Genomic DNA, 115,343 nt, shown 5'->3' with positions numbered 1-115,343 from the left:
CCGCCTGCTTGATCTTTCCGCCCAGTTCTTCTGCGGCGCCTTCGGCGCGCTTGCTTGCATGGCTCATGTGGAGTCCTCCTGTTCTTGCACGTTGGGAATGTCGCGCAAGATCGGAGCAGCGCAAGGGGCATGCCACGCGGCGGAGCCGACGGGTCGAAGCGGAACGAGAGAGGTTGTGGACTGCGACGTCTCGAGAGCCTGCGCGGGGGATCGCCGGTCGTCGCGGGTCTCGCGGAGTCGAGGAATTCGCGGGCGGATGGCGCGGAAAGCGGCGGTGGAGAAACCCGACTCGCGACTCCCTCCCGATCGGAATGGAGTACAGTGTCGATCAGATCGAACGAAGAGAGGCGGGAGATGCGGGCCGAGGACCTGGATCACAAGGAGCTCCTGGAGCTCGATCCGGAGGGCGGGGTCATCCGCTTCGCCGGTCAACGGGCGCTGCTGCTCGACGCGGTGGCGATGGGGTTGCTGCGCCAGTACCTGGTCGAAAACTTCGGTCTGATCGCGGCGCGCACCGTCCTCACCCAGTTCGGTTTCGCCCACGGCTGGCGCATGGCCGAGGCGATGCAGGCCGAGTTCAAGTGGGAGAGCGACGAGCAGTGGCGTCGCGCCGGCTCGCGGCTCCACATGCTCAGCGGTCTGTTCCGCTGCGAGCCGGGTGGCGACAGCCCGCTCTCGCGGGAAGGGATGACACTCGGCTCCTCCTATGCGGCCGAGCAGCATCTCCTGCATTTCGGCCGCGCCGAGGTGCCCGTCTGCTGGACGATCTGCGGCCTGATCAGCGGCTATCTCAGTCGCTGTGAGGGCCAGGAGATCTTCGTGCTCGAGGACCGCTGCGTCGGGAAGGGCGACGCGGCATGCCACCTCTTCGGGCGGACCCGCGAGGAGTGGGGCGAGGAGCGCGGCGAAGAGCTGCGCTTCTTCGAGCCGAAACGGCTCGCCGAGTGCCTCGAGGTCTCGATGCAGCGCGTCACGGCGACGCTCAAGGCCACCGAGCGCAAGCTGCACGAGCACCGGCGGGCGTTGGTCCGCGTGGCGCGCGACGTCGAGGAGCCGCTGGGGATCGTCGCCAAGAGCCAGGCGATGCGGCAGCTCGTCGATCTGGCGCGGCGTGTCGCGAGGGTCGACTCGACCGTCCTGCTCACCGGCGAGAGTGGCGTCGGCAAGGAGCGCGTCGCCCGGCTGGTGCACGAGGAGTCGACGCGCTCGGCCGGGCCGTTCATCGCGGTCAACTGCGGAGCCATCACCGAGACGCTGCTCGAGAGCGAGCTCTTTGGCCACGCGCGCGGTGCGTTCACCGGCGCGTCCCACGATCGGCCGGGCCTCTTCGAGGCCGCCAACCGCGGAACCTTGCTGCTCGACGAGGTCGGCGAGGTGTCGCCGGCGATGCAGGTCAAGCTGCTGCGCGTGCTGCAGGAGCGGGAGGTGCGCCGGGTCGGCGAGAATCGCAGCCGGAAGGTGGACGTGCGGGTGCTGGCGGCGACGAATCGCGAGCTGGCCCACGGCGTCGCCGGTGGCGCGTTCCGGCAGGATCTCTACTACCGGCTGCGGGTCGTCGAGCTCCGGGTGCCGCCGCTGCGCGAGCGTCGCGACGACGTGCTGCCGCTCGCCCGGGTGCTGCTCGCCAACTCGGCGCACTGGATGAAGCGGAAGATCGCCGGCCTCGCACCGGCTGCTGCCGACCAGCTCCTGCGCTACGAGTGGCCGGGCAACGTGCGCGAGCTCGAGAACGCCATGGAGCGTGCCGTCGCGCTCTCGCCCGGCAGCCGGGTGGAGCTCGAGGATCTCCCCGAGGAGATCCGCCAGGCGTTTCCCCGTCCGCTCGCGTCCCTGGGCGCGGTACGCCCCCTCGACGAGGTGGAGAAGGAGTACATCCTCGCGGCGCTCGAGCTCAACGGCGGCAACCAGACCCGCACCGCCGAGCAACTGCGCATCGGCTCGGCGACGCTCTACCGCAAGCTCAAGAGCTATGGCCTGATCGGCGACCGCAGCGGCGGTGGACGTGGGCGTGCTCCCGGCCGGGGAGCCGACTCGTCCTGATCGTCGGCACGTCGGGCGGCCGCCGCGGCGGGCTTCGCGGCGCGGCGCCACCGGCGGTGCGTGGCACGGCAGTTGCTCTCGAGGTTTCTCGATGAGCACGCTGCGATCCTCCCGGGAAGGCCTGCCGGTCGGCGAGCCGCTGCGCGGCGAGCTGCTCAACGACGAGCGCCTGGAGGAGCGTGCCCGAGCGCTGGCCGGGAGCCTTGCGCTCTCTCGACCTTCGCGGTTCGGGCGCGCCGCTCTCCTGCGCCGCCTGAACGAGAACCTCTCCGCCCTCCGGGGCGTCTACCGCACGATCGCCGAGGACGTGCACCGCGGCGAGAGTGCGGAGCCCGGCGCCGAGTGGCTGCTCGACAACTTCCATCTCGTCGAGGCGGAAGGCGAAGGCGTGCGTCACGATCTGCCGGCGCCCTTCTACCGCAAGCTGCCACGCGCTCCGGGAGCCGAACACCGAGGAAATCTCCGCCTCTACGTGATGGCCGAGGAGCTCGTCGCGGCGAGCAACGCACGCCTCGACGCGGCGCGTCTCTCCTGCTTCCTGCTCGCCTTCCAGTCGGTTACGCCGCTTTCGCTCGGCGAGCTCTGGGCCTGGCCGAGCGTTCTGCGGCTGGCGCTGATCGAGAACCTGCGCCGGCTCGCCGAGCGGATTCGCGAGGCGAGCGAGCAGCGTGCCCAGGCCACGAGCGTGCTCGCCGCTCGCGAGTCGGGGAGCGACCGGTCCATGCCGCCGTTGCTGCCGGCGACTCTCCACTCGGCGTTCGTCGCCGAGCTGCTGAAGCGGTTGCGCGAACACGAGCCGACGCTCGCGCCGTTCGGTCCGGCACTCGATGCGCGTCTGGAAGCGATCGGTACGACGCCGGAGGAGCTCGCCCGCGCCGAGCACCACCGCCAGGCGGCCGAGCAGGTCTCGACGGCCAACAGCATCAACAGCCTGCGGCTCTGCTCGACGATCGACTGGACGCGCTGGGTCGAGAGCGTGAGCCTGGTGGACCAGGCCCTGCGGCGGGATCCGGCGGAGGTCTACGGACGGATGGACTTCTCGAGCCGCGACCGCTACCGCCGTGCGGTCGAAGAGCTTGCGGCGCCGACCGGCGAAGCACAGGTCGAGGTCGCCCTCGCGGCCGTGGAGCAGTCGCGCGAAGCGGCGGCACGAATGGATCCAGGGCACCGTGCGGCGCACGTCGGCTACGGGCTCATCGGGGGCGGTCGGCGGCAGCTCGAGGCGCGCGTCGGCTATCGCGCGTCGCCGCTCCAGAGGCTCCGCCGCGGCGTGTTCGCGCACGCGACCTTCCTCTACCTCGGGACGATCGGCGCCATCACGACGGCGCTGGTGACCCTTGCTCTGATGTATGCGCTGCGTGCCGGGTTGGCGCCGTCGGCGTGGATGGCGTGGGTCGGCGTCGCGCTGGTGGCCCTGCTGCCGGCGAGCGAGGTGGCGGTGGTCCTCGTGCAGCGGCTGATCCACCTCCTCGCGGAGCCGCGAGCGCTGCCGCGCTTCGACCTGTCGCACGGCGTGCCTGCCGAGTCGCGGACGTTGGTGGCGATCCCGACGATCTTCTCGAGTGTCTCGGGTGTCGCGGAGCTCCTCGACCACCTCGAAGTTCACGCGCTCGGCAATCTCGATCCCAACCTGCACTTCGCCATCCTCGGCGATCTCGTGGACGCAGCAGAGGCGATTCGCCCGGGCGACGCGGCGATCGTCACGGCGGCGCGCGAGGGGATCGACGCGTTGAATGCCAAGCACGGGGAGGGTCGCGAGGACCGCTTTCTCCTGCTCTTCCGGGAGCGCCGCTGGAACGGCAAAGAGGGCGTCTTCATGGGGTGGGAGCGCAAGCGCGGCAAGCTCGAGGAGCTCAACCGCCTGCTCCGCGGGGCGACCGATACGACCTACACGGTGTTCGCCGGCGATCTGGCGGTGCTGCCCTCGATTCGCTACGTGCTGACGCTTGACACCGACACCCGCCTGCCGCGCGATGCGGCGCGGACGCTCGTCGGAATCCTCGCTCATCCGCTGAACCGCCCTGTCGTCGATCCGGTCGACCGCCGCGTCACCGAAGGGTACGGGATCCTCCAGCCGCGCGTCGCGGTGACCAGCGCCAGCGCCGCCGGATCGCTCTTTGCCCGCGTCTACTCCGGCCACACCGGGGTCGATCCGTACACCACGGCGGTCTCCGACGCGTACCAGGATCTGTTCGGCGAGGGCATCTCGACCGGCAAGGGGCTCTACGACGTCGACGCCTTCTCGGCCTCGCTCACCGGGCGGGTGCCGGAGAACGCACTGCTCTCGCACGATCTCTTCGAAGGGCTTTTCGCACGGACGGCGCTGGTCTCCGACGTCGAGGTGGTCGACGACTATCCGGCCAACGTGCTGGCGCACGCCCGGCGCCAGCATCGCTGGGTGCGTGGCGACTGGCAGATCCTGCGCTGGCTCTTCCCGCGAGTGCCGACGCGGACCGGCTTTGCCCGCAACGACCTCCCGCTCATCAGCCGCTGGAAGATCCTCGACAACCTGCGACGCAGCCTCGCCGCTCCGTCCCTGCTCCTGCTGGTGCTCGCCGGCTGCACCCTGTTGCCCGGCAGCGCTTGGGTGTGGGCCAGCGCCGCCGCGGCGATCGCCGCCATTCCGCTCCTCTCCGCGGTGGTGCGCCCGCCGGGTAGCTGGCGCCTGCGCCGGCCGATGCGCGTGCACGTGCAGGGGGCCATCGAAGACATCAAGATGGCGGCGGCGCAGTCGGCGCTGGCCATCGTGCTGCTCCCCTTCCACGCCCAGGAGACGCTGCACGCGATCGGCGTCACGCTGGTCCGGCTGACGATCACGCGGCGCCGGCTGCTCGAATGGGAGACCGCGGCGTCGCAATCGCTGCGGGCGGCGCGTCTGCTCGAAGGCGGCGTGTGGACGTTCGTCGGCGAGATCGCGGCCGGTCCGGTCGCCGCGCTCGGCCTGATGGCCCTGACCGCGCTGGCGCGACCCGCGGCGCTCGTCGTCGCCGCGCCGTTCGCGCTGCTCTGGGTCCTCGCACCGGCCGTCGCCTTCCGCCTCAGCCGGCCGACGCCGTTTCTCCGTCGCACCCTCGACGCGTCCGAGCGGGAGCGCCTGCTGGCGATCGCCGAGCGCACCTGGCGCTACTTCGACTCCTTCGTCACGGCGCGCGAGAACGCCCTGCCGCCGGACAACTTCCAGGAGCTGCCCGGGCCGGTGGTGGCCCATCGCACCTCGCCGACCAACATCGGCATGTCGTTGCTCTCGACGCTGGCGGCGCACGATTTCGGCTTTCTCGGGCTCGACGCGCTCGCCGAGCGCATCGGCGCGACGCTCGACACGGTGGAGCGCCTCGAGCGCTGGGAAGGCCATTTGCTGAACTGGTACGACACCCGGACGCTCGCGCCGCTGCCCCCGCGCTATGTCTCGACGGTCGACAGCGGCAATCTCTGCGCCTCGTTGATGGCGCTCGCCGTCGGCCTCGAGAGGCTCGGCCTCGCGGCGCTGGCGCTGCGTGCGCGCGCCGTCGCCGACGGGATGCGGTTCGCGCCGCTCTTCGACCGCGAGCGACAGCTCTTCGCCATCGGCTTCCGTCTGGCCGGATCGGAGGAGATCGACGGCCGCGGCAAGCTCGACACCTCTCCCTACGACCTCCTCGCCTCGGAGTCGCGACTCGCCAGCTTCCTGGCGATCGCCCGCGGCGAAGTGCCCCAGGCTCACTGGTTCCGCCTCGGACGGCCGGTCGTGAGCGTCGACGGCGTGCCGACGCTCCTCTCGTGGAGCGCCACGATGTTCGAGTACCTCATGCCGCTGCTGCTGATGCGCGACCGGCCGGGAACCCTGCTCTCGGAGACCTGCCGGCACGTGGTGTCGCGGCAGATCGCCTACGGTCGAGCGCAGGGCGTGCCGTGGGGGATCTCGGAGTCCGCGTACGCGGTGACCGATCGGGCGGAGGTCTATCAGTATCGGGCGTTCGGTGTGCCCGGGCTGGGTCTCAAGCGAGGGCTGGGCGACGACCTGGTCATCGCGCCGTACGCCACTGCGCTCGCCGCCCTGGTCGACCCGGGGGCGGCGGTGCGCAATTTCGTGCGGCTCGCGGCGGTGGGGCTCGAAGGGGCCTACGGTTTCTACGAGTCGATCGACTACACGCCACGGCGGCGAGACGAGGCCGGTCGTCCGGAGTCCGGACGAGGGAACGGGCGCGGCCCGGGAGAGATGGTGAAGGCGTACTTCGCCCACCACCAGGGGATGACGCTGGTTTCACTCGCCAACGTCCTGCTCGGCGACATCATGGTGGAGCGCTTCCATGCCGACGCGCGGGTCAAGGCGACCGAGCTGCTGCTCGAAGAGCGGGTGCCGCGCGGTGCGCCGATCCTCGAGCCGCGCCCGGCCGAAGCGACACGGGTGAGCCCGCCACTGGGGGCGGAGGCGACCCGTCGACTGCGGTCGCCTCATACGCCCTTTCCCAAGTCGCAGATCCTCTCCAACGGCTCCTACGTGTCGATCGTCTCCCACGCCGGCGGAGGAGCGAGCTTCTGGAAGGGCCGGAGCGTCACCCGTTGGCGCGAAGACCGCACGCGCGACGCGGGCAGTCAGTTCCTCTACCTGCGCGACGTGCGGAGCGGGTCGGTCTGGTCGGCGGCCTACCAGCCGGTCTGCCGCGAGCCCGAGTCCTACGCCGTGACCTTCCACCTCGAGAAGGCGGTCTTCCGCCGGCGCGACGACGAGATCGAAACCCAGCTCGAGATCGCCGTGTCGCCCGAAGACGACGTAGCGGTCTGGCGGCTCCTCCTCTCCAACCTCGGCGACCGGGTGCGCGAGATCGAGGTGACGAGCTACGTCGAGCTGGTGCTCGGGAGCACCCTCGAGGACTTCGCCCACCCGGCCTTCGGCAAGCTCTTCGTCGAAACCGAGTGGCTGCCCGAGGGGGGAGCGTTGCTGGCGCGGCGGCGTCCGCGCGGCGACCACGACGAGCCGTTCCACGCCTTTCATGCCCTGTCGCTCGAGCGTCTGCCGCAGGCGGCGATCGAGCGCGAGACCGACCGGGCGCGTTTCCTCGGCCGCGGCCGCTCGCCGGAGGATCCGCAGGCGCTCGACGGGCGGGCGCTCAGCGGCACGACCGGCGCCGTCCTCGATCCGATTTTCAGTCTGCGGACCCGGGTGCGCCTGCCACCCGGCGGCTCGGCTCGGCTCTCCTTCGCCACCGGTGCGGCGGCGGATGCCGACACCGCGCGCCGGCTCGCTCAGAAGTACCACGACCCGGGCGCTGCGGGGAGCGCCTTCGCTCTCGCCTTCACCCACGTGCAGGTCTCGCTTCGCCACCTCGGCCTGACGGCGGAGGAGGCGCAACTCTTCGAGCGCCTCGCCTCGCGGGTCTTCGCCTGCGACGCCTCGCTGCGCGCCCGTCCAGAGGTGCTGGCGCGCAACCGCGTCGGTCAGTCGGGACTCTGGAGTCATGGCATCTCGGGCGACCTGCCGATCGTCGTGGTGCGGGTGCTCGAGAGCGACGATCTCGCGCTGGTCGCGCAGGTGCTGCGCGCGCAAGCCTACTGGCGCCTCGAAGGGCTCAAGGCGGATATCGTCATCCTCAACGAGCATCCGGCGAGCTACCTCGATGCGATGCAGGAACAGCTCACCCGGCTGGTCGAGACCGGCCCCTGGGGGACGCGCCTTGGCCAGACCGGAGGAGTCGTTCTGTTGCGCGCCGAGGCGACGCCCGAAGCCGAGCGCATCCTTCTCCAGTCGGTCGCCCGCGCCGTCCTCACCGGTGACCTCGCCCAGCAGCTCGCGAGCCTCGAGGGCGAGGTGCCGATGACCGGGCTCGGCTCCGCCACCGCCGAAGCGTCGTGGCCCGTCGGCAACGGGCCGATCGCCGGCTCCGGCGACACGGAGGAAGACGAGCCGATCGAGGTCCCGCCGCTCACCCTGGGCAACGGCCTCGGCGGATTCTCGCCGGACGGTCGTGAATACGTCGTCGTGCTCGACGGTGAGCGCGAGACGCCGTTGCCGTGGTCGAACGTGATCGCCAATCCGGATTTCGGCACCCTGGTGTCCACCTCCGGGAGCGCCACGACCTGGTCTCTCAACAGTCGGGAGAATCGACTCACGCCGTTTGCCAACGATCCGGTGACCGATCCGACGTCGGAAGCTCTCGTTTTCCGGGACGAGGCGAGCGGCGAGCTCTGGGGAGCGACGCCCGGAGCACGGCGGCGAAGCTCTCGTTCGCGGCGCTGGGTGGTACGTCACGGTGCGGGCGTCACCCGATTCGCGCACGCGGCCCATGGGATCGCGCACGAGCTGGCGGTCTTCGTGGCGCGTGACCGTCCGGTGAAGCTCTCGCTCCTGACGCTCTCGAACCGCTCCGAGCGGGGCCGGCGGCTGACGCTCTACTCCTACAACGAGTGGGCGATGGGGCCGCCGCGCCCCGGCGAGCACCTCTTCGTGGCGACGGAACGCGACGAGGCGAGCGGCACGGTGCTGGCGCGGAACCCCTACAACCGGGAGTTCCCCGGGCGCATCGGCTTCGCCGCGGCGAGCCTCTCCCCCGCGTCGTCGACCGGCGATCGGGCCGAGTTCCTGGGGCGCAACGGGGCGCTGCATCGCGCCGCGGCGTTCCGCCGACCGGGTCTGTCGGGTCGGTTCGGGGCCGGCCTCGATCCCTGCGCCGGCCTGCAGGTGGTCGTCGATCTCGCCCCGGGCGAGACGAAACGGATCGTTTTCCTGCTCGGCGAGGGTGCGAACCGCGCGGAGGCGCTGGAGCTCGTCGGTCGCTTCGCCGATCCGGAGGCGGCGGCGGCGGAGCTGCAGGCCGTCACCGCGGCGTGGGACGGGATGCTCGATGCGGTGACCGTGCGGACGCCGGACGACTCCTTCGACCTCTTGCTCAACCGCTGGCTGCTCTATCAGAACCTCGCCGGCCGCCTCTGGGGGCGCACCGGCTACTACCAGACCAGCGGCGCCTATGGCTTCCGCGACCAGCTCCAGGACGTCCTGGCGCTGACCTTCTCCCGTCCCGACCTGGTCCGCGAGCACGTCCTGCGCGCCGCGAGCCGCCAGTTCGTCGAGGGCGACGTCCAGCACTGGTGGCACCCGCCGAGCGGGCGAGGGACGCGGACGCGTTGCTCCGACGACCTGCTCTTCCTGCCCTATGCGATCGCCGGCTACCTGCGCGCCACGGGCGACGAGAGCGTGCTCGGCGAGGTCGTCCCCTTTCTCGAAGCGCCCGTCGTCCCGGTCGGCGAAGTCGAGGTCTACGGTCTCCCCGCGCTCTCGGCGAGCTCGGCATCGCTCTACGAGCACGGCGCGCGGGCGATCGATCGCGGTCTCACCGCGGGGGCCCACGGACTGCCGCTCATCGGCAGCTGCGACTGGAACGACGGCATGAACCGCGTCGGCCCGCTCGGCCGCGGAGAAAGCGTCTGGCTCGGCTTCTTCCTCCACGTCGTCCTGACGCAGTACGCGTCGATCGCCGAGGCCCGTGGCGACGACGCCCGCTCCATGCGCTGGCGCGCCGCGGCCGAGCGCCTGGCACGCGATCTCGACGAGGCATGGGATGGCGGTTGGTATCGCCGCGCGACGTTCGACGACGGGTCGCCGCTCGGCTCGTCGCTGAACGTCGACGGGCGCATCGACTCGCTTCCGCAGAGCTGGTCGGTGATCTCGGGCGTCGCCTCGCCGGAGCGAGCCGAGCGCGCCATGGACGCGGTACGCGCCAACCTCGTGCGGCGCAAGCAGGGCGTCGTACTCCTGCTCACGCCGCCCTTCGACCGCGGGCCGGAGAACCCGGGCTACATCAAAGGCTACCTGCCGGGGGTGCGCGAGAACGGCGGCCAGTACACCCATGCGGCGCAGTGGGTGGTGATGGCGATCGCCCGCCTCGGCCACGGCGACGAGGCCGTCGAGCTCTTCCACATGCTGAACCCGATCAACCACACGCGGACGCCGCGCGACGTCGAGCGCTACCGCACCGAGCCGTACGTCCTCGCCGGCGATGTCTACGACCACCCGCAGCACGAGGGCCGGGGCGGCTGGACGTGGTACACGGGGGCCGCCGCCTGGATGTACCGGGTCGGCCTCGAGGAGATCCTCGGCGTCACTCGCCGCGGCGCGACGCTCTCGGTGAACCCCTGTGTGGCGAGCGCCTGGCCGCGCTTCGCGGTCGACCTGCGCTTCGCCGGCGACACGCGGTACACGATCGAAGTGGAGAACCCCGACGGGTGTGCCAGCGGCGTCGCCTCGGCCGAGCTCGACGGCTGTCCGGTGATGCCTGCGGCGATCCCGCTGCTCGAGGACGGCGGCACGCACCGCGTCCGCGTCGTCATGGGAGCGCCTCCTGTCGCCGACGCGGCAACGACTCCCGGGCGCGACGCGGGGGCAGCTCGCTAGCGCGGCGGACGGGCGAACAGGAACTCGAGCAGCTCGGCGGCGGTCTGCCGCCAGTGCCCCCAGGAGTGGCCCTCGGGGACCTCGATCGACCTCACCTGCGTGCCTCTGGCCGCGAGCTCGCGCGTCAGGAGGCGCGAGTCCTCGAGCATGCCGCCCTCGTAGAGGCCGCAGTCGACCACGGCCCGCAGCGGCGGCTGCGGCGCGGTGCGGACACGGTCGAGCGCGCCGGGGAGGTGGCGCAGGGCCGGGCTCTGGATTCCCGCCAGGCCGAACGTGTCACCGTGTGCCGTCACCAGGAAGGTGGCATGGAGGCCGCCGAGCGAGGTGCCGAGGATGGCCCGATGCTCGCGCGTGGCCAGGGTCGGGTAGGAGCGGTCGATCGCCGGCACCAGCTCCTCGACAAGGAAGTCGCAGAAGGGACAGGTCCCGTCGGGCGCGGGCACCAGCTCGCGCTCGCGCCGGTTGACGCCGGTGGCGCGGTCCCACGGATCGACGAACACGGCGAGCAGCGGTGGCAGCCTCTGCGCGGCGATCAGGTTGTCGAGGGTCACCGGCAGTGCGCCCATCTCCTCGCGCCAGTAGTCCGATCCGTCGGTCACGTAGAGCACCGGCAGGCGGGCGCCGGAGGCCGGGTCGAAGCCGGCCGGAGTGTAGACGCGCACGTCGACCCGATAACCGAGGCGGGCGCTGGCAATCGGCAGGTCGACGAGTCGCCCGGCCGTCACGCCCTCCCGGCGCTCGGCGTGCGCAGCGGGGTGCCACCCCGGCATCCGGATCTCGGAGTTCGGCCCGTAACCGCCGACCTGCTGATGGGGATTTCGCGGGTCGAGCAGCCAGGTGCTGCCGTCGAGCACGATCTTGTAGTCGGCCCGCGAGGCGGGCAGCAGCTCGTGGCGCCAGGTCCAGAGGTCGGTCGACCCGATGCGGCGCCCGCGCGTCTCCTCGCTCTCCTCCCATCCGACCAGATCGCCCCGCCACTCGACGCGCGCGGCGGCCCCTCGCCAGAAGAAGACGGCGGTGCGGTCGAAGACGAGCGGCGAATCGCCCGAGGCGCAGACGCGGCGCCAGAAGAGGTCGGCATCCGTGGTGCCGGCGGTGACGCGGACGATCTCGGCGTCGATGTCGGCGAGGGAGACGAAGGGATGAGCGACGGCGGCCGGTGGCGTCGTTGCGTCCACCGCCAGGCCGAGTGCGGCCGGGAGCGCGAGGGTGATGCCGGCGACAAGCGTTGCGATCATGACGGGAAGCTACTGCAGGAGCGAGCGCCTGCGCCCTCCTCGCCGCCGAGCCGCGGCGGCAGGAGACGACGGCCGCGGTGCGCTTCACCTGGCGGCCTGTCGGCGGGAGCGATCGTCCGGCGCTAGTGAGCGCTCCAGCGGGTGAGGCCGCCGGTCTCGAAGCTGTCCTCGAAGAGCGAGGTCCAGTCGAGGTCGACGGTGCAGGCGAGGGCGAGGCCGCCGCTCGTGGCGGTGACGCGCACGCGGTCGCGGCCGGGGCTGCCGTGGCCGGTGAAGCCGAGCGTCGCGCTGCCGCCGATCGAGGTCGTGCCGTTGCCGGTGAGGCCGCTGTTGGGTCCGGCGACGACCGACCAGGCGAGCGGCAGGCTGGCGAGCGGCGTGCCGCTCGTCTCGCAGGCGACGTTCCACGCGATGGGTCCGCCGGCCACTGCCGAGACGAGCCGGGGCGAGCAGGAGCAGGCGGTGGCGCTCGACGGCTGCAGCGTCTGGTCGGCGGCGACGTTGCTCCAGGCCACCTCGGTGCCGTCGGGCCAGACGACGCGCAGCAGGTCGACGGTGGTGGCGGCGCCGAGGCCGAAGTGGGCTTCGACCGGGTCGTGCGCCGCGAAGTTGCTGCCGAGGCGCAGCTCGCGCATCTGGGTGAGCGCACCGGCCTGGGCGACGACCCGGGCACCGACCGCCTGGGAGTTGGCGCCGCGCCCGATGGGCCGCACTTTGAGCCAGTGGCGTCCCGCCGGCGGTGTGTTGCGGAAGAGGCGCACCGGCGCGGCGTAGCCGTTGCGCAGGTTGCCGTTCTGCATCACCAGCAGGTCGAGGTCGCCGTCGCCGTCGAAGTCGAAGCAGACGACGGCACGCCCCTGGCCGCTGTCGGCAAGCCCGGCGGCGGCGGCGCCTTCGGTGAAGACGCCGAGTCCGTCGTTGAGGAAGAGGCGCGTCGGATCGCTCCAGAACTCCGAGGCCGGAGCGGCGGGGAAGCCGTTCGTATGAACGAGGTCGAGGTCGCCGTCGAGGTCGAAGTCGGAGAAGCAGGCGCCCCAGCCCCAGTAGCCCTGCCGCACGCCGGCGGCGGTCGTCGCATCGGTCAGGTTGCCGCTGCCGTCGTTGCGATAGAGGCGGTTGCCGCTCACCCCCCAGCCACCGACGCCGTCCGGGTCCCAGATGCTGGAGACGAACCAGTCGAGATCGCCGTCGTTGTCGACGTCGCCGACCGACGCCCCCATGCCGTTCTCGTCGGTGAGCACGGTGGCGTTGCGTCGCGCGAACGTGCCGTCGCCGCGGTTGGCGAACTGGCGGCTCTGGCCGAAGTCGCTGGCGACCGCGAGATCGGGCCAGCCGTCCGAATCGAGGTCGGCGAAGGCGGGCGTGAAGGTATTCGGCAGCAGAGTCCGCGTGTCCGCGCCGAGGTGGGTCGCGTCGATCGCCGTGTAGGTGCCGCCGCCCTCGTTCTCCCAGAGCATCGGACCGCCCTGCATCCAGTGCGAGAGGAAGAGGTCGAGGTCGCCGTCCCGGTCGATGTCGCCGAGGGCGGCCGAATAGACCGGGGCGTAGCTCTCGATCCCGGTGGAGGCCGAGCCGTCGACGAAGACCCCGCTGCCGTTGTTGAGAAAGAGGCGCGGCAGAGCCGCCGGATCGGCGACCGGCGGGTCGGTCGGGACGATCGGCGCACCCTGCACGCTGAAGACGAAGAGGTCGAGGTCGCCGTCGCCGTCGACGTCGGTCAGGACCGGTGCCGAGCCGACGACGCCGGTGATCTGCACGCCGGCGGTCGCGGCGACGTCGGTGAAGGTGCCGTCGCCGTTGTTGCGGTAGAGCCGGTTGGCGAACTGGTCGCCGCCGACGAGGTAGAGGTCGAGGTCGCCGTCGCCGTCGATGTCGCCGCAGGCGACGCCGGCCGAGATCCAGCGCGGCTCGATCGGCGAGGCGGCGTCGGAGTTGCCGTGGCGGAAGGCGCCGAGCCCGGCCGTCGCTGTGACGTCGGTGAACACCGGAGGCTGCGCGCTCGCCGGGTACGGTGTGGCGAGGCAGGAGAGCAGAAGCCCCAGCGTGGGGCCGGACGGTCGGTGCGAGCTCATGGCGGCGATCCCCCTGCGTCGTCGAGCGTGGATGCGAGCGCGGCCGGCGCGTCGTCGGCGGCCAGCCGGGCGAGCGTCGCGTCGAGCCGGTAGCCGGCAGCAGCGGCGGCCGGGGCCAGGTGGGGCGCGGCGCGCCGGGGACTTCCTTCTGCCCCGAGCGTGGCGGCGAGCGTGAGCCAGCCGTCGGTTTCTTCCACGCCCTCGCGCCGCAACCAGAGCACGCCGCCGAAGCGGTTGACGCCGAGCAGCGTGCGCCCCGCCTCGCTTGCCGCCACGGCGGCGAGGAGCTCGCTCGGCCGCGGGTCGGCGCCGTCGAGCACGGCGGCGAGGTGCGGCTCGAGCAGGAGGCGCAGCGCCTCGCTCTCGCGACGTGCCTCGATGCCGGCGGCGCCGAGCGCGCGCAGCGCCGCCTCGACGACGCGCCCCAGGCGCCACTCGGCAAACCAGGTGGCGCCGCGTTCCGTCGCGCCCGTTCCCGGAACGATCCTGCCGAGCCGCCGCAGCAGCAGCCAGGCGATCACCACGGCGCCGCGCGAGGGGTGCTCGGCGAGCCAGGAGGCAAGCGGGGACTCGGCCTTCGGGTCTGCGAGGCGGCCCTCGCCGAGCCGGCGTCGCCAGCCGACGAGGTCGTCGACCGCCTCGGCGCGCATCGCCTCGAGGCGCGCGGCGAGGTCGGGATCGCCGATTCCGGCCATCTCCGCCGCGACGGCGAGGAACGAGCGCCAGCGGGCGGCCAGCGGCGCGGCCCGTTCGCGCTCGCGTCGCTCCTCGGCCGCGCGCTCGCGTGCCGCGAGGGCGCCGGGCTCCTCGGTCGTCCTCTCGAAGAGGGCCCAGGAACGGCTCATGGCGTCGGCGTTCGCCGGCACCATGTCCGGCGTCGGATCGGTCAGCATCTCGAGCGCGACGACTCGAGGAGACGAAGAGAAAGCCGCCTGCGGAAGGACTGCCGGGCCGCGCTCGAAGAGATGCCACTCGGCGCCGGGACTGCCTTCCGTCTCCACGCCAAGGGGATCCGCCGGAGACGAAGGCAGGGTCTCTTCCACCGCTTCTGTCGATTGCTCCCGTGGACGAGACGAAGACGTCTGGGTGGAGAGTGGCTGGCGACGCTCGCCGGCGAGATCGACCGCTACCGCCTCGTCGGCCGTCGCCGCGGCGCAGCCGTCGTCGACTGGCAGCTCCGGCTGGTTCTGCGCGACGCTCGTCGTCGACTCGTCGACGGTGAGCTCGGCAACCGAGTCCGTCGCCGCGTTCTCTCCTGCCTGAGCCTTTGTCTTGGTCTTTGGCTGCTCTGGAGTGGGATGTGCACCCAGCGCCGCAGCCGAGGCGGCCGCCGGCGGTCCGAGGCGGGGGAAGGGTGGAGCGTGGAAGGCGCGGAGGAGCTCGGGGTCGAGCAGATGGGAGAAGGGGCCGTGGAGCGGTTGCAGGGCGAGCTCGTGCAGCGCTTCCTCGATGCTCGGTACGCCGCGGCCAGCGAGCTGCATGGCGAGCTCGCGCAGGCGGCCGTCGCGGTCGGCGAGCTCGCGGAAGTCGAGCAGCACGCGCGTCTGGTAGGGGCCGAGCTCGACGACGAACCCGCGTTCGACGAGCTCGCGGCTCGCCACGAGGTGCTCGAGACCGCTCGCCAGCTCGCGGAAGACGAGGAAGTCGTCCGGAGCGCCGCGGAGCGCCAGGCTCTCGGCCAGCGTGCGCGAAAGCGTCCGCTTGCCGCCGTCGCCCCGTCGTACCGTCGCCGGGCTCGACTGCAGCAGCCGGCCGCGGACCGTCGCGGGGCGGTTGTGGAAGAGCACCAGCGCGCGCTCCTCGCCATGGCGGTTGGCGATCGCGTAGACGTCCTCGAGCACGCCGTGGTCGCCGACGATGTCGAAGAGGGCGAAGGCCTCGACCCCGGCGAAGAGCCGGCGGCGATGGAGCAGCGGGAAGATCTCGCGCTCGTGCCGTTCGAGCAGCCACGGGTCGGGGGTCTCGTCGTAATAGGCGCACCGGTACTCCATGCCGTAGCGCTCGGCGAACCCCTCGACCTGGCCGTGGCCGAACATCGGCAGGCCGGGCAGCGTCGCCATCAGCGTGCAGACGCCGAAGTACTTGTCCCCCTTGCCGAACTGGTCGACGGCGGTGCGCTCGTCCGGGTTGTTCAGGAAGTTGACGAAACGGTAGAGGATCTCGACGTCGAAGGCCGCGGTCTCCTTGAGGATGCGGCGGTACTTGGCGTTCTCCTCGTCGCGCAGACAGACCATGAAGGCGCTGTTGTAGACGCGGTGCATGCCGAGGGTGCGGACGAAGTAGGACTCCATCAGCCAGAACGCCTCGGCGAGCAGAAGGGTGTCCGGCGCCTCGACGCCGCAGCGGTCGACCACCTCGCGCCAGAACTCCTCCGGCATCGCGCGGTCGAACTCGGCGGCGGTCAGGCCGCGCTCGGCGCGCGAGGGGATGTCGCCGCCGGTCCCCGGGGCCGGGTACCAGAGGCGATGGAAGTGGCGCTTGGCGAGCGTCATCGCCGCGTCGAAGCGGATGATCGGGAAGCGGCGGGCGACGCGCAGGATCGTCTGCATCACCGCTTCGCGCACTTCGGGTCGCAGGTAGTCGAGCTGCGCCGTGTCGTTCCACGGCATGTTGGTGCCGTCGTTGCCGTGGTAGAGGTAGCGCGTGTCGCCGCTCGCCCGGTCGACGCGCTTGAAGACGACGGCGGCGTCGGCGCGCGTCCAGTAGCGGTCCTCGATCTGGATCGAGACGCGTGGATCGTGCGACAGGTCGGGTCCGGTGAAGGAGTAGACGGGAAACGGCGGCTCGCGCAGCTGGACGAACCAGTCGGGGTGCTCGACCACCCAGCGGCCGTCGACGCCGACGTGGTTGGGAACCATGTCGCTCGCCAGCCGGATGCCGCGCCGCGCGCAGCGCGCCGCGAGATCGTCGAGGGCGGCGTCGCCGCCGAGCTCCGTGGCGATGGCGTAGTCGTCGAGCGAGTAGGCCGAGGCCACGGCCTCGGGGTTGCCCATGATCTGCTTGATGCGGCGCGAGGCGGCGCTGCGCTGCCAGAGGCCGATCAGCCAGAGGCCGGTGATGCCGCGGCGGGCGAGCTCGTCGAGCTCGCGATCGGGGATCGCGTCGAGCGTGGCGATCGTCCTGCCGTGCTGGCGCGAGAGCTGGTCGAGCCAGACGAAGGCGTTGCGCGCCAGCAGAACGAGCCGCGGCATCCAGTCGCGGTCGGGGGTGAAGGCCTCGGGCTCCTCGGCGAGCGGGGCGAAGCTCGGCAGCGGCACGTCGGCCGCGGTCAGCTCGTGGCCCGGCGGGTGATGCCACACGGCTCCGGCCCCCGCGTCTCCGTGGGCACCTGGCGCTCCGAGGGCGCCGAGCGCTCCGGCGAGCGCCTGGAAGGCGCGCCCCTCTTCCTTGATGACGTCGATCGCCGTCAGGGCGCGGAGCTCGAACGTCCCGGCGAGCGCCGGCGCGAAGCGGGCGAGGACGAGTCGCAACTGCTCCTCGAGCGAGCCGGGCGCGGCGAGGGCCGGAGCGCGGAGCAGGCGGAGGATGTGGCGCTCGCCCGGCCCGGGCAGCAGGTCCTCCGGGACCTCGACCTGCGCCAGGGTGGTCTCGAGGTCGACCAGCAGTTGCGGATAGACGGTCTCGCGGCCGAGCGGCGTGTCGTCGAAGAGCTCGCGGAAGGGCGAGAAGGCCGGATTGGCGTTCGCCAGCGACAGCATCGTCAGCTCTTCGAGGGCGATCTCGCGATGATTCTCGCCGGCGGTCTCACCGGCGAGCCACTCGGCGACCGACGCCTCGCCGCGGTGGACCGCCAGCGGCGGGAACTCGAGGCAGAAGCGGGCGAGGGTGCGGTCGACGGCGGCCGGGCCGAGGCGCTCGGCGAGGTGGTCGAGGGCCTCCCGCAACAGGTCCGGACGGGTTGCCTGGCGGAAGCGGCGGAAGAGCAGATGGTTGATCTCGTCGATCAGCCCGAGCGCCGCGATCTCGCCGGGTCGCACGGCGCTCTCCGGGTGGTGGACGAGGTCGCGCGTGGCGTTGATCGCCTCGGCGAACCGCCGTGCGGCGGCGAAGTCGGCGAGGACGACGTTGCCCGAGAGGGAGAAGATCCCTTCGTCGAAACGGTAGCGGTCGCGGGCGGCGCGGGAGACGTGGAACTCCCGCTGCGGGCGGACCGGGGGCGGCGGCGAGGCGAACGGGCGCGACACGGGACGGGGCTCCGCGGCAACCTTACCAGCCTTCGCGCGGCGCCGCGGGCTCGTGGACCGGGCTGGTTCGGAGGCGCCGGCTCCGGATCGAGCGAGGCCGCCGGAACGGGGAGCGGCGTGTAGAATCGGACGTCCCCGTTTCCCGATCTCGATGCCCCGCGAAGCGAATCGCGACACGATGCGAAGGAGGAAAGTCTGGTGAGCGACAAGCGGCACGAACCGTACGTCCCGGCCAACTCGACCATGCTCGAGTTTTCCGGCCGGGCGCTGGTCCTCGGACTCGTGATGAGCGTGGTCCTCGGCGCGGCCAACGCCTACCTCGGCCTGCGGGCCGGCATGACCATCGCCGCGACCTATCCGGCGGCGGTCATCGGCATGGCGATCCTGCGCCTCTGGAAGGGCACCATCCTCGAGGAGAACTTCGCCCGAACCGTCGGCTCGATCGGCGAGTCGGTGGCGGCCGGTGCGATCTTCACCATCCCGGCGTTCGTCATCCTGGGAATGTGGAAGTTCGACCCCGAGCACATGGTGCAGGAGTACCTGACCGCCACGGCGTTGATGATCCTCGGCGCGCTGCTCGGCATCATGTTCGTCACCATCTTGCGCCGCGTCATGGTCGAAGATGCGACCCTGCCGTTCCCCGAGTCGGTCGCGGCCTCCGAGATCCACAAGGCGGGACAGAAGGGCACCGGGGCGGCGATGCAGCTGTTCAGCGCCATGGGCGTCGGCGCGGCGATCAAGCTCGCCGGTGACCTCGGCATCTTCCGCGCCAAGAACACCTTCCAGATCGCGGTGGGCAAGGTCCACGAGAGCTTCGTCCGTCTCGGCCTGACCCAGGACGCCAAGAAGGTGGCGACCGGTGGCGTCTCGACTTTCGCGGCTCCGGAGATCACCCCGGCCTACCTCGGTGTCGGCTTCATCATCGGCCCGGAGCTCGGGGCGCTGAACTTCGCCGGCGGCCTGCTCGCCTGGGGTCTCTTCGTGCCGCTGCTCGTCTTCTTCATCGGCCCGTCGATGATCGACCAGTACACGACGCCGGACGGGGTGCAGAACTGGGCGCAGCTGACCGGCCACCTCTACCGCTTCATCGTCCGTCCGATCGCCGTCGGCGGCATGCTGGTGGGCGCCTGCTACACGCTCTACCGGATGCGCAAGAACCTGATCGGCGGCATCAAGCGCGGCATCGCCGACGTGCAGAAGTCGGCGCACGCCGCCGCCTCCACCGACCGCACCGAGCGCGACCTGTCGTTCAAGACGGTGCTCTTGGGCATCGCGGTCATCCTGATCCTCATGGTGGCGCTCTACTTCTACTTCACCAAGGCGCTGCCGGCGGCGATGTTCGCCGCCCTGGTAATTCTCGTCACCGGCTTCTTCTTCGCCGCGGTGTCGGGCAACCTCGTCGGCATGATCGGCTCGTCGAACAATCCGATCTCCGGGTTGACCCTCGCCACGACGATCATCGCCGCGCTCACCATGGTGATCGTCGGCGCCAAGGGGCCGCAGGGGATCGCCGCGGTGCTCGGTGTCGCCGCGGTCGGCTGCGTCTCGGCGGCGGTGGCCGGCGAGATGCTGCAGGACCTCAAGGTCGGACACATCCTCGGCGGCACGCCGTGGAAGATGCAGGTCGGCGACATCATCGGCGTCTGCGTCGCCGGTCTGGTGATGTTCTTCCCGCTCTACTTGATGCACACGGCAGACGTCGCCCGCTTCCCGGGCGTCGGCGGCTTCGGCGGTCCGAACTATCCGGCGCCGCAGGCCGGCCTGATGGCGGCGCTCTCGCAGGGCATCGTCGGCGGCGAGATGGCCTGGCCGCTGGTGCTCGTCGGCATCGCCATGGGCATCTCGCTCATCCTCATCAAGGTGAAGAGCCCGATGCTGTTCTCGGTCGGCATGTACCTGCCGCTCGAGACCACCTTCGCCATCTTCGTCGGCGGGCTGATCCGTGGCCTCGTCGACAAGCTCCGCGACAAGCGCGGCTTCAACGACGCGCAGAAGGCGCGAGTGGAGAACGCCGGCGTGCTGGTGGCCTCCGGATTGATCGCCGGCGAGGGCTTGACCGGCCTGCTGATCGCCGGCGTGGTGGTGGCGCGCGAGGACAAGACCTTCCCGAGCTTCGACGCCTTCGCTTCGGTGGCGCCGTACCTCGCGGTGGCGGTCCTCGTCGGCCTCGCCTGGTACATGGTCCGCACGCCGCTCTCGAAGGCGGGTGACGCCGACGAGCCGGCGCCGCCGACGGCGGTGATGTAGGGAATCGGCGCCGCGGGATTCCTCGCGGCCCGGCGCTGGACCCTGAGGGCGGGTCGATCGGCCCGCCCTTTTCGCTACCCTTCGGGCCACGCACCCGTCCGCCTCTGTGGGCGACGGGCGTGCGCGGTCGTGTCCCGTCGGCCCGGGAGCGCCGTTGCGCTCGGAGCTCCGGCCGATCGCGATCGGCCGGAGCTCGAGGCGGGCGACGCCCTCCTTCACCCGAGCGACGGGGAGCACGGGATTCCCGCCCGTGGTCTCCGGTCGAGGCGCGCCGGGCTCCTCAGCCAGGAGCCGCAGCGATCTCGGTGAGGCGAGCGTGGAGCGTCGCGTCGATCTCCTCCCAGATCGCCGCGCCGAGCTCGGGTCGGAAGAGGCCGAAGTGGCCGATCCGGCGAAGCCCGAAATCGCCGGGCGAGATCGTCCGCACCTCGACCCGGGCGCGCGAGTACATCGCCGCCAGCGCCTCGACGCCGCGCCGTGGCGCGTAGCCGTCGTCGGCGATGGCATAGGCCCGCAAGGTCCCCGTCCACCGGCGGAACCCTCGGCCACCTCGCGGTCCGGCGTAGCTCCAGACGTACTCGTCACGGCGGCCCCAGGCGGCCCACTCGCGTGCCACGCCCGCGGGCAGGTCCTCGCCCTGGCGGATGGCACGCATCGGCAGGTAGCCGAAGGCCCTTGCCAGGCCGGGAACCGCCAGATGCCAGACGAAGAACATGCCGAGCCGCGGCAGGCCGCGCCAGAGGCGCCAGCTCCCGCTCTGGGAAGCGAGGAACACGGCGCCGACGGCGGGCGTCTCCTCGATCAGTCCGAAGATCTGCCCGCCGACGCTGTGGGTGACGAGTTGCAGCGGCAGATCGCGGTGACGCGCGGCCAGCCAGTCGATCGCGCCCGCGAGGTCGAGCTCTCCCCAGTCGTGGAGCTCGGCCGCGAAGCCGCGGAGCGGGCCGCGGCGGGAGCCGCCGATGCCGCGGTAGTCGAAGGTCAGCGTGGTCAGGCCGCCGGCGGCCAGCCGTTCGGCGAAGCGGGCGTAGAGGCGTCGCCGGACGCCCATGGCCGAGGCGACGACCACGGTGCCGCGCGGCCGCTCCGCCGGGAAGAGCGTGCCGGCGAGCGCGTCGCCGTCGCGGGCGGGGAATCGAACGTCTTCGGGCATCGGGGCTCGGGCTCGCGCTCTCTGCCGATCCTAGTCGGCTCGCGGGGCCGCCGGCTCCGCTCCTTCCGGCCGGCCCGGCTCGGGAGACAGCCGGACGATCCGCCGCGGCGGCTCGGGGTGCGCGAGCCGACGGGCGATCGCCGCGAGAGAGGGGCTCTGCCGGCGGCGGCAGGCGCCGTTCGCCCCGATCGCTCAGGCGCGTACCATAGCGCGGTGGGATGTCCACCTGAGTTGTCCGACGAAAAAGGATGGCCATGTTCGAGCTACCGTCCGTACCGAGTTGGGATGCCCTCCACCCGTTCGTTTCCCACTTTCCGATCGCCCTTCTTCTGCTCTCTCCGGCGCTTCTCCTCGCGGCGCTGGTCGTGCCTGCCCGGCGACTCACCCTGCTCGCCCTGGCCGTCTGGCTGATGGCTGCCGGGACGCTGGCGGTCTATCTCTCGGCCGCCACCGGCGATGCGGCCCGCGATGTCGCGCCGAAAGCGCCGGAGATCGTCCAAGCCGTGGCGGACCACGAGGAGCTCGGCTCCGCGGTCCGGGCGGTCTTCACCGGGCTCACGGTCCTGCTCGTCGCCTTGCGCTTCGGTCCCGGCTGGCTCAAACGGCCGCTGGGGGCGGGTGCGCTGGCGAGCGCCACGGCGGCGCTGCTGCTGGTCGATCTCGTCGCGGTCCTGCTGGTCCTGAAGACGGGACACTCCGGCGCCCTGTTGGTGCACCGGCTCGGTGTCCACGCCAGGCTGACCTGAGGCGCGGACGGACGTCGGCGGCGCCTCGTCGCGCGAGCGACCCCGCGGCCCGATCGTCCCGTCGCCCCTCTCGCAACCTGCCGCCTCCCATCGGACACGGTCGCGCTGTCGACCGCTCGACGCCGGCTCCCGCCGGCACCCCGGTCCCCCGAGGTGACACGGGCTCGGCCGGTCGCCGTGCGTCCGGGCGGGCTGCGGACCGCTTGACTCCGAAAAACAGGAGGAGCATGCTCCGGAAGTGGGGAAACTTGCCCCATATTCGACACTTTAACGACAGGTAGGCCGCCCGAACCGCGGCACTGACTGGGAGGGTGCATGCTGCATCTGGATACGGGAAACACAGCGTTCATGCTGCTCTGCTCGAGCCTCGTCATGCTGATGACGCCAGGCCTGGCGTTCTTCTACGGTGGGCTGGTGGGGAGGAAGAACGTCCTGGCGATCATGATCCAGAGCTTCGTCTCGATGGGCTGGACTACGGTGCTCTGGTGGGCCTTCGGCTTCTCGATGTGCTTCTCGGGGGATCTGAAGAGCGGGACCGACTTCGCGGGGATCATCGGCAACTTCGACTGGGCGCTGATGCGCGGCGTCACCCTCGACATGCCGTCGCCGCTCAACGACACCATCCCGATGATCGTTTTTTGCGCCTACCAGATGATGTTCGCCATCATCACCCCGGCGCTGATCACCGGCGCGTTCACCAACCGGGTCACCTTCAAGGCCTACATGCTCTTCCTGAGCGGCTGGCTCGTCTTCGTCTACTTCCCGTTCGTTCACATGGTGTGGGGTGGCGGAATCCTCGCCCAGTGGGGCGTTCTCGACTTCGCCGGTGGCATCGTCGTCCACAACATCGCCGGGATCGCGGCGCTCGCCTCGGTGCTCTACGTCGGCAAGCGCAAGGTCCTCGACAAGGGCCCGCACAGCATTCCGCTCGTCGCCCTGGGCACCGGTCTGCTCTGGTTCGGCTGGTACGGCTTCAACGCGGGCAGCGAGTTCCGCGTCGACTCGGTCACCGCGGTGGCCTTCCTCAACACCGACATCGCGGCCTCGTTCGCCGCCGTGGCCTGGCTGCTGATGGACTGGATGACGTCGCGCAAGCCGAAGTTCCTCGGTCTGCTGACCGGCGCCGTGGCGGGTCTCGCCACGATCACCCCGGCGGCCGGTTACGTCTCGCCGACGACCGCCTGCCTCATCGGACTGATCGCCGGCGTCGTCTGCTTCTATGCCGTGGCGCTGAAGAACCGTCTGGGCTGGGACGACGCCCTCGACGTCTGGGGCGTGCACGGCGTGGGCGGGTTCATCGGCATCGTCCTGTGCGGAATCTTCGCCACGAAGGCGTTCAACCCCGCCGGGGTCGACGGCCTGCTGCGCGGCAACAGCCACTTCTTCCTCGTCGAGTGCGGCGCGGTGCTGATCTCGTCGGTCTGGGCCTTCGCGTTCACCCTCGGCATGCTCTGGGTGATCAACAAGATCACGCCGGTGCGGGTCGAAGAGGCGCAGGAGGAGGTGGGTCTGGACGAGGGGATCCACGGCGAGAAGGCCTATCTCGAAGAGGCGATCTGAACCATGCGCGCCTGGACTCTCGGCCTCGCCCTGGCGGCGAGCCTGGGTTGGCTCGGTCCGCGTGCGGTCGCGGCGCAGGAGCCGGTTGCCGGAAAACCCTGGTACGAATCGGTGACCGTGAACGGATTCGTCGAGGCCAGCTACACCTGGAACCTCGACCACCCCGACTCGGATCTCGACGTGCTTCGCGTCTTCGACTACGACGACTCGGAGATCAAGCTGGACGTGGCGGAGCTCGTCGTGCAACGCCCCGCCGTGAAGCGCGGGGACCTCGGCTTCCGGATCGACGCCACGGCGGGTCAGTCGGTGCCCGCCGTCACGGCCGCCTCCGGCCTCTTCCGCGATCCCGACAGTGGCGAGGCGCAGGACTACGATCTCCACCAGGTCTTCGTAAGCTGGATCGCGCCGCTCGGGGAGGGACTGCGGATCGACGCCGGCAAATTCATCACGCCGTTCGGCATGGAGGTCATCGAGGGCCACGACGGCTACAACGACAATCAGACGCGTTCGCTGCTCTTCGGCTACTCGATCCCGTTCACCCACACGGGACTGCGGTTCACCTATCCACTCGGCGCGAAGGTCACCGCCACGGCGATGGTGGTGCAGGGATGGGACAACTGGCAGGACAACAACGGGTCGAAGTCGGTGATCGTCCAGGTCGCCGCCACGCCGACGCCACGATGGACCCTCTACCTCAACGCCATGGGCGGGCCCGAGCAGCGCGACAACAGCCGCGAGCAGCGCTATCTCTACAACGCGGTCGGCATCTTCAAGCCGAGCGACCGGCTCACCTTCGGGCTGGATCTCGTCCTCGGCGACGAGGAGCACCTCGGAGCGGGCGGCGGGCGGGCGCGCTGGAGCGGCGTGGCGGGCTACGCGAAGTGGGCCTTCGACAGCAGCTGGTCGCTGGCGCTGCGCGGCGAGGTCTTCGACGACCCGGACGGTGCGCGCACGGGAACCTCGCAGAAGCTCCACGAGGTGACCCTGACGCCGGAGTGGAAGGTGACCCCGCATCTCGTGCTGCGGGCCGACCTGCGACGCGATCGGTCGGACGAGGAGGTCTTCCAGCACCGCGCCGAGCCGGCGTCGGCGCAGACCACGGTGACGTTCGCGGCGCTCCTGCTGTACTGATCGAAGTCCGGCCGAGACGCGAGCCCGGGGCGGTCGCTCCGGGCTCGTTCTATTCGCCGCCGCCTCCGCGCAGCTTCTCCCGCAGCGTCTTGCGGTCGATGCCGAGGATCTCGGCGGCGCGGCTCTTGTTGCCGGCCACCTGATCGAGTACGCGCCGGATGTGCTCCGACTCCACCTCGCCGAGGGTGCGAGCGGCGGAGGCCTGCGGCAAGTGGAAGCGCGCCGGCAGGTCGACGGGAGTGAGCGTTCGATCGGTCAGGCGCGCCATCAGATGCGCGGCGACCTCTTCGAGCTCGGCCACGTTGCCCGGCCAGGGGTAGTCCGCGAGCTGCTCGAGCAGCGGCGGCGAGAGGAGCGGCCAGACCGGCAGGGGCCGCGGTGCGAAGGTCCGGCGGAAGAGCGAATGCAGGAGGCGCGGGATGTCCTCGACGTGCTCGCGCAGCGGCGGGACGAAGAGTGTCTGTGGCGCCAGCGCCGCGAAGAGCGGGCGCGGGAAGCGCCCCGCCTCGACGCGGGCGAGGAGGGCGGGCGAGCAGCCGACGAGGATCCGCGCCGGCGGGCTGGTGGCGATCAGCTCGGCCAGGCGCGCCAACGCGGCCTCGGGAGCGAAGTCGAGCCCGGGCAGATAGAGCGTTCCGCCCGCGGCGCGCTTCAGCGTCGCCCCTCGGGCGCTCTCGGCGAGCGACGCGCAAGGTTCGACGACGAACGTCCCCCCGGCGGCAAGCCCGCGCGCCGCCGCCGTTCGGCCGGAGCCGGTCTCGCCGACCAGGAGCACCGGAGCCGGTGCGGACGCGGCGGCGCGCTCGAGCGCGGCGCAGAGCGCGGTCATCGGCGGCGAGCTGCCCACCAGACCGAAACGCCGACGGGCATCGCGCAGCGGCGGATGGCCGGCCTCGCGGACGGCGCGGACCTTGTCGAAGATGCGTTCGACGGCGACGAGCAGCTCGCCCTGGGTGAACGGCTTGGCCAGGTATTCGGCGACGCCGCTCTGCATCGCGTCGACGGCCCCCGGCACGGTGGCATAGCCGGTGATCATCATCGTCGGCAGGTCCGGATGCTGCTCGCGCGCGACGGCGACGAGCTGCATGCCGCCCATGCCCGGCATCTTGAGATCGGTGACGAGAAGGTCGAACGACTCGGAAGCGAGGAGCTCGAGAGCCATCGGCCCGCTGGTGGCGCAGACCACGCCGAAGCCGGCCGCAGAAAGATGGCGTTCGAGCACCTCGAGCGTCACCTCCGAATCGTCGACGACCAGGATCCGTTCGGCTGCCATTCAGCTGCCCGTCCCGGCGGTGGTTTCGGACGGCAGGAAGACCTCGAAGCGGGTGCCCTGCCCCGGGGTGCTCTCGACGTGCAGGCTCCCGCCGTGTCCGGTGACGATGCCGTGGACGACCGAGAGGCCCAAGCCCGTGCCCTGTCCCACCCCCTTGGTGGTGAAGAACGGCGTGAAGAGCTGGTGCAGTACCACTTCGTTCATGCCGCGGCCGGTGTCGGAGACCGCCAGCGTCAGTCCCCCGTCTCGCCTGCCCGTGCGGATCTCGAGGGCGCCGCCGTCCGGCATCGCCTGGAGCGCGTTGACGCAGAGGTTGAGGACGACCTGCTGGAGTTGGCTGGCGTCGGCGAGCAGCCGGGGAAGCTCCGGCGCCGCCTTGAAGACCGTCTTCACGTCGCCCTGGCGCAGCCGCGTCTCCAGCATCAGCAGGGCATCTCGCACCACCTGGTTGAGGTCCACGGAGCTCTTCTCGACCGGCGCCTGCCGCGCGAAGAGCAACAGCTTGCGGACGACTTCGCGGGCGTGGAGGGAGGCCTTGACGATCCCGGCGAGGTCGCGCGCCGTGCGGTCGGGCAGGCCGAAGCTCTGCTGGATGAGCTCGGCATAGCCGAGGATCGCCACCAGTGGCTCGTTGAGCTCGTGGGCGACGCCGGCGGCCAACTGCCCGACGAGCGCCAGGCGATCGGCGCGGCGCAGCTTCTCGGCCATCTGGGCGCCGGCGCGCTCGGCTTCGTGGGCTTCCACGACGAGTCCGACCTGGCGCGCCACCTCGCGGATGAGGCTGCGTTCCTCGGCGAGAAAGGGTCCTTCGTCCGCGACCGGCGGATCTCCGCGGTAGAAGACCTCGACCCAGCCCCGCGGCCGTCCGGCGGACGTCACGTCGGCGGCCTGCCGGTGAGCGCCCTCGAGGAACGCAGGTGAGGCGAAGGTCTCGCCGTCGAGGGTCAGACGCGCCGAGCACAGCTCGGAGAACTGCCACGCTGCCGGCAGCAGGTTGGTGATCGCCTGCAGCTTCTGACCGAGCTCGAGGGTGCGCCGCTCGGCGACCTGGGCGATGCCGTAGAGGCAGGTCAGCTCCTTGACCCGTTCCTTCAAGGCCCGTTCGACCGCCCGGTCTCCGCCCGCCTCGATCGCCTCCATCGGCTCGGCCACGGAAGGATGCTAGCCCGGAATGCCGGGGTGCGAAGCGACCGCCCAGGTCGCCGATCCCGCGTCCGCAGAAAGATGTCCGGCTTTCGCCTCCAGCGGCAGCTCTAGAGAAAGAGGGGCCGAAGACGGGCCGGCCCGTGTCGGTGGCGTCTTCGGGTATCTGGAGCGGTCCGGGCGAGGGGGCCCGGAGCCAGGAAAGAGGAGGTACAAGGATGCGCGCCAAGCAGCGGGACCCGCGTCGACCGCCGTCGTTGCCGCGTTCCGTCGGCCCGGAGGAGCGCCTCGTCGCGCGACGGCGCCGGACGGCCGCGCCGGCCGAGAACGCGCCGTCGACCCGTCGAGAGGCTCTGGAGCGAGCGAACGTCGATGGCGAGAGCCGAGGGCGTCAGGTCGAGGCGCGAACGGACCTCGGCCCAGAAGTCCGAGTCGTTCACCTGAGCTGCCGAGCTCTCCGCGGTCCAGGGGAATCGACGCGGGCATCCGAAATCCTCGCGTCGCTGTGTCGACAACTCGACCGCGCTCCGAACGAAGGGCGCCTGGCGACCGACCCGCCCGTCCGCCTCGGGGTCGAGCCGACTTTCGGCTGCGGCGAGCCGGAGCGCGATGCTGCGGCCGGGTGGCGCGCGGCGCTCGCCCGCCTCACCGTCGACGGTCCGATCCGCCTCTTTCTCGACGACCTCGACCAGCTCGCCTGCTGCGAGCAGGCGTCGGTCGTCGACACGATTCACCGTCTGAGCCGGGGACTGCCGCTCTACCTGCGGGTCTCCGTCTTCGGCGTGGGGACCTGACGCGGCGCAGAAGAGCGGTCGGCTCGTCGCCGCGCCGCGCGGTCGCGGGGATCAGGAGCAGAGCCTCCTACCCCGATGGCCGGGGCTCTCCGACGAGCCGGGGACTACACTGCCGGCGAGGTCGCCATGAGGCCGCGCTGGATCCACCTTGTCCTGCTGATCGCGCTCGGCTCCGCGCTCGCGGTGGTGTGGGGGCGCGGGCGCGTGCTCCGGGAAGACCGTTCTCTGGTCCTCCAGGCGCTGCGCGAGGCCCATGGGCCACGGCTTCCGGCGGCTTCCCGTGCCGGGGCGCTCTCCTCGACCGAGCCGACGCTCTACGACAAGGACAGCCTCTACGAGCTGATCGACGGTGCCGCCGAGGCGTATCTCGCCCACGGCTTCGAGAAGGCCGCTGCGGCGACCTACGCCTTCGACGCCCCGGGTGGAGCGGTGGAAGTCGCTGCCGAGGCGCACCGCTTCGGCGATGCCGCGGGAGCCCAGGCGCAGCTCGCCTTCGAGCGCCCGCGCCAGGCGCGACCGCTCGCCGCCTTCCCCGGTGCGATCTCCGACGGTTCGGTGCTGCTGGTCGTCGCCGGCCGCGACCTGCTCAAGCTCACCCGCCTCGACACGCGGCCGGAGGGCGGCGAGGCGCTTGCCGCGCTCTGTGCCGCCTGGCTTCAGGAGAAGACGCCATGACGAAGACCCCCCGTTCCCGGACCGCGGACGAGCCGTACGACGAGCGCCCGACGCGGCGCGAGGCGCTCGTCCGCATCTCGCAGGCGACGCTCGCCGCGGCGGCGGTCGGCGGCGCCACCTGGGGGCTCGTCGATCGAACGTCGGGCGATGCCGTGGCGCCGGTGATTCGCGACTGGCGCCGACCGCTCGCGAGCGGCGGCGCGCGTGCGGTCGCGGCGCGGGGCGGTGACGCCGCGGCGAATGTCCGCCGGGCGATCGCCGCGCTCGGCGGCATGGAGCGCTTCGTCAGCCGTGGCGAGCGGGTGCTGGTCAAGCCGAACGTCGGTTGGGACCGCCTTCCCGAGCAGGCCGCCAACACCGATCCGCAGGTGGTCGCCGAGCTGGTGCGTCTCTGTCTCGCCGCTGGCGCCGCCAAGGTCGTGGTGGCCGACATCTCGTGCAACGACCCGGTGCGCTGCTTCGCGCGCTCCGGGGTGCGCGGCGCCGCCGAAGCCGCCGGGGCCGAAGTCCTGGACGGGAAGCGGCTCGAGCTGATGGCCGCCGACCTCGGCGGAGCCGCGGCGGGGCTCGAGGTGATCGCGCCGCTGCTCGTCGCCGATCGTGTGATCAACGTGCCGGTGGCCAAACACCATGGACTTTCCCGCGTCACGCTGGGGATGAAGAACTGGTTCGGCGTGCTGGGACGCGGTCGCAATCGCCTGCATCAGGAGATCGACCGTTCGATCGCCGAGCTCGGAGCGACCTTCCGGCCGACGCTGACGGTCATCGACGCGACGCGTGTGCTGCTCGCCAGCGGACCCCAGGGCGGCAGTCTCGACGACGTCAAGGCGGTGGGCGCGGTGCTCGTCGGGGTCGACCCGGTGCTCTGCGACGCCTGGGGAGCGCGGCAGCTCGGCGTCGATCCCCGCGCGCTCGGCTTCATCGTCGAGGCCGAACGGCGTGGGCTCGGGCGGGGCGATCTCGCGCTGGTCAAGGAGCTGGGGGCGGCGTGATCCCGCCTCCCGGGGGCGGACCGAAGCGGGCCGTGCCCGCTCGCTGGATCCGCTGGAGGCCGCGCCGGTGGCCGAGCGCGACCCTCGTCGTGCGGGTCGTCTACCAGGGCTCGTTCCTCGCGCTCTTCTTCTTCTTGCTGGCGAGCCTGGCCGACGGCGACACGCGCGACTTTCCGCACACGCTCTTCCACCATCTCGACCCGCTGTCGACGCTCGGCGTGGCGCTGGCGTCCTGGTCGCTGCCCGCGGCGTTGGCGTGGGGGAGCGCGCTGCTCGTCCTCACCCTGGGGGTCGGCCGCGTCTTCTGCGGCTGGATCTGCCCGTTGGGGACGATGCAGCAGTTGGCGAGCTTTCTCTTCTCGCCGCGCTCGCGCCGTGAGAGCCTCGAGGTGAACCGCTACCGGCGCTGGTTCGCGCTGAAGACCTACCTGCTGGCCGGCGTGCTCGCCTGGGCGCTCCTCGGCTCGCTGCAGACGGGACTCCTCGACCCGTTGTCGCTTTCCGCCCGCGGCCTCGCCTCCGGGCTCTGGCCGGTCCTCCCCGGCGGTCGCGCCGTGCCGGGCGGATGGTTGGCCGCCGCCCTGCTGGTCGCCATTCTCGTGGCGAGTCGCTTCGTGCCGCGACTCTTCTGCCGTGCGCTCTGTCCGCTCGGCGCGCTCCTCGGGCTCTTCGCGCGCTGGTCGCTCTTTCGCATCCAGCGCGGTGCGTCGAGCTGCACCCAGTGCACGCTCTGCCGGTTCGCCTGCCAGGGCGCCGACGAGCCGCTCGGCGCGCATCGGGCGAGCGAGTGCCACGTCTGCCTCAATTGCGTCGACCACTGTCCCGAGGGCTCGATCCGCTTCCGCTTCCTCGGGCGTGCGCCGGTGGCTCCGGAGATCCCGGACCTCTCCCGTCGACTCCTTGCCGGCAGTCTGCTCGGCGGTCTCGTCGCCGGACCGCTCCTGCGTGCCTCCGGCGGCGGGCGCGGCGAAGCGCGTGCCGAGCGGATCCGTCCTCCGGGGTCGCTGCCGGAGATGCAGTTCCTCGACCGCTGCGTGAAGTGCTCGCTCTGTCAGCAGGCCTGTCCGACGGGAGCGATCCAGCCGGCGATCACGCAGGCCGGGTTCGAGGGGTTCTGGAGCCCGGTGGTGGTGCCGCGGCGGGGGGGCTGTGAGCTCGCCTGCACGCGCTGCGGCGAAGTCTGCCCGACCGGAGCGATCGAACGCCTGACCGCGGCGCGAAAGACCGGATACGACGGCGGGGAGCCGGTGCGGATCGGCACGGCGTTCGTCGACCGCGGGCGATGCCTTCCCTGGGCGATGGCGACCCCCTGCATCGTCTGCGAGGAGATGTGCCCGACGGATCCCAAGGCGATCTGGTTCGAGCGGATCGACGCGACGCGGCGCGACGGCTCGACGGTGGCGCTCCAGCGACCCCTCGTCGATCCGCAACGCTGCGTCGGTTGCGGCCTCTGCGAGAACCGCTGCCCGGTCGGTGAGGCGGCGGCGATCCGCGTCTCGTCCGTCGGCGAGTCGCGCGATCCGCTGAATCGGATGCTGCTCGGGGCCTGAGCCGCGCTCCTCGCCCGCCGCCGATCCGTCGGCGCAATCGCCATCCCGCTCTGCCCCTTCCTTGCGCCGCGACGCGGCGGGATTCGTCGGAGTGCGGCGTCCCTCTGCCTTTCAGGGTGAGCGGCGTGTCCCGCCCGAACGGGCAGCTTGTTTCCCGATCCGAGAAGTCCTAGTGTCGCCGCACTTTCCCTTCAGGAGGTGCGGCGTGGGGAATCTCTTCCGAGAAGGCGGGCACCTGGTTCGATTCGCCCTGCTCTTCGTCGCCGGCATCGTGGTCTTCCTCGTCGTGCGTGCGTTCTTCGTACCGGCCGGGTTCGGCGTCTACGGGCACTACCGGGCCGGGGCGATCGAGGACAACCGCAAGCGCGAGCCCGCCTTCGCCGGGCGGACGGCCTGCGTCGACTGCCACGACGAGATCGCCAAGGTCAAGGCGGCGGGCAAGCACGCCAAGCTCGGCTGCGAGAGCTGCCACGGGGCGCTGGGCAAGCACGTGGCCGATCCGGACACGGTCAAGCCGGAGAAGCCGAACGTCGACACCGTCTGCCTCGCCTGTCACCTCGAGCTGCAGGCGCGACCGAAGAAGTTCCCGCAGGTCGAGCCGAAGTCGCACGCCGAAGGGAACGGCTGCGGCGACTGCCACAACCCGCACTCTCCGGCGCTGTCGTGAGGAGCCAGCCATGAGCATGAATCGCCGCCGCTTCCTCGCCGACTCGGGCAAGCTCCTGCTGCTCACCGGCGCCGCCGCCGAGGCCTGGGAGGCTTTCGCCGCAGGCACTCCCGAGACGGCGTCGAACTACAAGACCGCCAACCACTGGTGGGCGATGTTCGTCGACATCGAGTCCTGCATCGGCTGCGGCAAGTGCGTGCGCGCCTGCAAGACCGAGAACGACGTGCTCAACGAGCCGTTCTACTTCCGCACCTGGGTGGAGCGCTACTACATCCCGGAGAAGGACCCGATCCATCCCGAGGCGGAAGACCATCCGCACGTCGATTCGCCGAACGGCGGCTACGACGGCTTCCCCGAGATCCACAAGAAGGACGATCCGGCCAAGAGCTTCTTCGTGCCGAAGCTCTGCAACCACTGCGCGCATTCTCCCTGCGTGCAGGTCTGTCCCGTCGGCGCGACCTTCGAGAGCCCGGACGGGGTGGTCCTCGTCGACAAGACCTACTGCCTCGGCTGCCGTTACTGCGTGCAGGCCTGCCCGTACGGCTGCCGCTACATCGATCCGCGCACGCAGACGGTCGACAAGTGCAGCCTCTGCTACCACCGCATCACCCAGGGCCTGACCACCGCCTGTTGCGAGGTCTGTCCGACGGCGGCCCGCCAGCTCGGCGACCTGAAGAACCCGGGCGATCCCATCCACGAGCTCCTGCGCACCCACAAGGTGCAGGTGCTCAAGCCGAACATTGCCACCGGCGCCAAGGTCTACTACAACGGCCTCGACGCGGCGGTGCGCTGAGGAGGCGGCCATGGAAGCGATCCTGCACGCCGTCGAAGGGTTCATGTACCCCAACGAGATGGAGCTCCAGTGGAGCATCCTGATCGTGCTCTACCCGTTCATCACCGGGATCGTGGCGGGCGCCTTCATCCTCGCGTCGCTGCAGCGCGTCTTCAAGGTGCAGGCGGTCCAGCCGGTCTACCGCCTGGCGCTGCTCGCTGCGCTCTCGTTCATGCTGGTGGCGCCGCTGCCGCTGCAGCTGCACCTCGGTCATCCCGAGCGCTCGCTCGAGATGTACCTGACGCCGCACACCACGTCGGCGATGGCGATGTTCGGCTTCGTCTACCTCTGGTACCTGCTGGTCGTGCTGGTGATCGAGATCTGGCTCGAGAACCGCCCCTTCATCGTGCAGAAGGCGCAGGAGAAGGGGCCGCTGTCACTGGTCTACCGCGCGATGACGCTCGGCTCCTACGACGTCTCGCCGGCGGCCCTCCGGATCGACGACAAGGTGGGCTACATCGTCACCATCATCGGCATCCCCTCGGCGTTCTTCCTCCACGGCTACGTCGGCTTCATCTTCGGCTCGATCAAGGCCAACCCGTGGTGGTCGACGCCGCTCATGCCGATCGTCTTCCTCTTCTCGGCCATCGTCTCGGGCATCGCCGCGGTGCTCGTGCTCTACGTGGCGATCAGCGCCTTCCAGGGGCGCAAGATCGACATGCCCTGCATCGATGCGATGGCCAAGTACCTCTTCTACGCCTTCCTCATCGACTTCTCGCTCGAGATGCTCGACCTGATCCACCGCATCTACGAGGCCGACGAGTCGTTCGTGTCGCTCGACTTCATGGTGCACACGCGCCTGTACATGTCGCAGGTGGTGGTGCAGATCGTCGTCGGCACGCTGACGCCGCTCATCATGCTCGGCCTGACGCAGGTCGTGCAGCTCACCGAGAAGGCGCGCCGCAGCCTCTACACGGTGGCGGCCGTCCTCACCCTGATCGGCATCTTCGCCATGCGCTGGAACGTGGTGATCGGCGGGCAGCTCTTCTCCAAGAGCTTCCTCGGCTACACGACCTACAAGATGGGCTTCGCCACCCGCGAGGGACTGCTGCCGGCCTTGCTGCTGATGCTGCTGCCGTTCGCGATCCTCTGGGTGCTGGTGCGGCTCTTCCCGCCGATGGAGGAGCACGGCGGGGAGTCGGAAGGGCAGCACTGATTCGAGCGTGACCGGCCGCGCCCGGCCTCCGCCGGGGGCGGCCTCGCGGCCGCCGCGTGGGAGCGTGGCTCGAGTCGGGCCACGCTCCGCACGGGACGGCACGGTAACGCGGCTGGCGCGGTCCAGCCGGGGGAGGCGTTTCGATGAGCGACCCGTTGCCCCTCGATGAACGTGTGCGCGAGCTCGAACAGACGGTGGCCCGTCTGTCGGCCCGGCTCGACGCCCTCGAAGGCTCTCCCGCTCCGGCGGCGACGCGACACGAGACCGCCCCCGCCGCAGCGCCGGCCGGGGTCGCCGCTGCCGACTCCCTGCTGCCGGCGGAGGATCGCCTGGCTGGACTGCCGGCGCTCGTCGGGCGCACCTGCCTCGTGCTCGGCGGCGCGTTCCTGGTGCGAGCGCTCACCGAGGGCGGCACGCTCTCCAATGCCCTCGGCGTCGGGCTCGGCGTGCTCTATGCGCTCGCCTGGCTCTTCCTCGCCGATCGCGCGGCGGCCGGCGGGGATCACCTGAGCGGCGCCTTCCATGCCTTGGCCTCGGCGCTCATCGTCTATCCGCTGCTCTTCGAGGCGGCGGCACGGTTCTCGCTGCTGGCGCCGTGGCCGGCGGCCGCGCTGCTCGCCGGAGCGACCGCGCTCGGTCTATTCGTCGCCTGGCGCCGTGCCTTCCGCACGGTGGCCTGGATCACCGTCCTCGCCGCGCTCGGCGACGGCGTGCTGCTCCTCTTCCGCACCCGGGCCGTGGCGGCGTTCGTCTGCTTCCTGCTGACGCTCGCCGTCGGCTCGCTGGTGCTCGCCTACGGCCGTGGCTGGCGCGGTCAGCGCTGGGTGGTGGCGATCACACTCGACGCGGTGGTGGCACTGCTCGGAGCGCTGATGCTGCTCGAACGTCGACCGGATTGGATCTCTGCCGGCCCGGTGCTGCTCGCCCAGCTCGGCCTGGTGGCCATCTACCTCGGTGCTTTCGTGCTGCGTCTGCTGGTGCAGGAGCGCGAGGTGACGCCGTTCGCCATCACGCAGACCCTGGTCGCCCTGCTCGTCGGCTTCGAGGGTGCGCTCTACATCGGCCAGGGAGCCCTGCGCACCGGCATCGCCGTCGGCGCGCTCGCGCTCGGCGCGGTCCTGCACGCCGTGCTCGCCCGCCGCACGGAGCGCGAGGTCGGCCAGGAGCAGGCGTTCGCCTATTTCTCGACGCTCGCCACCTTCCTCGCCGCCGAGAGCACGCGCGTGCTGCTGCCCGGTGCGATCTATCCCGCCCTGTGGGTCGCGGCGGCGGTGATGCTGGCGGTGCTGGCGCTCGGTGCGGCGCGACCGGTGCTGCAGATGCACGCGGCGCTCCTCGCCGCGGCGGGTGCCCTGGGCTCGGGACTCGCCCTCGCCTCGGTCGCCGCTCTCGCCTTCAAGGCGGCCTCGCCTTGGCCGTCGCTGTCGCCGACCGCTCTTGCCGTGCTGCTGCTGGCCCTCGCCACCGCCGCGCTGCTCGTCCGCGCCGGAAGGCGCGAGGAGCCCTCGCCGCTAGCGACCTTCTCGCGCATCACCGCGCTCGTCGTGGCGAGCCTCGGTCTGCTCGGAGCGATGGCGCGCGGCGCCGGCGCGCTCCTCGCTGCGGCGCCCGGAGACGCCGCCTCGGCCGGGCGCCTCGCCGTCGTGCGGAGCGCGATCCTGGCGCTTGCGGCCCTGGCGCTTGCCGGCTGGCGCTCCGGCGGTGGCAAGCCGGAGCTCGCCCGGCTCGCGTGGCTGGTGCTCGCGTTGGGCGGCCTCAAGCTGCTCGCCGAGGACCTCCGCGTCGGCAGCGCCGTGCATCTGGTGATGAGCCTCGCCTGCTACGGCGTCGCGCTCATCGTCGTGCCGTCGCTGTTGCGACGTGCCCGGTCGGCGGCGCGGCCGCCGAGCGAAGCGTCGCCGGTCCGCTGACCCGGGAGCCGTGGCGCTTCAGGGCTCGACGCCGTACGGCGCGAGCGCCTGGCTTGCCGAGCGCAGGCCGATGGCCGCGCGCGTCGACGCCCCACGGGCGAGATCGTGGCGCCCGACCTTGCAGTGTCCGAGCATCTGCTGCAACTGGTAGTACGCGTCGCGCAGCGCGCGCGACGCCTTGCGTTCGGGGCAGTCGAACAGCGAAGCGTCGTTGCGCAGGGTGGCGACCTCGCCTTCGAGTCGCGCGCAGGTGGCTGCGGCGGCCGGAATCTGGCCTTTCTGATAGGCGACGAGAATCGGGACAATCGCCTGGCGCGTGTTGCTGATGCGCGCGCTGTAGCGAGAATGCCACTCGCTCATGCTCGGCGGGGTGCGGGGCGCAGCGGCGGATCCTCGAGCGCCGTGCTCGGCAGGCCCGACAGGAGCCGCCAGTTGCGTCGAGCTGCGGCGGACCGGTCCGTCGAGCTCCAGATCGAAACGAAAGACCGGCAGCTCGCGCACGGCCGGAGCGCGATGGGCTCCCCAATCCCAGAAGGCGCGGTCGAAGGCCGCGAGGTCGAGTCCCGTGACCTCGCGCAGCGCCTGTTCGTCCGTCTTGCCGGCGGCGAACGCCGCCATCAGGTGCCGCAGCCCGGCATTGCCCCAGCGCGCTTCGAGAAAGGAAACCGCCCAGGCCGATTCGGCGTAGGCGAGCTCGATGAACTGCTCCTCGGCGAATCCGGCGAGGATGGCGTTGACCACCGGGAAGGCGATCGCACGGCCGCTCGCCTGCAGGTCGGGCAGCGGATTGGTCCGGCTGGTCCCCATCTCGACGTGCTGCGCCAGTCCCTCGTGGAACCAGGCGGGCGCACGGTCGTGCGTCGCCTGGGCGATCAGGGCGTGACAGAGCTCGTGCGAGAGGATGCGCACGAGCTCGGGATGCAGGCTCTGCAAGTCGGCGAACGGAACGCGAACGCGTCCGTCGTACAGTCCGACCACTCCCATCTGTCCGTAGGCGTTGAAGAACGGCTGCAGGTCGAAGAGGTTGACCTCGAGATGCGGTCCCTCGCCGAGAGGTACCCACTGCGCCTCTCGCTGGCGCTCCCGTTCGAGCACCGTGGCGATCTGGCGTGCGTACTTCTCGCCGGTGGTGATCGGATAGCGAATGTCGAAATGCTGCGAGCGGAAGCTGCGGAACGACTTGGCGAGGAGCTGGTCGAGGGCGAGTTGGCGCAGCCGCAGCTCGCTGCGTGACCGGTGCCGGCGGGCGTCGGCCTTGCGGACGAGCTGCATGGCGCGGTCGAAGTCGCCAGCCTTGGCGAGCAGCTCGGCAAGATCGTAGAGGGTGCCGGAGGCTGGCGCTCGCCGGGCGAGCTCGGCGGTCGCCACTCGCACCAGCAGCTCCCGGGCTTCCGCGGCGCGCTCGAGGCGCGACAATGCCAGAGCGCGCAGGCGGGCGAGCAGCACCGCCGGTGGATTGGCGGCGGCGAACGGAGCGGTAAGCTCTTCGAGGTCCCGCCAGCGGTTCTGTCGCGCCAGCGCCGAGCCGGCCAGCTCCGCCTCGCGGACGACCCTCTTGCTCGGGTTACTGGGTAGCAGCGACGCGGCTCCCTTGAGCTCGGCGAGGCGCGAAAGCGCGCGCAGCTCGTCCTCGTCGGCCCAAGTCGGCGCGTCGACGACGACGGCTCCATCCGGCGCCAGCGAGGCGCCGCCGGGCAGCTCGAGCCGGGCGCCGCGGATGTGCGCTCGCAGCGCGGCACCGCAAGTCGTGACCGCGCAACCGGCCGGGAACGAGAGCGGCCGGCGCGGGGTGTCGTGGCTCGCCCGCGGCTCGAACGGCGAGGCGAGTTGCAGCAACGGAAAGAGCGCCGGCTTCGCAGCCGCGGTGGCCAGCAGCGGGTCGGCGAAGAGCTCGCGCCGCGGCAACGGCCGTAGTGTCCAGGCGACGCGCAAGAGCTCCTCCGCCTCGCTTTCGCGGTCCTCGAGCACCGCTGCGCGCGCTGCGCCGTACCATGCTTCGGCGGCGCGCGATCCCGTCACGGCGAGCATATGCAGCTCGAAGGCGGCGCCGGCGTCGTCGTCGGTGACGGCACGCGCCTCGGCGGCCTCGATGTGGAGCCCGTCGTGATCGAGGCGGAGGCTCGCCGCCTCGTCGTAGGCCTTTGCGGTGTCGGCAGGGCTCAGCTGGGCGAGTGCGAGTCGGGCGCGGAGGAGCTCGGCGAAGGGAAAGCGGGAGGGGTGCGGCGACTGCCGAAGGAGGGCCGCGGCCTTCGGCAGATCGCCCTGTCGCAGCCTCTCGTCCGCCTCCCACAGCCGTTGAACCTCGGAGAGCTCCGGCGAGAGCGTGGCACCAGCAAGGTCGCGCAAGGCCGTGGCGAAATCCGCGCCACCCGTCATCGCCAGGCGCAGCGGCGAAAGCGGTGCGAGGCGCAGCAGGGCGGCCTCGCCGGAGGGCGCGAGGCGGGTGCGGTCACCGCCGCAGGAGAGCTCCGATCCGGCAGCGAGGAGCGCGAGCGCGGCGGCGGCGAAGCTCCGTGGGCGGCGGATCGCGCTCCAGGAAAGGACCGCACCGACGAGCAGCAAGGTGAGCGGTCCGGGACGGGAGAGAGGCCGGGAGGAAGAGGCCACCGTCGTCGGCGCGGCGATCGGGTCGACCGTGGTTTCGAGCCCGACAAGTTGCCATTCGGACGACTGGCGACGCAGCAACAGCCGCGCCGTCTCGTCAGCCCCCGACGGGAAGGTGATGGTGAACACCGCGAGGTCAGCGACCGCTCCGTCGACCCACGTGCGCAACTCCCACTTCGCTCCGTCGACGGGGCCGAGCCGGACTGTGATCTCGCGGATCGCCTCCTCTCGTCCCAGTCGGCGCAGCGGTGCGTCGTCGGCGAGTCGGTCCCACCAGAGGGCGGCTCCGCCTTCGAGATAGCGAAGCGCGAGCTCGATGCCAGCGCGCTCGGCCTCGGAGATCGGGCGGGGAGCGAGTCGTGGCGGTGTCGGCTCGGGTGTGGGGGCGGCAGGAATGGCGGTCGGGACGAGAAGCAGGAGCGCCCAGCAGGCGAGTGCGCTCGCCCTGCGCTGCGACCCGCCGTTGGTGCACCGCTCTTCCGGCGTCGATCGGGCTCGATTCCCGGCGCTCATGCTCCCTCCCTCGATGACGGGGCGATCTCGGGGTGCGATCGACCGTGCCCGGTCTCGGGGCTCGATCGACGCCCGGTACCGCATCTGCCGTGACGGATCAGATCACAAACGCCACGACGTCGAGCCGCCCAAAGGGGCGGCTCGACGGAGCAGTCGAAGGGGGAAAGGGAAGGTCCCCCGGGTGACGGTCCGGGGGAACCTCGGCGAACCTGGTGGCCGTTCAGCGACCGCGCCGCGGCGGGCGCGTCGTCGCGAAGGCGCGGGAGGCGGGGCGACCGAACGGCGCGGCGGCCGGCCGGTGGGAACCCGGGGTGCGCGCCACGCCGTGCGACGGGCTCGCCGGTGCGGCGGCCGGGCGCGGGGCGCTCGCCGGTCGGGCGACGGCCGCCTGGGCCTTGCGAGCGGCCTTGGCGGCAGCGCGGGCACGATCCTCGGCCTTGCGGGCGCGGATCTCGGCGATGCGCTCGGCGATCGGAATCTCGAAGCGCTCGCTGCCGCGACTCTGGTAGTCGAAGCCGGTCACCGTCTTGCGCGGCAGGTGCTTGCCGACCGCCCGCTCGATCGCCGCGAGGTCGCTCGACTCCTCGGGGCTGGCGAAGGTGTAGGCCTCGCCGGTGGCGCCGGCGCGAGCCGTGCGGCCGACGCGATGGATGTAGTCCTCGGGGACGTTCGGCACGTCGAAGTTGACGACGTGGGAGAGCGCCTCGATGTCGATGCCGCGCGCCGCCACGTCGGTGGCGACGAGCACGCGGTACTGGCCGCTCTTGAAACCGGCGAGCGCCTGGGTGCGCTGCGCCTGGCTGCGGTTGCCGTGCACCCGCTCGCAGGGCACGCCGTGCTTGTCGAGGAACTCGGCGAGCCGGTTGGCGCGGTGCTTGGTGCGGGTGAAGACCAGCGCGCTCTGGATCGCGTCGCCTCGCCGCAGCATCTCGAGCAGCAGCGACGGCTTGAGGTCCTGGCGCACCGGGAAGACCGCCTGCTCCACGCCGGTGGCCGGCGCCGCCTTGCGCTCGACGTTGAGCGTCGCCGGGTTGCTCAGCATCTCGCGCGACAGCTCGCGGATCGGCGCCGGCAGCGTGGCGGAGAAGAAGAGCGTCTGCTGCGGCTTCGGCAGATGCGCGAGGACGCGGCGGATGTCGGGCAGGAAGCCCATGTCGAGCATCCGGTCGGCCTCGTCGAGCACCAGCACTTCGAGCCCGGCGAGCTTGGCGTAGGGGTACTGGAAATGGTCGAGCAGCCGTCCCGGACAGGCGACGATGACGTCGACGCCGCGCCGCAGGGCGCGCTCCTGCGGCTCCATGCCGACGCCGCCGTAGACCGCCGCGGCGGTGAGCTGCGTGTGCTTGCCGAGGCTCTGGAAGACCTCGACGATCTGCGCCGCCAGCTCCCGGGTCGGCGCCAGCACCAGGGCTCGCGTGACCCCGCGCTTCGGGGTCGTGAGCAGGCGCTGGAGAATCGGCAGCACGAACGCCGCCGTCTTGCCGCTGCCGGTCATCGCCGCACCGAGCACGTCGCGTCCGGCGAGGCCGGGCGGGATCGCATCGCGCTGGATGGGGGTCGGGGTGGTGAACCCGAGGTCGGCGACGGCACGCAGCAGGGCGGGGTGGAGATTGAAATCGGTAAAGCTCATCTAGGGTGCACTTGTGCTTTCTGAGCGCGCACCTTCGCACCGTTGCGAACGGGGCGAACGAGCGGGCGCTCGTCTTTCCGGCGAATTCTGAGACGGGGTGAACGGGGGACTAGCCGGGGAGGCCGCCGTTGGGCCGAGTGGCCCGATGGGTGTCGAAACGGCGTCTCAAGGTGTAGCGGAAGGGCCGACGACCGGCGGACCCTCTCACATCGCGTGAGGAAAGGCAAGCGGCGGCGGCGCGGGAGCGTGGAACAGCTCGCCTCCTCCCGCGGGCGAAGGCGATATCCTTCCGTCGAGTGCAACCCGGAATCCCGACCCACGGAGGAAGAAGAATGATTCGCAAGGCCCGATTCGTGGCCCTCGCCGTCGCGGCGCTCGTCGCCGCTCCGGCTCTCGCCGACAAGGTCGTCGTCATGCTCCAGCACACCGACGCGATGTCGATCATGGGGCAGACCACCCCGGCTCAGGACACCACCCAGGAGTCGTGGTTCGGCGACGGCGCGGTGCGCTTCGACGGCGGCGACACGACGATCATCACGCGCTTCGACCGCAAGAAGCTCTACTTCGTCAACAACGGCGAGAAGACCTACTCCTCGATCGACCTGCCGATCGACTTCAAGGCGCTGGTCGGCCCCGAGATGGCGCCGATGATGGAGCAGATGGCGAAGATGATGGCGGCGAGCGTCGTCGTCACGCCGAGCGACAAGACCGGCAAGTTCGCCGGCATCGCCTGCCAGTACAAGAACATCGAGATCAGCATGGGGATGATGAAGATGTCGATCCTCGGCTGCTACTCCGACAGCGTCGGGATCGACTACGGGCGCTATCGCGAGTTCGCTGCCGCCCAGGCCGACCTGATGCCGAATTCCGGCTGGATGAAGGAGCTGGCCGACAAGGTCAGGGGTTATCCAGTGCAGACCGAGACGACCACGGCGATGATGGGCAAGGAGTTCAAGAGCTGGCAGGAGCTCAAGGCGGTGGAGGACCGCACGCCGCCGCCGGGCCACTACGATCCGCCGGCCGGCTACCGCGAGGTCAAGTACGACCCGATGGCGCAGGCCGCTCGCAAGGGCAAGCACTGATCGCCACAGTCATGCCGCTCCGGTCCGACCCCACGATCCGGCCGGAGCGGCGTGACAACCGCGTGTCGATCGGCCGCCGCGTCGTCCACTCGTCGACACGCTGAGCTAGAGTTCTCCTGCCCGGTCGCTTCGCCCACCGGTCACCCGCATGCCCGGCCGCTTCGCCCGCTCCGCCTGGCCCGTCCGACTCGGATGGACCCTCGTCCTCCTCGCCTTCGCCGGCTTTCTCTGGGGGTTGGAGCGGCGTACCCGCCTCGAGGCCACCGGCGAAAGCGTGATCCGCATGCTCTTCGTCCCCTCGGTCGAGCAGGGGACGCTGGTGCAGCGCGGCGACGAGCTCGCCCGCTTCGTGCGCGAGGACAGCGGCCTGATCCTGCGCTCCGAGGTGCCGACCAGCTATGCCGCGGTGGTGCAGGCGCTCGGTGCCGGCCAGGCCGACGTTGCCTGGATGCCGGCCTTCGCCTACGAGCTGGCCCACGGCCGCTACGGCGCCGAGGTGCGACTCCAGGTGGTGCGCTCGGTCGACCGCTTCGCCATCGTCGTGACCCGTTCCGGCCCCGGGCAGCCCGATTCGCTCGCCGGCCTCGCGGCGCGCCGGATCGCCGTGCCGGGCAACCTCTCGGCCGAGTTGCGGGAGCGGGTCGTCGCCCGCCTGGCCGCGAGCGCCCCGGGTTGGGTCGAGGTCCCGGTGGCGAGCGACCTCGAGGCGGTGCGGCGCCTCGTCGAGACGCCGCTCGAGGTGGACGGAGCGGTCTCGTCCCACGTCTTCTCCGGCCCCCACGACCTGGTGGGCGACGGTCGCAAGGAGCTGGAGTACCAGCGGCCCGGGACGCTCGCCGAAACGCGCGTGGTCGACACGACCGACACGCCGGTCGCCGAGCCGGCGACGCACTACTACGGCTGCATCTTCACCCGCAGCGACTCGCCGGTGCGGCGCATCGAGGACTTGAACGGCCGGCGCTTCGCCTTCTCCGACGAGACCTCGACCTCCGGTCACATCTTCCCGCGCCTGCTGCTCAACCGTTCGGGCGTGACGCTCGGCCGCATCTACTTCGCCGGCGGGCACCCGAACGCGGTGCAGGCGGTCTGGGACGGCAAGGCGGACGCCGGCTCGGCGTTCTATTCGCCGCCCTCCGAGCAGCACGCCCGCGACGGGACGCTGGTGGGCGATGCACGCCACCTGGTGACCCGCCGGATGGCCGACATCGAGGCGCGCCGCCGCTTCCTCGAGGAGGTGCGCGTGCTGGTGCTGACCGACCCGATTCCGAACGACGTCTGCGTCGTCCGGCGCGGCTTCCCCCAGCGCACCTGGGAGCGGCTCGAGCGGTCGATCCAGCGCTTCGTCGCCACGGCGGAAGGCAAGCTCGCCCTGCACGACCTGGTCGCTGGCGTGGCGGTCAATCCGGCCAGCGACGCGACCTTCGACGGCTTCCGCCGTGCCCTGGCCACCGCGGGCATGTCGGCCGAGCAGCTCATGCAGGCCGAGGAGCAGAAGCTCGAGAAGAAGCGGGCGGCGGGCGGAGGTGGTTCGTGATCGACGAACGCCGTCCCGGCGACGGCGAAGCGCTGCGCATCGAAGGCCTGACGAAGGTCTGGCCCGACGGCGTGCGCGCCCTCTCCGACGTGAGCCTGACGGTGCGCGAGGGCGAGTTCCTCGCCGTGCTCGGGCTCTCCGGGTCGGGCAAGTCGACGCTGCTGCGCTGCATCAACCGCCTGATCGACCCGACCGAAGGGCGCATCTGGGTCTCGGGTCGCGAGATCACCGCGGCGAGCGGGCGGGCGTTGCGCGAAATCCGCTCGCAGATCGGCATGATCTTCCAGCAGTTCAACCTGGTGCGGCGCCACACCGTGCTCGACAACGTGCTCTCCGGTTCGCTCGGCCGCGCCTCGCTGCTGCCGAGCCTCCTGCTGCACTTTTCCGAGGAGGAGCGCGGGCGCGCGCGGGCCTATCTCGAACGCGTCGGACTCTCGGGTCGCGACGGCAGCCGTGCCGATGCCCTCTCCGGCGGCCAGCAGCAGCGCGTGGCGATCGCCCGCTGCCTGATGCAACAGGCACGGCTGATCCTCGCCGACGAGCCGGTGGCCTCGCTCGACCCGGCGCTGCGGCATTCGGTGATGCGCCACATCGAGGCGCTGAACCGCGAGGAGGGGATGACCGTCCTCTGCTCGCTGCACGATCTCGACCTGGTGCAGCGCTACGCCACGCGGCTGGTGGCGTTGAAGGAGGGGCGGTTGGTCTTCGCCGGGGTGCCGTCCGAGTTCAACCACGACACCTTCCGTCAGATCTACGGCCACGAGGCCGAACCGGCGGGAACGCTGCCGGCGGTGGGCGCATGACCAGCGCCGCGGCCAACGTGCACGTCCTGCCCGAGAGCCCGTGGGCCAAGGGGCTCCGGCGCCTCAAGGCGCTGGCGATCGACGGGATGCTGCTCGCCCTCTTCCTCCTCATGGTCGAGTTCCTGGCCCTCGCCTTCTCCGGCGAGCGCGGGCCGACGGGCCTGCTGCTGACCTCGGAAGAGATCCTCGCCCGGCTGCACTACGGTCCGCTCGGCGTCGCCGCGCTTCTCGGCGGCCTGTTGTGGAACCTCTTCTATCGCGAGCTCGGCGCGTCGGTCGGCCGGGTGATGACCCGCGGCGTGCCGCCCGACGAGGCCGAGCTGCCGTGGACGCGGACCCTGCGCGGCTGGTTCGGCGCGCTGCTCGTCGAGCTGACCTTCTTCACCGGCTGGATCCTCACCGAGGTCGAGCTGGTGACCTTCCTGACCAAGTTCAACAAGGCCTCGGACATGATCCGCGGCCTCGCCAGCCCGTCGTCGGCGGTGCTCGCCGAAGGGCTGGTGCTGCTGGTCCAGACGATCTTCCTGGCCTTCATGGCGACGGCGTTCGCGATTCCCGTGGCCTTCGTCCTGTCGTTCCTCGCGGCGCGCAACCTGACGCGCGGCTCGTTCGGCCTGCGCCTGAGCTACACGGTGGTGCGCGCCCTGATGAACTTCACCCGCGCCGTCGAGCCGCTCGTCTGGGCACTGATCTTCATCTCCTGGGTGGGGATCGGACCGTTCGCCGGCGTACTGGCGCTCTGGGTGCACTCGGTGGCGTCGCTCGCCAAGCTCTACTCGGAGTCGATCGAGTCGATCGACCGCGGCCCGGTCGATGCCATCACCGCGACCGGCGCCTCGTATCTCCAGGTGCTGCGCTACGGCGTGGTGCCGCAGGTCGTGCCGCCGTTCCTCTCCTTCACCATCTACCGTTGGGACATCAACGTCCGCATGTCGACGATCATCGGCTTCGTCGGCGGCGGCGGCATCGGCTACATCCTCAAGCCGCGCGTCGACCTCGGCCAGTGGGGCGAAGTCGGCACCCTCGTCCTCCTCATCGCGGCCACCGTCTGGGTGATGGACCTGCTCTCGGCGAAGATCCGCGAGCGGATCGTCTGAGGAAGCGCGGCGCTCGAGCCATCAAGTGGCTCGGTGGTCAGCCGGGGCCTTCGGAAAGCTGATCTGCGGACGGCAGGATGGGTTCGAGAAGAGCTCGCAAGGCGGGAACTTTCGTGGTCGCCACGTCCCAAACGAGGTCGTAGTCGACATCGAGGTAGTCGCGGACGATCTGGCTGCGCATCCCGGTGATCTCCGCCCATTGAATCTCCGGGTAGCGCTCCTGCGAGGAAGAGGAGGCCTTTCGGGCAGCCTCGCTCAGCGTCTGGATGAGATGAGTCGGGGTGAGTCGCAGATCCTCGTCCGCTTCGGATGTTTCACGGTCCAGTTCCGAGCCGCGGACAGCAATCCGATCGCAAAGATCGAGCATATGTCCGATGTAGACCGTATCGTCATGCCGCCTATTGAACCTCAGCCTCGGCAAGAATCCGGCTGCGAAGTCGGCGATTCAAGACCTTCCGTCGTACGAGGTCGATCCGGTGCCCACCGAGCAAAGCGGAAAGCTCTCGCTCGAGCTCGAAGACGCTGAATCCCAGAGTGGCATCCGGCTCGTACTCGACCAAGACGTCGATATCGCTGTCCGGACCGAAGTCGTCGCGCAGCACCGAACCGAACAGAGCCAAATCCCGGATCTGCCTGCGGCGGCAGAGCGCGGAAAATTGCTCCCGGTCGACGAGAGGGGGAACGCGAGGGTTCAAGCTCATGGCGAGGCGAAGTCCCGGAGCTGTTTGTTGCGCCCATGCGCGCCAATGCCAGGCGTGCAGCTCTTCGGCCTACCGTTGGGAAGCCGCGTGCGAGCCGTGGCGGACGCTGCGCCACGGCCAGGCTTCCCCGCCACGGATCTCGATCAGTCGAGTCTTCAGGGACACGTTTCGAAAGTGCCGGTGTCAGCAATCGGCTGAAACTGAGATCCCATCGAGTTGGAGTACGACTTCGACTGACCGGTTCGGGTGTCGCGCACGGTGAATGTCACTTGGACGTCTGTAAGGCCGCCAGCGAAGACCCAGTAGCGCTGATTGAGACCGCAACCGTCGAGGACCTTGATCACGAGTTCGATGTTCCCCGCGTCGAAGAACCAGAAGTAGCCCGAGTCTCCCGTGAGCGCGGCGGGAGTTCCCTCTCCTGTGGCGCCGGCAGCGGTGCGCCAGGTCGCGGTGACTGCGAAGCGATCGCCGTTTAGCAGAAGCGTCTTGCCCGACACTCCCGCGCCAGAGCCTCCTTCGTGGCTGGGCTCTCGTGGCGTTCCGTCCTGGTCGGCAAGGTTGCCGATGACATCGGTCTCCGGTTGTTCAGTCACCAGGCTAAGGACACCCGTTCCTGGGTCGACAACTGCTGGGCTCGCGCCGCACGTTGGGAAGGCGCTCGTATCCTGGATTGGCTGAAACGCCGTCCCGCGTGGATTCTCGTACGTCCTGCTTTCGCCGGTCCAAGTGTCGGTGACTCTCAGCCGCACGCCGACGTCGGTCAGACCGGCAGCGAATACCCAGAAGCGCTGATTGACACCGCAGCCGTCGAGTACCTTGACGACGAGCTCTAAGTTCTCATGATTGAAGAACCAGAAGAACCCGCTGTCGTTTGCCGCCACCGTTCGCGGCACGGCTTCACCACGGTTCTGCTGATGGTCCTCCCAGTCGGCCTCGACGCGGAAGCGGGTGTTGGTCACGCAGAGTGTCGACGGGAGCGAGCAGCTAGGTATGAGGCGTATTGCGCGGAGGTCGGAAAGTCGAACCTGTGTGCCCCCGTTGCCGACGACCTGGACGCGCAGCTCTCTGCTGCCTGTCAGCTCGCCGATGCCCACGGGACCGATTGGCACGGCCATGCCGTTGGTCAGCACGGTCGCCTGCCCAGACCAGATCAGCGTCGAATCCAATAGGACCGCGATGAAGTCAGAGGCGGTCGAGTTGAGCGCCTCTAGCTTGAACTTGAAGGCTCTGGTTCCGAGAGGGACCAGAATCGAGCTCGTGGCCCTGTCATTCACCGTCGTGAGGTCGAGCGCGATCGAGCCCGGTCCTTGCTCGCTCTCGTCGCCCGACGATTGGTGACTCTCGACCGCAGCTTCGAGAATCGCGGGGACGTCGGATTCTGGACTTGCCGGGAACGGGACCGGGTGCTGACTGAAGAGAGACCAAGCCCAGCCGTTTGCGCACGGGTTCAGCGAACCGTGAAGCTCAGATTGGGCCCCGGGCCGCGACCACGTGACGGGACTTGTCTGAGTGCAGGTACCGGCCTGCAAACTTCCGGGGTCCATCGACCAGCGGTACCACTGAGTGACGCCAGAGTGATCGTTATCACCTTCGTGAGAGAAGAAGAGGTCGCCGAGGTCTCCTGGGTCTATGAGGCCAGCGTCATAGTCGGCTGGACATCCCGGACAGGAGGTCGGCCCTTCAGGTTGTGGGCGCCGGTGGTTGTAGATAGTGGCGCCAGCGAGACCTTGCGTCGGAGCGCCTACGCCCCAGCCCGTGGGCGACCAGTAGTTGTCGAGCTTGAATCCCAACCCGGAGCGCATTGCTCCTGCGAGTGTGAATGGAAAAAACCCAGGCCCGAAATCGAACCCGATGACCCTGTCCGGTCGATCGAGGGCGGTGAACTGGACCTGCGAAAGCCGCGGCAGGGCTGTGACGATCTGCGCGGCGGCTTCTGCGCTGACTACCGTGCCGAGCGAATGTCCGATGAAGTGGATCGGGAGTGTGTACTCGGTGCCCATCACCTCCTTTAGCCTTCTACTCAGCTCGTTCGCGGCTGCCGGAGCGGCGGCTGCAGCGGGGAAGAGCCCCCCTCCGGCTCCCGACCAGGCGAACTGAACTACGTTCAGGTCGAGTCCTGCAGTGAGGTCGCTGATGGGATGGTCGACGGCGCTCCGGTCACAATCCCGCACGCAGGACCACATCTGGCTCTGGTGGACCCCTCCAAGCTGCCATCCGTGGACGAGGACCAGGGTACCGCGTGTGGTCAGGAACCGCCCGTCCTCAAGACGGAAGCCGAAGGTCTGAGGCTCAGGAGCCGCGATGGTGATGGGATGGGTAGCCGACGCTCCTGGACACCCGGGGTTCGAGGCCGTGAGAAGGTAGGACCCGGACTCGGTCCAGCCGAGCTCAACGGGAGAGGTTCGTTGCCCACCACCGACAAAGTAGGCTCCAGCGGGCCGGCTCTCCCAGGTCCATCTGTTGGGAACCGGGGTGCAGCCGGAGGCAGCCGCGGAGAACTCCAACGGTGAGAGCGCCGGCCCGCTCGATGGGCCGCTCACCGAGATCGTCGCGGTGCCTTCGAGGGTGGCGACGGCGTCGACGAGCCCGGCGCCGAACTCGACGTCGGGTCCGGGCAGCCCGAGGTCTCTCGCCTTCCTCAGCAGTGCGTCGGCGACTTGACGTCGGGTCATGAACGGGCGCAAGGAACGGACGAGCGCCGCAGCGCCAGCGACGTGGGGTGTCGCCATCGAGGTCCCGGATGCAAGGCAGCTTCCACCGTCGCGAAAGGTGCTCACGATATCCACGCCGGGCGCTACCAGGTCGAGCCCTGGCCCCCAGTTGCTGAAAGGTGCACGCGCGAGGTCCTGACCGACCGCGCCGACGCCCAGAACCCAGGGTGAAGATGCCGGGTAGATGACGCCTTCGGAGGAGTCGTTCCCGGCCGCCGCGACGATCATCACGTCGTGCTGGCCCGTGGCATATGCGAGAGCGTCTTCGATCGCTTGCGAGTAGCAGTCGCATCCGGCGGAGATGTTGATGACTTTGGCGCCCTGGTCGGCGGCCCAGCGGATCCCGGCGGCGACGTCCTCGTAGTTTCCGCTTCCACTGTCACTCAGCACTTTCACGGCGAAGAGGCAGATCCCGGGCGCAACGCCGGCCGTGGATGCCAAATTGTCGGCGGCAGCGGCGAGGATGCCGGCGACATGAGTGCCGTGCCCGTTCCTGTCGGTCGGATCGGCATCGTCGTCGGCAAAGTCGTAGCCCTTGGCCGTCTGAATCCGGCTGGCGAAGTCGAGCAGGTCAGCGCGAACACCGGTGTCGACGACCGCCGCAAGCGTGCTGCAGGTCCCTCGCGAGAGTCTCCAGGCCTCCGGTGCTCGAACCGCGTCTAGGCCCCAGAGCTGAGCGGAGTAGGGGTCGCTGGTCGACGCCTGCGTGCGCAGCTCGCCGCTCTCTTCGACCCATTCGACTTCCGGTAGCGACGAAAGCCGCGTCCGGAGCGCCACCGCCTCGCGAGCTCCAAGGACCTCGATCGCCACGGTCCTGGACAGTCCGGTGGTCCGGAGGGCGGACGTGTCGGGATGAACGGCGCGGATCTCCTGGATCTCCCGGCCTCTCAGGATGTCGTCGAGAGAATCGATCCCCGTTCGCTTGGCTCTCGCTTCCAGCATCGGCAACGTCTTGAGCTTGGCGAGAAGGGTGACCCTTCGAGCCTCGTCCGGCACTAGACCTCCGCGCCGAAGCGTCTCGAGGAGCGGGGTGCCGACCTGTTCGCGGAGGTGGAAGTTGTTCCAGGCCGCAGCCAGTGCGGAGGAGGTTTCTGCCGACAGCCGAGGCACGAGTTCGCTCAGCAGGGACGAGAGCCGTTGGAAGTCGCGCTCCTCGAAGAGGAAGTCGTCTTGGACCCCGTCGACGGTGGCCATCGCCGTCCCCGCGAGAGGAAGCAGGGCAGAGACCTGGTCGAAGATGGAGCGGCGGAAATCACCGTCGAGAACAAGAGCGGGCACCAGCTCCTTGGAGGCCTTCCAGTAGAGGTCGGAGAGCTCCCGCCCCTTGGGTGATAGCTGGAGCAGGTCTCGATCGACGCGCCGAAGCGTATCGAGGACCGCCGAAGCGGTTGGCTCGCCCTGAGCTGCTGTCGTCAGTGAGCAGCTGCTGGGCAGGTCGCATTCACCAGCCGGCACGAGGGCCAGGGTCCCGGTGACGGTGGTGGTGCCGTAGGCCCCGCCATAGCCGCGGACGCGCGCGAGGTACGGGCCAACGAAGCCAATCGGAACGCGAATAAGAGCGTTCTGTCCCGTGCCACTGTCGTCATCGGTCGCGATTGCCTCGCCGGCCGTTGCGTCGGCCAGATTCGCGTACACATCCAAGACCGTGTCGAGCGTTCCGGATGTCTGAAGATCGAAGTGCGTCGCCTCGAGCGTGACGGGAGGTGTGATCCGGAGCCAGACCTCGCGCTCTGAGCTGGTCAGAGTCACTTGTGATGAGCCGCCAGCGACGCTGAAGGGAAGCGGATCGGCAGGCGAAGTCCCTGCCGCGAAGGCGATTGCTGGCGGGACGCTTGGGATTGCCGCGAGCCACGCGGCGATAGCGAGAGTTCGCGGCCTGCATCCGCGAGCAAGGCGCCGACAAGGGACGTCCAAGTCATTGAAGCGAGGAACACGGCTCATCGTTTGGTCTCCCTCGGTTCCTGTTGCCGACCTCTTCGGTCGCGTGACGCCAGTTAGAATCTGTGCTCCCCCCAATAGGGACACGAGGAGCGATGTGGGTCGAAATCCGTCGGTGAACTGGTCACGCGGCACGCTGACAGTCGACCTACTTCCGTTGGGCGGTGAGTCGAGGAGCGGTGTTGGCAGCTTGGTCCGCCTGGAAGTAGGCAGGGAGGGCAGTCCCGCCCGTAGCCGGGCCAGCCAGTAGTCGCCCGCCGATCTGTCCGGCGAGATTGCGGTAGCGCATGACGGCGTCGTTGTAGAAGCTGCGCGTGCGCTGAAGGAGGGCCTCCGTTTCGGCGAGCTGCCGGGCGAGCTCCGAATAGGCCGAGCTTGATGCGAGCACGGGGTACTGCAGGCGCCGCCTGATGAAGGACGACCAATGCGCGGCCAAGCTCGACTTCCGCCCGGGCGGCGACCTCGGATCCGGTGGGAGCCATCAATGCAGCGTGTTGAGCGCGAACGATGGCTTCGAGGCTTCCTCGGTCGTGTGCCGCGTGCTCTCTTACGACCTCGACGAGGTTCGGCACAAGGTCGTGCCGACGTTGAAGGTGGCTCTCGATCTGGGCGTGCCAATTGTCGACCTCGTTTCGTGCTCTCACAAGTCGACTCCAAGTGGCCAAGAATGCAAACCCTCCAACCAAGGCCAGTGCTCCAGCAGTGATCGTCAGCCACATCGACAGGCTACCCCCCGTTCAAGCGGATCGTCGGCAGCTCGGCTACCGGCGGCCAGGACCGGAAACCAGAATGAGGCGCCTCGCGACCCAGCCCTCGGGGCTGCGCGAACCGAGAACGCGCACGTGGCACCAAGCTGCGTCGCCACCTTTGGGCGCTCCACACTCAAAGACCTCGACTCGTGTCCCTCGACCAAGCTGCGTGATTACCCTTGCTTCTAGTGAGGGCCCCACTCGGAGGCGAGTCCCGTGTTCGGTGATCGCTCCCCAGACCGATGGAGCAGCCTTTGCCTCCTGAACCATGCGGGAGCTCGACGAGAAGGCTCCCTTGAGTAGTTCGCCGCTCCTGGGGATGGCCAACAGGGAGCCTCCGGCCAAGATCGCGGAGGTGATCAGAGGCACCGCCCACTCGACCCACCGGAAGGGCGGGCTCGGCCTTCGAACCTCTGGGCACTCCATCTCGATCCAGGAAGCGCTTCCTGCCATCTCCTCGAGTCTTGCGATCCGAGACTCCACCCGTGGGTGGGTCTTAAGCAGGAGGTTCATCCATCCACTTGGGCGATTCCAAGTGCGGACGATCTGCGGCGCCGAGAAGAGTAGCGGCTGGGCGAGTGCAGTGCGGAAAGGAAGGGAGCCTCCGCCATGCAGTGCGACCTTTCGAAGAGCCATCGCTAGAGCCTGCGGGTGCTTCGTCCACTCGATGGCTCGGGCGTCTGCGAGGTACTCTCGAGATTGTGAGACGGAGCTGGCTGCGCAACGAATGCCGGCCCCGACCACGGGAAGAAGTGCCCCGAAGATGACTAGCAGCGCCAGTAGGAATGCGATCCCGAGGAAGAAGAGGTAGACCCCGAGCGCTAACCCCACCAGTGCGAACCATATGCCTGCTTCGCTGTCGGCGGCCGCGCCGCAGACTGCGCCGATCGCCGCGATCGTGAGGGCAATGACGGCGATCGTGATCGCACCGATTCCTGCGGCTAGGTAGCCAAGGAAAATGACCATCGAAACGAAGGCGACGGCTTGAACGACGACAGCGCTATCGCGATGGACGAGATGGGCGAGCTCGTGGCCTAGAACAGCTTCGAGCTCGTCTTCGTCTAGCCGGTCGAGGAGCCCGCGCGTCACTACGATGCTCCCTCGGGCGTGGTTTCTCCCTACTGCAAGTGCATTCGGCTCGGCGGAGTCCCACGTCCAGAGCTTCGGCCAGGTCGGTGCCGGTCCCGCCTTGGCGCGAAGCCGGGTCAGGAGGTTCTCGAGCCTTCTTGCATCTGGACCGCTTACGAGATGGGCTCCGAGAAGGCGCGGAACCGCGTCCGCCGAGCGGAAGTAGAGAAGGAGCGCAACGAGTCCCCATAGCAGCAGTCCAGTCACAGCTCCCCATCCACACCAGGTTGTGGCCCTGTGGTCCAACAGGGCCGCAGGAGTTGGCTGACCAATGAGCGAGAGGACGCTGCCGAAGAAGAAAAGCTGCGCGAAGACCGTCCAATACCCCAGACAGCTCATCCAGAGGATGCCTAGACCGAGGAAGAGCGCTGTCCTCTGCCGATTTCTGCGCACCTCCTCGAAGATCGAGCGAGTCAGCAGCTGAGGCATGACTCCGCCACGGCGGGTGTGTGTGAGGGCGAGCTTCTAGCCGCGTTCAATGAGAGCCTGGCTGATGGCGTTGACGATGGCATCGATCGCCGCGCCGTCCTTGGAGCTCAAGGCTGTACCTTCCCCCGAAGCGGAAGACAGGACCACGTGGTAGGTTGGCTTCAGCGAACGGAACCAGAAGTACCCGCCAGCGGCAACGGCGCCAGCGACGATTAGCTGTCCGAGGCCAGCGCCGAATGACTTGCTAGTCATCATTCCCAGCCCGAGCAGCATTCCAAGTGCCCCGACGACGAGGAGCGTGATCGCGCACCCACTCGAGGCGGGCGTAAACCGCTTGGTAACGGAAGTGATGTTCGCGGTCGAGTAAGTCTTGCCCGCGATAACGACACGGGATGTCGACACGAGTGCTTCGCTTGTCTGAAGAAGCACTTTCTCCTGATTCATCCTTGGCTCCTTTTCCGGAAACGGCGAGTTCGCGATGTCGCACATCGCTGACGAGTCGCCACGATGTGGTCGCCCTCAATCCACCCCAAACGCATACACCCTCTCCCCCATGCGGAATGACTCGGCGGTGGCCTGGGGCACGAAGCCGTATTCGCCGGGGGCGAGGCGGGTGCGGGCGGTGACCTTGAAGTAGCCCTGGGGGGTCTTCTCGAAGGTCATCGGGACGAGGTCTTCGTCCGAGATGCTGTAGTCCTGATGGAACTGCGTGCCGCGGCCGAGTGAGGTTTGGCGTTCGCGGTCTTCTTCGTCGTCCTCCATGTCGACCGTGAACTTCACCAGCGGCATGTCGTTGGGATTGATACAGGACCAGAAAACGACGTCGCCCGGCAGGCGCAGAGAGGCGCGAGGAGGCTTTACGGCCAGCAGCTTCACAGAGACGAAGGCGAAGCCGACGGACTTGATCGTCCCGCGTTCGTAGTTGATTTCAGTGCGCTTGCCGTCCTCACCCTGCGAGTACCACATCGCAGGCGAAGTCCCCACCAGCCAGGGCGCGACGGCTGAACCGGGCGGGAGCTCGCAACCCACCGGGGTCGCGGCGACGGCTCCGACCACTCCCGTGCCGCCGGTGGCCACGACGACCGGTGCGGCCAGCTCGGCTTTCGGGTTGATCATCAGGCGGATGACCGAGTCGGTGACTCCTGCCTCTTTGAGCGCGGTGAGCGCCGCCAGTGAGGTGTCGAACTTCGTCGGGCTTGTGCGGATCTTCTCGATCACGATGCCCTCTGAGAATCCGGCCTTGAAGAGGCCGATCACCGTCTCGTTGGTCATCGTCTCCGACGCCGCGTGGACGACAGTTGGAAGGCACAAGACAAGAAGCAGTGCCATCGCGAGAGGACGCGGATCACGGAGAAGAACCAAGGTCGAGAAGCGCATAAGACTCCCTCGCAAGAGTGGGGACCCACGGACGGGTCGGTTGGCGGCGATCTCCTTGGAGATTCCGGATAGCAAGCGGTGTTCCAGGCAAAGACGGAGAGAGGAGAGCGCTGATAGCGCTCGCACGGCGGGAAGGGAACCTCAGGTTGCCTAGGCGCGGAAACTGGGGTTGTCGCTGTGGTCCCGAGTTGTCGGGCGTAGTCCTACGCCAGTCCTAACCGCTTGAGCTTCTTGAGCAGGCCCTGTCGCGTGATGCCGAGAAGGTTCGCGGCGCCAGTGCGTTGCCCGTTGGCAGCGGTGAGGGCCGCGCGTACGGCTCGGCGTTCGGCGTCGTCGCGCCAATCAGCGATCGTCGACGCATCAGGGACCGATGCCGCAGGAGGGGCCTCGGGCGTGCGGTTGGCTGGCGCACCGTTGGAGGTTGAGGCACTACTGGAAGTCGTGCCGCCGCGAAGGTCCAGGTGCTCGGCGCGGAGGGCCCCGCCGACGGCGGCGAGGAGGACTGCGCGATCGACGACGTGTCCGAGCTCGCGGATGTTGCCGGGCCACGGATGCTCCATCAGTCGAGCGAGCGCCCTGTGGCTCACACCGGCGATGGGCTTGGAGTAGCGCCGGGCGGCTCGGCGAACCAGCGCGAGCACGAGGTCTGGAACATCCTCCGGACGCTCACGCAATGGGGGGACGCGCACGGCGAGGCCGCTCAGCCGATAGAAGAGGTCGGCGCGGAACTGCCCGGAGGCGACGAGCGGCTCGAGGTCCTGGTTGGAAGCCGCGATGATGCGAGCATCGACGCGATGCAGACGGCGCGCTCCCAGTTGGGCGACCTCGCGCTCCTGCAGCACTCGAAGCAGCTTCGCCTGCTGGACCAAGGGCATCGATCCGACCTCGTCGAGCAGCAAGGTCCCGCCATGGGCCTGCTGCAGCAGGCCTTCGCGCGCTCGCACCCCCGTAGCCACTCCAGCTTCGATGCCGAAGAACTCTGATTCGAATAGCTCGGCCGGGATGGCGGCGCAATTCACCGCGACGAACGGCCCGGTTGGAATGGGGCCCGAGAGATGGATGAGCCTCGCCACGAGCTCCTTTCCGGTGCCGGTCTCGCCGTAGAGCAGGACGTTCGACCGGCTTGGCGACGTGGAGCGCAGCTGGTCGAGGAGCGCCTGGAATGCTGGCGAGCCTCCGACGACCATTTCTCCGGGGAAGCGCAGCGGGTCGCCTGGCTCGACTCTAGGCTCGATAGTTTCCTCTCGCGCCGGAAGATCGTCGCGCAGGTGCTCGGCGAGATAGGCAAGGAACATCTCTTCCCACGGCTCGACCTCGGTGTCGGGCGGAAAGGCGGCTACTACGAACGAGCGAGTTCCCGGACGAGGTGGCGAGAGAACGGCCGGGCCGAGGGGAGTGGTCAGACGGGAGGTGCGGCCATCGAGGGCCTCGGCGAGAGCGGCGAGGAGCTCCGGGGTGGGGGGAGCGCCTGCAAGATCGGTAATAGCGATGTCATCGCCACTGACCCGTCGGCAGCGCCAGAGCATCGCCGCACCGAGCGCTTGGCGGGCGGTGCGCCAGAACGCGGGACGGCGTGCAGTCGCCGGTTCGGTGTCCCTCCCGAGCTCTCTAACTAGTGCCAGTGCCAGGGCCTGAGTGCCGCGGGCGAGCGACCCAGTCTCCTGCGCCCGCTCGCGCCCAGGAGCCCGAGGTGGTTTCTCTCCCTCGCCGCTTACGGTGAAGGCGAGTGCGACGTCGGAGCTCTCGACTGGCTCGACGGAGAGAACTGCATGCCCGAGGCGAACCGATTGCCCCTCGCGGAGTGCGACCTCGAGGTGCCGACATCCGTCCGATACCAGTCCATTTCGGGAGCCGAGGTCGCGCATGAGGAGTATCCCGTCGACTGGCCGTGCTGCGGCGTGCTTGCGGGATACGCCAGGGAAAGGCAGAACCCAGTCGCAGGCTTCGCTCGAGCCAAGGCGTACCTCGGCGGATGGCCAAGGAAACCGAAGCGTCTCTCGTTCGTGCGTGACCACCACCTCGAGCATCGGGTCCCCTCCTACGGACGCGTCCGTGCGAGATCCGTGCCGTGATCGACAGGCGAGGGAACTCCGACCGCCGCAGCTCGTTCACGCGCCTGCGGGAGCACCGCTCGGTCGAGCGTGCGGCGGTGCGCTCCGGAGACGAGCAGTGAGATGGCCTCTTCGAGGGCGACGCGGGCCTCGGAAGGTCTCCCGGAGCTGGTGAGAATCGCACCCTTCAGCGACAGCAGCGCTCCGCGACAGTAGCTCGTTTGAGCGAGCTCCTGCTCGATCCTGAGGAGAGTCTTCTCGGCGTCCGTACCGGCCCCCCAACTGCGTTCAAGGTCGAGGTAGTGCTGAGCGTCTGTGGCAAACACTCTTCGGGCCTGGGGCGCCGGGAACGGCTTCCGACCGCTGCGGGTGAAGACCCACTCCCGCAGCAGCTCGGCCCAGCTGTCGAGCTGAGGAAATGCGACGACGAAGCGATCGACGGCGCCTTCGGCTTCCCTCCAGCGCTGCTGCTCGACGAAGGCGAAGACGATCCCCTCGAGGTAGAAGTACCGGTTCATCGCTCCGCGATCGGCGTCGCCGAGCTCAAGGCCACGCTCGTACCAGGAGACGGCACGATCGAGCTTGCCCGAGAGATGGAGGGCCAGTGCCGCATCGAAGGCGATCTCGGACGAGAACTGGCTCCGCTCGGCCAGGCGGGCAAGGGCCGCTTCGCCGTCGTCGAGCCTTCCTCCTCCGATCAACGCCTTGGCGCGGAGGCGTCCGGCGGCCTCGGTCAACAGGTCGTCGCCGGCTGCTTTCGCTGCATCGACTCCCCGCTCTGCTGCCAGCACGGCGTTCGCCCAGGACCCCATCTCGGCGAGCCGCATCGCTTCGGCAATCTCGGCCCAGGCCGAGCGCTCTGCTCGTCCTCGCTTGTCTTCCGGTCGTGCCAGCCAGTCGTCGAAGGCAAGTTGGAAGGGGGCACGATTTTGGTAGTGGAGGCGCACGGTCCTCGCCTTCTCATCCACCTGGATCCCCAGCTCAGAGAGGGGGAGATCGCCCGGTGGCAAGAGGCGGTATCCGGCAAGCTGCTCGCCGGGAGGACGTCCCGTGCAGCCAGGTGTGACGGCTCTCGATCCAACCGCGAAGGTCTCGCGCTTCTCTCCGATCCAGGGCTCGAGACGTACTGCCGCGACAGCGTGGTAGCTGCCGAGAGTGCTGTTGATTCCGTTGAAGAGCAGCTCGGGTCGGCCATCGCGATCGAGATCGGCGGCTCGCGTGAAGGCGTGATGCCCGGTTGCCAGAAGGACGACCCGCGTGCGGCGAACCGAGGGCTCCCAGAGCAACGTGTAGGACGGCCAACTCGGTCCATGGTGGAACGAGACGAGAATTTCGTCGAGACCGTCGCCGTCCAGATCGACAGCGGCCACGCGCCTGGCCAAGAAGCGATCGGCAAAGCCACGGAATGGCCGATCCTCGCCCGGATTCAGGTCGATGGTCTCGAGGACCTCTCCCGTCTCGGTGGCGAGGACCGAAAGTCGGTAGCGCTTCCATTGATCAAAGTCTTGGCTCCGGCGGAGACCAGCTACGAGTCGCGCCGGCTCTCCCGGGCGGATCCTCGCCAATGCACTCAGTCGGCTCGTCGTGCTCTGAATGCCAGGAATCGACCACATCGCTCGCCCCGACCTGTCGATGGCTCGAACTCCATCGTCGTTCCCGGCCCCGAGCGGCTCGAGGTGGTCGAATTCGCGAGCGTACTGGCGGGCCTGCCAAGCGAGCGTTGCCCACACGAGCGCACTGAGTCCGAGCAACGCCAGCGCGAGGCCGCGAGCTCGGCTCGATGGGCTGATCGCCGCGCGCCTGGCCTCGAGATCGGCGAGCGCTTCTGCCGCCGAGGCGTAGCGCCGATCCGGGTCGCGCTCGAGAAGGCGGCGAAGGAAGCGAGCGAGCCAGCGTGGCAGCCCCGGGACGAGCCGTCGCGAAACTGGCGCCGGCTGTTGGACGCGCTGGAGAAGCGAAGCGAGGCTGCCGTGGGTTGGAAACGCCGGCTCGCCCGTGAGCGCCTCGAGCAGCACGAGCCCGGCGCTGTAGAGGTCTGACCGCGTTTCGGCATCTCGCCCCAGCACTTGTTCGGGGGCGAGGTAGTCGAGCGTGCCCACCGGGGCATTGCCGATCGTGAGCTGCGTCTCGTCGGACACGATCGAACGCGCGAGTCCCAAGTCGCCGAGCTTGTACCGGCCCTCGGAAGCGACGAGCAGATTGCCCGGCTTGACGTCGCGGTGGACGACGCCTCGGGCGTGAAGCGCCGCGAGGCCGCGCAGCAGGTCGATCCCGAGAGCCCGAACCTCTTCGGAGGAGAGCGGTCCGTGAGTCAGTCGATCGCGCAGCGATCCCCCCGCGATGAGCTCCATGACCAGGAACGGGTACCCTCCTTCGTCCATGCCGAAGTCGAAGATGCGTAGCAGGTTCGGGCTCTCGGCGTCGCGTGCCACCGCGGCCTCTCGACGGAAGCGCTCGAGTGAGGCGGGGCTCTCGCGGTCCGCGCGCAGGATCTTGAGCGCTACCTCGCGGCGAAGTGTGGAGTCGAAGGCTCGGTAGACAAGGCCGAAGCCGCCGCTGCCCAGGAGCTCTCGGATCTCATAGCGCGCCGCGACCAGGGCTCCGGAAGGGAGCTGACGCGGGACGGTCTCCGTACGGAGATCGTTCGTGACGGACTCCGTCTGCTCGGGCGAAACCATGAGTATCTACGTCAAGACTATACCAAGAGGAGGCCGCGGAGTGCCGCCGCTCTTCTCTGTCACACTGTTCGTCAGGACGTTAATGTCACCGCGGCCGCGGTCTGGGTGAAGGACCGGCTCCCGGCGATGACCAGGAAGCGGATCGTCTGAGTTCGAATCGTCGGTGGAGCCTGATCTCTTGTCCGGGCAACGGAGCGCTCCACCTCCCGTCGCGCGGGGACTGCTGACCCGCCCAGCCTTGACGCCGGCGATTCGCGGCATCATGATGCTCCCATGAGGACCACCTTGACGCTCGAGGAGGATGTGGCGGCCCGAATCCGGCAGGAGATGCGGCGCACCGGTGGGGGACCGAAGCGGGTGGTGAACGACGCTCTGAGGCGTGGTCTCGGCCTGGTCGCCGCCCCGTCGAAGGGCTCGCGCTTCGTCGTGACACCGCACTCGTTCGGTCTCGCGGCGGGAGTCGATCGCGACCGACTCAATCAGCTCGCCGATCAGCTCGAGGCCGAAGCGGCGGTCGAGCGTTTGCGCCGGTGATCGTTCCCGACCTGAACCTCCTGATCTACGCCTACGACGCGGATGCCTCGCGGCACGCGTCGGCGCGAGCGGTGTGGGAAGAGTGCCTCAACGGCGAGGAGCTGGTGGGCATTGCGTGGGTGACGATTCTCGGATTCCTGAGGTTCACGACTCATCCGGCGCTCCAGACCCGGCCGCTGCCGGTTTCCGCGGCGACGGCCATCGTCCGGTCGTGGCTCGCCCGGCCGAACGTGGAAGCGCTCGAGGCGGGCGCGAAACACGCCGAGCGGCTCCTGGGGTTGCTCGAACGGATCGGCACCGGCGGCAACCTGACGTCGGATGCCCATCTGGCCGCGATCGCCATCGAGCACGGCGCGACGCTCTATTCCACCGACGCCGATTTCGCCCGATTCCCCGGCCTGTCGTGGACCGACCCGCTCCGCCCCGTCGGCGACCAAGGTGGGCCGGCCCGCTCGAAGCGACCGCGCCGGCTGCGGTAGCGCCGGGCGACTCCGCGAGGGGAGAGACTCACTGGGCCCTTCCGGGCGGCAATGTTCCGCGGACTCCCGACGGGTTCGTCTGTTGAGGTGGGCTGCCGCGCTGATTGCGGAGCAGGTGGCCCGGGCAGTCAGCGGCTGCTTTCCGGCGGGAGCTCCTCGGGTGGCAGGACACTCTCCAGCAGACCGTGCAGCAAGGGAATCTCGGTGCTCGCCACGTCCCAGACGAGGTCGAGGTCCACGTCGAGATAGTCGTGCACGATCTTGTGACGCATGCCGACGATCTCGGCCCAGGGGATCTCGGGATGGGTGTCCTGCGTGTGCCGAGACACCTTTCGTGCAGCCTCGCCCAGCGTCTGAATGAGATGGGTCAGGGCGAGTCGCAGGTTTTCGTCGGCATCGTAGCTCTCCCGGTCGAGACCGGCGCAGCGCCCCGCGATGCGGTCGCAGAGGTCGAGCATGTGCCCGAGGTAGACGAGGTCGTCATGCTGCATACTGCACCTTGGCTTCGGCGAGGACGCGGTCGCGCAGCCGGCGGTTGAGGTACTTCCGTGGAACGACGTCGACCCGGCGACCGCCGAAGAGCGCCGAAAGCTCACGCTCGAGGTCGAAGACGCGGAAGCCGAGAGTGGTGCCGGGCTCGTATTCGATCAAGACGTCGACGTCGCTTTCCGGTCCGAAGTCGTCGCGCAGCACCGATCCGAAGAGCGCCAACTCACGGATCTTCCAGCGGCGACAAAGCTCCGCAAGCCGCTCCCGATCGATCAGGAGAGGGCTGACTGGGTCCGTAGTCATCGTGCTTCCGCTCCTTGGAGCGAATTGTAGCGTTTCCAAGAGCTGGCGCCGACCCGCTGCCAGGCCCTCCGAGACGGGAGGCGCGGGCCTCACCAGCCGCCGAAGCGCTCCCAACGTTCGACCACCTCGCGGCCGCCGTCCACCACGTGATAGTAGCTGTGTTGCGCCGCGGTGGCGCAGGCGTGGTTGGGTAGAACGCGCAGGCGCGTGCCGAGGGGGAAGCGGGAGAGATCGAACGGCTGGCGATCTCGCCGCGCGACGATTCCGTGTTCCTGACTGGTGGCGACGACGAGCAGGTCGAGGTCGGGGAACGGCCGGCCGTCGAGATCGCAGACCACCCCCAGACCCTGATCGACCGCGTGCGAGGCCGTGCCGCGATCACGCGAGAGGGCGGTGAATCCGCCGTCGGTGACCAGCCAGCCGCGCTCCGGTTGATGTCCGATGACGGCGACCAGCACCGAGAGGGCGATGTCGTCGAGCGTGCAGACGCCGAGGCCGGCCATCACCAGGTCCTGGAACATGTAGACCCCGGCGCGCACTTCGGTGACGCCGGCGAACGACTCGCCGAAGGTGGCGGTCGGCGTCGAGCCGACGCTGACGACGGGGCAGGGGAGCCCCGCGTCGGCGAGCCGGTCGCGGGCGGCGACGACGGCGCCTCGCTCGCGCGTGGCCATCTCGCGGATCGCCGCCACACTGCGACAGCCGTACGAGCCGCCGCCGTGCGTGAGCACGCCGCGCAGCGCGGCACCGGGCGAGTCGTGCAGCGCGCGGCCGATGGCGAGTAGCTCCGGGTCGTCGGGGACGATCCCCGCACGTTGGCCGTCGCAGTCGATTTCGACGAGGGCCGGCACCGGCGTCGATTCGTTCGCTCCGCGGTCGGCCACCGCGCGAGCGGCGTCCATCGAATCGAGCAGCACCGCGAGGTCGGCTCCGCGCCGGCGCAGCGCGGCGACCTCCGCGAGCTTGCCCGGGGCGATGCCCACCGCGTAGACGAGATCGGTGTAGCCAGCCGCGAGGAACTGCTCTGCCTCGGCGAGTGTCGACACGGTGAGCCCGATCTCGCCCGGACGACCCACTTTCGCGATCACCTCGCGGCACTTGGCGGTCTTGACGTGCGGGCGCAGCCCCACGCCGAGCCGGGCGAGGCGCTCTCGCATGCGAGCGAGATTGCGCTCGAGCGTCGGTTCGTCGAGCAGGATGCTGGGGGTTGGAAGGTCGGTGACGATCACGTTCGGCTCCGTTCGGGAGGGCTCGCTTGGCGAATCGTAGCCGCGTTTCGGCGAAAGTCTTCGTCCTTGCAGCCTCACGGATTCCCGCGCGAGCCGCGCGGCGAGCGGGTGCGCGGGCGAGGGGCGGGGTGGCAACGCCGTCGGCGGGCGGCGAGTGGGCGTCGCCCGCATTTGCTGCGACAATGTCCCCGATGCGCCGCGCGATCGGGCTGCTGGCCGTCGCTCTCCTGCTGGCCGGAGTCGGCTCGGCATCGCTGCTGGCCGAACGGTTGCCGGTCACCGTCTTCACGACGGCGGAGGGTCTGGCGGGCGACACGGTGACGGCGCTCCTGCAGGATCGAACCGGCCTGCTCTGGGTCGGCACGAGCTCGGGCCTCTCGCGTTTCGACGGGCAGGCGTTCACCAACTACGGCACCGCGGACGGTCTCGGCGCGGGCTGGATCGGCAAGGTGGTGGAGGACCGCCACGGCACGCTCTGGGTGCTCTCGGGCGATGCGGTCGTCCGGATGCTCGAACGGCGCGAGCCGGACGGGCAGCTCTTCCGCCGTTGCGAGCTGGTCGGCGACGAGGTTCGTCCCGCGGTCTTCGACCTGCTGGAGGACGCGCGCGGCGAGCTGTGGCTGACCGCGGGCAAGTCGCTCTATCGCTATCTCCCCGCGCTCGATCGCTTCGAGCAGGTTCCGCTCGCGATCGTCTGGCCGCAGGAAGGACCGATGGCGCTCGCGGCCCTCGCGGACGGTGCGGACGGTTCGCTCTGGATCCGTGCGAGCCACGGTCTCGTGCGGCGCCTGCCGGACGGACGCGTCGGTTTCTACGACGTGCCGCGTGGCGCGATGGATCCCAACGCGGGAGTGCTCGAACGCGATCGGACCGGGAGGCTCTGGCTCACCGGGGAGCGGATCATCGCCTTTCTGCCGGAGGAGATCGCATCGGCGAGTGCGATCGGATACCCGCTGAAGCGGATCCTCCGTCCGGCACAGGACTGGAGTGCGGCGAGCCGTCCGGCGAGGCCGGGCGAGGCGGTCGCCTTCGAGTCGCTCGGACGTCTCGGACCGGAGCGGATCTACGCCATCCTCGCGGCGCGCGACGGCTCGCTCTTGATCGCCGGCGACAAGCTGCACGTCGCCGAGTCGACGACGCTGCGCGAGCTCGACCACCGTCACGGGATTCCCGGTCATACCGTGTCGGTCCTGCTGGAGGACCGGGACGAGAGCCTGTGGATCGGCACGGAGAGCGCCGGGCTGGTGAGACTCGACCGCGCCGGCATGGTGCGCTGGGGACCCGACGAGGGGCTCGCCAGCGTCAAGGTCGGGTCGGTGGTGACCGATCATCACGGCGGGATCGTCGCGGTCAGTTTCCCGGCCTGCGAAGCGGTTCACCGGCTCTCGGGCGATCGCTTCGAGTCCTCACGGCTGTCGATGCCGAAGGCGGTCGAGAGCTGCGGCTGGGGGGAGAACCAGGTCACGCTGGTCGATCGCTTCGGCGAGTGGTGGGTGCCGACCTTCAACGGCGTGCTGCGCTACCCGCGGGTACGTCGCCTCGAGGATCTGCCCCGGACCCCGCCGCGGGCCCGTTACACGATGGCCGACGGGCTGGGGTACGACGCTGCCTTTCGGCTCTTCGAGGATGCGCGCTCCGACATCTGGGTGAGCATGTTCTCGCCGAGGCGGAGCCGCCTCGCGCGCTTCGATCGGCAACGGGAACGCTGGACGAGCTTCGAGGCCCAGGAAGGCCTGCCCTACGACACGGCGACCGCCTTCGCCGACGGCCGCGACGGTTCGGTGTGGATGGGCTTCTTCAGCGTCCGCGACGGCTCGCAGGGCGGAGTGGCGCGCTACCGCGACGGACGCTTCCGCTACTTCGCTCCGTCGGCCGACGGCCTGCCCGCCGGCTTCGTCAGCTCCCTCCTGGTCGACCGCCGAGGCGGGCTCTGGGCGGGCGTCCTCGGGCGGGGGCTGGCGCGGCTCGAGGCGCCGGACCGCGATCCTCCGGTCTGGAAACGCTACGGGACCGCGGAGGGTCTGGCGAGCGACGAGATCGTCGCTCTTGCCTCGGACCGCTTCGGACAGGTCTACATCGGCTCGCGGCGCGGAGTGGACCGCCTCGACCCCGAGAGCGGCCGCGTGCGCCACTTCGATCGCGCCTCCGGTCTCGCCAACGAAGGGGTCGTCTCGATGACCGTCGACGGCGCGGGCGATCTCTGGATCGCCACGGCCGGAGGCGTTTCGCGGTTGCGCCCCCGACCCGAAATGCCGACGAGCGCGCCGCCGATGCGACTCTTCGAGCTCTGGGTTGCCGGACGGCGCCGGCCGCTGCCGGAGCGCGGTCTCGCGCAGCTGTCCGATCTCGAGCTCTCGGCGAGCGACCGGCATGTCGAAGTGTCCTTCGCCGCCGTCGACTTGCGGCCCGGCCACCGTCTCACCTACCAGTACCGGTTGAACGAGGGCTCTTGGATCTCGCTCGCCGCGGGAGAACGGCGCGTGCATCTCGCCGGGTTGGCGCCCGGCGCCTACGCGATCGAGGCGCGCGCGATGCTCGCTGACGGCCGCAGCGGCGAGCCCGCAACGCTCGGGTTCACCGTCGAGCCGCCGTTCTGGCGGCGGCTCTGGTTCCAGGTCGCGTTGCTCCTCGTCGTCGGCGGTCTCGTCTTGGGAGCCGTGCGCCAGCGGCTCGCCAGGCTGCGCGAGGTGCAGGCGGTGCGCGCACGCATCGCGGCCGATCTGCACGACGACCTCGGGCTGTCGCTTTCGCGGGTCGCGATGCTCGCCGAGATGACGCGCCCCGAGCTCTCGCCGGGGAGCGCGGCCGACACCGCCCTCGAGGAGATCGCCGCGAGCGCGCGCGAGCTCGTCGACGCGACGAGCGACGTTGCTTGGGCGCTGGACCCGGCCAAGGACGACCTGCCGTCCCTGCTCGGCCGTCTCCGCCGGCTGGGCGGCGAGATCTGCGAAGGGGCCGGCGTCGACTTCCGCTTCTGTGCCCCCGAGGCCGGCGCGGGCATCGTGCTCAAGGACGAACGTCGCCGCCACCTCTACCTGATTCTCAAGGAGGCCGTGCACAACGCCGTGCGTCACGGCCGCCCGACGCACCTTGCGCTCAGCGTGCGGCTCGAGGGGCGGCAGCTCTTCGCCGAGGTGATCGACGACGGCTGCGGCTTCGACCCGGAGCTCGTCGCGCAGGAGGGCGGCGGGCACGGCCTCGCCAGCCTCGAGCGGCGAGCCGAGCAGCTCGGCGGCACGATCCGCGTCGAGTCGCGCCCCGGCGCCGGCACGACGGTCCGGCTCGCAGTCCCTCTCGCTACGCCTTGAGCGTCAGATCAGGCCGGCGCGCAGCGCCTTGGAGACCGCCGCCGACATCGAGTGCACCTCGAGCTTCTCGTAGATGGCGCGGATGTGGTTGCGCACCGTGTTCGAGGTGATGCCGAGGCTCTCGCCGGCCTGGGCGTAGGTGCAGCCCTTGGCGAGCAGGGCGAGCAGCTTCTGCTCGGTCGGGGTGAGCGACATCTCGGTGCCGGGCAGCGGCGCGAAGCGGGTGAACATCTTCACCACGCGCGCGGCGATCTCCGGCGACATCGGCGCGCCGCCGGCGTGCGCCTCGCGCACCAGCTCGAGCAGGCGGGGCGGCGGTGTCTTCTTCAGCAGGTAGCCGCACGCGCCGTGGCAGAGGGCGCGGAAGATCCGCTCTTCGTCCATGAAGACGGTGAACATGAGCACCGCCGGATCGCCGAAGCGACGGCGCAGCGGTGCGATCCCCTCGATGCCCGACATCCCCGGCAGGCCGATGTCGAGCAACAGCACCTGCGGCCGAGTTTCGACCGGGCGGCGCAGTGCCTCCTCGACCGACCCGAACGCCCCGGCAAGCGCGAACCCCGGCGTGGACTCGAGGATCCGCCGCAGCCCCTCGCGCAGCGGCGTGTCGTCCTCGACCAGCGCGACGGCGATCGTCGATGCGGCAGCGGCCTCGCCCGCGACGACGACGGCGCCGGCCCGGAGGGGGGATTCGTTCGCCATGGGCGGATGATGGCATGCCCGCTGCCGAGGGAGGGGAGCACGATCATGCTCTGTCGTGGATGTGGGTGGGTCTCTAGTCTCGCGTCATCGCCCGTGATCCCGGGCGCCCTCGACAGAGAAAGGACCCCTCCATGCCCGCTCGTTCGTTGCGCTCGATCTTGCGGCCTCTTGCGCTCCTTCTGCTCCTGGCCTGGGGCCCCACGCCCGCGGAGGCCGAAGTCCCCGAAACCTCTTCCCCCGGCGGGCTCGCTCGCGCGGCGGAGGTCGCCTCGCTCTGTCCGACCTTCAGCTGGGGCGTCGCGAGCGGCGCCGCCCGTCTCGAGCTCGTGGTGCTCGATCTGGCGGTGCCGGACTCGCCGACCGTCGTGCTGCGGCGTGAGCTCTCCGGCAAGAGCTCGTCGTGGACGCCGGATCGCGTCGACTGCCTGCGCCCCGGTGGGAGCTACGGCTGGACGCTGCGCTCGCTCGACGCCACCGGTCGCGCCGTCGACGGCGAGAACGGCTGGGCGGCCGTCCGTCGCTTCACGGTGCCGGCGCTGCCGAGCGCCTCGGAGGTCGACGCGGCGATGGAGGTGCTGCGGCGCTGGCAGGAGGGCGGTGAGAGCGCAATGCCCTCGGCGAGCTCGGCGAGCGCGACCGCTACAGCCTCGTCGAGCCGACTCGCGGACCGTGCGAGCACGGCAGGCCAGTCGGCGATCGTCGGCGAGAACCCGGCGGTGTCGGGTTTCCAGCACGGCATCTGGGGACAGACCGCTTCGGCGTCCGGTGCAGGACTCGTCGGGGCGAACCTCGCGGGCGGTCCCGATCTCGTCCTCGAGGGCGCGGCGCAGGGGCAAGTCGACACGATCGTCACGCAGAGCGGCATCGACCGCCCGTCGGCGAGCTCGCAGACGTTCAACATCGAGAACTCCGGTGCGGGTGCGATGGCGTTGCAAGTCGACGGAGCGGCTGTCAGCCTCGCCGGGCATCTCCACGCCGGCGAGGAGATCGCCTCCGGCACGGTGGCCGATGCGCGTGTCGCCTCGACGCTCACCCGCGACGACGAAGTGATGACGATCGTCCTCTACGACGACGGGCCGGGCTCCACGCTCAACGCCGACCTGCTCGATGGCCTGCACGGGCAGAACTTCCAGCGCCGCGTGACCGGCGTTTGCGCCGCCGGCGAAACGCTCCAGGGGATCAACGTCGACGGCAGCGTCGTCTGCGCGGTGCTCGGCGGACCGCCGACCGCGACCACGGTCACCAGCTCGATCGCCGAGACGTTCGCCTACCACACGTCGATCGCCGTCGGCGCCGATGGCCTGCCCGTCGTCAGCTTCTACAACATGTCCCGCGGGGCCCTCGCCGTCCTCAAGTGCAACGATGCCGCTTGCGACGGGCTCGGCGAGACCATCTCGTGGGTCGACGACCCGGCCACCGGAGTCGGGAAGTTCTCGGCGATTGCCATCGGCGCCGACGGCTTTCCGGTCATCAGCTACTTCGACGAGGCCTCCAGCTCGTTGAAGGTGGCGAAGTGCAACGACGCCGCATGCAGCGGTGGCGACGAAACGACGACCACGGTCGACAATCCGGCCAACGTGGTCGGCAAGGGCACGGACATCGCGATCGGCACCGACGGCTTCCCGGTGATCTGCTACTTCGACGAGACCGCCGCCGCTCTCAAGGTCGCCAAGTGCAACGACGTGGCGTGCGCCGGCAACAACGAGACGATCACCACGGTCGACGATCCGGTCGATGCGGTCGGGCAGTTCTGCTCGATCGCGATCGCCTGGACGGGGAATCCGTACATCAGCTACTTCGACGAGACCGAAGGAGGGCTCAAGCTGATGAGCTGCAACGACGCGGCGTGCTCCGGCGGCGGCGAGCCCTCGACCCTCGTCGACGCCCCGGATGGCGGGAGCGTCGGGCACTACACCTCGCTGGGCATCAGTCCGATCGACGGCAAGCCGGTGATCTCCTACTACGACGCGACCAATAGCGCCCTCAAGGTCGCCAAGTGCACCGACTTCGGTTGCATCGGAACGAACAAGGTGATCACGATGGTGGACAACAGCGCGGACGTCGGCGAGTACAGCGCGCTTGCCTTCGGCGACGACGGGTTGCCGGTCATCAGCTACTACGACGCCACCATCACCTCCCTCAAGGTGGTTCGCTGCAACGACATCGCCTGCACCGGCGACGACGAGTCGATCGTCACGGCCTTGAATCCGACCGGGACGGACGTCGGCAAGTACAACGCCATCGCCATCGGTGCCGACGGCTACCCGGTGATCTCGCTGATCGACGACACCTACGACGAGGTCCGCGTGCTCAAGTGCCACTCGCGAAGCTGTCTGGCACCGTGAGGATGGATGCGAGAGGAGGGACGAGCCATGCGCCCATTCGCTTTCTCGCCGGTTGCCGCAGGACGGTGGGTCGGACTCCTGTTGGCAACCACCCTCGGTCTTCCCGGTGCGGCTGGCGCCGCCGTCTGCAGCGTGCCGACGGTCTACCCGACGATCTCCGCGGCCCTCGCCGACGGGACCTGCGACCCGATCCAGGTGGCGGCCGGCACCTACACGACGAATCTGACGATCGCCCGCGACGTGACGATCAGCGGCGCGGGCTCGGCGAGCACGACGATCGCCGGCGCGGTGAGCGTCAGCGGATCGGCCACCGACGCGGTGCTCAACGCCCTGCGCGTCGACGCCGGCACGGCGAGCTCGGCGACCTGCTATGCGAGCGGCTTCGACGTGCGCGGCGGGGCGAAGGCGAGCGGCGTCGACCTCGTGGTCGTCGGCCGTCCGACGCCGACGGCCGCCTGCGGCTTCTTCGCCGACGGCTTCGAGAGCGGTGACCTCCTGCCCTGGTCGGCGAGGCGGCCGTAGGGGACAGTTCCCGGCGATGTCGACCCTTCAGGAATTCTCCCTGGACTTGGCGGGGCGGTTGCCCCGTCGAGGCCTTGCCCGGTCTCGAGCTCGGAGGTCACCCACACATCACGCCCGTTCGCGGTTCCGTGCTCATCTCGCGATGGCGCTCGCTTCGGTCGCTTTCGTCATCCCGGCCTCGGTCACGGCGAGCGATCTCGCCACCGCGGTGTCACCGGGGGCGACCGAGCGGCCGAGCGAGATCGGCAGCGCGTGCCCGACCTTCAGTTGGAGCGCGGTGGCCGGTGCCGCCGGCCACGAGCTCGCGGTGCTCGACCTCACGACGAAGGGCGAGCCGGTCGTCGTCCTGCGCCATCCGGTGGAAGGGTCGGCCTCCTCGTGGACGCCGAGCCTCGCCGAGTGTCTGAAGCCGGGCGGGAGCTTCGCCTGGACGGTGCGAGCGCTCGATGCCTCCGGTCGCGGGATGGGGAGCGAGACCGGCTGGTCGGCGCCCAAGCGGTTCACGATTCGCGCCATTCCGACCGCCGACGAGGTGGCAGCGGCGATCGACCTGCTGCGGCGTTGGCAGAGCCAGTCGACGGGCGGGAGCGGATCGGGCGTCGACGCCGACAGCCTCGATAGCTCCCACGCTGCCAGCTTCAGCCCCTTGGCTCACGTACACGCCGGCGAGGCATCACCTCCGGCACGGTGGCCGACGCCCGGGTCGACAGCGCACTCACGCGCGACAGCGAAGTCATGACGATCGTCCTCGGCAACGACGGCCCGGCGTCGGGGCTCAATGCCGATCTGCTCGACGGCCTGCCCTCGCAGAGCTTCCAGATGCGTGTTCCGGCGCCTGTGCCGGGGGCGAGACCTTGCAGGCGATCGACGCCGACGGCACGGTCGTCTGCTCGGCGCTCAACGGTCCGCCGACGATCTCCACCCTCTACGACACCGGCTGGACGGCGGGCACCGACACGTCGATCGCCATCGGCGGCGACCGAGTGCCGGTGATCAGTCATGCCGTGAACGGCGGGGCGGGATAGCGGCTCGCCGTCACCCGGTGCGGCGATGCGTCCTGCTCGACGACGCCCCGTTTCGACATGGTCGATGCGCCGGCCAGCAGCGTCGGACTCGGGTCGTCGATCGCGATCGGCGCTGACCCATTGCCGGTCATCAGCTACCAGGATCAGAGAGCGACCGCGCTCTAGGTGGTCGAGTGCGGGAACGCCAGCTGCTCGCCGGGAGGCGCCACGATCACGACCGTCGACGCCGGCAGCGACGTCGGAGCCTGGACGTCGCTGGCGATCGGCGACGACGGGCGGCCGGTGATCGCCTACGACGACACGACCGCCGGGGTTCTCCAGGTCGCCAAGTGACAGACGCGAAGCTGCATGGCGCCCTGATTCCCCTCGACCGAGGCGTCCGACGACGGTGCCTCTCGATCGCCAGGGCCGCCTCCACCGCAACGGCGTGAGAAGACAGCGGGCGGCAGCGACCCGCTCCTGCCCGCGCATCGGCTCGGAACCTCGCGCGTCGGGGGCGCGGCGAAGGTCGAGTGAACGGCACGCGGCGCAGCTTGCCGACGGGACACCGGCGAGGCTCCTGGTGCTCGACGCCCGTTCCCATCCCACGGTCGACCGCTGGCTCTCCGCCGCCGACGCGGCGCTCGACGAGGCCAAGCTCCCCGGGCGCAGCCGCTTGGTCTGCGCCGGCTGGCCGCCGCTCCCTCCGTTCTCCGTCACGGAACTCTCGGGCGAGCTACCCGCGCGGGTGGCAGGGCGTACTGCAGTTGGTCGTACCCTTGAGCACGAACCCTGTGCTTCGTGCGGAGGTCGACATGCCGACCCGCTCCCTCGCCGTCGTCGCGTTCGCCCTGCTTCTCGCGGTCCCTGTCGCCGGCGGTGGGTCGGCGTGCGCCGAGGAGGCGCCGGCCGACCTCGCCCGGCTTGCCGCGACCTTCGACGGGGCGAGGCTCGGTCCGCGAGTCGGGCCGCTCACCTCACTCGCGGTGGGGCGTGGGGAGATCCGTCCGCTCGAGCCCGGCAACGTCCGGGCGCTCGTGGCCGACGGGCGCGTCTGTGGCCTGTTGATCGGCGGCAAGGCGGTCTTCCGCTACACCATCGACGACCGTTTCTCGTTGCCGCTCGCCCGCCACAACCTGAAGGCCGCCGGCCTCTCGGTGGGGCTCGAGGCGACGCAGGTGCCGGCGACCTTCGAGCTCACGCTCGAGGCGGCGGCGATCTGGGGCATCGACCTGATCCCCGCGGCGGCACCGGCGCCGGGAGCGACCGCGACCCCCGCGCCGCCAGCGGATTCCCCGGGGATCGCCGCAACGGACGCCCTGCCGGGCTGGCTCACCCGGGCGCTCGAGAACCGCCTCGACGGCAACCCCGGGCGCGACCTGGCGCTCTCGGTCGCCAACGGTCAGCCGGGCTACCGCTGGGCGCTGTTGCATCGCGCCGGCGACGACCTGGTGCTTGACGTCGACCCGCGTCCTCTCGCTCGCGCCGAGTCGCTGCTCGGGGTGTGGAACCTGCCGACGACCGTCGGGGCGCTCGCGGGCCGTTGGGTCCAGGAGTCGCTCGTCGTCCAGCCGATCGGTCGCGCCTGGTGGGAGCCCACGCCATTCAACCTGGCGGTCGTCGACACCGAGATCGCCCTGACGAACCCGAAGGGCGAACAGGTCCAGGTCACGACGCGCTCGCGCGTGCAGGCGCAGGTCGACGGACTGCGCCTGCTCCCGTTCTCCCTGCTGAGGGGCATCTGGGACAGCCGCGACGCCTTCAAGCCGTACACCGTCACGCGCGTCACGCTCGACGGACAGCCGGCGCCGTTCTCGCACCAGCACGGCTCGCTGCTCGTCGCGCCACCGCGACCGCTGAAGAAGGGCGACCTCGTCCAGCTCGAGGTGGTCGCCGAGGGCGAGATCCTCGACCGGCCGGCGGGCGACAGCTTCTGGTGGCTGGGGCTCGAGTCCTGGTACCCGCGCCCCGCGGCGGGCGGCTTCGAGTGGAGCGAGATCCGCGTCAGCGCCGAGGCGGCCAAGCCGTTCCTGCCCTTCGCCTCGGGCGAGGTGCTGAAGCGCGAGACGACCGCCGTCGGCACGCGGGTCGAGACGCGGCTGGCGCGCCCGATGGAGCGGGCGACGGTGCTCGCCGGCAAGTACAAGACGGTCACCGAGGAGCAGAACGGCGCGCGCGTCCACGTCTCGACCTACGCCACGGTGAAGGAGGACGAGGCGCGGCGCATCGGCAAGCTCGTCTTCGGCATGCGCGGCTGCTACGAGCGCTGGCTCGGCGTGCCGTACCCGTTCCAGGACCTCCAGGTGATCGAGATCAACGACTGGGGCTGGGGGCAGGCGCCGGCCGGGATGATCTTCATCACCAAGGAGGCGTTCTTCACCCGGGCGCGCGCCCAGGCCGACGAGGACGAGGGGTGGATCGCCGGCATCGCCAGCCGCGGCATCAACGAGCGCATCGCCCACGAGGTGGCGCACGGCTGGTTCCCGCACGTCGCCAAGATCCTGCGCAACGAGGAGGACTGGCTCTCGGAGAGCCTCTCGGAGTACGCCTCGGCGGTCTGCCTGCAGAGCGTCACCGCCGACCCGCGCCAGGGCAAGCAGGTCTTCGAGCGGCAGTTGCGCGAGTGGAAGAGCATGGACAAGGAGGTCAAGCCGGGCGCGAGCGTCTACCTCGCCGCTCTGCTCAACAGCTCGCACGGCGAGTCGGACTCGCACGACTATCTGCTCTACGGCCGCGGTCCCCTGGTGCTCCATGCCATTCGCCAGGAGCTGCGGCGGCAGAAGGGCGACGCCGAGGGCGATCGCCTCTTCCTCACCTGGATCCGCTCCTACGTCAAGAGCTTCACCAACCGGGTGGCCGAGACGCGGCACCTCGTCGCCATCCTCGACCAGGTGAGCGGTCAGCCCTGGCAGCCGTTCTTCGAGCGCTACGTCTACGGGCCGGAGTCGCCGCCGGTCAAGTGAGCCCCCCGGCGACCGGGCCCGTCCCACCCCCCCGGGTGGCGGCGCCGGGCGGGATTCCGGCGACCATCGTGCGGTGAGGACCCGGTCGTCCGGCCCCGAATCGGGCGACCGGGCCGGTTCTCTTTTCTTCTTTCGCTTCGAGAAAGGAAGTGTCATGAGCGTCAGTCAGCTCGCGAGGTCGATCAAGGCTTCGCCCACCCTGAAGCTCAACGAGAAGGCCGCCAAGATGCGCGAGCGCGGCGAGCCGGTGATCCACCTCGGCGGCGGCGAGCCGAAGGCCAAGGCTCCGCTCGACGCGGTGCTCAACTGCGCGGCCCAGCTCAACACCGGCGAGATCCGTTACGCCCCGGCCGACGGCCTGCTGGCGATGAAGAAGGCGATCATCCGCTACACCGAGGACCACTACGACCACTCGGTGACGCAGTACAACGTGGTGGTGGGGAGCGGCGCCAAGCAGTCGATCATGTCGCTGCTCTACGCCGTGCTCGAGCCGCACGACGAGGTGCTCTTCCCGGCCCCGTACTGGGTGAGCTACCCGGAGATGGTCAAGCTCGCTGGCGGCGTGCCGGTGCCGGTCGTGCCGTCGAACGGCGGCTTCCAGCCGACGATCGAGGACATGCTCGAGTGCGTCTCCTCGCAGACCAAGGTCGTCATCCTCAACAGCCCGAACAACCCGAGCGGCGCGATGTACTCCAAGGACTTCGTCGCCGAGATGGTGCGCTTCTGCGAGCAGAAGAACATCTGGCTGGTGATGGACGACCTCTACAACCGCCTGGTCTTCGACGGCGCGCAGGCGCCGAATCCGTACCCGTTCGCCCAGGACCTCGGCGAGGCGTCGCGCCTGGTGGTGGTGCAGGGCGTCTCGAAGATGTACGCGATGACCGGCTTCCGCATCGGCTGGGCGATCGCCAACCGCGAGGTCTCGGAGGCGATGACCAACATCCAGTCGCACCAGACCTCGGGGCCGGTGACGGTCTCGCAGTGGGCGGCGATCGGCGCGCTCTCCGGCGTGCAGACGCCGATCGAGACGCTCCGCCTGACGCTCGAAAACGCCCGCAACGTGATGGTCGACCGGCTGAAGACGATTCCCGGGGTGCGGATCGTCAAGCCGCAGGGGACGTTCTACTGCTTCCCCGACTTCTCGGCCTACGAGCGCGACTCGCAGAAGCTCTCTGAGCTCCTCCTCGACCGCGTGCGCGTGGTCACCGTGCCGGGCAAGGAGTTCGGCATGGACGGCCACCTGCGCCTCTCCTACTGCGGCACGATCAAGGAGATCATGGACGGTCTCGAGCGCATCAAGTGGGCGCTCGACCCGGACGCGCCGAACGAGATCTTCATCGGCGACCGTCGCCTGGTGAGGGACTGGGCATGAACATCAACCTCGACGTGCACTCGCCTGCGGCCAAGCAGGCGAAGGCCCTGGCGAGCCTCTACGGGCTCGAGAACCACGGCCTCACCAACCTGCGCACGGTCTACTGGAACCTGCCGACCGGGGCGCTCTACGAAGAGGCGGTCTTCCGCTCGGAGGGGCAGATCTGCCACCTCGGGCCGTTCGTCGTCGACACCGGCAAGCACACGGCGCGCGCCGCGGCCGACAAGTTCGTGGTGCGCGAGCAGACGACCGAGGAAGACGTCTGGTGGGGCCAGTACAACCGGCCGTTCAACCCGGAGTGCTTCAGCTCCCTGCACAACCGGCTCTGCGGGTACCTGCAGGGGCGCGACGTCTTCGTCCAGGACCTGCACGCCGGCGCCGACCCGGACCACCGCCTGGCGGTCCGGGTGATCACCCAGAAGGCCTGGCACAGCATGTTCGCGCGCACCATGCTGCTCAAGAACTCGACGCAGGACCAGGCGCACCACCACGTGCCGGACTTCACGCTGATCTGCGCTCCGGGCTTCAAGGCCAACGCGATGGCTGACGGCACGCGCTCGGAGACCTTCATCGTCCTCAATTTCCGCCAGAAGCTGGCGATCATCGGCGGCACCGGCTACGCCGGGGAGATCAAGAAGTCGGTCTTCACCGTGCTCAACTACCTGCTGCCGCTCGACGGCGTGATGCCGATGCACTGTTCGGCGAACGTCGGCGCCGCCGGCGACGTGGCGGTCTTCTTCGGCCTCTCGGGCACCGGCAAGACGACGCTCTCGGCCGACCCGCGGCGCGGCCTGATCGGCGACGACGAGCACGGCTGGGGGGTCAACGGCGTCTTCAATTTCGAGGACGGCTGTTACGCCAAGATGATCCGGCTCTCCTCGGAGTCGGAGCCGCAGATCTTCGCCTGCACGCGGCGCTTCGGCACGATTCTCGAGAACGTCGTCTACGACCCGGTGACGCGCCGGCTCGACCTCAACGACGAGCGCCTCACCGAGAACACGCGCGGCGCCTACCCGCTCGAGTACATCGACAACGCCGTGCCGGAGAAGCGCGCCGGCCACGCGAAGAACCTTGTCTTCCTGACCTGCGACGCCTCCGGGGTGATGCCGCCGATCTCGCGGCTCGACCCGGAGCAGGCGATCTACCACTTCATCTCGGGCTACACGAGCAAGATCGCCGGCACCGAGATCGGCCTCGGCATCGAGCCGGAGATCACCTTCAGCGCCTGCTTCGGCGGGCCGTTCATGGTGCATCACCCGTACGTCTACGCCGAGCTCTTGAAGAAGAAGATGCTGCAGCACGGCGCGAAGTGCTGGCTGGTGAACACCGGCTGGACCGGCGGCCCCTTCGGCATCGGCAAGCGGATCTCGATCCGCCATACCCGGGCGCTGCTCAACGCCGCGCTCGAGGGCAAGCTCGAGGACGTCCCGTACCGCAAGGACATCATCTTCGGCTTCGCCGTCCCCGAAGTCTGCGAAGGCGTCCCCTCGGAGATCCTCGAGCCCGCCAACACCTGGGGCAACCGGCACGAGTACTACCAGAAGTACGACGCCCTCGCCGCCCGCTACATCGACAACTTCAAACTCTTCGCCAGCGGCTGCCCGCCGGAAGTGGTGCAGGCGGGGCCGAAGAGGCTGGGGACGATGCCCGCGTGAGATCTCGGCCGCCTCTGAGGGTGGCACCCTCAGAGGCTCGGCCGCGGTGCGGAGGCGGGTAGGCTCCGTCTGTCATCGAATAGTGGCACGGCAAGTCAGAACCTGCTCTGGGGGCTCTTCCCCCAATCGAAGAGCTCCGCTCAGAGCATGCTCCCGAGCTCTTCGTCGAGCGAGATGACGAGCTGCCGAACGGCTCTGCGGGCAAGGACGAATCGGGCGCGCTGAACTGACCAATCCGTGGGGATGCAGGCGGGGTCCGCCGGAGGCGGAAGATGGCTACAGAAGGTTGGGTCCGCGGTGAACCGTAGCGGATCGAAGGCCTCCTGGACGCCCGTTCGCGTGAGGATCGCGGCCTTTGCGAGCTCCTCGTTGTTCGACCCGATTGCGAGCTCCTGAAGCTGAAGGAGGACGATCTGCGACTGTTCGACCTGTTGCAGGTAGAACTGGCGGATGTCGCTGCTCCTCGAGCTCCAGTCCTCCTCGCTCTGGGACCAACGAGCGGGAGAGAAGACATCGAGGAGAAGGAGGGCAACACGGCGAACCGTCACCATTCGGTTTCGCTCGTTTTCGAGTTGTCGCCTGGCAAATTCGCACTTGAGCGTCGCGAGCTGCCCCTCGCTCGCTCGCGCGCAGGTCTCCGAGGTGAGCGCTTTCAAGTCAGCCTCGATAGCGACGGTGCGAGCCTGGAGTGGAGTCACTCCTGGGATGCCAGTCGGAGCATCCTGCAGAGCGAAGGCGGCGAGGCGCGGCTTGAGCCCGAGCGACGCGACCTCGCTTCGCAAGGACGCCAGGGGTTTGAGGTCGATCGCCGAGATGGGGATCGCCCACCCGATCTGTGAATTGCCGTCGTTGAGCCCACCGTCTCCGATTGCGACCAGCTGCTTCGAGGCATCGAGAATCGCGCCTCCCGAGTGCCCGGGTTGGAGCGCGCCCGTCAGGCTGAGGACGACGAAATCGAGCTTGGGGCTTCTGCGCTGCTCAAGGCCTGAGCGGACGGCCGATCCTTGCGGGACCAGCTCCCCGAGCGGAGCCAGCCGTCGAGTTTGCGGATTCACTGGATGCTCCAGCGGAGCCGAAACCCCCTGCGGATAGCCGACAACGGTCAGCTTGTCAGGAACTCCGCTGGCGATCGGGAAGGGGTTCGGTACCGACGGTAGAGCGCCGAGCTCCTTCGACTCGAGCCAAGCGACATCCCGGTCCAAGTCGACGGCTCTGATCGTCAGGTCATCCAGGTAGAGCCCGTCGAATCCGCGTGCACGAATGGGCTCGCATCCGGCGACTCCGTGGAGGGCCGTGAGGACTCCGAGCTGCCCTGCCGACCGAAACAAGAATCCCGACAGGACGCTGTTCTGTCCTGAGACGCAGTTCTGCGGAGAGAGTCGGAGGACCGATCTAAAGTAGGTCGGGACGGGATCGGGTTCAACCCCGTGGGTGCCGCGGCTCGTGCCGACTGCCAGCCCGAAAACGGCTATTGCCGTCAGGGCGCGCATATCACCCGCACCACCGGAGCGAGTGGAGCTTCGACCGGCCGAGCCGCGAGCTGACTCAGTCGCGGGTCTTTCGATGCCCTGAGCACCCGCCGTAGCTCCTCCTCGCTCCGGCTTGCGGAGCTCAAGAGCTCGGCACATTCAGAGCTCTTGATGGAAAACAGACCAGCAGTAGCCTGCCGCTGCGCGAGCTCGTCTTGCGGAATCTCTCCGGGGCCATGGGCGCTCATCGGCGCCCCGAACCAATTGTTGGTTCGAGCGACGATTCCAACGGGGGCTCCGACTGCGATGCCGCCGAGGAGCGACGCCGTGAGCGCGAGGACCGAAAGCGCGGTAATGGAAGAGTCCCTCTTCGAGAAGTGGAAACCGGTTGCCCCGCCAGCCGCCAGCCCCAGAATCGTCATCATCACCGTCGAGAGGACCGGCGATACGGATAGTCCTGCGAGCCATCCGATGCAGAGTCCGCTCGCGAGAGAGAGCAGAGCGGCACAGATGGCCTCGAATCGCTTCTTCGATCGCGGGTCGGTCAAGGTGAACCATCTCCTGTCCGGAAGTGCTCGATTCGACAAAGCGAACCGAGGGAGTGTCGCAGCTTCGAGCTGAAGGCTGAGCTTCGCCGTGCAGACTATCGCGGTCTCCTCGACTTTCGAGCGCTTGGATGCTGGCACTTTCTGCGCAACTGGCCCCTCTGTCCCCGAACCGCGTGCTACTGTTCTCGACAGATCTTCCGAATATCGAGGTGCCTTGCCCGCTGCGCTGACTGGGCAGTAGTGGGGTGTATTCCAAGAGGCGGGGCGTCGACGGGTACGGTGGTGCTGACCGAATCCAGCCCCTCGTTCGTCTCTGCATCTTGAGGGCAGAAACCCACCTTTTGCGACGAGGGGCTCGGGCGGATGGCGCTGCGGGGTCGGCGGGTCATCCGGGCGGGGCCGGATGGTCGCGGTGTACGCGGGTTTCGATGCGACGACGTCTGCTGATCGAGGAGACAGCCATGCCGAGGCCGATTCAGGTGTTGACGGTTCGGGAATTCGAGAAGTTGCTCGAGGAGTGGACGCCGGGGCGGAAGGTGACGGAGGTGCACGTCCACTGCACCGACCAGCCGCGGCACGGGAACTTTCGCGGCCTGGCGTCGATCGAGGCGATGCGCACGGTGCACATGAGCCTCGGGATGGTCGACATCGCCCAGCACATCACCATCGACCCGCAGGGGCTCCTCTGGACCGGGCGGCCGTTCGACCTCGCGCCGGCCTCCGTGCGCGGGCACAACGGCGACGCCAAGCAGGGGCCGTTCATGATCGAGATGATCGGCCTCTTCGAGAAGGAGAACGGCAAGGTCGTCGACACCTTCGCGGGGGACCAGAAGAACGCGGCGTACGCGGCCGTCTGCGCCGTGCTGCGCAAGTTCGAGCTCGAGGCGGACGCGGTCCGGTTCCACCGCGAATTCCCCGCGACCGGCAAGACCTGCCCGGGGAGCGACCTCGATCCGCAGCGCTTCCGCGCCGACATCGCCGCCGAGCTCGCGGGCAACGCCCTGCGCGGATTCGGCGTCTCGCTACCGCGTGGATTGAGAAGTACCGCGGTCGATCGCGACGCGGCGCTCGGCGGGGTCGACGACGAAGAGATGCCGTGGGCCGAGGTTCCCGAGAGCGCTCGGGCGCTCGACGACCAGGCGCGACTGGCCGCCTGGATCGAGCGCGGCCTCGTCGAGCCGGCCAGCCGTGCGGCGCGCGGTGCCGAGCCGCGGTACCAGGTCCTGCTGCCGCACCTGGTCAACACCTCGCAGGGGATCCTCTCGAAGGAAGGGCGGGTCTGGACGACCGCCGAGGACCTGGACAACCTCGTCCACGTGCACCTCACCGAGGCCGTGGACAAGCAGGAGTGCCAGCACCTCCTCTTCTACGCTCACGGCGGCCTCAACAGCGAGAAGGGCGCCCTCGAGTACGCGCGCGTCATGGCTCCGTGGTGGCGCTCCTACGGCGTCTACCCGATCTACTTCATCTGGGAATCGAGCCTCTTCCAGTCGATCTTCCAGGCGCCGCGCGAGCTCGAGCGCGGCGCGCGGCGCGGCCTCGGCGACTTCTTCGACAACATCTCCGAAGCCCTGACGAAGAAGCTCGCGACCACGGTCTGGTCGCGGATGAAGGCCAACGCGCGGCGCTGCTCGGCGCCGTCGACCGAGTACGGCCGGCCCGGCGGGCTCCACGAATTCTGGCAAGTGCTCGAGCCCTGGCTCGACAAGAACGGCAAGAAGGTCCAGCTCCACGCCATCGGACACAGCACCGGGCCGATCCTCCTCTCGCACTTCCTGCCGCTCGTCACGGCGAGCGGCAAGCACCGGATCCGCAGCCTGAACTACCTCGCCCCGGCGATCCGCGTCGACGACTTCCAGCGCGACGTCGCGCCGCGCCTCGGGGCGGGCCAGGAGATCGAACAACTCCGCGTCTTCACGATGAGCGACGAGGCCGAGCAGGCCGACGACGTGGCGAAGGTCTATCGCAAGTCGCTGCTCTACTACGTGAGCCGCGCCTGCGAGGGAGACAAGGAGGTGCCGATTCTCGGCCTCGAGCACTGCCTCTATGAAGACGGAGCGACCCGCCAGCTCTTCGGTCTCGCCGCGCATGCCGGAGCCGTGCGAGCGCCGGTGCCGGCGAACCCCCTGGCTCCAGCCACGGTCGAGTTCTCCCAGGTCGAGCACGCCTTCCCGCCGAACGACCTGACCCAGTCGCGGCAACACGGCTACTTCGACAACGACCCGTACACGATGAGCACCGTGCTCCGTGGAATCCTCGGACGCACGACGCTGGCCGGCATTCCCGGCGCCCGGATGTTCCCGACCGACGAGGAGTTTGCGCGCGGTGGGGCGCTCGACGATCTCGCCTCGCGCGCGCTCGAGAACGAGCCGGTCGAGCAGGAGTGCTGCTGCTGTTGCTGCCGCCGCCAGCAGGAGACGGGGGGTGCGGACGAGGGGAGAGAGGAGCCCGACCCCGAGCTCGACGGCGACCCGGACGCCGACTTCGGAGCGGGGATGAAGCCGGAGCCCAGGCCGCCGGGCGGCGACGCGGGCTCCGCTTCACCCGATCGCGCCGGCAAGACGAAGCCGAAGCGCCGCGCGCTCTGCGTCGGCATCGACAAGTACCCGCGCCAGCCGCTCGCCGGCTGCGTGCAGGACAGCGAGAACTGGGCCCGGGCGCTCACCGAGGAAGGGTTCGAGGTCAAGAAGCTGCAGAACGGCAAGGCGACGCGCGCGGCGCTCGACAAGGCGCTGCGCGAGCTGCTCCAAGGGGCGAAGCCGGGCGACCAGCTCGTCTTCCAGTACGCCGGGCACGGGGCGCAGGTGGAGGACCTCTCGGGCGACGACCAGGACGGCTTCGACGAGGTGATGGTGCCCGTCGACTTCGACCGCGGCGAGCTCTGGCTCGACGACGACGTCTACGCCGCCTGCAAGACCCTGCCGAAGGGCGCCTTCCTCACCCTCATCACGGACTGCTGCCACTCCGGCACGAACGCCCGCTTCGCCCCTCTGCTCGGCGCACCTCGCGGGGGAGCGAGCCGGGACGTGCGGGCCCGCTACATCGCGCTGAACGCCCGGGAGATCGCCGCCTACAAGCGGACGTGGAAAGGGAGCCGCGCGGCGGTGCCGGTCTCGGAGCGCGAGCCGCTCCCCGGGGTCGTGCACTTCGCGGCCTGCCAGGACAAGGAGGTCGCCTACGAGGAGGAGGGCCAGGGGAACTTCAGCCGCCACGCCCTCGGCGTGCTCGACGAGGTCCTCGGCAAGAAGGGGAGCAACCGGCAGTTCCACCAGGCGATCGTGCGCGCGTTCGGGAGCGACGGGCGCCAGCACCCGGTGTTCGACCAGGTCGCGCCGGGCCTCGCCGGCGCGCCGCTGTTCGGTGGGCGGTAGGGGGCGCGGCGATGGCCGGGAAGGCCTGGGAGTTCTTCGTCCATCGGAGCGTCGGTGGCTTGGCGCCGGAGAAGTCACGAACGCGGCCAGAGGTCGATCTCGACACCCCGACCTTCCGCCCGCTGCGCGTCTACACGCAGGATCCGAGCGTGCCGCGGCTCGACGGGGCGATCACCACCCTGGCGGTGCGCTACGAGCCACTCGATCCGGGACCCGCCGGTGCCTACTTCGTCGTGCGGGAGGACCCCGAGAAACCCGGGGAAGTGGTGGTCCCGGTCGACCTCGAGCGGCCCGACGTGCTGATGCGCGACGGCTTCGATCCCAGCACCACCGACCGGCGATTCGCCTGCCAGATGACCTACGCCGTGGCGATGGAAACCTACGGTCGCTTCCAGCGGGCCCTCGGCCGCGACCCGGGGTTTGCGTGGTCGTCCCGCGACGACCACCGTCTGGTCATCCGCCCGCACGCGTTCCAGGGCGCCAACGCCTACTACGATCGCCGGCAAGGTGCCGTGCTCTTCGGCTGGGACGAGGCGCGCGAGTTCGCGCAGGGCCTGAGCCAGCCCGGCGGTCATGTCTACCTCTGCCTGTCGCGCGACGTGGTGGCGCACGAGGTCACCCACGCGCTGCTCGACGGATTGCGCCCCAACTTCCTGCGCCCGACGCACCCGGACGTGCCGGCGCTCCACGAAGCGATCGCCGACCTGGTGGCGATCTTCCTGCACTTTGCCCAGACCGACGTGGTCGAGAGCGCGATCGACCGTAAGCAGGGGAGCCTCGACGACGACCAGCTCGCGGCCATCGGCCGCCAGTTCGGCTATGCGCTCGGGACCGGCAGGAGTCCGCTCCGCACGGCCGTGTACGCCGGCAGGCTCGAGAACGAGCCGATTCCCGACGACTACCTCTACGACCCCACCAAAGAGGTCCACGTCCTCGGCTCGGTCTTCGTCTCGGCGGTCTTCGACGCCTTCCGCCGCATCTTCGAGCGGCAGACGCGCAAGCTCCGGCGAGTGCTCGCGCCCTATCAGGGGCGGCTCTCCTCGGAGGCCGTGGAATTGCTCGCCGAGCAGGCGTCGCGGCTCGCTGGCGAGCTGCTCAACGTGCTCATCCGCGCCGTCGACTACTGCCCGTCGCACCACTGTACTTTCGGCGAGTACCTGCGGGCGATGATCACCGCCGACTTCGAGATCTACCCGCAGGATCCCTGGGCCTACCGCGAGGCACTGGTCACCGCCTTCCGGCGGTATGGCATCTGCGTGCCGGAAGTCCCCGATCTCTCGGAGCGGGCGCTGCTCTGGAAGCGGCCGACGCCAGCGATCACAGTCCCGGAGCTGCGTTTCGATCGACTCAACCTCGATTGCGATGGCGGCTTCCTGCGGTGGCGCCCCGGTGACCCTGTGCAGCGCGAGGCGGCCGGGGCGCTCGGGCGAGCGATCTGCAACAGCGCCGCGGGACGACCCCTCGGACTGATGGAGCCGAAAGGGGCGACCGGGGAAATCGGCATCTACTCGCTGCGCACGTTGCGCCGCGTCGCTCCGGACGACGAGGTGAGCTTCGACCTGGTCGCCGAAGTGGTGCAGAAACGGCGCGTGCGCGAAGGCTACTTCCTGGGCGGCTGCACGCTGGTGATCGACTCGCAGGGCAAGATCACCTACGCCGTCTACAAGGACGTCGACAGCCGCCATCGCTTGCGCGACCAGCGGCGATGGCTCCGAACCCAGCCGGAAGAGATCGCCGCGGCGGCGTGGGACGAGCATTCGGCGGCCTCGACAGGGCTGCTCCAGCACTTCCATGCGCAGCGCAACGGCATGACGGAACCGGGCTGACGGGCCGTTGCGGGAGATCGCAGCGGCATCCGAGCCCAGACGAGGAGAGCGACGATGGCGACGAAGCGCACGACCCCGACGAAGAAGGCCTCCCGCGCCAAGGCACGAGCGGCCAAGCGTCCGGCGAAGCTCAAGGCCAAGTCGGCGACGAAGCAGGCCGTCGCGAAGCGACCGGTGAAGAAGAGCGCGCCGGCAAGTCGGCCGGCGAAGAAGCGCCCGGCGACGAAACCGGTCCGGACGAGTCGCGCTCTCGCGCCGATTGTCGGGCCGGTGAGCCTCGAGGAGGCGCAGGCGCTCGCGCGGGCGAGCGCACCGCGGGCCGCGGCGCGCGGGCTCGCACCCGCTCCGGGACCGGCGCCGATCGGCTTGGCGCGCAAGCACGTCGCCAAGGCGCAGCAGGAAGAGCTGGCGCGCCGCGCCGACGAGTACAAGAAGGTGATGGCGATCCTGAAGAAGCGCGGCGTGCGCGGTCTCGCGCCGGCGGAGGGGATGGCGAAGCCGGGGGCGCGCGCGGCCGGTGTCGCCGGCGGGCCTCCGTTGCAGATCCTCGCCGAGGGCGACTCCTGGTTCGACTATCCGCCCCATCTGCTCAAGGGCGGGATCATCCCGCGCCTGCAGAAGAAGCTCGGCGTGCCGATCCTGAGCCTGGCCAAGGCCGGCGACGAGGTGCGCTACATGCTCGGCGTCAAGGAGCGCAAGCTCCTCATCGCGCAGTTGAAGAAGGGCTGCCCGGCGGGCGGGCCGTGGGACGCCCTGCTCTTCTCCGGCGGCGGCAACGACATCGTCGACAACCCGATGGCACTCTGGATCCGGCAGTACGATCCCAACCTGACCGCCGAACAGCACATTCACGCGAGCCGATTCCAGACCGCGCTCGACCTCGTGCGAGCCGGCTACGAGGACCTCATCGCCCTGCGCGACGAGCTGAGCCCGACGACGCAGCTCATCTTCCACGGCTACGACTACGCCATCCCCGGCCTCGGCGGCATCTGCTGGCTCGGACCCTGGCTCTCGCCGACCTTCGACCTGCGCGGCTTCCCCAAGGACCCGATTCGCTTCGAGGTGGTGAAAGTGATGCTCGGCAAGTTCTTCGCCATGCTCGGCCAGCTCGCCGACCCCGCCAAGGGCATCACCGCTCTCGCGACCCAGGGCACGCTCGCACCGGTCCGCAGCTCCTGGCACAACGAGCTGCACCCCTCGAACGACGGCTACGACCTTTTCGTCGACCTCTTCCGCAAGAAGCTCAAGGAGCTGTTTCCGGGGAGGGTGCTGTGAGGGGAGCGACTGGAGAGTTCGCAAGTTGACCAGCCCGTCATCGGGCGAGAGGCGGCGGTTGACCAGGCCAGGAAACCAGGCGAATGGGGCTTCCCGACGCATCCACCGCGCCTCTCCGCGCCTCGTGTCGCCGTGGCAAACCGACCGCCGGAATCGGTTGCCATCGTCGTCGCTCCGCCTCTAGACTCGCGCGCCAAACGAGAGCGTCGAGGACCGCGGTCGCTGGCCGCAAGGAGGTTCGATGGGTTCTGTCCTGCGCAGCATCGGGGCCGTGTTGGTCGGATTCGTCGCCGCGAGCGCGGTGATGATGCTCGTCGAATTCACCAACGGTCATCTTCTCTACCCGGACCTCGGCAGGGCCGCGGCCGGCGTCCGGGACCAGCACGAGATGGCCGAGCTGATGGCGAAGGCCCCCGCGGGCGCGATGGTCGTCGTGCTCGTCGGTTGGATCCTCGGCAGCTTCGTCGGCGGTTGGGTGGCGACGCGGGTCGCCGGGCGGAGCTCGATGCGGCCGGGCATCGTCGTCGGTGGGCTGTTGACGCTCGCCGGCGTCGCCAACAACCTGATGATTCCTCCGCCGCTCTGGTTCTGGGTGGCAGGGCTCGCCGTGATGCTGCCGCTCGCCTGGCTCGGCGCGAAGAAGGCGCTCTCGCCCTCCCTGGGCTGATCTCGCCGTCAGCGTCACCCCCGGGTTGGTCGGCGGTTGGCCGGGGAAGCCGGAACGGGTACCCGGGGAAAGTGGCTGGCACCTGCTGGTCTCTTGCTCGGGAGGGACCTGCAACCACCTGACGGAGCGCGCTGGCGACGGCTCTCGCGCCGGCTGAGCGTCTCGTGTCCGATACAAGCCGGGGAAAGTGCCTGGCACCTGTCAGGGGCGGGTGCCCGGGGAAAGTGGTTGGCACCTGCTGGGGGCAGAGCTCGGGAAGGGTGCTTGGCGACATCTGACCGACCGTGCCGGCGACGGGTCTCGCGCCGAGGGGGAAAGTGCCTGGCACCTGGGGGCATGCCGTCGGCGACGAGGGGGGCTCGGGGGTGGCCGTGGCGCTGTCCGGGGTTCGCGGAATTCCGCGTCTCCCTGGTCAGGAGGACCTCCGATGCGCACTTCCGCGACCGCCGCATTCGCCGTACTGATCCCCATGCTGCTGTCGGCCGCTGGTGCCGTGTTCGCCAGCGCCAGCGATCTCGACCCGACCCTTGCCGCTGACGGCGATCTCGACACGAGCTTCTCGGTCGACGGCCTCGCGACGGTCGACTTCGCCATCGGGTCGACGCACGAGGAGCGCGCCAGCGCGGCTGCCGTCGGGCCGGACGGTCGTCTGGTCATCGTGGGCCGGGCCCGCTTCTCGGCGTCGGACACCGACTTCGCGATCGCGCGCCTCAATCCGAACGGCACGCTCGACACGACCTTCTCGGGGGACGGACTGCAGACCGTGGCGTTCGACCTCGGCACGCCGAGCAACACGCAGATTCTCGACGAGGCGAAGTCGGTGGCCATCGACCGCTCGGGCCGGATCGTCGTCTGCGGCACGGCGAAGGACGCCACGACCTATCGCGTCGCCGTCGCGCGCCTGACTACGACGGGCGCGCTCGACGCAACCTTCTCGGGAGACGGCAAAGTCGATCTGCCCGCCGATCCCGACAGCCTGTCGACCCCCACCTCCAACTGCCATGTCTTCGTGGACTCCAACGGCGCGATCGTGCTGACCACGAGCAGCGCGGTGATCAAGATGGACGGCAGCGGTGACCTCTTCACCACCTTCGGCACGTCGGGCTACTCCAAGGCATCGACCGCTTGTGGCTCTGGTTGGGATTCCTGCGGGTTCCGCCAGAGCGTCGAACACCCCGACGGCTACTACTTCACCGCCGGCTGGGGCTTCAACGGGACGACCCTCTCCGACGAGCCGATCCTCTTCTGTCATTGGGCCGGGCTCGGCGGCTTGAACGGCAGCTTCGCCGCCGGCGGTCGCCTCGTCACCCTGCCCCCAGGCCTCGGAGCTGGCCGTGTCGAGCGGGTGCGCCTCGATTCCCTGGGTCGGCTGGTCCTCTTCGTCTCCACCTCTTCTGGCGGCGGTTTCGGCGACTTCGTCACCCGGGTCGACGTGGCCGCGGAGGCGATCGACCCGACGTTCGGGCTCGTCGGGACCCCCGGCTGGCTCGACCTCGACCCTGTGACCTGGACCGAGACCGACTGGATCGATCTCGCGCTCGCTCCGGACGACAAGATCCTGGCCACCGGAATGGCGATGTTCGCCACCTCCTCGATCACCGTGGCGCGCTTCTTGCGCGACGGCAACGGGTTCGACAACGGCTTCTCGACCGACGCCCGTGCCGAGACGGAGTTCGTGCCCGGCGGCGCGGCCACGGTGGCGGCCGTGGTCGTCACCGACGGGCGGCCCACCGTCATCGGCAAGGTGTTCAATCAGAGCGACGATGACTTCGCGGTGGCCCGCTTCCGCTCGAATGCCCTCCTCCAGGACGGCTTCGAGATCGGCTCGACCTGGCGCTGGACGCGCTGAGCGCACCGCGCGCCCCGGGTTGCCCCCCCCGAGGTCGGCGGCACCTGGAAAAGTGCCTGGCACCGGAAAAGTGGCTGGCACCTGCCGGGTACCTGTGGGAAGGTGGCTGGCACCTGCCGGGCACTGGGAAGGTGGCTGGCACCTGCCGGGCCCCGGCGGACGGCACCTCGGCGTGGGGCTCGCGGCGAGGGGGCGATCGCTTCGCCACGCCTTCGCGAGAGAATACCCAGGACGCCGAGCGCGGGAGGGTCCAGGGCAGGGTCGTCCAGGGGAGATTCAGCTGCCCTCATCGCTCGGTCGCTGTGAGGAGGGGAGCGGGCATGATCGAGCTGCCGAGAGAGACCCACACGCAGGCGGTTGCGTCGCTCGAGCGCTACCTCCGCGAGCGGCTCGAGTTGTCGATCGGCCACCTCGGGGCGGATGGGCTGTTGCGCTACTTCCTCGAAGAGGTCGGCCCGTGCGTCTACAACCGCGGAGTCGCCGACGCGCAAGCGCGATTGCTGGCGCGCGTCGAAGAGCTCGATGGCGAGGTCTACGAGGAGGAGCTCCCGTACTGGCCGCGGCAGAGCGCGAAGGCGAAGGGGCGCCGGTGACGCACCATCGCTCCCTCGCCGCCCTCGGTTGGTCGCCCTGGTTCGCCGAACAGCTCCGGGCTCGTGGGGAGGCCGAGTCTTCGGTCGCGCGGGTGGCGGCGGTCGACCGGGAGCAGTTGCTGCTGCTGGACGACACGGGGGCGTTCCGGGCGCGACTCGCCGGGAGGCTCGTCCACGCGTCGTCGTCGCCGGCAGATCTCCCGTGTGTCGGCGACTGGGTCGTGGTGGAGAGGTCGCCGGACGATTCGGCCGGACGGGTGCGCGAGCTGCTGACGCGCCGGACCAGCCTGCGGCGCCGCGCGGCGGGGGAGGTGGTCGAGCTGCAGATGATCGCGGCGAACGTCGATGTCGTGCTGGTCGTTCAGTCGTGCCACTACGATTTCAATCTCAATCGACTCGAGCGCTATCTGGTGATGATCCGCGAAGGTGGCGCGATCCCCTGGGTGCTCCTCACCAAGACGGATCGGGTGGAGCCCGAGGCGGTCGAGGAGCAGGTGGCGCAGATCCGGAGCTCCAGCAACGACCTCCCGGTCCTGACGCTCAGCAACGTCACGCACGAGGGCCTCTCCGCGCTCGAGGGCCGGCTCGAGCCGGGCAAGACCTACTGCTTCGTCGGCTCGTCGGGAGTCGGCAAGAGCACGCTGATCAACAAGCTGCTCGGTCGCGACCTCCTCGGGACCGGGGTGGTGAGCGGGACCGGCGAGGGACGCCACACCACCGTGCGGCGCGAGCTCGTCGTGCTGGCCAACGGAGCGCTGGTGATCGACAACCCCGGCATGCGCGAGCTCGGCGTCCTCGGCGCCGGCGACGGGCTCGCGGCGAGCTTCGCCGACATCGACGAACGGGCCGGTCGCTGTCGCTTCCGCGACTGCACCCACACCGGCGAGCCCGGCTGCGCCGTCCAGGAGGCGGTCGCTTCCGGCGAAGTCGCCGCGGGACACTACGAGAGCTACCGCAAGCTCAGCCGCGAGTCCGCCTTCCACGAGCTCTCCTACGCTGAGAAGCGCAAGAAGGACAAAGCCTTCGGTCGATTCGTCAAATCGGTGAAGAAGGACCTCGGGAGAGACTAGCCACCGTGGAGCTCGCCCCGTGAGCGCTCCGCCCGACTGGCGCGAGGAGGCGGCCGAGGCGATCGGCGACCGCACGGCCGTCGATTGGGATTCGCTTCCGGCGACGGACGAAGGCGAGGTCGACGGCTTCAAGCGGCTGGCGGAGGTTGCCGCGGTGTTCGCCGAAACGGCGGGGGAGCCCGCCACCGTCGAGCCGACGCTCTTTGCCTGGGGTCCGCTGCAAGTGCGGGCACGGATCGGCGAAGGCAGCTTCGGCGAGGTCTACCGGGCCTGGGACCCGGCGCTGGCGCGCACCGTCGCGCTCAAGCTGCGCCGCCAAGGAGCTGACGGCGAGGCGCCCGGAGCACGCCGCTTTCTCGAGGAGGGCCGGCGGCTGGCACGAGTTCGCCATCCGAACGTCCTCCTGGTGCACGGCGCGGCGGTGCACGCCGGGCGCGTCGGAGTGTGGACCGAGCTGATCGACGGCACGACGCTCGAGGCAAGGCTCGCCGCCGACGGCCCGTCGTCGCCGGGCGAAGCGGTGCAGGTCGCGCTCGACCTCGCCGGGGCGCTCGCGGCACTGCACAGGGCCGGCCTGGTGCACGGCGACGTCAAGACCGCCAACGTGATGCGCGAACGCGGCGGTCGTATCGTTCTCATGGACCTCGGCGCGGCGCGCGAGGTCGACGGTCCGGCCTACGCGGCGCTCGAAGGCACGCCGACGGCGATGGCACCCGAGCTCTTCTCCGGGGCGCCGCCGACGCCGGCGTCGGACCTCTTCGCCCTCGGGGTGCTGCTTTTCCGGCTGCTCTCCGGCCGCAACCCGATCGAGGTCGACTCGCTGGCCGAGCACATTCGCCGCCACGAGCGCGGCGAGATGACCAACCTGCGCGACCTGCGGCCGGACCTCCCGGCGGATCTCGTCGCACTCGTCGAGCGTGCGCTCGCGGCGCGACCCTCCGACCGCTTCGCCTCGGCCGGAGCGATGGCACGCGCGCTCGCGGCTGTGACCTCGCCGGCCGATCGGTCGGCAGCGAGCGAGGCGGCGCGAGCGCCGCGGGGAGCGTGGCGAGCGGCAGGACGAAGTGCCCGTGTCGCGCTCGTTGTCGGGCTCGCGCTGGTGGCAAGCGGCCTGCTGGCCGCCGCCGTCTGGTTCCGCTACCGGCCAGCGGCCCCGCTGGTCGCGGTGCCGGGAATGCGACCTCGCATGGCGGTGCTCGGCCTGCAGTCGCTCCTGTCTCCGCCCGACGGCGAGGCCTGGCTGGCGGTGGCGATGGCCGAGCTCCTGCGCGGCAGCCTCGCGGCCGAGGACGTCGTGCGGGTGGCCTCGGCCGAAGAGGTCGAGCGGATGGCGCGCGACCTGGATCTCGACGGACGGGAGAGCTACGCCGCGGCGACGGCGGCGCGCATCGGCCGCAACCTCGGCGTCGACTGGCTGACGACCGGCAGCCTGGTGGGAGCGCCGGGGGGCGGATCGTTGCGTCTGGTGGTTCGGCTGCAGCGGGCGAGCGACGGAGCGACGGTCGCCACGGTCAGCCGCACCGGGCGGCCGGACGACCTCTTCGCGCTCGCCGATGCCGTCGCCGGCGAGCTGCGCGGAGCGCTGGGGCTGCCGCCGGCGGGCGGCGGGGGGACGGCGCTCGTCAAGAGCCTGCCCGAGGATCTCGCGGCGCGCCGCGCCTATGTCGAAGGGGTGGATCACCTGCGTCGCCTCGAGGCGCAGCAGGCGGTGGTGCGACTCACCGAGGCGACGCGGCGTGCGCCCGACTTCCCCCTCGCCTGGCACGAGCTCTCCCGGGCGCTCGAGCGCGGCGGCCGCGAACGGGAGGCGATCGACGCCGCCCGGGAGGCCTTCTCGCGGGCAGGACTGCTCGACGCCGCGGAGCGACGCCAGGTCGAGGCGAACTTCCTCCGCCTGACCGGCGAAGCGGAGCGGGCCGCGGCGCTGCTCGCCGAGACCGTTCGGGCGCACCCGGATCAGCCCGAGGCGGTGCTCGACTACGTCGGTGCGTCGCTCGCCGCCGGCCGGCCGCGCGATGCCCTCGTCGCCCTGGCGCCGTTCGAGTCCAGGGAAGGGGATCCGGCCCTCGACCTCCGCTTGCTGCTCAGTGCTTCGCGCGCCGCCGAGGTGATGGGCGAGGGCGAGCGTGCCCTGGCGATCGCCGAACGGGCCGAGCGACTGGCCGTCGCCCGCGACGCGGCGACGCTCGTCGCCGAGGCGCTGCTGCGCCAGGCGGCCGCCCTCGCGGAGATGGGAGGCGCCCGCTTCGCCGACCAGCTCGAGCGCCTCGACCGGGGGCTGACCTGGGCACGGCGAGTCGGCGATCCGATCCTCGAGATGCGCCTCCAGTGGACACGTGGCGTCGTCCAGCAGGCCGCCGGCGGGAGCGATCCGCGCCACTGGGACGAGGCGGAGCGTTCGTGGACGGCGGCGCTCGCCACGGCGCGTGCCCGGGGAGCGCGCAGCGCCGAACGCAGTCTGCTGAACAACCTCGGGCAGATCGCCTTCCGCCGCGGGGAGGTCGCCGCGATGGTGCGCAGCTTCGACGAGTGCCTGGCACTCTGCGCCGAGCTCCGCTCGGCGAGCTGTCGCGCCTCGGTCGCGATCACCGCCTCCCAGGCTTACGAGCTCGCCGGCGATCTCGAGCGAGCGCGCCAGATGGCCGAGGAGGGTCGGGCGGCAGCCATCGGGCAGAGCGAGGCGGACGAGGCCCAGAGTCTGGCGAGCGTCGCCGGCTTCTCGCTGCGCGCGGGCGATCCGCGGCAGGCCGAGCGGCAGTTCGGCGAGGCACTCGCCCTCTGGCGCCGCCTCGGACAACACCGCAGCGCCCTCTGGGCCGAAGCCGATCTCGCCCTGCCGCTGTTGGCGACGGGGCGCGGTGAGGAGATCGCCGCCCGCCTCGTGGCGATCGCGCGCGACCCGCAGACCGCGTCGGATCGCTTCCTCGAAGCGTACGCCCGCACCTTCCTCGCCCGGATCGACCTGTCACGCGGCGATCTCGAGGGGGCCGAGCGGGAGAGTGCCCGCGCCGTGGCGCTCGCGCCCATGCCGCTCTGGCCGACCGTCTCCTATCCCGCGGCCTTCGCCCGGGCAGCGACGCTGGCGGCGCGCGGCGAGAAGGCGGAGGCACGGCGCCTGCTCGTCGCAGGCCGCGATCTCGCGGTCGCCAAGGGGGCGCGCTTCGCCGAGATCGAGGCGTCGATCGACCTGGCGGAGCTCGACGGCGGCACGGCGGCGACCGTGCTGCTCGAGCGCCTGGCGAGTGAGGCGCGCCGCCTCGGCGATGTCGCCCTCGCCGCGCGGGCCGAGGCCGTGCGCCGCCGTCTGGCGAGCCGCTGATTCGGCAGGCAACCGCTCGCCGGCTTCCCCTTCCCCCGCCGCATTGCACCACCCGGAGAGACTGGGGGTGCGTCGGAGGTGACGACGGGAGTACGATGAACCCTTGAAGGCTGCCGTTGCTCGCAGCCGGACCGTTGCCAACCCTCGGCAGAGCCCACGGAGCGTCGGGGATGGAAGGTCGCGAGAAGCTCCCTTGACGACGGCGCCGACTCCTCCCGTGGGCGCGCTTCCGCGCGCCGAGGCGCTTCTCGAGCGGCTCGTCGAGAGCGCGCACGACGCCATCGTCGTGCTCGACCAGGAGGTTCGCGTCACTCGCTGGAACGCCGCGGCCGAGCGGATCTTCGGCCGGACGCGCGACGAGATGATCGGGGCGGACCTTTTCGACGTCCTCGCCCCGGTCCCGGCGCTGGGCGAGGCCCGCGCCAGGTTCGCCCGGTTCCTGCGAGCCGAGGGCGACACGGCGGGAGGTCGGACGCTCGAGGTGACCGCTCGGCGCGCCGACGGCAGCGAGATCCCGGTCGAGATGTCGATCTCCGCGGTCCGCCTCGACGGCGCGTGGCACGTCCTCGGCATTGTCCGCGACCTCAGCGAGCGCAAGCGCGCCCAGGAGGCGCTCGAGCGGAGCGACCAACTGCGCAAGCTCGCGCTCAAGATCGGTCAGGTCGGCGCCTTCGATGCCGATCTGGAGACCGGGAAGGCGAGTTGGACGGCGGAGATCGACCGCATCTGGGGCCTCCCGCCGGGGTTCGACGGCGACCTCCCGGCCTTCTGCTGGACGCTCGTCCACCCCGACGATCTGGCGCGCACTCGCGACGGCTACCGCGAAGCGGTGAAGAGCGGCGCGATGCGGATGAGCGAGTTCCGCATCGTCCGTCCGGATGGCGAGGTGCGCTGCATTCGCTGGCTCGGCCAGGTGATCGCCGACGAGAGGACGGGGGCGCGCCGGTTCGTCGGCGTCAACCTCGACGTCACCGAGGCGAAGCGGGCCGAGGTGGAGCGAGCCGGACTCCTCCGCTTCTTCGAGGGGATGGACCGGGTCAGTCGGGCGCTCCAGGCGACCAACAACATCGAAGAGGCGGCAAGGTGTGCCCTGGATGTCGTGCTGTCGATTCTCGACTGCGACCGGGCAAGCCTCATCTACCCCTGCGATCCCGAGGCCGAGACCTGGACGGTGCCGATCGAGCGGACGCGACCGGAGTATCCGGGGGTGCTCGCTCTCGGTCTCGACTTGCCGATCGAGAGCGAAACGAAGGGCGTCTTTCGAGCGCTGCTGGAGTCGCGCGGCCCGGTGAGCTTCGGCCAGGATCCCGCGATGCCGCTGCCGGGCGCGGTGGCGGCCGAGTTCGGCATCCAGTCACAGCTCGCCATGGCGATCTTCCCGAAGGGGCGGCGACCGTGGATGTTCGTCGTGCACCAGTGTTCGCACCCGCGGGTCTGGTCGCCGGAGGATGTGCGTCTCTTCGAGGCGATCGGCCATCGACTGGGCGACAGCCTGACCAACCTGCTGGCCTTTCGCGAGCTGCGCGAGAGCGAGCTGCGCCTGCGCACCCTCGTCGAGACCATCCCGGATCTCGTCTGGCTGAAAGACCCGCAAGGGGTCTACCTCAGTTGCAACCCGCAGTTCGAGCGGCTCTACGGGGCGAGCGAGGCCGAGATCGTCGGCAAGACCGACGACGCCTTCGTCAGCCGGGAAATGGCCGACTTCTTTCGCCGTCACGATCGCCGGGCAATGGCGGTCGGCGGCCCGATCCGCAACGAGGAGTGGCTGACTTTCGCCGACGGCGGGTACCGCGGCCTCTTCGAGACGGTCAAGACGCCGATGGTCGACGCCGGCGGCAGCCTCGTCGGCGTGCTGGGCGTGGCACGCGACATCAGCGAGCGCAAGGCGGCCGAGGACGAGCTGCGCGCGACGCGCGACGAGATCCACCGGCTGAACGCGGAGCTCGAGGCGCGGGTCCGCGAGCGGACGCAGCAGCTCGAGGCCGCCAGCCTCGACCTGGAGAGCTTCAGCTACTCGGTCTCGCACGACCTGCGGACGCCGCTGCGGGCGATCGACGGCTACGCGGCGCTCCTCGCCGAAGAGTACGAGCCCCACTTCGATGCCGAAGCGCTGCGTCTCTTCGCCCGGATCCGCGAGAACGCCCAGCGGATGGGGCGGCTGATCGACGGCATCCTCGACTTCTCCCGTGCCGGCCGCGTCAGCCTGGCGCTCGCCGATCTCGAGATGGCGTCGCTCGCTCGCGAGGCCTGGCAGGGGTTGGAGCCGCGCTGGCAGGGGAGGGCCGTCGAGCTCCGGATCCACGAGTTGCCCCAGGCCGCCGGCGACGCGGTGGCGGTGCGGCAGATTTTCGAGAATCTGCTCGGCAACGCCCTGAAATTCACGCGGAGTCGCGAGCTGGCGGTGATCGAAGTGGGCGGTGAGCGGAGCGGCGAAGAGGTGACCTTCTACGTCCGCGACAACGGCGAGGGCTACGATCCCGCCTTCGCGACGAACCTCTTCGGCCTCTTCCATCGCCTCCATCGTCCCGAGGAGGTCGAGGGCACGGGGGTGGGCTTGGCGATCGTCAAGCGCTTCGTCGAGAAGCTCGGCGGTCGCGTCTGGACGGAGGGCCGACCCGGCGAGGGAGCGACCTTCTGGTTCACCCTCCAGCCGCCGAACGGGAGAGGCCGCTCGATCGATCCGAGCTGAGGTTCGGCCGATCGGTGCCTGTCCCCCGCGGGCTCCTTCTGTCGAGGGTTCGAGTGGACCCCTCGGAAAGGAGACCGTGATGTCCCTTCGCCTGACCTCGCCGCTCGGCCGTGTCGCCCGCGGACTGTCGCCGCTCGTCGCTCTCTACGTCGTCCTCGTGACCGGACCGCTCGCGGCGGCCCCGCCGCCGGCAGAGGTCGGGATGCTGCGCGTCGACGGCCGGACGCTCACGCTCACCCAGGCCTATCTCTTCCGTGTCCCCGACGCGTTCGAGGCGACCCAGAAGAACGCCTTCGTCCTGCTCACGCCGCAACCGCTCGACGCGAAGGCCTTGGCTGCGGCGACCTCGCTGGCCGCGGTGCGTGCGCTCTTCTCCGAGGGCGTGCAGATCGAGATCGGCGCCGACGGCCACGGCAAGATCTGGCTCTGCCACGATGCCCTCGGCAAGGGGAACTGCTATCAGACGGCGTTCTCCGCTTTCGACGCCAAGATCGAGAGCAACACGGCGGCGCGCGTCGCCGGGAGCATCCGCAGCTTCGGGGGGGCGGAGGAGACCGTTCTCGAGACGCACAAGCTCCTCTTCGAATTGAAGTTCGACCTTGCTGCCGGGCGCGATCTCGCCGCGCGTCGCTGAGCGCGCTCCCGAGGATCGGGGACAGGCACGGAGCTCGACCCGTGCGGACGCCGGCGGAGTCCGGTGCCTGTCCCCGTGGCCCCCTCTTTTCGGGGCGGTCCCGGGAGGGCGGTCCGGTGAGATCATGGAACCGGACTGAAGGTCGACGCGGACCGGCGCCGGAGTCGGCCCACGAGGAGGGCTCATGGCCACCGATGCCTCGTTCATGGAATACGTCAGCGAGCAGGCCGGGCTCGGCGGCCGGCTGACCTACCGCAAGATGTTCGGCGAGTACGCGCTCTACCTCGACGGCGTCGTCGTCGCCTTCGCTTGCGACAACCAGGTCTTCCTCAAGCCGACGCCGGCCGGGGAGGCGCTCGCACCGTCTGCCGCGATGCTGCCGGCCTATCCCGGTTCGAAGCTCTACCTGCGACTCGCCGACGAGCTCGACGACAGCGAGCTCTTCGCGCGTCTGCTGATCGCCACCGCGGCAGCGCTTCCTCCGCCGAAGCCGAAGGGGAAGGCGAAGTCGAGCGCCAAGGCGAAGGGCACAACCGAGACGAAGGCCAAGGCCAAGCCGAAGGCCAGGACGAAGACGACGGCGGCACGGACTCGGAAGTCGCCAGGGTGACGAGCGAGGGGGCCCCGCCGTGGCGAGGGGGGTTGTTCCTCCGCGCCGTCGTCGCCTTTCTGGCCTTGCCCGGTGTCGTGGCGTTCGCGGTGCCCTTCCTTCTCGCCGAGCGGGAGGGGCACGAGCCGGTGCCGCTGCCGCTCGGCGGTGCGCTCTTCGTGCTCGGCACGATCGCCCTGCTCGGCTGCGTCCGCGACTTCTACGTCGCCGGCCGCGGAACGCTCGCGCCCTGGGCTCCGCCGACGCGCCTCGTCCGCGTCGGCCTCTATCGCTTCTCGCGCAACCCGATGTACCTCTCGGTCCTCCTCGTCCTCGTCGCCTGGGCGGTCACCTTCCGCTCGCCAGCTCTCGCCCTCTACGCCGTCGCGGTCGCGCTCGCCTTCCACCTCCGCGTCGTCTACGGCGAGGAGCCGTGGCTGGCAAAGCGTCACGGCAACGCGTGGCACGCCTACACCGCCGTCGTTCCGCGCTGGCTGCTCCGCCTGCCGACCTTCGGCAACCGAGGCCGCCGCCGCGGCGTATCCTTCGGAGAGGAGGAGAAGGGCATGGAGATGACCGGGATCCCCTTCGAGGTTACGGAGTGGTCGCTCGTCGCACCGACGATGCATCCGGGCGAGCGGGGCGTCGCCACCTGGCGGACGCGACAGTGTGGGGCGATCCGTGTTCGCATGGTCGAGTACTCGCCGGGCTACCTTGCCGACCACTGGTGCAGCAAGGGCCACGTGCTGCTCTGCGTCGAAGGTGAGCTGCATACGGAGCTGCGCGACGGACGGACCTTCACGCTGCGCCCCGGCACGAGCTACCAGGTCGCCGACGGTGCCGAGCCCCATCGCTCCTCGACGGCAGTCGGCGCGCGGCTGTTCATCGTCGATTGAGGCCATGGCCCGACGCGGAGCAGGTCGATGAGTCGCGCCGTTGCTGCGCCGGCGGCATCTCACGCGCGCGGTGCGCTCCTCGGCGTGTCGACCTGACCGATCGGCCCCGGCCTGGAGCTCCATCTCGGCATGGGAAGCGTTCTTCCACCTCCAGGATGCCTTCGTGCCTTCCGGGTTTCGCCGGCCGAGGCGCCGGAGTTGCTGCTCGACACCCACACCGAGTGGCCGAACCGCTTCTTCTCCGTCGGCTGTCGTTGCGGCAGGGCGGGCTTCTCGCTCTCGGGGCGGATCGTGCACCACGCGCTCCTCGGCCAGAAGGTCGTGAGCGGCCCGGTCACGGCGACGTGCGGTTCCTGCCGTCGCGCGGTCCTGCTGTTCGACCCGTCACGGCACGGCTACGACGTCGAGATGCAGCACTTTCCACCGGTGGCAGCACCGCCGGGCGAGCCGGTCGGACGCTTCACCTGTCCTGGCTGCGGAGGTCCGACCTTCTCCCTCGTCGCGCGGTTCGAGTACCCGGCCGCTCTCGTCGAGGCGTTCGAGAGCGGCCGGGCCGCTGGCTATCCGAGCCACGTGGGGCGAGAGCAGGAGCTCTTCACCTGGTTCACGCTCGCCGGCCGGTGCACCAGTTGTCGCCTCGTGACGACGGTGGCGAGCTGCGAGTGCGCCTGAGGCCGCGCACGACGTTCACGGACAGCTCGCGAAGGCGCTGGTGTCCTGGATCGGCTGGAACTGGACACCCGGCGGGTTGGTGTAGGTCTGCACCGCGCCGGTCGTCGTGTCGGTGACCTTGACCACCGTCGCGACGTCGGTCAGGCCGCCGGCGAAGACCCAGTAGTGGCCGCCGACGCCGCAGCCGTTCAAGACCTTGACGACCAGCTCGACGTTGCTCGCCGAAAAGAACCAGAAGGTGCCGGTGTCGGCGGTGAGCTTCAGCGGATGGGCCGCTCCCGCGGCGCCGCTCGGCAGCCTCCAGGTCGTCTCGACCTTGAAGCGGCCGTTGTTGAGGCAGAGCACCGTCGAGGAGGGCACACAGCTTCCGCTCGAGGCCGAAAGCTCTTCGAGCGCCGTCTCCGCCGGTTCGTCGGCTCCGAGCACGCCACTCAGCTCGTCGAGTGGGGGAGGCGAGGTCAGTGCGCTGCAGGTGGAGAACGCCGACGTGTCCTGAATCGGCCGGAAGGGCGTGTTCGCCGGGTTGTCGTAGGCCTTCACCAGGCCCGTCGCCGTGTCGGTCACCGAGAGGGCGACGTGGACGTTGGTCAAGCCGCCGGCGAAGACCCAGTAGGCGCTGTTGACGCCGCAGCCGTCGAGTGTCTTGAGGATCAGCTCGACGTTGGCCGGGTCGAAGAACCAGAAGTAGCCCGTGTCGCGGGTCAGCGTCACCGCCTGCGCGGCACCACGCAGCCCTGCCGGGGTGTCCCAGCTCGCGCTCACGCGGAAGCGGTGGTCTCCCAGGCAGAGCGACGTCGCGTCGGCGGTGCAGGCCGCTGCCGGTGTCGCGGCGGTGCAGGTCGTCGACAAGGTCCAGGTCGTCGGCGTCGCCGTGGCACTGGTCGAGACCGCCGTGGCTGCCAGGCTGGCGGCCGCGAGCGACGGCGTGCCGACGGCGAGCGTGAGCGGCGAGTCCTGGATGGTGACCGGGCGCAGCGCCGGAGCGCAGCCGCTGCCGATCTCGCCGGTGCCGGAGAGTCGCGAAACGCTCCAATGCCAGCCGCCCGGATGGGGCGAACCGTGGCCGGCGGCGTAGATGGCGCCGTCGCTGCCGCGTGCGAGGCTGCGGAAGGAGGTCCGGTCGCCGGAGCTCAGGGCCTCCTGCAGGAGCAGCTCGCCGGAGGCGGAGAGACGGAGCAGCAGGCCACGCTGATACTCGTTGGGGCCGATCTGCGCCTCCGTCGTGCCCGGCACCAGGAAGCTGCCATCGGGAAGGACCATCAGGTCGCGGCCGGCGAACTCCAGGTTCGAGCTGCCGTAGCTGCGGGACCACAGCGGGGCGCCCGCGGCGTCGAGACGCGCGACCACGAGGTTGCGATCGAAGCCGCTGGTGGCGTACTGCTCCCCGCCGAGCACGAGACCGCCGTCCGCTGTTTCGGCGACAGACAGCTCGCCGACCGTGAACTGATCGAGGCTCTTCTGCCAGAGGAGATTGCCGCTGGGGTCGAGGTCGAGAAGCAGCGCGTGGCCGTCGAGGTCGCTACCGACCACCAGGAGCTCGCCGTTGCGGCGCTCGAGGGCCTGCATCCCCTCGTAGACCGGATCGCCGCCGAAGCGGCGACTCCACACGACACCCCCCGAGTCGTCGATGCGCTGGACCCAGATCTCGCCGCCTTCCTCGGTCTCGACGAAGGCGATCGTTCCCACGAGCAGATAGCCGCCGCCGCGCAGCCGCCAGATGTCGTCGAACCTGCTGCCGACGGCGCCCGCGACGGTGTAGGCCTTCTGCCAGAGAAGCGCTCCCGCCGCGTCGGTGGCGAAGACCCACCCGGACGGCTGGCCGAGGCCGAACGAGGAGGTGGAACCTGCGACGACGAAACCGCCGCCGGGCGTCGCCACGATCGACTCCGGCCAGTCGGTTCCGCTGCCGCCGTAGCTCTTCGCCCACAGGAGCTGCCCGAACGGGTCGATCCGCGTCAGCGTCGCGTGATAGAGACCCTGGGGGGCGGCCTGGGAGATGGCGGCAAAGGCCAGGTTCCCGTCGGCGCCGACGGCGAGGCCCGTCGGGAACTCCTCGACGGGCCCTGCTCCGGCGAGCGACCAGAGGCCCGGGTCGGTCGCGGCCAGCCGCGAGGCGGAAAGCGACGTCGTGACGAGAGCAACCGCGAAAGTGCAACGAAGAGCGGGCAGCTTCCTCCGAGTCAACATCTCTTCCTTCCTCCCCGGTGAGACCCGATCGTCTCCCTCGATTCCAATCCGAGGTGCGCGGACGCGTCGGAAGAGGGGACAGTCGTCCCCCGGCCCAGGGGCTCGTCGGCAAGGTCGTCGCCGAATCCGGCGCGGGAATCCAGACACCGCCCACGGCCAGGCGAAGCGGAGAGCCGCCGGCGTCGCCAGCGGGGCATCGCGGTGCAGGCTACTGACGAGCGGCGATAGGATCGCGGCGAACGCCTCGTCCCGGAAGGAGCGATCGCATGCGTCTGCTGTCTCGAATCGCCGGACTCGCCTTGATCGCCAGCGGAACAGCACTCTTCTCCTGGTTGCTCTGGGACGCGACGGACCTTCTGCGGGCGCTCGAGCTCGACGGGGTGGTGAGCGAAGCCGCGGTGGCGCTCCTCGGCCTGTTCGTCGCCGCGCTCGCGATGGGCACCGGGGCCGCGTTCCTCGGTGCTCGACGGGCCGTCGATCCCGAGCTCGGCTGACCGGCCGCACGGGCTCGCCGCGCGGCGCCGGCCGAACGTCCTGGTGATGCGCCGGAGCGTCGACCCGTCGCGCCGTCGCTGGAGCGGGCCGTTGACCGGTGCTTTCGTCGAGGCGAGACTCGCGAGGCCGCGATCGACGTTCGAGGAATCGTCGCGGCAGGATGTCCTCGTCTCCACGCGGAGCCGCGCCGAGCGGGAGCATCCCGTCGGGCCACTCGCGCTCCCGGGGGGGCGGGGTGGAGCAACAGCGACCGCTCCGCGAAGGGAGACGAAGGCGCCTACGTCGGTGTCGATCCGAGGCGGTGAACGAGATTCGGAGCGAGATCCATGAACGGAATTCGTGCTGTCGCCATCCTGCGAGCGGCTCTGCGCTCGATGGCCCTGTTTCTGGCCTTCACCCTGGCGCCGATCGGCGGATTCGCCCCCTCGCGGGACGACTCGGGCTGGTTGCCGGTGCCGGTCGGCGCGGCGTTCGGCATTCGCGCCGCCGCCTTCGGCATCGCCCTCCTGGTGCTCCTCGGACCGGTTCTCGAGCTTGCCGCGGTCAAACGACGCGTCCTGGCGTTTCGGCTGGCGCTCGCCGTCGCGCTGTCGCTCGCGCCGATGCTCGCCGGAGCCCTTCTCGCCGACGGCGCTCGTCCGCCGGCGATCGGCGAGCTGCTCGGCGGGTGGCTGCACCATCCGTGGACCTTCGGCGCGACGTTCGCCCCCCATGCACTGGGCGCGATGCTCTTTGCCGGGCTCCTCGGACGGCGAACCGGTCTCCCGGCCGAGCCGCGTCGTCCCGCCATCGCGCCGGCACGCTCCGGAGACGCACGATGAGCTCTTGCGAGGAGAACAAGCGGGTGGTGAGGCGCTTCGTCGAGGAGATGGTCAACACCGGCGACGTCACCCGGATGGCTGACGTCGTCTCGCCCGACTGCGTCGAGACCGACGGCCTCGTGCGCGTGGCAAGCGGCGTCGCCGGAATGGCCGAGCACGTGCGGGCCGTGCGCGCGATCTACGCCGATCTGCACCTGACCATCGAGCGACAGATCGCCGAGGGCGAGTGGGTCGCCACGAGCGTCACCGCGCGCGGCACGCACGCGCGCGAGTGGCTCGGCATGGCGCCGACCGGTCGCTCGATGGTCTTCACCGGCGTCAACGTCGACCGGGTCGTCGACGGCCGCATCGTCGAGCATGGCGGCGCCGCCAACATGCTCCTGCCCTTCCTCGCAGCCGGCGCCCTCGAGCCGGTCGGCTGACGAACCCGGCGCCGGCGCGGCGGCTGGCGGTCACTTGGCCGGGCGCTTCGTCACCGCCTTCCGTCGGGCGTTCGTCGAACGGCTCTTGGAGGACGCCGAGTCGGCCTGGGCTTCGGCGAGCTTGCCGGTCATCGACTTCGGGGAAGATTCCGGGCGACCGGTGGGCCGCGAGCTTGCGCCCGCCGCCTCTCGTGCCAGCGGCTTGTCTGCCTTCGCCTTGGCGCCGGCCGTGCTCTTCGCCGTCTGGCGGAGGATGTTGGCGATCACCGTCGCACGCACCACCTCGTCGTCGTCGAAGCCGCCGTGGGTCGAGACCGCCGCGCCGATCGTAGCGGGGGTGTGAGCCGTGGTGTTCGGCAGCGGACCGAGCTTTCCGAAGTACTTCTCCATGCCGAGAATCGGTGTGCGTTCGCCCCCCTCGAACGACTCGGAGACGAGATAGAGCAACGAGCGGCCGTAGCCGAGGATGGCGCGGCAGGTGTTGTCCTTTTGTTCGGCGGCGTCGGAGAGGTGGAGCTGCAGCAGGCGCCGGACCTCGCCCGACTTCAGGCGCGGCAGGAGCGTGGACCGGAAGGTGTCGACCCGGACGGCCGGTGCCATGAAATTGACGCTGTCGAACGTCCATCCGGCCTTGGCGAGCTGGTCGACGAGGTGGCAGTGGACGATCGCGCCGGCCGAGTGGCCGATGAGGTGGAGGCGGGTCGTCCGCGGTTCGAGTGGCGGCGGACTCAGCCGCTTGTTGACCGAGTAGAGCAGCCGCGCCCCACCCTTGGGGTTCTGCGAGATCTGCGCTGCGTTCTCCTTCATCTCCCCCCACACGGCGGTGCCGGGCGCGGCGAGCAGGCGTTCGAGACGTTGTTCGAGGAAGGCGTCGAGCCGGTCGCCGATGCCGCCGGTGGCGCGCGGTTGACCACGCACCGCCTCCTCGGCGAGGTCGACGAGGGTCTTCACCATTCCGGTTTCCCAGACGAGGAAGATCGGGAAGACGTGCGCCTCGTAGAGCGCCGGGATCCAGGTCGCGGCGGTCTTGGCGGCGGTGCCTTCGGTGGTGAGCCCGCCGTGGGCGTAGATCGCCACGTCGATCGGAGCTCCGGGTGCGAGGCCCCAATCCTCGCGGGCTTTCGGGATCAGGTCGGTGAGCAGCGACTCGACGTCGCCTTCGCTGGTGCGGAAACGACCGCTCGTGCTGAGCTCGCCGTTGTTCTCCATGTCGATGATGAAGGGCGAGATCTCGCGATCGCGCAGGATCTCGTCGCTCGACAGGGCGACGCGACCGTCGCGGACGCGCAGGCCGCCGGCGGCGGCGACGGCGAGATGCTCGGCGGTGGCGACGCCGGCCTGGACGACCCAGCAATCCATGGCGTTGGCGAGCCAGTCTTCGTAGCGAAGGCGCGCGCGCCCGTCGGAGCCCCAGTTGCGTCCCCAGGAGTTCTGGATCAGGAACCCCTCGTGGTCGTAGCCATAGATGAGGAAGGCGTGTCCGCCGTCGTCGGGGGCCGCCTTGCCGACCGGGATCTCCCAGATCCCCAATCGCTCGTGTCGCTCCTCGTCGAATCCTTCCATCCAGCGGTCGTGACAGAGGGCGCTCGCGTAGAGCACGCCGACCTCGGCGAGCGCGACGTGGAGGTCGGCGATCGCCTTGGCGTCGACGCGGTAGTAAGCGCCGAGCGGGCGCTGGGCGGCATCGAACCACCAGTCGGTTTCGGGTTTGGCGGGGTTCGGTGCCGGGGTGGTCAGCCGGCTGTTGGGCCAGACCGAGTCGGCCGCGGCGCCATGGTGAAACCAACCCTTCAGCGCTCCCCGGACGCTCGACCCGCTGTCCTTGGCGGAACCGGGGAACTCGTCGTAGCGCCGGGCCATGAAATAGAGCATCGGCGCCGACGTCGACGCGTCGGACTCGATGCCCGAGGAGCGACGGAGGTAGTTCACGACACTGGCCAACGCAAAGCCGGTGCAGGCGTTGGTGCTCTTCTGGTCGAGCACCGGGATCGACTTTCCGAAGCGTCCCTTGAGGTCGCTCAGGGCGTCGTGCTCGGGTGGCGGGGCCTTGACCACCGATGGCTGATAGATCCGGTCGCGGAAGTCGATCGGGTCGGCGAAGACGGTGCGGGCACGCGGGATACGTTGCGTCGGCATGCGGTCCTCCGTGTCGGTGGTCGGCGGAAAGCTCGTTGGTGCAGTGCTGCAGGCCTCAAATCAGCGCGGCGAAGCGTTCGGCGACGCGGCGGAACCCCGGCTCGGTCGGGTGGAGCTCGTTGGCCCACCAATCGCGGTAGTCGGCGCCGGTCGAGAGGGTCCCGCGAAGGTCCACGAAGCGCACGTGCGAGAAACCGGGCAGCGCAGCGAGGTCGATCAGCATCTGGTTGAAGCGATCGATGAGCTGCTGCAGCAGTCGGGCCCGTTCCGCCGGGTCGCCGAAGCCCTTCTGGCGGAATCCCGGCTCGAGCCAGGGGCCCGGCAGGAACCACCGGCCGCCCCAGAAGCCGCGGCCGTCGGCGACCGGGTAGTCGTAGCCATGCACGAGAATGGGGATCCTGGCTCCCAGTTTTTCCTGGCAGAGCGAAGTCACCGCGCCGAAGATCCAGGTGTAGGCGAGACGCAGCCGCTCGTCGATGACGCCACGGGCGACGTCCTCGTTGATCCCCGGCTTCGCTGACGCGGCGTGGTTGAGCAGCACGGCGAGCTCGTCGCCGGCGATGTCGTTGCCGCCGCCGGACAGCAGCACGGCGCGAGGAATCACGCCACGGCGCAGCACCCGTTCGAGGCGACGGCAGAAGTCGTCGAGCTGGCCGCCGGAGTAGGCCATGTCCTCGACCCGGTCGCCCGTGTGCGCCACAGACTCGATGTCGAAGCCGTGGTCGTCCTCGAGTGCGCCGAGCACGTCGCAGCCTGGGTAGTCGAACCAGGAGTCGCCTTCGGCCACCAGCACCCCGGAAGAGGCCACACCGCCGGCCTCGGCCATCTTGGCCGCCGGGGCGGCAAATTCGGCGAGCGGTGGCTGCGCCCCCCCGGCCCGACTCCGGAAGCCAGCGCTTCGCCGTCGGAGCGCCTCCTCGCGCCGGGCGAGGGCCTGGTGTGCTGCGTGACGACTCGCCTCGAGCGTCCTCGTCAGGCTGGTTTCGTCGGTCATCGTTCGATCTCCTTGCTGGCAGGCGGGCGGCGCGGTCTCTTGCGCTCCCGGCGAACCGGAATTGGCATCCTTCCCGTGGAATCGGGCAGTGAGCTTCTGATGTCCAAGACGAACGAGAACGGGAGTTCGGGCGTCGGCTCGACTGGTCTTGCTCGGGATCTCTCGCGCCGCCCCGGGAAGGCGGGAGCCGAACCCGCGATGGCCGTGTGCTCCCGCTCCCCGCCTGCGCGTCGAATCGCCGGGCGGGGCCGGCGCCCGACGTGCACGGTCGACGACCGTCGGTTCGGCTTGCGGACGAAGGGAGCGCGAGCGAGCGGTCGGCCGTGCGCGCCCGAAATCGCCCGGTCGTTCGTTCATTCCGGTTGACGTTCCCTGAGCTGTGCCGAGTGTCGTCTCGACGGCGAGCGGTGGCGCACCGTCGCGGCGAGACGTGCGGGCGGTGCGCGTCGGTGGAGAGCCGAGCGGCGGCATCGCCCGGGGGCGTCCAACCGAATGGGGGAGGGACCATGAAGCGAGCGAGGATCGAAAAGGCCGGGCTGCTCGCCGTCGCGGGTGCGGTGGCGGTGCTCGGCGGGTTGTTGGGGGCGGCCGCGGTCTCGGCCGGCGGTACAGTGGCGGTCGGAGTGCCCGCGCGTGCGGGCGCGGTCGACGGGACGACGCAGAGCTCCGACGCCTTCCTGTGGCAGCTCTTCACCCAGTTCGCCGCCCCGGTCTCACCGATGCGGCCGTCCCGCGTCGTCTTCGAGACCTGGGCGTCGGACGAAGACACCTTCTCGCAGACGCCGCACTGGCCGGGTGTGGATGAGCCGAAGAGGCTCCATGCGAGCCTGCTCGGCAGGATGACCGATCCGGCGCTCCCGAGCCACGGTCCGATCGACGTGGTCTGTGCCCCGCCGGGCAACGCCGCCGTCGGCGGCTTCCCGACGCAGGGACCGCCGACACCCTGCATCGCCGAGGAGACGAAGCGCAATCGTCCGCAGTACGACTACATCGTCGGCCACGGGCTGAACACCAAGGCCGGGCTCGCCGCCGCCTTCGCCAAGGGCTTCCAGGTGGTGATGCCTGCCTCGTCGATCTCGGTCAAGGGCGACTGGGTGCCGGTGCAGACGATGCTCCAGTGGCTCCCGCAGCTCGGCAGCGTCGGCAACGTGGAGAAGCTCTACTACACCGCGAGCTCCGGCGGCGTCGAATACGCCCTCGTCTCGTTGCATGTCAGCAGTCGCCAGAATCCGAACTGGGTCTGGGGGACGTTCGAGCACGCGATGAACCCCGGGCGCTGCGACAGCATGGGCTGCTGGGACAGCTTCGGCTCGACGATCCCCGTCGTCCTGCCGATCCTCTCGGCGGTCAACACGCAGTACGGCGCCTGCCCGAAGACGCCGGCGCTCCAGGCCTGGATGAAGCAGGCGAACCTCTCGCCGGTCTGGCAGAACTACTGCCTCAAGTCGAGCCAGGTCGACTACAACGCAGCCGACGGCACGCCGACGGTGCTGGGCAATTCGGTCATCGAGCGGATCGTCGGCAACGGGACGATCTCCGCGTCGTCCTGCATCGGCTGCCACGTCTACGCCTCGTTCGGCGCCGATGGCGCGACGCCGGCCGCCGCCCGGGCGATGCTGCCGTACAATCCGACCGGCACGCCGATTCCAGCGGTGCTCAAGGGCGCGACGCAGTTCGACTTCATGTGGGGCGTGCTGCTGGCACCGTGAGCGTTTCACTTCCCGGCGAGCCGCACCCGCGCGTCGAACGCCGGGTGCGTGCGGGGCGGCTTGCCTCGAGGAGATCCCATGCCGCTCGGCTTCCTGGAAACCCTCGCCCTGGCCCTCGTCGCCGTGGCCCTGTGGGTGCCGCTGGTACGCATCTGTCAGCGAGCGGGGCTCTCGCCCTGGCTCGCCCTGCTGACGTTCGTTCCGGGGGTCAACCTTGTCCTGCTCTACGTCATCGCGTTCTCTCGCTGGCCGAAGGTGGACCGCGCCCGTTGAGGTCGGGCCGCTCCGCCGGGAGCGGCGCCGCACGTGGTGCCGGCTCGCTCTCGCGGCGCTGCTCGCCCTCACGTTCGGCTGCGGCGACTCCTTCCAGAAGCTCTGGCACGAGGTGACGCTGCCGTCCGGGCGGGCGGTGAAGGTCACCTCGGTGATGCTCGTCTGGGGCCTCGAACACGACGAGCGCCTTCCCGAGCAGGACGCGTTCTCGCTCGACTTCGTCTCCTCGGCGCCCGAGGCGGACGACACCGCACGGCAGCGTGAGGCGCTCGAGGTCTTCGAGCTGATCCGGCCGGCCTCGGAGCTCTGGGGGTTCCGTCGAGCGCAGCTCTTCGGCTTTCCGACGCTACAGCGCGAGCGGGCCCGCGAGTGCTTCATCTTCGTCCGCGAGGCCGACGGCACCTGGCGCGTCGAGCGGCAGCCGCTGAGGGCCCCGGCGGCGAATTGACGTCCGACCGGTGGCGACGGCTAGGATCTCCCGCATGGATCCACACCGGCTCGTCGTCGACCTCCTGCGGCACATGGAATGGGCCGACGCGCTCGTCTGGAAGGTCGTGCTCGCCCACGAGTCGCTCGGCGAGGACGAAGCGCTGCGCGGCAGGCTCCACCACATCCACCTCGTCCAACGCGCCTTTCTCGACGTCTGGTGCGGCCGGCCGTTGGATCTCGCCGGCGGCGAGACCTTCGGGCCCGCGGCGCTCGCGGCGTGGGCCCGCGCGTACCACGCCGAGGCGCAGCGCGAGCTCGCGGGGCTCGAGGCGTCGTCGCTCGAGCGGCCGGTCGACCTGCCGTGGGCCGCGCGAGTCGCTGCCGGGCTCGGCGGGAGCTACGTCGCGCCGCGTCTCGGCGAGACGGGGCTTCAGGTGGCGATGCACTCTGCTCACCACCGCGGTCAGGTGACCGCACGAATCCGCGAGCTCGGCGTCGAGCCGCCACTCGTCGACTACATCGTCTGGATCTGGTCGGGACGGCCCGAGCCGGACTGGCCGGCGGAGGCCGCGGTCGTCGCGCGGTGAACGGGGGTTGCGGTGAGCCGCCGAGCCGACGCCGGATGGCGTGAGAGGGTCCGATGAACGAGCGTGGCGACGCGAGCTCGCTGGCGATCTGGTTTGCCGACGACGACCGCCGCGTGCAGCTCCGCGAGCTCGCCGTGGCGTTGCGCGGACTGATCGCCGAGATGGACCGCTCCGCCGAGCTCGCCGCGCGACGCGGGCCCTACGCCGTTGCGCTGGCCGAAGCCGAGCGCTTGCAGGCGGAGGGGTTTTCCCCGGCGGAGATCGCGGCGCTCGGGCGAGCGGTCCCCGATCTCTTCTATCGATTCAAGGAATGGGAGCCGCCCGGGGAGCGCGGACCCGACGGGCGATGGCACGAGGCCGAGTGGTTCCGCGCCGTCGAGGCGAAGCTCGCCCCGGCGCTCGACGCGGCGGCAATGCTCGTGCAGCTCGGTCGCTACTGAACGACCCCCGGCGCGACGTGCGCGTCGCCGCCGGAAGACGAGAAGAAGGAGCACACGGTCGATGACCGATTTGCCGTCAGGAGACACTCCCGGAGGGTGGGTACCGCTCGGCCCACGCGCGTTGGTGACCGCCTGGGTCGAGGCGTTCAATCGCGCCGATGTCGAGGCGCTCGCCGCGTTCTACGCCGAGGACGCCGTCAACCACCAGGTGGCCGAGTCGCCGGTGGTCGGCCGCGCGGCGATTCGCCGGATGTTCGCCGAGGGTTTCGCCGCGGCGACGATGGTCTGTCTCGTCGAGAATCTCTTCGAGGAGGGTGACTGGGCGATCCTCGAATGGCGCGATCCGCTCGGCCTGCGCGGTTGCGGCTTCTTCCACGTCATTGCCGGGAAGATCGTCTTCCAGCGCGGCTACTGGGACAAGCTCACCTTCCTGCGCCAGCACGGGCTTCCGCTGCCGACCGCCGGGTAGGTGGGGGCGCCGATCCGCGAGACTGGTTGGCCGCCGGAGGCCGGGAGACGTCGAGTGGGGCGGGACTTGGCGGGCCGCCCTCGTCCTGGGGGGACGTGAGGGCGGCCCGATTCCTCGGGCCTGGAAGGCGAGCCCGAGGCGACGCGACTAGAAGCGATAGCCGACGCCGAGGCCGATGAGCCAGGGGTCGATGTCGACCGAGCTGACCTTCTGGCCGGTCGCGGCGAGCTTCACGTCGGAGCCGAGCTTGACGTACTTGACGTCGGCGTTGAGGAAGAGCTTGTCGCTGAGCTTGACGTCGAAGCCGGCCTGGGCGGCGAGGCCGAGGCTCGAGCCGGAGAGGTCGAGCTTGCCGACGCCCGGCACCGCGAGCTTGACGTCGGAGATCAGGGTGAAGTTCAGGCCGAGGCCGAGGTACGGACGGAAGGCGGCGTCGGGCGCGAAGTGGTACTGCGCGGCGAGCACCGGCGGCAGGTGCTTGAAGGTGCCGAGCTTGGTGCCGAGCAGCTCGACGTCGTGCTGCTGAGGGACGGTGAGGATCAGCTCGGCCGCCACGTGATCGGTGAAGAAGTAGGTGAAGTCGACTTCCGGAATGGTCTTGTCGCTCACCGTGATCGCGTCGGCGGGCACGCCGAGCGCCGGAATCGCGTCGGACTTGTTGGCGGTGTTGATCTTCACGGCGCGCAGCCGGACGAGCAGGTCGCCGGGTTCGGCGTTGCCGGTGGCGGGCACGAAGGCGAGCGCCAGGATCACGAGGCCGATGAGCTTCTTCATGGGGATCTCTCCTCCTTGGATTCGAGCCCGGCCCGCGGCGGGAGTCGCCGCGCCGGCGCCCTTGAAGGAGAGTATAACAGTATTATTACCAACAAGGTAATCTTCTCCGGCGGGCAGCGGGGGGCTTCCGGTACACTTCGGCCTGCTGGATCGGAGGCCATCTGCTCGGAATTCGCCGCGAGACCGACTACGCCGTCCGCACGGTGCTGCACCTCGCCACGCTGGAGGAGGGGGCGAGCGTCCAGGTCCGTGACGTCGCCGACCAGCGCCTGCTGCCGCTCTCCTTCGTCCGCCGGATCGTCGCCCGGCTGGGCGCCGCCGGGCTGCTCGAGACGACGCGCGGTCAGGGCGGAGGGATTCGCCTCGCCCGGCCCGCGGCGGAGATCTCGATGCTCGACGTGGTGCAGGCGATGGAGGGGGAGATCTCCCTCAACCCCTGCGTCGCCGAGCCGCACACCTGCCCGCTCGCCGAGGGTTGCCCGGCGCAGCGTGCCTGGGCCGGTGCCTCGGCGCTGCTCGAGGGGCACCTCGCCTCGATCCGATTCGACGCCCTGGCCGGCACGTCGCCGGATCACCGGGTGGCCCACAAGGGGCTGAAGGTTCTCGGCCCCGAGAGCTCCCCCGGTGTCGCCGCGCGCCCGCGCCGGCCCGCGGGTCCCCGCTCGCGACGCGAGCCGCGGGTCGACTGAGCGCGAACCCACTCGGGGCGTGCCGTCGAGACGGCCCACCGCAGCTTTCGATACGCTCCATCGAACGGCGCGAGCCGCACGATGCGGACGGTTGCGCCTCGGGCGTCCAGGGGGGGCGTGGCGATCGAATATCTCATGAAGCCGGAAGGCGATCTCCTGTGCGTCGAAGCCTCGGGCGTCGACGAGAGTCTCGCCGAGGTGCAGGAGCACGGCCTGGCGATCCTCTCGCGGTGCGCGGAGGGGCAGCACAGGCGGTTGCTCTGCGACGAGCGGAGGCTCGAATACCGCCTCGACACGGTCGATACCTTCCGGGCTGCCTCGTTCATCTCCGAGATCGCGCCGGGAGTCGGTCGCGCCGCCTTGGTCTGCCATCCGTCCTGCGCCAACGACGCGCAGTTCTGGGAGACCGTAGCGGTGAACCGCGGCGTCGCGGTGCGGGTTTTCCAGGATCTCGACGCCGCCTGCGCCTGGCTCGGGGTTCCGCCTCGTTCCTGATCGGAACGGGTCGAGCTCGATCGCTGCCCGGAGTCCCGGTTGTGGCCCCTGCCGCTTCCCGGTAGATTGCGACCGAGCGGACGGAGCCGGGCTGCCGGTCCCGTACCCCGGTCGAGAGATCTCCCTTCATGCACTCCCATGCCTCTCGGACCGCTGTCGTCGCGTTGCTCGTCGCGGTCGCCGTGCCGTGCCGGGGCGAGGTTCCGCCGGTTGCCGGCGCGACCGGGGTGCCGGCGCCACGCCGGGCGATCGAGCTGGTCGACGCGCGTGGGCGGACCGTGCAGTTCGCGAGCGCGCCGCAGCGCATCGCCGTGGCAGGGCGCGGCGTCGGCCTGCTCGCCGACCTGCTCTACCTCTTCCCGCAGGCGCGTGAGCGGGTGGTGGCGATTCCCGAGCCCTCGCAACCGCGTGCCGCCGACTTCCTCGCCCTGCTCGACCCGGGCCTGAGCAGCAAGAAGGTCCTCGGCGGCGGGTCGAGCGCCGGCGTCGAGCAGCTCGCGCCCTTCCACCCCGATGTCGTCGTCCTGAAGAGCGTCTCGGCCGACCGCCTCGGCGAGCCCCTCGAGCGGGTCGGTCTGCCGATCGTCTTCCTCGAAGGCGAGTCGCCGGAGCGCTTCCTCGACGACGTGGCGGTGCTCGGACGTCTGTTCGACGACACTCCGCGTGCCGAGCGGATCGTCGCCTACTTCGGCGAGCGTCTGGCTCACGTGCGGGAGCGCCTGCGCGACCTGCCGGCGACCGGTCGACCGCGGGTGCTGTTGCTCACCGCGAGCTCGCGCGGCGGCGAAGGGACGTTCAGCCAGCCGCCGGGCGCGTGGATTCAGACGCGGATGATCGTCGAGGCCGGCGGCGTGCCGGCGGCCGGCGCGGAGTCGCCCGGCGGAACCGTCACCGCCGAGCAGGTGGCGGCGCTCGCTGCCGATCGCATCGTCGTCGCGAGCTATCGGGGAGACTCCCGGGAGGTCGTCGCCCAACTGCGCGCCGATCCGCTCTGGGCGGCGATGCCGGCGGTCCGCGCCGGACGCCTCGACGCCTTCCCCGGCGACTTCAGCAGCTGGGATCAGCCCGGCCCGCGCTGGATCCTCGGGCAGCTCTGGCTCGCTCGCACGCTGCATCCCGAGCGCTTCGCCGATCTCGACCTCCGCGTCGAGCTGGCGGCCTTCTACGCGACGCTCTACGGTCTGCCGGAGACGACGGTGCGCGACCACGTCGTGCCGGTGCTCACCGGAGACTTCGCGCGGTGAGTGTGGCGCCCGGCGCCGGCGAGGAGCGCTCGGCCCGGCGCGTGCTGACGCTCGCGGCGCTCGCTCTCGTGGTGCTCGTCGCCCTGTCGCTCTTCGTCGGCCGTTATCCCCGGCCGTACTGGATGCCGCCCGAGCTCCTCGGCGAGGACGCGCTGGCGCGGCAACTGGTGCTCGCCTTGCGGGCCCCGCGCCTGGTTGCGGCGGCGCTGCTCGGCGCGACGCTCGCGGCGTCGGGCTTCGCGATGCAGATGCTCTTCCGCAACCCGCTCGTCGAGCCGGGTTTCCTCGGTGTCTCCCAGGGGGCGGCGTTCGGCGCGGCGCTGGCGATCGTCGCCCTCGACGCCACGGCATGGGGGATCCAGGGGCTCGCGGCCGGTGGGGCGCTCCTCGCGCTGGCGGCGACGCTGGCCCTCTCGCGCGCCTTCCGCTTCGGCGCGGCGACGCTCCGCCTGGTGCTCGCCGGAATCGCGGTGTCGGCGCTCTTCGCGTCGGGGGTCGGTCTGCTCAAGTTGATGGCCGACCCGCAGCGGCAGCTGCCGGAGATCACCTTCTGGATGCTCGGCGGGCTGGCCGGCGTCGGCTGGCGTCAGCTCCTCGCGGTGTTGCCGGCAGCCGCCGTGTCGCTCCTCGGCATGCACCTCCTGCGCTGGCGCCTCAACGTGCTCTCGCTCGACGACGCGACCGCCTTCTCGCTCGGCGTCGCGGTGCGCCGCGAGCGCCGGGCGATCCTTCTGCTCGCCGTGGTCGGCACCGCGGCGATGGTCTCGGTGGCGGGAATGGTCGGATGGCTCGGACTGATCACGCCGCATCTCGCCCGGCGGCTGGTGGGTGCCGATGCGCGGCGGGCGCTGCCGACCGCGACCCTGCTCGGCGCGCTCGGCGCGGTGGCTTGCGACGACCTCGCCCGCACGCTCGTCGCGACCGAGATTCCCCTCGGTCTGATCACCTCGTTCGTCGGCGCGGCGGCCTTCGCCATCGGCATGGCGCGCCCGCCCGGGAGGGTACGCGGGTGATCGGGGCGCGCGTCGAGATCGACGAGGTCTCTTTCGGCTACTCGCGCGAGGCGCTGCCGGTCGTCGACCGCGTCTCGCTCGAGCTGCCCGCGGGAACGACGACGGCGCTTCTCGGCACGAACGGTGCCGGCAAGTCGACGCTGCTCGACCTGCTGCTCGGCTGGCGGCAACCCTGGAGTGGCGCGATCACCATCGACGGTGCGATGCGACGGATCGCCGGGAGACGGCGTGCCGAGGTCGCCCTGGTGCCACAGAGCGAGCATGTGCCGTTCGACTTCTCGCTGCTCGAGTACGTCCTGCTGGGACGCGCGCCCCATCTGACGCCCTTCGCCGCGCCGGGAGCGGCCGACCTCGCCGCGGCGCGGGCGGCGGTCGCCGAAGTCGGGCTCGCGACCTTCGAGCCGCGGCCGGTGCCGACGCTCAGCGGCGGCGAGCGCCAGCTCGCCATGGTGGCGCGAGCGCTCGCCCAGGAGCCGCGCCTGCTGCTGCTCGACGAGCCGTTCTCGCACCTCGACGTCGGCAACGCGGTGCGTCTCGTCGCGCTGCTCCGCCGGCTCGGTGCCGGCGGCCTGACCATCCTCCTGACCACTCACGATCCGAGCCTGGTCGCCGGTCTGGCCGACCGCACGGCGCTGCTGCGCGGCGGACGGCTGCTCGCCGCCGGCGCCACGGCGCAGGTGCTCTCGGTCGAGAACCTCACCGCGGCCTACGCCGTCCCGGTCGAGCTGGTGCCGCACGGCGACCGGACGCTGGTCGTCGCCCGCCTGGCGGGCGACAGCTAGAAGTTCAGGCCGGCGAGCTCGGGCAGCACGAAGCGGCCGTCCTGGCGGATCAGCACGTCGTCGAACCACACTTCGCCGCCGCCGTGGGCGGGGTCCATCATCAGGACCAGGTCCCAGTGGATCTGCGAGCGGTTGCCGTTGTCGGCGATGGCATAGGCCTGGCCCGGCGTGAAGTGGATCGAGCCGCCGATCTTCTCGTCGAAGAGGGTGTCCTTCATCGGCTCGGTGATGTGCGGGTTCAGGCCGAGAGCGAATTCGCCGACGAATCGGGCGCCTTCGTCGCTGTCGAGCAGGCGGGCGAGCGCCTCCGGCGCGCTGCTCGTCGCCTCGACGATGCGCCCCTGGCGGAAGACGAAGCGCACGTTCTCGTGCGTCACCCCGCGGTAGACCGAGGGGGCGTTGTAGGTGATCTCGCCGTCGACGCTGTCGCGCACCGGGGCGGTGTAGACCTCGCCGTCCGGGATGTTGCGGTGCCCGTCGCAGAGGATCGCCGGGATGCCGCGGATGCTGAAGGAGAGATCGGTGCCCGGAGCGACGAGCCGCACCCGGTCCGTTCGCTCCATGAGCGCCTGGAGCGGACGCATGGCGCGCGAGAGCGCGGCGTAGTCCATCGTGCAGACGCGGAAGAAGAACTCCGCGAACGCCTCCGTCGACTGCCGCGCGAGCTGCGCCATCGAAGCGGAGGGCCAGCGCGTGACGACCCAGCGCGTCTTCGGGACGCGGATCTCCTGGTGCACTGATTTCCACACCTTGGACTCGTAGAGCTCCATCTTCTCCGGCGGCACGTCGGAGAGCTCGGAGACGTTGTCGCCGCCGCGCAGGCCGATGTAGGCGTCGACGCCGCGCATCACCGCGGCTTCGCCTTCGACGATCAGGTCGAGCTGTTCGGGGGTCGCGGCGAGCAGCAGCTCGCGGGTGACCGGCAGGCTCTTGAGCAGGACGAGCGGCGCCGCACCGGCGGCGGCCGCCGCGCGCACCAGGGCCGTGGTGATGGCGGGCGGGACGTCGACCGCCTCGATCAGCACCTTCTCGCCGGGCTGCAGGGCGCAGGAGTAGTTGACCAGCGTCGAGGCGAACTGGTGATGGCGTGGATCGGACATGCGGAAGACCTCGGGTCGAGAAGCGGGGTGGCGTCGTGCGCGGGGGAGTCTAGCGCGAGGTCGGCGGCGCGGGTCGGTCGACCGGCCGTTGTCGCCGTCCCGCACGGCGCCGGGCGGAGCGGACGGCCAGCGGCGCCGCAGCAACCGTTCGGGATGGCAGAATCGGCCGACCGGGTCCGTCGCATGCCGCGCCGGCCCACGGCGACGAGACAGGACGAACGGTGAGCCACTCCCACGATCACGACCACCGACCGGACCTCCGCCTCGGACGGCGCTTCGCGCTGGGGGTCGGGTTGAACCTCGCCTTCGTCGCCGTCGAGGTGGTCTGGGGTCTGCGCGCGCAGTCGCTCGCCCTGCTCGCCGACGCCGGACACAATCTCGGCGACGTCCTCGGACTGCTGCTGTCGTGGGGTGCGTGGCTGGCCTCGCGCGCCGCGCCGGGCGGCCGACGCACCTACGGCTTGCGCCGCAGCTCGATCCTGGCGGCGCTGTTCAACGCGCTGCTCCTCTTGATCGCGGTCGGCGCCATCGCCTGGGAGGCGGTGGCCCGCTTCCGCCAGCCGGCACCGGTGGCGGGGGGCGTGGTGATGACGGTGGCCGGGATCGGCATTCTGATCAACGCCACCTCGGCGCTGCTCTTTGCCCGCGGCCGGGAGCGCGACCTGAACGTGCGCAGCGCCTTCCTGCACCTGGCCGCCGACGCCGCCGTGTCGCTCGGGGTGGTGCTCGCCGGGCTGGCGATCGCGCGTACCGGAGCGACCTGGATCGACCCGGCGGTGAGCCTGGCGGTGGCGGTGGTGATCCTCGCGGGCACCTGGAGCCTGCTGCGCGAGTCGCTCGATCTCGCGATGGACGCGGTGCCGCGGGGCATCGACGTCGAGGCGGTCCGCGGGCATCTCGAGTCGCTCCCCGGCGTCGACACGGTGCACGACCTGCACGTCTGGGGTCTTTCGACCACCGAGGCCGCGCTCACCGCGCATCTCGTCATGCCCGACGCGCCGTGCGACGACGACTTCCATCGCGGCCTCGCCCGCGACCTTCACGACCGCTTCGGCATCGAGCACGTCACCGTGCAGATCGAGCGCTGTGGCGACGGCTGCGCGCAGGAGCCCGAAGGGGCGCTCTAGCCGGCGACGATCGGAGGTCGGTCAGCCGGCGA

Annotated in this window: 86 protein-coding genes and 1 pseudogene (2 of these 87 cut by a window edge); 57 read left to right on the top strand and 30 right to left on the bottom strand. The window is 70.1% G+C overall.

What is annotated here, in order from left to right; all coding sequences use genetic code 11:
- On the bottom strand, positions 1-67 hold the start of the coding sequence (locus IPJ17_18120) for a CsbD family protein (protein ID QQR73377.1). Its footprint begins 233 nt before the window's first position; 67 of the gene's 300 nt are visible here — the first part of the coding sequence; its start codon is at positions 65-67; its stop codon lies off the left edge, out of view.
- Between the two features lie 287 nt (positions 68-354).
- On the opposite strand from IPJ17_18120, the gene IPJ17_18115 reads away from it, so the two are divergent.
- Together IPJ17_18115 and IPJ17_18110 are read left to right on the top strand one after the other, a co-directional pair.
- The gene (locus IPJ17_18115) at positions 355-2,040 is read left to right on the top strand and encodes a sigma-54-dependent Fis family transcriptional regulator (GenBank protein QQR73376.1); all 1,686 of its coding nucleotides are present in this window, start codon (positions 355-357) and stop codon (positions 2,038-2,040) included.
- Between the two features lie 91 nt (positions 2,041-2,131).
- Positions 2,132-10,405: a carbohydrate-binding protein gene (locus IPJ17_18110; GenBank protein QQR73375.1), complete on the top strand. Its 8,274-nt coding sequence runs from the start codon at positions 2,132-2,134 to the stop codon at positions 10,403-10,405.
- Here IPJ17_18110 and IPJ17_18105 read toward each other — a convergent pair.
- The 3 genes and pseudogenes from IPJ17_18105 to IPJ17_18095 all read right to left on the bottom strand — a co-directional run bounded on the left by IPJ17_18105 (position 10,402) and on the right by IPJ17_18095 (position 17,899).
- A complete protein-coding gene (locus tag IPJ17_18105) occupies positions 10,402-11,643 on the bottom strand; it encodes an esterase family protein (GenBank protein ID QQR73374.1) in 1,242 nt (413 codons plus the stop codon). The two genes, IPJ17_18110 and IPJ17_18105, sit on opposite strands and share 4 nt — an antisense overlap.
- Before the next feature lie 122 nt (positions 11,644-11,765).
- Entirely contained in the window at positions 11,766-13,715 is a 1,950-nt protein-coding gene (locus IPJ17_18100; protein ID QQR73373.1) for a CRTAC1 family protein, read from the bottom strand.
- Between the two features lie 1,388 nt (positions 13,716-15,103).
- A pseudogene (locus IPJ17_18095) lies at positions 15,104-17,899 on the bottom strand (alpha-amylase).
- A gap of 243 nt (positions 17,900-18,142) precedes the next feature.
- On the opposite strand from IPJ17_18095, the gene IPJ17_18090 reads away from it, so the two are divergent.
- Positions 18,143-20,146 (top strand): oligopeptide transporter, OPT family, encoded by a 2,004-nt coding sequence (locus IPJ17_18090; protein QQR76216.1) that lies wholly within the window; start codon positions 18,143-18,145, stop codon positions 20,144-20,146.
- Positions 20,147-20,426: 280 nt separating this feature from the next.
- On the opposite strand, the gene IPJ17_18085 is transcribed toward IPJ17_18090, so the two are convergent.
- Positions 20,427-21,299, bottom strand: coding sequence for an alpha/beta fold hydrolase (locus tag IPJ17_18085; GenBank protein QQR73372.1), 873 nt, complete (start codon positions 21,297-21,299; stop codon positions 20,427-20,429).
- Between the two features lie 254 nt (positions 21,300-21,553).
- Between IPJ17_18085 and IPJ17_18080 the strand changes: the two genes are divergently transcribed.
- The 3 genes from IPJ17_18080 to IPJ17_18070 all read left to right on the top strand — a co-directional run bounded on the left by IPJ17_18080 (position 21,554) and on the right by IPJ17_18070 (position 24,736).
- Positions 21,554-22,045, top strand: a complete 492-nt coding sequence (locus tag IPJ17_18080) for a hypothetical protein (GenBank protein QQR73371.1) — start codon at positions 21,554-21,556, stop codon at positions 22,043-22,045.
- A gap of 315 nt (positions 22,046-22,360) precedes the next feature.
- On the top strand, positions 22,361-23,605 hold the full coding sequence (locus IPJ17_18075) for an ammonium transporter (GenBank protein QQR73370.1): 1,245 nt from the start codon (positions 22,361-22,363) through the stop codon (positions 23,603-23,605).
- 3 nt (positions 23,606-23,608) lie between these two features.
- Positions 23,609-24,736: a porin gene (locus tag IPJ17_18070; GenBank protein QQR73369.1), complete on the top strand. Its 1,128-nt coding sequence runs from the start codon at positions 23,609-23,611 to the stop codon at positions 24,734-24,736.
- A gap of 49 nt (positions 24,737-24,785) precedes the next feature.
- On the opposite strand, the gene IPJ17_18065 is transcribed toward IPJ17_18070, so the two are convergent.
- On the bottom strand, positions 24,786-26,009 hold the full coding sequence (locus tag IPJ17_18065) for a sigma-54-dependent Fis family transcriptional regulator (GenBank protein ID QQR73368.1): 1,224 nt from the start codon (positions 26,007-26,009) through the stop codon (positions 24,786-24,788).
- Positions 26,010-27,161, bottom strand: a complete 1,152-nt coding sequence (locus IPJ17_18060) for a PAS domain-containing sensor histidine kinase (protein ID QQR73367.1) — start codon at positions 27,159-27,161, stop codon at positions 26,010-26,012.
- 209 nt (positions 27,162-27,370) lie between these two features.
- On the opposite strand from IPJ17_18060, the gene IPJ17_18055 reads away from it, so the two are divergent.
- From IPJ17_18055 to IPJ17_18020, 8 genes are all read left to right on the top strand, one after another.
- Entirely contained in the window at positions 27,371-27,946 is a 576-nt protein-coding gene (locus IPJ17_18055) for a hypothetical protein (protein ID QQR73366.1), read from the top strand.
- A 126-nt stretch (positions 27,947-28,072) separates the two neighbouring features.
- Positions 28,073-28,621 carry a hypothetical protein gene (locus IPJ17_18050; protein QQR73365.1) on the top strand — a complete coding sequence of 183 codons (549 nt, stop codon included), beginning with the start codon at positions 28,073-28,075 and terminating at the stop codon, positions 28,619-28,621.
- Positions 28,618-29,613 (top strand): DUF362 domain-containing protein, encoded by a 996-nt coding sequence (locus tag IPJ17_18045; protein QQR73364.1) that lies wholly within the window; start codon positions 28,618-28,620, stop codon positions 29,611-29,613. Before IPJ17_18050 ends, IPJ17_18045 begins: the two co-directional genes overlap by 4 nt.
- 47 nt (positions 29,614-29,660) lie before the next feature.
- Positions 29,661-31,163 carry a 4Fe-4S dicluster domain-containing protein gene (locus IPJ17_18040; protein QQR76215.1) on the top strand — a complete coding sequence of 501 codons (1,503 nt, stop codon included), beginning with the start codon at positions 29,661-29,663 and terminating at the stop codon, positions 31,161-31,163.
- Between the two features lie 205 nt (positions 31,164-31,368).
- Positions 31,369-31,830, top strand: a complete 462-nt coding sequence (locus IPJ17_18035; GenBank protein ID QQR73363.1) for a cytochrome c3 family protein — start codon at positions 31,369-31,371, stop codon at positions 31,828-31,830.
- A 10-nt stretch (positions 31,831-31,840) separates the two neighbouring features.
- The gene (locus IPJ17_18030; protein QQR73362.1) at positions 31,841-32,623 is read left to right on the top strand and encodes a 4Fe-4S dicluster domain-containing protein; all 783 of its coding nucleotides are present in this window, start codon (positions 31,841-31,843) and stop codon (positions 32,621-32,623) included.
- Between the two features lie 10 nt (positions 32,624-32,633).
- Entirely contained in the window at positions 32,634-33,818 is a 1,185-nt protein-coding gene (gene nrfD, locus IPJ17_18025; protein ID QQR73361.1) for a polysulfide reductase NrfD, read from the top strand.
- A gap of 143 nt (positions 33,819-33,961) precedes the next feature.
- Positions 33,962-35,728 carry a DUF2339 domain-containing protein gene (locus tag IPJ17_18020; GenBank protein QQR73360.1) on the top strand — a complete coding sequence of 589 codons (1,767 nt, stop codon included), beginning with the start codon at positions 33,962-33,964 and terminating at the stop codon, positions 35,726-35,728.
- Positions 35,729-35,746: 18 nt separating this feature from the next.
- Here IPJ17_18020 and IPJ17_18015 read toward each other — a convergent pair whose 3' ends face one another.
- Positions 35,747-38,845 (bottom strand): hypothetical protein, encoded by a 3,099-nt coding sequence (locus IPJ17_18015; protein QQR73359.1) that lies wholly within the window; start codon positions 38,843-38,845, stop codon positions 35,747-35,749.
- A gap of 220 nt (positions 38,846-39,065) precedes the next feature.
- On the bottom strand, positions 39,066-40,475 hold the full coding sequence (locus tag IPJ17_18010) for a DEAD/DEAH box helicase (protein ID QQR73358.1): 1,410 nt from the start codon (positions 40,473-40,475) through the stop codon (positions 39,066-39,068).
- Positions 40,476-40,807: 332 nt separating this feature from the next.
- Here IPJ17_18010 and IPJ17_18005 point away from each other — a divergent pair, with 332 nt between their 5' ends.
- From IPJ17_18005 to phnE, 4 genes are all read left to right on the top strand, one after another.
- Positions 40,808-41,557: a DUF4412 domain-containing protein gene (locus tag IPJ17_18005; protein QQR73357.1), complete on the top strand. Its 750-nt coding sequence runs from the start codon at positions 40,808-40,810 to the stop codon at positions 41,555-41,557.
- Between the two features lie 148 nt (positions 41,558-41,705).
- Positions 41,706-43,091, top strand: coding sequence for a PhnD/SsuA/transferrin family substrate-binding protein (locus IPJ17_18000; GenBank protein QQR73356.1), 1,386 nt, complete (start codon positions 41,706-41,708; stop codon positions 43,089-43,091).
- A gap of 32 nt (positions 43,092-43,123) precedes the next feature.
- Positions 43,124-43,894, top strand: coding sequence for a phosphonate ABC transporter ATP-binding protein (gene phnC / locus IPJ17_17995; protein ID QQR76214.1), 771 nt, complete (start codon positions 43,124-43,126; stop codon positions 43,892-43,894).
- On the top strand, positions 43,891-44,991 hold the full coding sequence (gene phnE, locus IPJ17_17990; protein ID QQR73355.1) for a phosphonate ABC transporter, permease protein PhnE: 1,101 nt from the start codon (positions 43,891-43,893) through the stop codon (positions 44,989-44,991). The genes phnC and phnE overlap by 4 nt, the downstream gene beginning before the upstream one ends.
- A 37-nt stretch (positions 44,992-45,028) precedes the next feature.
- Here phnE and IPJ17_17985 read toward each other — a convergent pair whose 3' ends face one another.
- The 9 genes from IPJ17_17985 to IPJ17_17945 all read right to left on the bottom strand — a co-directional run bounded on the left by IPJ17_17985 (position 45,029) and on the right by IPJ17_17945 (position 58,753).
- Positions 45,029-45,358: a DUF86 domain-containing protein gene (locus IPJ17_17985; GenBank protein ID QQR73354.1), complete on the bottom strand. Its 330-nt coding sequence runs from the start codon at positions 45,356-45,358 to the stop codon at positions 45,029-45,031.
- A 31-nt stretch (positions 45,359-45,389) separates the two neighbouring features.
- Complete coding sequence (locus IPJ17_17980; GenBank protein QQR73353.1) at positions 45,390-45,692, bottom strand: nucleotidyltransferase domain-containing protein; 303 nt, start codon at positions 45,690-45,692, stop codon at positions 45,390-45,392.
- Between the two features lie 155 nt (positions 45,693-45,847).
- The gene (locus IPJ17_17975) at positions 45,848-50,152 is read right to left on the bottom strand and encodes a S8 family serine peptidase (protein ID QQR73352.1); all 4,305 of its coding nucleotides are present in this window, start codon (positions 50,150-50,152) and stop codon (positions 45,848-45,850) included.
- A gap of 245 nt (positions 50,153-50,397) precedes the next feature.
- Positions 50,398-51,060 carry a LemA family protein gene (locus IPJ17_17970; protein ID QQR73351.1) on the bottom strand — a complete coding sequence of 221 codons (663 nt, stop codon included), beginning with the start codon at positions 51,058-51,060 and terminating at the stop codon, positions 50,398-50,400.
- Positions 51,061-51,102: 42 nt separating this feature from the next.
- Complete coding sequence (locus IPJ17_17965) at positions 51,103-52,647, bottom strand: M48 family metalloprotease (GenBank protein QQR73350.1); 1,545 nt, start codon at positions 52,645-52,647, stop codon at positions 51,103-51,105.
- Between the two features lie 36 nt (positions 52,648-52,683).
- A complete protein-coding gene (locus tag IPJ17_17960; protein QQR73349.1) occupies positions 52,684-53,091 on the bottom strand; it encodes a hypothetical protein in 408 nt (135 codons plus the stop codon).
- Positions 53,092-53,166: 75 nt separating this feature from the next.
- Positions 53,167-53,919, bottom strand: coding sequence for a hypothetical protein (locus IPJ17_17955; protein QQR73348.1), 753 nt, complete (start codon positions 53,917-53,919; stop codon positions 53,167-53,169).
- Between the two features lie 308 nt (positions 53,920-54,227).
- Positions 54,228-56,051, bottom strand: coding sequence for a sigma 54-interacting transcriptional regulator (locus tag IPJ17_17950; GenBank protein QQR73347.1), 1,824 nt, complete (start codon positions 56,049-56,051; stop codon positions 54,228-54,230).
- Between the two features lie 11 nt (positions 56,052-56,062).
- The gene (locus tag IPJ17_17945; protein QQR73346.1) at positions 56,063-58,753 is read right to left on the bottom strand and encodes a protein kinase; all 2,691 of its coding nucleotides are present in this window, start codon (positions 58,751-58,753) and stop codon (positions 56,063-56,065) included.
- Positions 58,754-59,026: 273 nt separating this feature from the next.
- Between IPJ17_17945 and IPJ17_17940 the strand changes: the two genes are divergently transcribed.
- Positions 59,027-59,287, top strand: coding sequence for an antitoxin (locus tag IPJ17_17940; protein QQR73345.1), 261 nt, complete (start codon positions 59,027-59,029; stop codon positions 59,285-59,287).
- A complete protein-coding gene (locus IPJ17_17935) occupies positions 59,284-59,766 on the top strand; it encodes a type II toxin-antitoxin system VapC family toxin (GenBank protein QQR73344.1) in 483 nt (160 codons plus the stop codon). Before IPJ17_17940 ends, IPJ17_17935 begins: the two co-directional genes overlap by 4 nt.
- 128 nt (positions 59,767-59,894) lie before the next feature.
- On the opposite strand, the gene IPJ17_17930 is transcribed toward IPJ17_17935, so the two are convergent.
- The 3 genes from IPJ17_17930 to IPJ17_17920 all read right to left on the bottom strand — a co-directional run bounded on the left by IPJ17_17930 (position 59,895) and on the right by IPJ17_17920 (position 61,958).
- Positions 59,895-60,257, bottom strand: coding sequence for a DUF86 domain-containing protein (locus IPJ17_17930; GenBank protein ID QQR73343.1), 363 nt, complete (start codon positions 60,255-60,257; stop codon positions 59,895-59,897).
- Positions 60,247-60,558 (bottom strand): nucleotidyltransferase family protein, encoded by a 312-nt coding sequence (locus tag IPJ17_17925; protein QQR73342.1) that lies wholly within the window; start codon positions 60,556-60,558, stop codon positions 60,247-60,249. The genes IPJ17_17930 and IPJ17_17925 overlap by 11 nt, the downstream gene beginning before the upstream one ends.
- Before the next feature lie 89 nt (positions 60,559-60,647).
- A complete protein-coding gene (locus IPJ17_17920; protein ID QQR73341.1) occupies positions 60,648-61,958 on the bottom strand; it encodes an alanine racemase in 1,311 nt (436 codons plus the stop codon).
- Between the two features lie 20 nt (positions 61,959-61,978).
- On the opposite strand from IPJ17_17920, the gene IPJ17_17915 reads away from it, so the two are divergent.
- Positions 61,979-65,095, top strand: a complete 3,117-nt coding sequence (locus tag IPJ17_17915) for a hypothetical protein (protein QQR73340.1) — start codon at positions 61,979-61,981, stop codon at positions 65,093-65,095.
- A 3-nt stretch (positions 65,096-65,098) separates the two neighbouring features.
- Here IPJ17_17915 and IPJ17_17910 read toward each other — a convergent pair whose 3' ends face one another.
- Positions 65,099-65,797 (bottom strand): response regulator transcription factor, encoded by a 699-nt coding sequence (locus tag IPJ17_17910; GenBank protein ID QQR73339.1) that lies wholly within the window; start codon positions 65,795-65,797, stop codon positions 65,099-65,101.
- A gap of 131 nt (positions 65,798-65,928) precedes the next feature.
- Between IPJ17_17910 and IPJ17_17905 the strand changes: the two genes are divergently transcribed.
- The 8 genes from IPJ17_17905 to pckA all read left to right on the top strand — a co-directional run bounded on the left by IPJ17_17905 (position 65,929) and on the right by pckA (position 75,658).
- Positions 65,929-68,142 (top strand): hypothetical protein, encoded by a 2,214-nt coding sequence (locus tag IPJ17_17905; GenBank protein ID QQR73338.1) that lies wholly within the window; start codon positions 65,929-65,931, stop codon positions 68,140-68,142.
- A 27-nt stretch (positions 68,143-68,169) separates the two neighbouring features.
- Positions 68,170-68,664, top strand: a complete 495-nt coding sequence (locus tag IPJ17_17900; GenBank protein ID QQR73337.1) for a hypothetical protein — start codon at positions 68,170-68,172, stop codon at positions 68,662-68,664.
- Between the two features lie 142 nt (positions 68,665-68,806).
- Positions 68,807-69,403 (top strand): hypothetical protein, encoded by a 597-nt coding sequence (locus IPJ17_17895; GenBank protein QQR73336.1) that lies wholly within the window; start codon positions 68,807-68,809, stop codon positions 69,401-69,403.
- Between the two features lie 115 nt (positions 69,404-69,518).
- A complete protein-coding gene (locus IPJ17_17890; GenBank protein QQR73335.1) occupies positions 69,519-69,689 on the top strand; it encodes a hypothetical protein in 171 nt (56 codons plus the stop codon).
- A gap of 165 nt (positions 69,690-69,854) precedes the next feature.
- Positions 69,855-70,022 (top strand): hypothetical protein, encoded by a 168-nt coding sequence (locus IPJ17_17885; GenBank protein QQR73334.1) that lies wholly within the window; start codon positions 69,855-69,857, stop codon positions 70,020-70,022.
- Between the two features lie 461 nt (positions 70,023-70,483).
- Entirely contained in the window at positions 70,484-72,631 is a 2,148-nt protein-coding gene (locus IPJ17_17880) for a hypothetical protein (GenBank protein ID QQR73333.1), read from the top strand.
- Between the two features lie 154 nt (positions 72,632-72,785).
- Entirely contained in the window at positions 72,786-74,003 is a 1,218-nt protein-coding gene (locus IPJ17_17875) for a pyridoxal phosphate-dependent aminotransferase (GenBank protein ID QQR73332.1), read from the top strand.
- Positions 74,000-75,658, top strand: a complete 1,659-nt coding sequence (gene pckA / locus IPJ17_17870) for a phosphoenolpyruvate carboxykinase (ATP) (GenBank protein QQR73331.1) — start codon at positions 74,000-74,002, stop codon at positions 75,656-75,658. The genes IPJ17_17875 and pckA overlap by 4 nt, the downstream gene beginning before the upstream one ends.
- A 140-nt stretch (positions 75,659-75,798) precedes the next feature.
- Here the strand turns inward: pckA and IPJ17_17865 are convergent, their stop codons facing one another.
- Both IPJ17_17865 and IPJ17_17860 read right to left on the bottom strand, forming a co-directional pair.
- The gene (locus IPJ17_17865; GenBank protein QQR73330.1) at positions 75,799-77,148 is read right to left on the bottom strand and encodes a trypsin-like peptidase domain-containing protein; all 1,350 of its coding nucleotides are present in this window, start codon (positions 77,146-77,148) and stop codon (positions 75,799-75,801) included.
- Entirely contained in the window at positions 77,136-77,675 is a 540-nt protein-coding gene (locus IPJ17_17860; GenBank protein QQR73329.1) for a hypothetical protein, read from the bottom strand. The genes IPJ17_17865 and IPJ17_17860 overlap by 13 nt, the downstream gene beginning before the upstream one ends.
- A 461-nt stretch (positions 77,676-78,136) precedes the next feature.
- On the opposite strand from IPJ17_17860, the gene IPJ17_17855 reads away from it, so the two are divergent.
- From IPJ17_17855 to IPJ17_17795, 13 genes are all read left to right on the top strand, one after another.
- On the top strand, positions 78,137-81,046 hold the full coding sequence (locus IPJ17_17855) for a caspase family protein (GenBank protein QQR73328.1): 2,910 nt from the start codon (positions 78,137-78,139) through the stop codon (positions 81,044-81,046).
- Positions 81,047-81,057: 11 nt separating this feature from the next.
- A complete protein-coding gene (locus tag IPJ17_17850; protein ID QQR73327.1) occupies positions 81,058-82,872 on the top strand; it encodes a hypothetical protein in 1,815 nt (604 codons plus the stop codon).
- A 54-nt stretch (positions 82,873-82,926) separates the two neighbouring features.
- Positions 82,927-84,147: an SGNH/GDSL hydrolase family protein gene (locus IPJ17_17845; GenBank protein ID QQR73326.1), complete on the top strand. Its 1,221-nt coding sequence runs from the start codon at positions 82,927-82,929 to the stop codon at positions 84,145-84,147.
- 241 nt (positions 84,148-84,388) lie between these two features.
- Positions 84,389-84,814, top strand: a complete 426-nt coding sequence (locus tag IPJ17_17840; protein ID QQR73325.1) for a hypothetical protein — start codon at positions 84,389-84,391, stop codon at positions 84,812-84,814.
- Between the two features lie 427 nt (positions 84,815-85,241).
- Positions 85,242-86,663, top strand: coding sequence for a hypothetical protein (locus IPJ17_17835; GenBank protein ID QQR73324.1), 1,422 nt, complete (start codon positions 85,242-85,244; stop codon positions 86,661-86,663).
- Between the two features lie 320 nt (positions 86,664-86,983).
- On the top strand, positions 86,984-87,256 hold the full coding sequence (locus IPJ17_17830) for a DUF2164 domain-containing protein (protein QQR73323.1): 273 nt from the start codon (positions 86,984-86,986) through the stop codon (positions 87,254-87,256).
- Positions 87,253-88,326, top strand: a complete 1,074-nt coding sequence (rsgA, locus tag IPJ17_17825; GenBank protein ID QQR73322.1) for a ribosome small subunit-dependent GTPase A — start codon at positions 87,253-87,255, stop codon at positions 88,324-88,326. Before IPJ17_17830 ends, rsgA begins: the two co-directional genes overlap by 4 nt.
- A gap of 19 nt (positions 88,327-88,345) precedes the next feature.
- Positions 88,346-91,645, top strand: coding sequence for a protein kinase (locus IPJ17_17820; GenBank protein ID QQR73321.1), 3,300 nt, complete (start codon positions 88,346-88,348; stop codon positions 91,643-91,645).
- A 193-nt stretch (positions 91,646-91,838) separates the two neighbouring features.
- Positions 91,839-94,334 carry a PAS domain S-box protein gene (locus IPJ17_17815; protein QQR73320.1) on the top strand — a complete coding sequence of 832 codons (2,496 nt, stop codon included), beginning with the start codon at positions 91,839-91,841 and terminating at the stop codon, positions 94,332-94,334.
- A 79-nt stretch (positions 94,335-94,413) separates the two neighbouring features.
- Positions 94,414-94,968: a hypothetical protein gene (locus IPJ17_17810; protein QQR73319.1), complete on the top strand. Its 555-nt coding sequence runs from the start codon at positions 94,414-94,416 to the stop codon at positions 94,966-94,968.
- Between the two features lie 184 nt (positions 94,969-95,152).
- Entirely contained in the window at positions 95,153-95,578 is a 426-nt protein-coding gene (locus IPJ17_17805) for a TfoX/Sxy family protein (GenBank protein ID QQR73318.1), read from the top strand.
- Positions 95,579-95,610: 32 nt separating this feature from the next.
- Positions 95,611-96,453 carry a DHCW motif cupin fold protein gene (locus IPJ17_17800; GenBank protein ID QQR73317.1) on the top strand — a complete coding sequence of 281 codons (843 nt, stop codon included), beginning with the start codon at positions 95,611-95,613 and terminating at the stop codon, positions 96,451-96,453.
- A gap of 129 nt (positions 96,454-96,582) precedes the next feature.
- On the top strand, positions 96,583-97,125 hold the full coding sequence (locus tag IPJ17_17795) for a hypothetical protein (protein ID QQR73316.1): 543 nt from the start codon (positions 96,583-96,585) through the stop codon (positions 97,123-97,125).
- Positions 97,126-97,140: 15 nt separating this feature from the next.
- Here IPJ17_17795 and IPJ17_17790 read toward each other — a convergent pair whose 3' ends face one another.
- The gene (locus tag IPJ17_17790; GenBank protein QQR73315.1) at positions 97,141-99,312 is read right to left on the bottom strand and encodes a hypothetical protein; all 2,172 of its coding nucleotides are present in this window, start codon (positions 99,310-99,312) and stop codon (positions 97,141-97,143) included.
- A 266-nt stretch (positions 99,313-99,578) separates the two neighbouring features.
- On the opposite strand from IPJ17_17790, the gene IPJ17_17785 reads away from it, so the two are divergent.
- The 3 genes from IPJ17_17785 to IPJ17_17775 all read left to right on the top strand — a co-directional run bounded on the left by IPJ17_17785 (position 99,579) and on the right by IPJ17_17775 (position 101,050).
- The gene (locus IPJ17_17785) at positions 99,579-99,806 is read left to right on the top strand and encodes a hypothetical protein (protein QQR73314.1); all 228 of its coding nucleotides are present in this window, start codon (positions 99,579-99,581) and stop codon (positions 99,804-99,806) included.
- 327 nt (positions 99,807-100,133) lie between these two features.
- Positions 100,134-100,628, top strand: a complete 495-nt coding sequence (locus IPJ17_17780) for a hypothetical protein (protein ID QQR73313.1) — start codon at positions 100,134-100,136, stop codon at positions 100,626-100,628.
- Positions 100,625-101,050 (top strand): ester cyclase, encoded by a 426-nt coding sequence (locus IPJ17_17775; GenBank protein ID QQR73312.1) that lies wholly within the window; start codon positions 100,625-100,627, stop codon positions 101,048-101,050. The genes IPJ17_17780 and IPJ17_17775 overlap by 4 nt, the downstream gene beginning before the upstream one ends.
- 30 nt (positions 101,051-101,080) lie before the next feature.
- Here the strand turns inward: IPJ17_17775 and IPJ17_17770 are convergent, their stop codons facing one another.
- Positions 101,081-103,186 (bottom strand): C1 family peptidase, encoded by a 2,106-nt coding sequence (locus tag IPJ17_17770; protein QQR73311.1) that lies wholly within the window; start codon positions 103,184-103,186, stop codon positions 101,081-101,083.
- A 55-nt stretch (positions 103,187-103,241) separates the two neighbouring features.
- The gene (locus IPJ17_17765) at positions 103,242-104,180 is read right to left on the bottom strand and encodes a hypothetical protein (protein ID QQR73310.1); all 939 of its coding nucleotides are present in this window, start codon (positions 104,178-104,180) and stop codon (positions 103,242-103,244) included.
- 506 nt (positions 104,181-104,686) lie between these two features.
- On the opposite strand from IPJ17_17765, the gene IPJ17_17760 reads away from it, so the two are divergent.
- From IPJ17_17760 to IPJ17_17735, 6 genes are all read left to right on the top strand, one after another.
- Positions 104,687-105,889: a hypothetical protein gene (locus IPJ17_17760; GenBank protein QQR73309.1), complete on the top strand. Its 1,203-nt coding sequence runs from the start codon at positions 104,687-104,689 to the stop codon at positions 105,887-105,889.
- A gap of 78 nt (positions 105,890-105,967) precedes the next feature.
- Complete coding sequence (locus IPJ17_17755) at positions 105,968-106,162, top strand: hypothetical protein (GenBank protein ID QQR73308.1); 195 nt, start codon at positions 105,968-105,970, stop codon at positions 106,160-106,162.
- 112 nt (positions 106,163-106,274) lie between these two features.
- Positions 106,275-106,610 carry a hypothetical protein gene (locus IPJ17_17750; protein ID QQR73307.1) on the top strand — a complete coding sequence of 112 codons (336 nt, stop codon included), beginning with the start codon at positions 106,275-106,277 and terminating at the stop codon, positions 106,608-106,610.
- A gap of 34 nt (positions 106,611-106,644) precedes the next feature.
- Positions 106,645-107,178 (top strand): damage-inducible protein DinB, encoded by a 534-nt coding sequence (locus IPJ17_17745; GenBank protein QQR73306.1) that lies wholly within the window; start codon positions 106,645-106,647, stop codon positions 107,176-107,178.
- 53 nt (positions 107,179-107,231) lie between these two features.
- The gene (locus IPJ17_17740) at positions 107,232-107,618 is read left to right on the top strand and encodes a hypothetical protein (GenBank protein QQR73305.1); all 387 of its coding nucleotides are present in this window, start codon (positions 107,232-107,234) and stop codon (positions 107,616-107,618) included.
- A gap of 61 nt (positions 107,619-107,679) precedes the next feature.
- A complete protein-coding gene (locus IPJ17_17735; protein QQR73304.1) occupies positions 107,680-108,087 on the top strand; it encodes a nuclear transport factor 2 family protein in 408 nt (135 codons plus the stop codon).
- Positions 108,088-108,234: 147 nt separating this feature from the next.
- Here the strand turns inward: IPJ17_17735 and IPJ17_17730 are convergent, their stop codons facing one another.
- Positions 108,235-108,861: an OmpW family protein gene (locus IPJ17_17730; GenBank protein ID QQR73303.1), complete on the bottom strand. Its 627-nt coding sequence runs from the start codon at positions 108,859-108,861 to the stop codon at positions 108,235-108,237.
- A gap of 203 nt (positions 108,862-109,064) precedes the next feature.
- Here IPJ17_17730 and IPJ17_17725 point away from each other — a divergent pair, with 203 nt between their 5' ends.
- From IPJ17_17725 to IPJ17_17705, 5 genes are all read left to right on the top strand, one after another.
- Positions 109,065-109,550: an Rrf2 family transcriptional regulator gene (locus IPJ17_17725; protein QQR73302.1), complete on the top strand. Its 486-nt coding sequence runs from the start codon at positions 109,065-109,067 to the stop codon at positions 109,548-109,550.
- Between the two features lie 81 nt (positions 109,551-109,631).
- On the top strand, positions 109,632-110,045 hold the full coding sequence (locus IPJ17_17720) for a hypothetical protein (protein ID QQR73301.1): 414 nt from the start codon (positions 109,632-109,634) through the stop codon (positions 110,043-110,045).
- 128 nt (positions 110,046-110,173) lie between these two features.
- Positions 110,174-111,289: an ABC transporter substrate-binding protein gene (locus IPJ17_17715; GenBank protein QQR73300.1), complete on the top strand. Its 1,116-nt coding sequence runs from the start codon at positions 110,174-110,176 to the stop codon at positions 111,287-111,289.
- Complete coding sequence (locus IPJ17_17710) at positions 111,286-112,302, top strand: iron ABC transporter permease (GenBank protein ID QQR73299.1); 1,017 nt, start codon at positions 111,286-111,288, stop codon at positions 112,300-112,302. Before IPJ17_17715 ends, IPJ17_17710 begins: the two co-directional genes overlap by 4 nt.
- A complete protein-coding gene (locus IPJ17_17705; GenBank protein QQR73298.1) occupies positions 112,299-113,084 on the top strand; it encodes an ABC transporter ATP-binding protein in 786 nt (261 codons plus the stop codon). Before IPJ17_17710 ends, IPJ17_17705 begins: the two co-directional genes overlap by 4 nt.
- Here IPJ17_17705 and IPJ17_17700 read toward each other — a convergent pair.
- Positions 113,081-114,184: an aminopeptidase gene (locus tag IPJ17_17700; protein QQR73297.1), complete on the bottom strand. Its 1,104-nt coding sequence runs from the start codon at positions 114,182-114,184 to the stop codon at positions 113,081-113,083. The genes IPJ17_17705 and IPJ17_17700 overlap by 4 nt on opposite strands.
- Positions 114,185-114,405: 221 nt before the next feature.
- Here IPJ17_17700 and IPJ17_17695 point away from each other — a divergent pair, with 221 nt between their 5' ends.
- Positions 114,406-115,311, top strand: a complete 906-nt coding sequence (locus tag IPJ17_17695) for a cation transporter (protein ID QQR73296.1) — start codon at positions 114,406-114,408, stop codon at positions 115,309-115,311.
- Positions 115,312-115,332: 21 nt separating this feature from the next.
- On the opposite strand, the gene IPJ17_17690 is transcribed toward IPJ17_17695, so the two are convergent.
- On the bottom strand, positions 115,333-115,343 hold the 3' end of the coding sequence (locus tag IPJ17_17690; GenBank protein QQR76250.1) for a coproporphyrinogen III oxidase family protein. Its footprint extends 1,027 nt past the window's final position; 11 of the gene's 1,038 nt are visible here — the last part of the coding sequence; its start codon lies beyond the right edge, outside the window; it ends in the stop codon at positions 115,333-115,335.

This window comes from Holophagales bacterium (assembly GCA_016699405.1).
Taxonomy (GTDB): domain Bacteria; phylum Acidobacteriota; class Thermoanaerobaculia; order Multivoradales; family JAGPDF01; genus JAAYLR01.
Note: the sequence above shows the minus strand (reverse complement) of the source record. Positions and strands in the feature narration are given on the sequence as shown.

Excerpts from the sequence above, each read along its gene's own strand:
- IPJ17_18115 (QQR73376.1), top strand. The coding sequence starts at position 355 with ATGCGGGCCGAGGACCTGGATCACAAGGAGCTCCTGGAGCTCGATCCG.
- IPJ17_18110 (QQR73375.1), top strand. The coding sequence starts at position 2,132 with ATGAGCACGCTGCGATCCTCCCGGGAAGGCCTGCCGGTCGGCGAGCCG.
- IPJ17_18105 (QQR73374.1), bottom strand. The coding sequence starts at position 11,643 with ATGATCGCAACGCTTGTCGCCGGCATCACCCTCGCGCTCCCGGCCGCA.
- IPJ17_18100 (QQR73373.1), bottom strand. The coding sequence starts at position 13,715 with ATGAGCTCGCACCGACCGTCCGGCCCCACGCTGGGGCTTCTGCTCTCC.
- IPJ17_18090 (QQR76216.1), top strand. The coding sequence starts at position 18,143 with ATGCTCGAGTTTTCCGGCCGGGCGCTGGTCCTCGGACTCGTGATGAGC.
- IPJ17_18085 (QQR73372.1), bottom strand. The coding sequence starts at position 21,299 with ATGCCCGAAGACGTTCGATTCCCCGCCCGCGACGGCGACGCGCTCGCC.
- IPJ17_18080 (QQR73371.1), top strand. The coding sequence starts at position 21,554 with ATGTTCGAGCTACCGTCCGTACCGAGTTGGGATGCCCTCCACCCGTTC.
- IPJ17_18075 (QQR73370.1), top strand. The coding sequence starts at position 22,361 with ATGCTGCATCTGGATACGGGAAACACAGCGTTCATGCTGCTCTGCTCG.
- IPJ17_18070 (QQR73369.1), top strand. The coding sequence starts at position 23,609 with ATGCGCGCCTGGACTCTCGGCCTCGCCCTGGCGGCGAGCCTGGGTTGG.
- IPJ17_18065 (QQR73368.1), bottom strand. The coding sequence starts at position 26,009 with ATGGCAGCCGAACGGATCCTGGTCGTCGACGATTCGGAGGTGACGCTC.
- IPJ17_18055 (QQR73366.1), top strand. The coding sequence starts at position 27,371 with ATGCGCGCCAAGCAGCGGGACCCGCGTCGACCGCCGTCGTTGCCGCGT.
- IPJ17_18050 (QQR73365.1), top strand. The coding sequence starts at position 28,073 with ATGAGGCCGCGCTGGATCCACCTTGTCCTGCTGATCGCGCTCGGCTCC.
- IPJ17_18045 (QQR73364.1), top strand. The coding sequence starts at position 28,618 with ATGACGAAGACCCCCCGTTCCCGGACCGCGGACGAGCCGTACGACGAG.
- IPJ17_18030 (QQR73362.1), top strand. The coding sequence starts at position 31,841 with ATGAGCATGAATCGCCGCCGCTTCCTCGCCGACTCGGGCAAGCTCCTG.
- nrfD (QQR73361.1), top strand. The coding sequence starts at position 32,634 with ATGGAAGCGATCCTGCACGCCGTCGAAGGGTTCATGTACCCCAACGAG.
- IPJ17_18020 (QQR73360.1), top strand. The coding sequence starts at position 33,962 with ATGAGCGACCCGTTGCCCCTCGATGAACGTGTGCGCGAGCTCGAACAG.
- IPJ17_18015 (QQR73359.1), bottom strand. The coding sequence starts at position 38,845 with ATGAGCGCCGGGAATCGAGCCCGATCGACGCCGGAAGAGCGGTGCACC.
- IPJ17_18010 (QQR73358.1), bottom strand. The coding sequence starts at position 40,475 with ATGAGCTTTACCGATTTCAATCTCCACCCCGCCCTGCTGCGTGCCGTC.
- IPJ17_18005 (QQR73357.1), top strand. The coding sequence starts at position 40,808 with ATGATTCGCAAGGCCCGATTCGTGGCCCTCGCCGTCGCGGCGCTCGTC.
- IPJ17_18000 (QQR73356.1), top strand. The coding sequence starts at position 41,706 with ATGCCCGGCCGCTTCGCCCGCTCCGCCTGGCCCGTCCGACTCGGATGG.
- phnE (QQR73355.1), top strand. The coding sequence starts at position 43,891 with ATGACCAGCGCCGCGGCCAACGTGCACGTCCTGCCCGAGAGCCCGTGG.
- IPJ17_17985 (QQR73354.1), bottom strand. The coding sequence starts at position 45,358 with ATGCTCGATCTTTGCGATCGGATTGCTGTCCGCGGCTCGGAACTGGAC.
- IPJ17_17980 (QQR73353.1), bottom strand. The coding sequence starts at position 45,692 with ATGAGCTTGAACCCTCGCGTTCCCCCTCTCGTCGACCGGGAGCAATTT.
- IPJ17_17970 (QQR73351.1), bottom strand. The coding sequence starts at position 51,060 with ATGTGGCTGACGATCACTGCTGGAGCACTGGCCTTGGTTGGAGGGTTT.
- IPJ17_17965 (QQR73350.1), bottom strand. The coding sequence starts at position 52,647 with ATGCCTCAGCTGCTGACTCGCTCGATCTTCGAGGAGGTGCGCAGAAAT.
- IPJ17_17960 (QQR73349.1), bottom strand. The coding sequence starts at position 53,091 with ATGAATCAGGAGAAAGTGCTTCTTCAGACAAGCGAAGCACTCGTGTCG.
- IPJ17_17955 (QQR73348.1), bottom strand. The coding sequence starts at position 53,919 with ATGACCAACGAGACGGTGATCGGCCTCTTCAAGGCCGGATTCTCAGAG.
- IPJ17_17950 (QQR73347.1), bottom strand. The coding sequence starts at position 56,051 with ATGCTCGAGGTGGTGGTCACGCACGAACGAGAGACGCTTCGGTTTCCT.
- IPJ17_17945 (QQR73346.1), bottom strand. The coding sequence starts at position 58,753 with ATGGTTTCGCCCGAGCAGACGGAGTCCGTCACGAACGATCTCCGTACG.
- IPJ17_17940 (QQR73345.1), top strand. The coding sequence starts at position 59,027 with ATGAGGACCACCTTGACGCTCGAGGAGGATGTGGCGGCCCGAATCCGG.
- IPJ17_17930 (QQR73343.1), bottom strand. The coding sequence starts at position 60,257 with ATGCAGCATGACGACCTCGTCTACCTCGGGCACATGCTCGACCTCTGC.
- IPJ17_17925 (QQR73342.1), bottom strand. The coding sequence starts at position 60,558 with ATGACTACGGACCCAGTCAGCCCTCTCCTGATCGATCGGGAGCGGCTT.
- IPJ17_17920 (QQR73341.1), bottom strand. The coding sequence starts at position 61,958 with ATGCGGGCGACGCCCACTCGCCGCCCGCCGACGGCGTTGCCACCCCGC.
- IPJ17_17915 (QQR73340.1), top strand. The coding sequence starts at position 61,979 with ATGCGCCGCGCGATCGGGCTGCTGGCCGTCGCTCTCCTGCTGGCCGGA.
- IPJ17_17910 (QQR73339.1), bottom strand. The coding sequence starts at position 65,797 with ATGGCGAACGAATCCCCCCTCCGGGCCGGCGCCGTCGTCGTCGCGGGC.
- IPJ17_17905 (QQR73338.1), top strand. The coding sequence starts at position 65,929 with ATGCCCGCTCGTTCGTTGCGCTCGATCTTGCGGCCTCTTGCGCTCCTT.
- IPJ17_17900 (QQR73337.1), top strand. The coding sequence starts at position 68,170 with ATGCGCCCATTCGCTTTCTCGCCGGTTGCCGCAGGACGGTGGGTCGGA.
- IPJ17_17895 (QQR73336.1), top strand. The coding sequence starts at position 68,807 with ATGGCGCTCGCTTCGGTCGCTTTCGTCATCCCGGCCTCGGTCACGGCG.
- IPJ17_17880 (QQR73333.1), top strand. The coding sequence starts at position 70,484 with ATGCCGACCCGCTCCCTCGCCGTCGTCGCGTTCGCCCTGCTTCTCGCG.
- IPJ17_17875 (QQR73332.1), top strand. The coding sequence starts at position 72,786 with ATGAGCGTCAGTCAGCTCGCGAGGTCGATCAAGGCTTCGCCCACCCTG.
- pckA (QQR73331.1), top strand. The coding sequence starts at position 74,000 with ATGAACATCAACCTCGACGTGCACTCGCCTGCGGCCAAGCAGGCGAAG.
- IPJ17_17865 (QQR73330.1), bottom strand. The coding sequence starts at position 77,148 with ATGCGCGCCCTGACGGCAATAGCCGTTTTCGGGCTGGCAGTCGGCACG.
- IPJ17_17855 (QQR73328.1), top strand. The coding sequence starts at position 78,137 with ATGCCGAGGCCGATTCAGGTGTTGACGGTTCGGGAATTCGAGAAGTTG.
- IPJ17_17850 (QQR73327.1), top strand. The coding sequence starts at position 81,058 with ATGGCCGGGAAGGCCTGGGAGTTCTTCGTCCATCGGAGCGTCGGTGGC.
- IPJ17_17845 (QQR73326.1), top strand. The coding sequence starts at position 82,927 with ATGGCGACGAAGCGCACGACCCCGACGAAGAAGGCCTCCCGCGCCAAG.
- IPJ17_17840 (QQR73325.1), top strand. The coding sequence starts at position 84,389 with ATGGGTTCTGTCCTGCGCAGCATCGGGGCCGTGTTGGTCGGATTCGTC.
- IPJ17_17835 (QQR73324.1), top strand. The coding sequence starts at position 85,242 with ATGCGCACTTCCGCGACCGCCGCATTCGCCGTACTGATCCCCATGCTG.
- IPJ17_17830 (QQR73323.1), top strand. The coding sequence starts at position 86,984 with ATGATCGAGCTGCCGAGAGAGACCCACACGCAGGCGGTTGCGTCGCTC.
- IPJ17_17810 (QQR73319.1), top strand. The coding sequence starts at position 94,414 with ATGTCCCTTCGCCTGACCTCGCCGCTCGGCCGTGTCGCCCGCGGACTG.
- IPJ17_17805 (QQR73318.1), top strand. The coding sequence starts at position 95,153 with ATGGCCACCGATGCCTCGTTCATGGAATACGTCAGCGAGCAGGCCGGG.
- IPJ17_17795 (QQR73316.1), top strand. The coding sequence starts at position 96,583 with ATGGGAAGCGTTCTTCCACCTCCAGGATGCCTTCGTGCCTTCCGGGTT.
- IPJ17_17790 (QQR73315.1), bottom strand. The coding sequence starts at position 99,312 with ATGTTGACTCGGAGGAAGCTGCCCGCTCTTCGTTGCACTTTCGCGGTT.
- IPJ17_17785 (QQR73314.1), top strand. The coding sequence starts at position 99,579 with ATGCGTCTGCTGTCTCGAATCGCCGGACTCGCCTTGATCGCCAGCGGA.
- IPJ17_17780 (QQR73313.1), top strand. The coding sequence starts at position 100,134 with ATGAACGGAATTCGTGCTGTCGCCATCCTGCGAGCGGCTCTGCGCTCG.
- IPJ17_17775 (QQR73312.1), top strand. The coding sequence starts at position 100,625 with ATGAGCTCTTGCGAGGAGAACAAGCGGGTGGTGAGGCGCTTCGTCGAG.
- IPJ17_17770 (QQR73311.1), bottom strand. The coding sequence starts at position 103,186 with ATGCCGACGCAACGTATCCCGCGTGCCCGCACCGTCTTCGCCGACCCG.
- IPJ17_17765 (QQR73310.1), bottom strand. The coding sequence starts at position 104,180 with ATGACCGACGAAACCAGCCTGACGAGGACGCTCGAGGCGAGTCGTCAC.
- IPJ17_17760 (QQR73309.1), top strand. The coding sequence starts at position 104,687 with ATGAAGCGAGCGAGGATCGAAAAGGCCGGGCTGCTCGCCGTCGCGGGT.
- IPJ17_17755 (QQR73308.1), top strand. The coding sequence starts at position 105,968 with ATGCCGCTCGGCTTCCTGGAAACCCTCGCCCTGGCCCTCGTCGCCGTG.
- IPJ17_17745 (QQR73306.1), top strand. The coding sequence starts at position 106,645 with ATGGATCCACACCGGCTCGTCGTCGACCTCCTGCGGCACATGGAATGG.
- IPJ17_17740 (QQR73305.1), top strand. The coding sequence starts at position 107,232 with ATGAACGAGCGTGGCGACGCGAGCTCGCTGGCGATCTGGTTTGCCGAC.
- IPJ17_17735 (QQR73304.1), top strand. The coding sequence starts at position 107,680 with ATGACCGATTTGCCGTCAGGAGACACTCCCGGAGGGTGGGTACCGCTC.
- IPJ17_17730 (QQR73303.1), bottom strand. The coding sequence starts at position 108,861 with ATGAAGAAGCTCATCGGCCTCGTGATCCTGGCGCTCGCCTTCGTGCCC.
- IPJ17_17720 (QQR73301.1), top strand. The coding sequence starts at position 109,632 with ATGCGGACGGTTGCGCCTCGGGCGTCCAGGGGGGGCGTGGCGATCGAA.
- IPJ17_17715 (QQR73300.1), top strand. The coding sequence starts at position 110,174 with ATGCACTCCCATGCCTCTCGGACCGCTGTCGTCGCGTTGCTCGTCGCG.
- IPJ17_17700 (QQR73297.1), bottom strand. The coding sequence starts at position 114,184 with ATGTCCGATCCACGCCATCACCAGTTCGCCTCGACGCTGGTCAACTAC.